General features: G+C 70.3%; 90 protein-coding genes, 1 pseudogene and 1 riboswitch (1 of these 92 running past the window's edge). Of the genes and pseudogenes, 25 read left to right on the forward strand and 66 right to left on the reverse strand.

The annotated features are described in order from the left end of the window. Positions 1–456 (forward strand): annotated as a pseudogene (locus tag ACFYYJ_RS32650) (methylmalonyl Co-A mutase-associated GTPase MeaB); the annotation flags it as partial. Here ACFYYJ_RS32650 and ACFYYJ_RS32655 read toward each other — a convergent pair. Both ACFYYJ_RS32655 and ACFYYJ_RS32660 read right to left on the reverse strand, forming a co-directional pair. Then, positions 441–1,280 (reverse strand): alpha/beta fold hydrolase, encoded by an 840-nt coding sequence (locus ACFYYJ_RS32655; protein ID WP_389137736.1) that lies wholly within the window; start codon positions 1,278–1,280, stop codon positions 441–443. The pseudogene ACFYYJ_RS32650 and the gene ACFYYJ_RS32655 sit on opposite strands and share 16 nt — an antisense overlap. Positions 1,281–1,411: 131 nt before the next feature. Further along, on the reverse strand, positions 1,412–2,413 hold the full coding sequence (locus ACFYYJ_RS32660) for an asparaginase (RefSeq protein WP_389137738.1): 1,002 nt from the start codon (positions 2,411–2,413) through the stop codon (positions 1,412–1,414). A gap of 149 nt (positions 2,414–2,562) precedes the next feature. Here ACFYYJ_RS32660 and ACFYYJ_RS32665 point away from each other — a divergent pair, with 149 nt between their 5' ends. From ACFYYJ_RS32665 to ACFYYJ_RS32680, 4 genes are read left to right on the forward strand one after another with little or no spacing between them, the layout of a single operon-like run. Continuing rightward, entirely contained in the window at positions 2,563–3,018 is a 456-nt protein-coding gene (locus tag ACFYYJ_RS32665) for an Lrp/AsnC family transcriptional regulator (protein ID WP_384578240.1), read from the forward strand. Between the two features lie 51 nt (positions 3,019–3,069). Beyond that, positions 3,070–5,175 (forward strand): protein kinase, encoded by a 2,106-nt coding sequence (locus tag ACFYYJ_RS32670; RefSeq protein ID WP_389137741.1) that lies wholly within the window; start codon positions 3,070–3,072, stop codon positions 5,173–5,175. 47 nt (positions 5,176–5,222) lie between these two features. Further along, positions 5,223–6,164: a serine/threonine protein kinase gene (locus tag ACFYYJ_RS32675; RefSeq protein WP_389137743.1), complete on the forward strand. Its 942-nt coding sequence runs from the start codon at positions 5,223–5,225 to the stop codon at positions 6,162–6,164. 5 nt (positions 6,165–6,169) lie between these two features. Beyond that, the gene (locus tag ACFYYJ_RS32680) at positions 6,170–8,386 is read left to right on the forward strand and encodes a PQQ-binding-like beta-propeller repeat protein (protein ID WP_389137745.1); all 2,217 of its coding nucleotides are present in this window, start codon (positions 6,170–6,172) and stop codon (positions 8,384–8,386) included. A 408-nt stretch (positions 8,387–8,794) separates the two neighbouring features. Here the strand turns inward: ACFYYJ_RS32680 and ACFYYJ_RS32685 are convergent, their stop codons facing one another. The 14 genes from ACFYYJ_RS32685 to dndB all read right to left on the reverse strand — a co-directional run bounded on the left by ACFYYJ_RS32685 (position 8,795) and on the right by dndB (position 30,150). After that, the gene (locus tag ACFYYJ_RS32685; RefSeq protein WP_389137747.1) at positions 8,795–9,076 is read right to left on the reverse strand and encodes a hypothetical protein; all 282 of its coding nucleotides are present in this window, start codon (positions 9,074–9,076) and stop codon (positions 8,795–8,797) included. Positions 9,077–9,243: 167 nt separating this feature from the next. Continuing rightward, a complete protein-coding gene (locus ACFYYJ_RS32690; RefSeq protein WP_389137749.1) occupies positions 9,244–11,595 on the reverse strand; it encodes a UvrD-helicase domain-containing protein in 2,352 nt (783 codons plus the stop codon). Further along, positions 11,595–14,276 carry a hypothetical protein gene (locus ACFYYJ_RS32695; protein ID WP_389137751.1) on the reverse strand — a complete coding sequence of 894 codons (2,682 nt, stop codon included), beginning with the start codon at positions 14,274–14,276 and terminating at the stop codon, positions 11,595–11,597. The genes ACFYYJ_RS32690 and ACFYYJ_RS32695 overlap by 1 nt, the downstream gene beginning before the upstream one ends. Before the next feature lie 164 nt (positions 14,277–14,440). Continuing rightward, positions 14,441–14,905, reverse strand: a complete 465-nt coding sequence (locus tag ACFYYJ_RS32700) for a DNA phosphorothioation-associated protein 4 (protein ID WP_389137753.1) — start codon at positions 14,903–14,905, stop codon at positions 14,441–14,443. After that, on the reverse strand, positions 14,905–16,962 hold the full coding sequence (locus ACFYYJ_RS32705) for an AAA family ATPase (RefSeq protein ID WP_389137755.1): 2,058 nt from the start codon (positions 16,960–16,962) through the stop codon (positions 14,905–14,907). Before ACFYYJ_RS32705 ends, ACFYYJ_RS32700 begins: the two co-directional genes overlap by 1 nt. Then, positions 16,959–17,123 (reverse strand): hypothetical protein, encoded by a 165-nt coding sequence (locus ACFYYJ_RS32710; protein ID WP_383455659.1) that lies wholly within the window; start codon positions 17,121–17,123, stop codon positions 16,959–16,961. The genes ACFYYJ_RS32705 and ACFYYJ_RS32710 overlap by 4 nt, the downstream gene beginning before the upstream one ends. A 44-nt stretch (positions 17,124–17,167) precedes the next feature. After that, positions 17,168–19,315, reverse strand: coding sequence for a DEAD/DEAH box helicase family protein (locus ACFYYJ_RS32715; RefSeq protein ID WP_389137758.1), 2,148 nt, complete (start codon positions 19,313–19,315; stop codon positions 17,168–17,170). Further along, positions 19,315–21,273 (reverse strand): hypothetical protein, encoded by a 1,959-nt coding sequence (locus ACFYYJ_RS32720; protein ID WP_389137760.1) that lies wholly within the window; start codon positions 21,271–21,273, stop codon positions 19,315–19,317. The genes ACFYYJ_RS32715 and ACFYYJ_RS32720 overlap by 1 nt, the downstream gene beginning before the upstream one ends. Before the next feature lie 84 nt (positions 21,274–21,357). Beyond that, positions 21,358–23,586 carry a hypothetical protein gene (locus tag ACFYYJ_RS32725; protein WP_389137762.1) on the reverse strand — a complete coding sequence of 743 codons (2,229 nt, stop codon included), beginning with the start codon at positions 23,584–23,586 and terminating at the stop codon, positions 21,358–21,360. A gap of 7 nt (positions 23,587–23,593) precedes the next feature. Next, a complete protein-coding gene (locus ACFYYJ_RS32730; RefSeq protein WP_389137764.1) occupies positions 23,594–24,280 on the reverse strand; it encodes a GIY-YIG nuclease family protein in 687 nt (228 codons plus the stop codon). A gap of 769 nt (positions 24,281–25,049) precedes the next feature. Continuing rightward, a complete protein-coding gene (gene dndE, locus ACFYYJ_RS32735; RefSeq protein ID WP_389137766.1) occupies positions 25,050–25,430 on the reverse strand; it encodes a DNA sulfur modification protein DndE in 381 nt (126 codons plus the stop codon). Continuing rightward, positions 25,420–27,447, reverse strand: coding sequence for a DNA sulfur modification protein DndD (gene dndD / locus ACFYYJ_RS32740; RefSeq protein ID WP_389137768.1), 2,028 nt, complete (start codon positions 27,445–27,447; stop codon positions 25,420–25,422). The genes dndE and dndD overlap by 11 nt, the downstream gene beginning before the upstream one ends. Next, on the reverse strand, positions 27,434–29,014 hold the full coding sequence (gene dndC / locus ACFYYJ_RS32745; protein ID WP_389137770.1) for a DNA phosphorothioation system sulfurtransferase DndC: 1,581 nt from the start codon (positions 29,012–29,014) through the stop codon (positions 27,434–27,436). Before dndC ends, dndD begins: the two co-directional genes overlap by 14 nt. After that, on the reverse strand, positions 29,011–30,150 hold the full coding sequence (dndB, locus tag ACFYYJ_RS32750; protein ID WP_389137772.1) for a DNA sulfur modification protein DndB: 1,140 nt from the start codon (positions 30,148–30,150) through the stop codon (positions 29,011–29,013). Before dndB ends, dndC begins: the two co-directional genes overlap by 4 nt. A gap of 244 nt (positions 30,151–30,394) precedes the next feature. Between dndB and dndA the strand changes: the two genes are divergently transcribed. Beyond that, complete coding sequence (gene dndA, locus ACFYYJ_RS32755; RefSeq protein ID WP_389137774.1) at positions 30,395–31,549, forward strand: cysteine desulfurase DndA; 1,155 nt, start codon at positions 30,395–30,397, stop codon at positions 31,547–31,549. 6 nt (positions 31,550–31,555) lie between these two features. On the opposite strand, the gene ACFYYJ_RS32760 is transcribed toward dndA, so the two are convergent. The 5 genes from ACFYYJ_RS32760 to ACFYYJ_RS32780 all read right to left on the reverse strand — a co-directional run bounded on the left by ACFYYJ_RS32760 (position 31,556) and on the right by ACFYYJ_RS32780 (position 38,764). Beyond that, entirely contained in the window at positions 31,556–32,992 is a 1,437-nt protein-coding gene (locus tag ACFYYJ_RS32760) for a DNA phosphorothioation-associated putative methyltransferase (RefSeq protein ID WP_389137776.1), read from the reverse strand. A 62-nt stretch (positions 32,993–33,054) separates the two neighbouring features. Beyond that, complete coding sequence (locus ACFYYJ_RS32765) at positions 33,055–33,513, reverse strand: DUF6308 family protein (RefSeq protein ID WP_389137778.1); 459 nt, start codon at positions 33,511–33,513, stop codon at positions 33,055–33,057. A gap of 1,018 nt (positions 33,514–34,531) precedes the next feature. Then, positions 34,532–34,786 (reverse strand): hypothetical protein, encoded by a 255-nt coding sequence (locus ACFYYJ_RS32770; protein ID WP_389137780.1) that lies wholly within the window; start codon positions 34,784–34,786, stop codon positions 34,532–34,534. Positions 34,787–35,277: 491 nt separating this feature from the next. Then, on the reverse strand, positions 35,278–36,615 hold the full coding sequence (locus ACFYYJ_RS32775) for a class I SAM-dependent RNA methyltransferase (protein ID WP_385128204.1): 1,338 nt from the start codon (positions 36,613–36,615) through the stop codon (positions 35,278–35,280). Positions 36,616–36,715: 100 nt separating this feature from the next. Then, positions 36,716–38,764: an APC family permease gene (locus ACFYYJ_RS32780; protein ID WP_385128203.1), complete on the reverse strand. Its 2,049-nt coding sequence runs from the start codon at positions 38,762–38,764 to the stop codon at positions 36,716–36,718. Positions 38,765–38,984: 220 nt separating this feature from the next. Between ACFYYJ_RS32780 and ACFYYJ_RS32785 the strand changes: the two genes are divergently transcribed. Together ACFYYJ_RS32785 and ACFYYJ_RS32790 are read left to right on the forward strand one after the other, a co-directional pair. Beyond that, positions 38,985–39,653 (forward strand): potassium channel family protein, encoded by a 669-nt coding sequence (locus tag ACFYYJ_RS32785; RefSeq protein ID WP_384592346.1) that lies wholly within the window; start codon positions 38,985–38,987, stop codon positions 39,651–39,653. Next, entirely contained in the window at positions 39,650–40,312 is a 663-nt protein-coding gene (locus ACFYYJ_RS32790) for a potassium channel family protein (RefSeq protein WP_385128202.1), read from the forward strand. The genes ACFYYJ_RS32785 and ACFYYJ_RS32790 overlap by 4 nt, the downstream gene beginning before the upstream one ends. Before the next feature lie 146 nt (positions 40,313–40,458). Here the strand turns inward: ACFYYJ_RS32790 and ACFYYJ_RS32795 are convergent, their stop codons facing one another. The 7 genes from ACFYYJ_RS32795 to ACFYYJ_RS32825 form a co-directional block, all read right to left on the reverse strand. Next, positions 40,459–41,184: a DUF3159 domain-containing protein gene (locus ACFYYJ_RS32795; RefSeq protein WP_385128201.1), complete on the reverse strand. Its 726-nt coding sequence runs from the start codon at positions 41,182–41,184 to the stop codon at positions 40,459–40,461. 3 nt (positions 41,185–41,187) lie between these two features. Beyond that, entirely contained in the window at positions 41,188–41,616 is a 429-nt protein-coding gene (locus tag ACFYYJ_RS32800; RefSeq protein ID WP_384592337.1) for an OB-fold nucleic acid binding domain-containing protein, read from the reverse strand. Between the two features lie 38 nt (positions 41,617–41,654). Then, entirely contained in the window at positions 41,655–42,341 is a 687-nt protein-coding gene (locus tag ACFYYJ_RS32805; RefSeq protein WP_385128200.1) for a response regulator, read from the reverse strand. Then, on the reverse strand, positions 42,338–44,953 hold the full coding sequence (locus ACFYYJ_RS32810) for a DUF4118 domain-containing protein (RefSeq protein ID WP_389137785.1): 2,616 nt from the start codon (positions 44,951–44,953) through the stop codon (positions 42,338–42,340). The genes ACFYYJ_RS32805 and ACFYYJ_RS32810 overlap by 4 nt, the downstream gene beginning before the upstream one ends. Positions 44,954–45,115: 162 nt before the next feature. After that, complete coding sequence (locus tag ACFYYJ_RS32815) at positions 45,116–45,898, reverse strand: DUF3710 domain-containing protein (RefSeq protein ID WP_389137787.1); 783 nt, start codon at positions 45,896–45,898, stop codon at positions 45,116–45,118. Position 45,899: 1 nt separating this feature from the next. Then, positions 45,900–46,436, reverse strand: a complete 537-nt coding sequence (dut, locus tag ACFYYJ_RS32820; protein ID WP_385128197.1) for a dUTP diphosphatase — start codon at positions 46,434–46,436, stop codon at positions 45,900–45,902. After that, a complete protein-coding gene (locus tag ACFYYJ_RS32825; RefSeq protein ID WP_384592325.1) occupies positions 46,436–47,020 on the reverse strand; it encodes a PaaI family thioesterase in 585 nt (194 codons plus the stop codon). Before ACFYYJ_RS32825 ends, dut begins: the two co-directional genes overlap by 1 nt. Before the next feature lie 58 nt (positions 47,021–47,078). On the opposite strand from ACFYYJ_RS32825, the gene ACFYYJ_RS32830 reads away from it, so the two are divergent. Then, positions 47,079–47,540: a DUF3093 domain-containing protein gene (locus ACFYYJ_RS32830; protein ID WP_385358905.1), complete on the forward strand. Its 462-nt coding sequence runs from the start codon at positions 47,079–47,081 to the stop codon at positions 47,538–47,540. On the opposite strand, the gene ACFYYJ_RS32835 is transcribed toward ACFYYJ_RS32830, so the two are convergent. The 4 genes from ACFYYJ_RS32835 to ACFYYJ_RS32850 all read right to left on the reverse strand — a co-directional run bounded on the left by ACFYYJ_RS32835 (position 47,534) and on the right by ACFYYJ_RS32850 (position 51,037). Further along, entirely contained in the window at positions 47,534–48,442 is a 909-nt protein-coding gene (locus tag ACFYYJ_RS32835) for a hypothetical protein (protein WP_389137790.1), read from the reverse strand. The genes ACFYYJ_RS32830 and ACFYYJ_RS32835 overlap by 7 nt on opposite strands. A 12-nt stretch (positions 48,443–48,454) precedes the next feature. Then, positions 48,455–48,751: a DUF4193 domain-containing protein gene (locus tag ACFYYJ_RS32840; RefSeq protein ID WP_384592316.1), complete on the reverse strand. Its 297-nt coding sequence runs from the start codon at positions 48,749–48,751 to the stop codon at positions 48,455–48,457. Positions 48,752–49,133: 382 nt separating this feature from the next. Then, entirely contained in the window at positions 49,134–50,378 is a 1,245-nt protein-coding gene (locus tag ACFYYJ_RS32845; RefSeq protein ID WP_385128194.1) for a sensor histidine kinase, read from the reverse strand. Between the two features lie 5 nt (positions 50,379–50,383). After that, complete coding sequence (locus ACFYYJ_RS32850) at positions 50,384–51,037, reverse strand: response regulator transcription factor (protein ID WP_030008767.1); 654 nt, start codon at positions 51,035–51,037, stop codon at positions 50,384–50,386. Between the two features lie 257 nt (positions 51,038–51,294). On the opposite strand from ACFYYJ_RS32850, the gene ACFYYJ_RS32855 reads away from it, so the two are divergent. Then, positions 51,295–51,459 carry a hypothetical protein gene (locus tag ACFYYJ_RS32855; protein WP_385128193.1) on the forward strand — a complete coding sequence of 55 codons (165 nt, stop codon included), beginning with the start codon at positions 51,295–51,297 and terminating at the stop codon, positions 51,457–51,459. Positions 51,460–51,690: 231 nt separating this feature from the next. On the opposite strand, the gene ACFYYJ_RS32860 is transcribed toward ACFYYJ_RS32855, so the two are convergent. Then, positions 51,691–52,491, reverse strand: coding sequence for an inositol monophosphatase family protein (locus ACFYYJ_RS32860; RefSeq protein WP_385125859.1), 801 nt, complete (start codon positions 52,489–52,491; stop codon positions 51,691–51,693). A gap of 27 nt (positions 52,492–52,518) precedes the next feature. After that, positions 52,519–53,676, reverse strand: coding sequence for a ferrochelatase (locus tag ACFYYJ_RS32865; protein ID WP_389137793.1), 1,158 nt, complete (start codon positions 53,674–53,676; stop codon positions 52,519–52,521). Between the two features lie 170 nt (positions 53,677–53,846). Between ACFYYJ_RS32865 and ACFYYJ_RS32870 the strand changes: the two genes are divergently transcribed. Together ACFYYJ_RS32870 and ACFYYJ_RS32875 are read left to right on the forward strand one after the other, a co-directional pair. Beyond that, a complete protein-coding gene (locus ACFYYJ_RS32870; protein ID WP_385366364.1) occupies positions 53,847–55,100 on the forward strand; it encodes an MFS transporter in 1,254 nt (417 codons plus the stop codon). Next, positions 55,054–56,379 carry a D-arabinono-1,4-lactone oxidase gene (locus ACFYYJ_RS32875; RefSeq protein WP_385125746.1) on the forward strand — a complete coding sequence of 442 codons (1,326 nt, stop codon included), beginning with the start codon at positions 55,054–55,056 and terminating at the stop codon, positions 56,377–56,379. The genes ACFYYJ_RS32870 and ACFYYJ_RS32875 overlap by 47 nt, the downstream gene beginning before the upstream one ends. A 33-nt stretch (positions 56,380–56,412) precedes the next feature. Here the strand turns inward: ACFYYJ_RS32875 and ACFYYJ_RS32880 are convergent, their stop codons facing one another. Then, positions 56,413–57,219, reverse strand: a complete 807-nt coding sequence (locus ACFYYJ_RS32880; RefSeq protein ID WP_389137796.1) for a hypothetical protein — start codon at positions 57,217–57,219, stop codon at positions 56,413–56,415. Between the two features lie 527 nt (positions 57,220–57,746). Between ACFYYJ_RS32880 and sepH the strand changes: the two genes are divergently transcribed. Further along, the gene (sepH, locus tag ACFYYJ_RS32885; RefSeq protein WP_385125750.1) at positions 57,747–58,811 is read left to right on the forward strand and encodes a septation protein SepH; all 1,065 of its coding nucleotides are present in this window, start codon (positions 57,747–57,749) and stop codon (positions 58,809–58,811) included. 112 nt (positions 58,812–58,923) lie between these two features. Here the strand turns inward: sepH and ACFYYJ_RS32890 are convergent, their stop codons facing one another. Next, positions 58,924–59,769, reverse strand: coding sequence for a sulfurtransferase (locus tag ACFYYJ_RS32890; protein ID WP_389137799.1), 846 nt, complete (start codon positions 59,767–59,769; stop codon positions 58,924–58,926). Positions 59,770–59,951: 182 nt separating this feature from the next. Here ACFYYJ_RS32890 and ACFYYJ_RS32895 point away from each other — a divergent pair, with 182 nt between their 5' ends. After that, a complete protein-coding gene (locus ACFYYJ_RS32895) occupies positions 59,952–60,743 on the forward strand; it encodes a VOC family protein (RefSeq protein WP_385365344.1) in 792 nt (263 codons plus the stop codon). Between the two features lie 50 nt (positions 60,744–60,793). On the opposite strand, the gene ACFYYJ_RS32900 is transcribed toward ACFYYJ_RS32895, so the two are convergent. Together ACFYYJ_RS32900 and ACFYYJ_RS32905 are read right to left on the reverse strand one after the other, a co-directional pair. Then, a complete protein-coding gene (locus tag ACFYYJ_RS32900; RefSeq protein ID WP_385365346.1) occupies positions 60,794–61,102 on the reverse strand; it encodes a hypothetical protein in 309 nt (102 codons plus the stop codon). Between the two features lie 340 nt (positions 61,103–61,442). Then, positions 61,443–61,652: a hypothetical protein gene (locus tag ACFYYJ_RS32905; protein ID WP_385365347.1), complete on the reverse strand. Its 210-nt coding sequence runs from the start codon at positions 61,650–61,652 to the stop codon at positions 61,443–61,445. A 120-nt stretch (positions 61,653–61,772) separates the two neighbouring features. On the opposite strand from ACFYYJ_RS32905, the gene ACFYYJ_RS32910 reads away from it, so the two are divergent. Beyond that, positions 61,773–64,406, forward strand: coding sequence for a hypothetical protein (locus ACFYYJ_RS32910; RefSeq protein WP_389137802.1), 2,634 nt, complete (start codon positions 61,773–61,775; stop codon positions 64,404–64,406). 151 nt (positions 64,407–64,557) lie between these two features. Here ACFYYJ_RS32910 and ACFYYJ_RS32915 read toward each other — a convergent pair whose 3' ends face one another. The 7 genes from ACFYYJ_RS32915 to ACFYYJ_RS32945 form a co-directional block, all read right to left on the reverse strand. Beyond that, positions 64,558–64,980 (reverse strand): acyl-CoA thioesterase, encoded by a 423-nt coding sequence (locus tag ACFYYJ_RS32915; protein ID WP_385125758.1) that lies wholly within the window; start codon positions 64,978–64,980, stop codon positions 64,558–64,560. Positions 64,981–65,031: 51 nt separating this feature from the next. Next, the gene (locus ACFYYJ_RS32920) at positions 65,032–66,141 is read right to left on the reverse strand and encodes a radical SAM protein (protein ID WP_389137804.1); all 1,110 of its coding nucleotides are present in this window, start codon (positions 66,139–66,141) and stop codon (positions 65,032–65,034) included. Between the two features lie 50 nt (positions 66,142–66,191). Continuing rightward, complete coding sequence (locus tag ACFYYJ_RS32925) at positions 66,192–67,895, reverse strand: Phenylacetic acid catabolic protein (protein ID WP_389137806.1); 1,704 nt, start codon at positions 67,893–67,895, stop codon at positions 66,192–66,194. Between the two features lie 136 nt (positions 67,896–68,031). Then, positions 68,032–68,682 carry a thymidine kinase gene (locus tag ACFYYJ_RS32930; protein WP_389137808.1) on the reverse strand — a complete coding sequence of 217 codons (651 nt, stop codon included), beginning with the start codon at positions 68,680–68,682 and terminating at the stop codon, positions 68,032–68,034. A 98-nt stretch (positions 68,683–68,780) separates the two neighbouring features. Next, positions 68,781–69,983: an alkaline phosphatase family protein gene (locus ACFYYJ_RS32935; protein ID WP_385365354.1), complete on the reverse strand. Its 1,203-nt coding sequence runs from the start codon at positions 69,981–69,983 to the stop codon at positions 68,781–68,783. After that, positions 69,983–70,582 (reverse strand): DUF5998 family protein, encoded by a 600-nt coding sequence (locus ACFYYJ_RS32940; RefSeq protein WP_385125768.1) that lies wholly within the window; start codon positions 70,580–70,582, stop codon positions 69,983–69,985. The genes ACFYYJ_RS32935 and ACFYYJ_RS32940 overlap by 1 nt, the downstream gene beginning before the upstream one ends. A 53-nt stretch (positions 70,583–70,635) precedes the next feature. After that, on the reverse strand, positions 70,636–73,512 hold the full coding sequence (locus ACFYYJ_RS32945; protein ID WP_389137811.1) for a GNAT family N-acetyltransferase: 2,877 nt from the start codon (positions 73,510–73,512) through the stop codon (positions 70,636–70,638). Between the two features lie 190 nt (positions 73,513–73,702). On the opposite strand from ACFYYJ_RS32945, the gene ACFYYJ_RS32950 reads away from it, so the two are divergent. Beyond that, complete coding sequence (locus ACFYYJ_RS32950; protein ID WP_384579769.1) at positions 73,703–73,984, forward strand: HPr family phosphocarrier protein; 282 nt, start codon at positions 73,703–73,705, stop codon at positions 73,982–73,984. A 462-nt stretch (positions 73,985–74,446) separates the two neighbouring features. Here the strand turns inward: ACFYYJ_RS32950 and ACFYYJ_RS32955 are convergent, their stop codons facing one another. From ACFYYJ_RS32955 to ACFYYJ_RS32970, 4 genes are all read right to left on the reverse strand, one after another. Next, positions 74,447–75,124, reverse strand: coding sequence for a GntR family transcriptional regulator (locus ACFYYJ_RS32955; RefSeq protein ID WP_389137813.1), 678 nt, complete (start codon positions 75,122–75,124; stop codon positions 74,447–74,449). Between the two features lie 175 nt (positions 75,125–75,299). Continuing rightward, the gene (locus ACFYYJ_RS32960; RefSeq protein ID WP_389137815.1) at positions 75,300–76,091 is read right to left on the reverse strand and encodes a M23 family metallopeptidase; all 792 of its coding nucleotides are present in this window, start codon (positions 76,089–76,091) and stop codon (positions 75,300–75,302) included. Positions 76,092–76,103: 12 nt separating this feature from the next. Next, positions 76,104–76,263, reverse strand: a riboswitch (cyclic di-AMP (ydaO/yuaA leader). Positions 76,264–76,483: 220 nt separating this feature from the next. Continuing rightward, positions 76,484–77,851 (reverse strand): M16 family metallopeptidase, encoded by a 1,368-nt coding sequence (locus tag ACFYYJ_RS32965; RefSeq protein ID WP_385125861.1) that lies wholly within the window; start codon positions 77,849–77,851, stop codon positions 76,484–76,486. A 20-nt stretch (positions 77,852–77,871) separates the two neighbouring features. After that, complete coding sequence (locus ACFYYJ_RS32970) at positions 77,872–79,227, reverse strand: M16 family metallopeptidase (RefSeq protein ID WP_384579766.1); 1,356 nt, start codon at positions 79,225–79,227, stop codon at positions 77,872–77,874. Between the two features lie 360 nt (positions 79,228–79,587). Between ACFYYJ_RS32970 and ACFYYJ_RS32975 the strand changes: the two genes are divergently transcribed. Together ACFYYJ_RS32975 and ACFYYJ_RS32980 are read left to right on the forward strand one after the other, a co-directional pair. Next, on the forward strand, positions 79,588–82,044 hold the full coding sequence (locus ACFYYJ_RS32975; RefSeq protein WP_385359749.1) for a DNA topoisomerase (ATP-hydrolyzing) subunit A: 2,457 nt from the start codon (positions 79,588–79,590) through the stop codon (positions 82,042–82,044). 93 nt (positions 82,045–82,137) lie between these two features. Continuing rightward, positions 82,138–84,189: a restriction endonuclease gene (locus ACFYYJ_RS32980; protein WP_385125778.1), complete on the forward strand. Its 2,052-nt coding sequence runs from the start codon at positions 82,138–82,140 to the stop codon at positions 84,187–84,189. A gap of 23 nt (positions 84,190–84,212) precedes the next feature. Here ACFYYJ_RS32980 and ACFYYJ_RS32985 read toward each other — a convergent pair whose 3' ends face one another. Both ACFYYJ_RS32985 and ACFYYJ_RS32990 read right to left on the reverse strand, forming a co-directional pair. Continuing rightward, a complete protein-coding gene (locus tag ACFYYJ_RS32985) occupies positions 84,213–85,316 on the reverse strand; it encodes a CobW family GTP-binding protein (RefSeq protein WP_389137817.1) in 1,104 nt (367 codons plus the stop codon). 23 nt (positions 85,317–85,339) lie between these two features. After that, on the reverse strand, positions 85,340–86,518 hold the full coding sequence (locus ACFYYJ_RS32990; RefSeq protein ID WP_389137818.1) for a citrate synthase/methylcitrate synthase: 1,179 nt from the start codon (positions 86,516–86,518) through the stop codon (positions 85,340–85,342). Between the two features lie 65 nt (positions 86,519–86,583). On the opposite strand from ACFYYJ_RS32990, the gene ACFYYJ_RS32995 reads away from it, so the two are divergent. From ACFYYJ_RS32995 to ACFYYJ_RS33005, 3 genes are read left to right on the forward strand one after another with little or no spacing between them, the layout of a single operon-like run. Continuing rightward, positions 86,584–87,855 carry a citrate synthase gene (locus tag ACFYYJ_RS32995; RefSeq protein ID WP_385359742.1) on the forward strand — a complete coding sequence of 424 codons (1,272 nt, stop codon included), beginning with the start codon at positions 86,584–86,586 and terminating at the stop codon, positions 87,853–87,855. A gap of 59 nt (positions 87,856–87,914) precedes the next feature. After that, entirely contained in the window at positions 87,915–89,588 is a 1,674-nt protein-coding gene (locus ACFYYJ_RS33000; protein WP_385359740.1) for an ATP-binding protein, read from the forward strand. After that, positions 89,585–90,289: a response regulator gene (locus ACFYYJ_RS33005; protein WP_389137821.1), complete on the forward strand. Its 705-nt coding sequence runs from the start codon at positions 89,585–89,587 to the stop codon at positions 90,287–90,289. The genes ACFYYJ_RS33000 and ACFYYJ_RS33005 overlap by 4 nt, the downstream gene beginning before the upstream one ends. Before the next feature lie 28 nt (positions 90,290–90,317). Here the strand turns inward: ACFYYJ_RS33005 and ACFYYJ_RS33010 are convergent, their stop codons facing one another. The 3 genes from ACFYYJ_RS33010 to ACFYYJ_RS33020 form a co-directional block, all read right to left on the reverse strand. After that, positions 90,318–91,910, reverse strand: a complete 1,593-nt coding sequence (locus tag ACFYYJ_RS33010; protein ID WP_389137823.1) for a cation acetate symporter — start codon at positions 91,908–91,910, stop codon at positions 90,318–90,320. Continuing rightward, a complete protein-coding gene (locus tag ACFYYJ_RS33015) occupies positions 91,907–92,386 on the reverse strand; it encodes a DUF485 domain-containing protein (RefSeq protein ID WP_389137825.1) in 480 nt (159 codons plus the stop codon). Before ACFYYJ_RS33015 ends, ACFYYJ_RS33010 begins: the two co-directional genes overlap by 4 nt. Positions 92,387–92,525: 139 nt before the next feature. Next, positions 92,526–94,646 (reverse strand): type IIA DNA topoisomerase subunit B, encoded by a 2,121-nt coding sequence (locus ACFYYJ_RS33020; RefSeq protein ID WP_385125793.1) that lies wholly within the window; start codon positions 94,644–94,646, stop codon positions 92,526–92,528. Positions 94,647–95,093: 447 nt separating this feature from the next. Here ACFYYJ_RS33020 and ACFYYJ_RS33025 point away from each other — a divergent pair, with 447 nt between their 5' ends. Then, entirely contained in the window at positions 95,094–95,327 is a 234-nt protein-coding gene (locus tag ACFYYJ_RS33025) for a hypothetical protein (protein WP_243631750.1), read from the forward strand. 158 nt (positions 95,328–95,485) lie between these two features. Here the strand turns inward: ACFYYJ_RS33025 and ACFYYJ_RS33030 are convergent, their stop codons facing one another. From ACFYYJ_RS33030 to ACFYYJ_RS33060, 7 genes are all read right to left on the reverse strand, one after another. Continuing rightward, complete coding sequence (locus tag ACFYYJ_RS33030; RefSeq protein ID WP_385359731.1) at positions 95,486–96,424, reverse strand: S1 family peptidase; 939 nt, start codon at positions 96,422–96,424, stop codon at positions 95,486–95,488. Positions 96,425–96,533: 109 nt separating this feature from the next. Continuing rightward, positions 96,534–98,123 carry an RNA polymerase sigma factor gene (locus ACFYYJ_RS33035; RefSeq protein ID WP_385359728.1) on the reverse strand — a complete coding sequence of 530 codons (1,590 nt, stop codon included), beginning with the start codon at positions 98,121–98,123 and terminating at the stop codon, positions 96,534–96,536. 452 nt (positions 98,124–98,575) lie between these two features. Continuing rightward, a complete protein-coding gene (locus tag ACFYYJ_RS33040; protein ID WP_385359726.1) occupies positions 98,576–99,460 on the reverse strand; it encodes a FadR/GntR family transcriptional regulator in 885 nt (294 codons plus the stop codon). 191 nt (positions 99,461–99,651) lie between these two features. Next, entirely contained in the window at positions 99,652–101,517 is a 1,866-nt protein-coding gene (locus tag ACFYYJ_RS33045) for an ATP-binding cassette domain-containing protein (protein ID WP_385359723.1), read from the reverse strand. Positions 101,518–101,619: 102 nt separating this feature from the next. Next, positions 101,620–102,366, reverse strand: a complete 747-nt coding sequence (locus tag ACFYYJ_RS33050) for an NUDIX domain-containing protein (protein ID WP_385125801.1) — start codon at positions 102,364–102,366, stop codon at positions 101,620–101,622. A 69-nt stretch (positions 102,367–102,435) separates the two neighbouring features. Then, on the reverse strand, positions 102,436–104,424 hold the full coding sequence (locus ACFYYJ_RS33055) for a glycogen debranching N-terminal domain-containing protein (protein WP_389137830.1): 1,989 nt from the start codon (positions 104,422–104,424) through the stop codon (positions 102,436–102,438). 212 nt (positions 104,425–104,636) lie between these two features. Beyond that, the gene (locus ACFYYJ_RS33060; protein ID WP_385359718.1) at positions 104,637–105,902 is read right to left on the reverse strand and encodes a DUF4192 domain-containing protein; all 1,266 of its coding nucleotides are present in this window, start codon (positions 105,900–105,902) and stop codon (positions 104,637–104,639) included. A gap of 123 nt (positions 105,903–106,025) precedes the next feature. On the opposite strand from ACFYYJ_RS33060, the gene ACFYYJ_RS33065 reads away from it, so the two are divergent. Continuing rightward, positions 106,026–108,185: a RecQ family ATP-dependent DNA helicase gene (locus ACFYYJ_RS33065; protein ID WP_389137832.1), complete on the forward strand. Its 2,160-nt coding sequence runs from the start codon at positions 106,026–106,028 to the stop codon at positions 108,183–108,185. A 214-nt stretch (positions 108,186–108,399) separates the two neighbouring features. Next, the gene (locus ACFYYJ_RS33070; protein ID WP_385125807.1) at positions 108,400–109,029 is read left to right on the forward strand and encodes a hypothetical protein; all 630 of its coding nucleotides are present in this window, start codon (positions 108,400–108,402) and stop codon (positions 109,027–109,029) included. Between the two features lie 193 nt (positions 109,030–109,222). Here the strand turns inward: ACFYYJ_RS33070 and ACFYYJ_RS33075 are convergent, their stop codons facing one another. The 3 genes from ACFYYJ_RS33075 to ACFYYJ_RS33085 all read right to left on the reverse strand — a co-directional run bounded on the left by ACFYYJ_RS33075 (position 109,223) and on the right by ACFYYJ_RS33085 (position 111,495). Beyond that, entirely contained in the window at positions 109,223–109,903 is a 681-nt protein-coding gene (locus ACFYYJ_RS33075; protein ID WP_389137834.1) for a hypothetical protein, read from the reverse strand. An 8-nt stretch (positions 109,904–109,911) separates the two neighbouring features. Continuing rightward, positions 109,912–110,622, reverse strand: coding sequence for a ribonuclease HII (locus ACFYYJ_RS33080; protein ID WP_385125810.1), 711 nt, complete (start codon positions 110,620–110,622; stop codon positions 109,912–109,914). A gap of 270 nt (positions 110,623–110,892) precedes the next feature. Then, positions 110,893–111,495 carry a TetR/AcrR family transcriptional regulator gene (locus ACFYYJ_RS33085; RefSeq protein ID WP_385125863.1) on the reverse strand — a complete coding sequence of 201 codons (603 nt, stop codon included), beginning with the start codon at positions 111,493–111,495 and terminating at the stop codon, positions 110,893–110,895. A gap of 150 nt (positions 111,496–111,645) precedes the next feature. On the opposite strand from ACFYYJ_RS33085, the gene ACFYYJ_RS33090 reads away from it, so the two are divergent. Further along, positions 111,646–113,199, forward strand: coding sequence for an MFS transporter (locus ACFYYJ_RS33090; protein ID WP_385125812.1), 1,554 nt, complete (start codon positions 111,646–111,648; stop codon positions 113,197–113,199). 67 nt (positions 113,200–113,266) lie between these two features. Here ACFYYJ_RS33090 and ACFYYJ_RS33095 read toward each other — a convergent pair whose 3' ends face one another. Further along, positions 113,267–115,018, reverse strand: a complete 1,752-nt coding sequence (locus ACFYYJ_RS33095) for a DUF4153 domain-containing protein (protein WP_389137836.1) — start codon at positions 115,016–115,018, stop codon at positions 113,267–113,269. A gap of 205 nt (positions 115,019–115,223) precedes the next feature. Continuing rightward, positions 115,224–115,343, reverse strand: the 3' portion of a protein-coding gene (locus ACFYYJ_RS33100) for an ADP-ribosylglycohydrolase family protein (RefSeq protein ID WP_389137838.1). 798 nt of this gene lie beyond the right edge of the window; only the last 120 of its 918 coding nucleotides appear in the window; its start codon lies off the right edge, out of view; the stop codon is at positions 115,224–115,226.

The raw sequence follows: 115,343 nt of genomic DNA on the forward strand, positions 1-115,343 counted from the left end.
CAGCTCCAGGGCATCAAGAAGGGCGTCCTCGAACTGGCCGACGTCCTCGCCGTCAACAAGGCCGACGGGCCCCACGAACGCGACGCGAAAGCAGCAGCCCGCGAACTCGCGGGCGCACTGCGCCTGATGCACCCCACCGACGCCGCCTGGACCCCACCCGTCCTCACCTGCAGCGCCCGCGAATCCACCGGACTCGACGAAGTCTGGAACCGCCTCGAACAACACCGCACGCTCCTGGACGCGGGCGGCCGTCTGACGGCGAAGCGGGCCGCGCAGCAGGTGGAGTGGACCTGGTCGATGGTCCGCGACGAACTCCTCGAACGTCTCCGCGCCGACCCGGCCGTCCGCGGCCTCGCACCGGCCCTGGAGGAGTCGGTACGCGCGGGGACCGTCACGCCGACCTCGGCCGCGGACCGGATCCTGGCGGCGTTCGCGTCCGGTCAGTCGATGAACTGAAGCAGCTCGGTGGTGAAGGCCTTCGGGTCGTCGCGCCACGGGTAGTGACCGGCGCGGCGCTGGACGACCAGCCAGGAGTCCTCGAAGAGCTCCGCGTACTCGGCCACGGCCTCCGGCGGGGCGCCCGTGTCGACCTTGCCCGCGAGCAGCATCACGGGCCGGTCGAAGTCGGCGAGCGCGGCCCGGGTGGCGGCCGGGTCGTAGGCTCCCTCGGAGCCGTAGACGGAGGCGGCCTCGTGGTTCCGCGAGGCTTCCTCGGCCTCCTTGCGGGCCTGTGCCTCGGCGTCCCAACGGCCGTGCGACAACGGCTCGATCGCCTGCCGGTTCTCCGGGGTGCGCTGTCCGGCCAGGATGGCTTCGAGGGCGGCGTATGCCTTGGCGAACCACGGCTGGTGGGAGTGGCGCCGGGCCGTGCGCAGCCGCGTCTCGGCGATGACCTCGATGCCGACGGCGGCGACGCTCGGGGTGATCAGGACCATCCGGCCGATCCGCCGCGGGTGGCGGGCGGCGTACAGGGCGGCGAGGTTCGCGCCGGCCGAGTGCGCGAGCAGGTCGATGCGTGCGAGGCCGAGGTGCTCGCGCAGGGCCTCCACGTCGTCGACGAGCCGGTCGCACCGGTAGCCGGCCGGGTCCGGGGGTATGGCGGAGCGGCCGGTCCCGCGCAGGTCCGGCACGATCAGGCGCCGGTGGGCTGACAGCCCTCCCAGCTCGTCGAGGTAGGCGGAGTCGATCATGGGCCCGCCGGGGAGGCAGATCAGCGGAGCGCCGTCACCGACCTCGCGGTAGGCGAGGTCGGTGCCGTCGTGCGCGGAGAAGAGGGGCATGGCCCGGATCCTGGCAGCCGCGTTCCGGTTGATCAATCCATTTCCGCGGCGCCTCGCAGACGCTCCCGAAGACGTTCCGTAAGAGCTCCCGCAAGGGCTCCGGAACCCGCCTGAGCAGCGGCTTCCGGCCGTCAGACCTCGACGAGGACCGATCCGGGCGCGGACAGCGTCTGGCGCAGCAGGGCCGTCCGTTCCGCCGTGTCGTCGCTTCCCAGCAGCGCGGAGAGCACGGCGATCCGCGCCTGGCCCGCCCGCAGGGTGCCCGTCGGGACGGCTCCGGCCGCGACGAGGTCCACCGCGCCGCCGTGCGTGTAGATCTCGGTGACCGGCCCGGCCATCACCCGCGTGGTGAGCGCGACCAGCACCCCGCCCTCGACGGCGGCCTTGACCGCGTCCACGATCTCCGGCGTCGCGTTGCCGGCGCCGGTGCCGACCAGGACGACACCGCGCGCCCCGGCCGCGATGGCGGCGTTGAAGAGCACCGGGTCCCCGTCGGCGTGGTGCACCACCACGTCGACGCGCGGCGGGAGTTCCGGCATCGCCGGCAGCGGGAGGGCTTCCGGCCGCTGCGGCGTGCGCAGGATGGTGACCTTGCCGAAGCCGATCTTCCCGAGCAGTTCCTTCGACGGGTCCGCGAACGCGTCCAGCGCCACCGCCTGGGTCTTCACCGTGCCCCGTGCGGCGTGCACCCGTCCCGCGAAGGAGATCAGTACGCCGAGCCCGCGCGTGTTGGCGGCGGTGAGGAGGGCGTCGTAGAGGTTCTCCGGCCCGTCCCCGTCCGCGGTGCCCATGGGGCGCTGAGAGCCGGTGAAGACGACGGAGCGCGCGTCGTGGTGGTGGAGGTCGACCAGGAACGCCGACTCCTCCAGGGTGTCGGTGCCGTGCGTGACGACGATGCCGTCGACGCCGGGGTCCGCGAGCACCTCGTGCACGGTGCGCAAGAGGGTCAGCTGGTGGGCGGTGGTGAGCCGGGGGCTGTTCACGCTGAACAGGTCCACGACCTCGACGGTGACCCCTTCGGGCATCGGGGCGGTGGCGATGACCTCGTTCCCGTCCGCGTCCGCCGCGAAGCCGGAACCTTGCCAGCGGCTGGCTATCGTCCCGCCGGTGCTGATGACGACGATCCGTCCCATGGCCGTTGGCCGCCCTTCCCTCTAACCCCGAACGAACCCCGAAAAAGCCCGCACATATGTACCTAAAGCAGCAATGATAGAGCGATCTACGCGCAATGTGATTGCTACTTCAGGCGCCTCTGTAACATTCAGTGGGGGATAATTGCGTCATGGACGCCATCGACCGAGATATCTTGCGTGAGCTCCAGGCGGACGGACGGCTCAGCAACCAGGAGCTCGCCCAGCGCGTGGGCCTCACTCCCTCCCCCTGCATGCGCCGTGTGCGCCAGCTCGAACAGGACGGGGTGATCCAGGGCTACCGCGCCGTGATCTCCCCCGAGGCGGTGGGCCGTGGCTTCGAGGTGCTCGTCTCGGTCGAGGTGCGCCGTGACCGCGAGGCCGTCGAGTCCTTCGAGGCCGCGCTCCAGGACATCCCGGACGTCATCGAGGCCTACCGCCTCTTCGGCAGCCCCGGCTGCCTCCTGCGGATCGCCGTCTCGGACCTGCGGGCGTACGAACGCCTCTGGATCGAGAAGCTGACGGCCCTCTCCGGCGTCACCGAGGTCAACTCGCAGATCATCATGAAGCGCATCAAGGAACCGACGGGCCTGCCCATCGAACGCTGACGCGGACGACGGACACGCATCGACACGACACGACAGGAAGCAGCACACACCATGGAACCCCTCGGCGTCGGCGATCCCGTCCGACTCGGCCCGTACCGTGTCCTCGGCGTCCTCGGCGCGGGCGGCATGGGCAAGGTGTACTTCGGCCGGGACAACGACGGCAGAACCGCCGCCGTGAAGGTACTGCTGCCCGAACTCGCCCATGACGCGCACCTCGCCCAGCGCTTCCTGCGCGAGGCGCACACCGCGCAGGCGGTGACCAGCGGCGGCGTGGCCCGTGTCCTCGCCGCCGAGAGCGAGGACAGCCGGCCCTGGATCGCCACCGAGTTCCTGTCCGGGCCCACCCTCGACGACGCCGTCCGCGCGTACGGTCCCTTCGATCCCGATGCCGTCCGCGCGCTCGCCGCCTCGCTCGCGGCGACCCTGCGCGACATCCACGCGGCGGGTTTGGTGCACCGCGACCTGAAGCCGCCGAACATCGTGCTCACCTCCACGGGCCCGCGCGTCATCGACTTCGGCATCGCCCGCCCCGAGCACGGGATGACGCTCACCACCACCGGCCAGGTGCCGGTCACCCCCGGCTACGGGGCGCCCGAGCAGGTGCTCGGGCAGCGGGTCGGGCCGGCCGCGGACGTGTTCTCCCTCGGCGCGGTACTGGCCTACGCGGCGACCGGCCGGCGCACCTTCGACGGGACGCACGTGGCGGCGGTCCAGTACGAGGTGGTCCACGGGGAGCCCCGACTCGACGACGTCCCCGCCGAGCTGCGCCACCTGATCGCCCCCTGCCTCACCAAGGACCCGGCGCACCGCCCGACCCCCGAGCAGATCACGGGCGCCTTCGCCCCGCCTCCGGGCGCCGACCGGATCTGGCGCACGGGCCCACTGGCCAAGGACATCGCCCGCCGCGCCGGCGACGCCGAGCGACAGGCCGCCACCGTCATCGGTGAGGGCCCGGCGGCCGCCCCTTCCCGCCGCCGGGTCCTGCGTCTCTCCCTGGCCGCCGCCGGGGCGCTCGCCACCACCGGCGGGGCCACCGGCGCCTGGTGGCTGATGCGGGATGGCGACGGGCTCCCCCCGGCGGGGAAGGCCACCGACGCGAAGCCGCTGTCCCGGCTCTCCGCCAAGTCCGGCGAGCCCCCGAAGCCGCTCTGGGGACCGCTGCCCGTGGCCGCACGGGAGGCGAACGAGTTGGCGACCGACATGCTGACGGCCCCGCTCCCCCTGCTCGACGTGGTGGTCTTCGCCGCCAAGGAGGGCGGGCTGGCAGCCCGACTGACGACCGACGGCACGGAGAAGTGGCGACTGCCCGCCACCAATCCCGCGGCCGGTCTCGTCGCCCTGCCCGGGCACCGGTTCGTCACCGGCGGCCCCAATGGCGGCCTGCTCTGCCACGAGGCCTCCACCAGCAAGCGGCTGTGGACGGTCGCCGACGCCGACACCAGCCGAGTCCTGGCCGCGGACGCGACGGCCGTGTACCTGGTGACCCGGGACGGACGGCTGCGCGCCGTGGACACCGCCGCCCACACGGTCCGGTGGACCGTGGCGCTACCGCAGCCCGCGGTCAAGACCCCCGGCCCGTACGCCGCGGCCGGCGCGGGCCGGCTCGTGCTCGTCGGCGACGACGGCAACGTCCTCGCCTTCGACACCACCACCGGCGCCCCGGCCTGGGAGATCACCTCCCAGGCGCGCTACGCCACGCAGCCGCTCATCGTGGACGACGCGGTGTACCTCGGCGGCCGCAGGCTCAAGGGCGTCAGCCTCAAGACGGGCAAGGAGCTGTGGGACCCCGTCGACGCGCAGGGACTCCGCACGGACAACACCGCGGGCTGGCGCCCGCCGGCACGCTCCGGCGACAGCCTGTGGGCCCTGGACGGTACACAGCTGACGCGGGCGCCGCTCGCCACCGGACGGACGGTCCCCCTCGGCAGCGCGCTCAACGGTCCGCTTCCGTACGTCCCACCCGTCGTGCAGGCCCGCACGCTCTTCGCCGTCGAAGGGGAGGGGCGGGGCGTCTCCGCATTCGACATCGACGGCGGCGGCCGGCGGCTCTGGACCTGGTCCCCCGACTCGCGCGGCCTCTGGGCCATGGCCGGCGCGGGCAACCGCCTCTTCACCATAAACAGCCGGAACCTGACCGCCCTGCCGGTGGTGAACTGAACATCGCCTAGGCTCGGGCAGACCGACCGAACCGGGAGACAGCGCGCATGGACCGCCTACGGCAGGACGACCCCCCGCTGATCGGGCCGTTCACGACCCTGGCGCGGCTCGATGCCGAATCCGCCGAGCGCACCGTGCCCGACCGCCGGTACCTCGCGCGCAGCGCCGACGGGGAACGCACCGTCCTCGTCGGTTGCCCCCGGGTCGGCGCCGACCCCTCCCGGTGGGCTCTGGAGGCCGAGGGCGCCCGGCGGTTGGCCCTGCCGGGGCTCCTCACCGTCACCGAGGTCGGCGGCACGGCCGGATTCCCCTGGTACACGGCCCCCTACACGCCGATGCTGCCGCTGCCGACGGTGCTCGCCGCCTACGGCGGTCCGCTGCCCGAGGACGTCGTGCGCGGCCTCGGCGCCGTCCTCGCCCAGACGCTCACGGCCGCGCACGCCCAGGGGGTGGTGCACGGCGGTCTGTCACCGGCCGCCGTGCTGGTCACCCCCGGAGGGCCGCTGCTGTCCTGCTTCGGTGCCGTGCGCGCCGCGGCTCCCGCCGGGGTGGCGCGCGCCGGGCTGCCGGGGCTCGACCCGGGCTGCCTGGCCCCCGAGGAAGCCTCGGGGGCGGCGGCTCCCGGGCCTCTCGGCGACGTCTTCGCGCTGGGGTCCGTACTGGCCTTCGCGTCGACCGGCCACACCGTGCCCGAACGGAGCGAACTGCCAGCCGGGCTGCGTGAGGTGGTGGGCCGGTGCCTGGCGCGCGACCCCGCCGACCGGCCCCGGTCCGCCGCCGAGCTGCTGTCCCTGCTGAACGCGCCGGCGCGGGTACCCGATCCTCGCCTGCCGTCCTCCCCCGCGCCCACCCCCGCCCCCTCTCCTCCCGCTCCGATGCCGGGGCGGGTGGTCGCCGCGCTCGCCGCCCAGTCCGCATGGCTGCTCGCAGCCGACCTCCCCGCCACATGGGAGCCGTTCACGACGCCGTCGCCCCAGAAAGTGCACTGACCCCGATGCCTCCCCTTCCCGCCCCGCTCGCCCCGCTCACGCACGACGACCCGGGGCAGCTCGGCGACTACCGGCTGCTGGCCCGGCTCGGCAGCGGCGGCATGGGCACGGTCTACCTGGCCCGCGCCGCGGGCGGCCGTACCGTCGCGCTGAAGACCGTGCACGCCCGGATCGCCGCCGACACCACGTTCCGCACCCGGTTCCGGCTGGAGTCGGACGCGGCCCGGGTCATCGGCGACCGGTACGGGGCCCGCGTGTTCGCCGCCGACCCGCTCGCGCCGACGCCATGGCTGGCCACCGAGTACGTCATCGGCCCCCAGCTCGACGAGGCGGTCCGTCTCGGCGGCCCCCTGCCCGAGGCCCTGGTCCGGGCACTGGGCGCCGACCTCGCCCACGCACTGGGCCAGTTGCACCGCTCGGACGTGGTGCACCGCGACCTGAAACCCTCCAACATCATGGTCACCGCCACCGGGCCCAAGGTCATCGACTTCGGCATCGCGCGCGCCCTCGGCGACCAGCGGCTGACCAGCACCGGCGCCGCCGCCGGCACCCCCGCCTACATGTCTCCCGAGCAGGCGGGCGGACTCGAACACACGCCGGCCGGCGACGTGTTCGCCCTCGCGGGCGTCCTGGTCTTCGCGGCCTGCGGGCACGGCCCCTTCGGTGGCGGCCAGGCCGCCGACCTGCTCTACCGGGTCCGGTACGCCGAACCCGATCTCACCGGGGTACCGGCGGGCCTGGTACCGCTCCTCACCCGCTGCCTCGCCAAGGACCCGGAGCTGCGGCCGGGCACCGCCGAACTGGCGCAGCTGCTCGGCCCGGGCCCCGCCGTGTTCGCGGACGCACTGCCGCAGCCGGTGCTCGCGGACATCGCCCGGCGCGCGGCGGCCGTCTGGCAGGACCCGCCGCCCCGACTCCCGGCCCCCGCCACCGCACCGGACACCGTGCCCCCCGCGGAACCGGACCTCTCGCGACGCCGCATGCTGCGGCTGAGCGGCGCGGCGGTGGTCGCGGGAACCGTCCTGACGGCGGGCGGCGGCTGGTGGGCCTGGCGGGCGAGCCAGCCGCGGAAGAAGCCCGCGAAGACGGGCCCCGAACTGGCTCCGGCGCCCAAGGCCTCGTGGTGGTCCGGACTGAAGGCTCCCCTGGTCATGTCCGAGCCGCTGTGGGTCAACGGCTCCCTGGCGGTCGCCGAGGAGACCGCGATCCGGTTGATCAGCCCCACCACCGGCCAGCAACTGCCGCTCTACTACAAGGGGTACGAAGACCGCTGGCGGATCGGCACCGACGCCAAGACCTTGTACGGACTCGGGGACGAGGACGCCCTCGACAAGGCCGTCACCCTCTGCGTCCTGCCCCAGGAGAACATCGAGGTGGGCAAGGAGGTCTTCCCCCCGTTCATGAGCCTGCCCGCGTACGACGGCACGCAGGTGCTCACCCAGATCCTGTGCGTGGACGGCGACACGGTGTACCTCCACGCCAAGGCGGCGAACGGGGCACAGTGGTCCGTGGTCGCCGCGAGCGTGAAGTCCGGCAAGGAACTCTGGCGGCAGCCGTCCACGGCCCCCAAGCCGCCGGCCCCCACCACCAACCATGTCAAAGTGAGACGGCCGGCCGTCATCCGCCTGCGGCCCGTGCGCGACGGGGTGCTCCTGTGGCAGCGCCTCGAAGGCGGCGACGACGTACGCCTCTCCCTCCACGACGCGGCCACCGGCGCCGAACGCTGGACCACGACGGTGACCGCTCCGGGCGCCACCCCGGACCAGCCGGCGACGGACGACGACCACGTGTACATCGGCGCGGCCGAACTCCAGGCCCTGCGCCTCAAGGACGGCAAGCCCGCTTGGACCTTCGGCGCGGGCCGCGACGTGGGCCAGGTACCGGACAAGCAGCGCCGCTACGGCCTCCCGACGGTCCGCGACGGTGTCGTCCTCGCCGTCGAGGGCAGCCTCGGCATCATCGCCCTCGACGCCCGCACCGGCACCGAACGCTGGCGCGAAACCCCACCCCAGGGCACCGTCCCGAACCGCGAAACGGCCCTGGTGGCCACCACCACCCACGTCTACGCCGCGGACACCCAGGGCGTCCGAGCCATCGACACCCGCACCCACCGCACGGCTTGGCGCTACGAGGCCCAGGCTCTCACCCTCACCACCAACCCCACGGCCGACTCCCTGTACATCCGCGAACCGACCCGCATGACGGCGCTCCCGATCACTTAGCAGGCGGCAGTCCACCGAAGCGGCAGTTCAGGCAGGCCTGCTGCGACCTGTCCCTCCGGAAAAGGTCACAGCAGGATCCCAAGCCGAAAACCGCAGGTCAGGCGTCGTCCCGCGCCGGCTCCAGGATCGCCACGCACTCCACGTGGTGCGTCATCGGGAAGGGGTAAAGCCAAAACGGGAAGGGGTAAAGCCAAAACAGGTTAAGGAAAGCTGCAGGTCAGAGACACATGCGGTGCAAAACGGACTCAAGATCCATGTGTACTACGTGCGTCATGGGCGCTACGCGCGGCCTATCGACGCACGGCTACACCACTCGACGGCCTGGATGCCCCCACCAAGCGGGGCGAGCTCATCAGCGTGACGACTTCCGAAAAAAATCGGGGTGACCACGCGAGCAGCACGCCTTCATCACTTCACGGCGAGGGCTGCCAAGATTGCGCAATGCGACCGCAAGGGCCACAAGTCACTCACCGCCGCCAGCGACGCCGACCTTTCAGTGATCACCTCTGCGAGGTCGGGGGCGTCCTGTGCGATCTTCACCGCGATCGCAATGGGTGGCGTGCCGGTGTGTCCATCGAACGGCCCACGCCCTGTCGCGGCGTAGGCAAGGACCGCGCCCAGTACGAACACATCGGCCGCTGGACCCACCTCGCGCAGGGTGCTCAGTCGCTCCGGCGCCATGAAGGACACCGTTCCTCGTGGATCAACGGGCGAGGTGCCAGCATGGTTCCCGTGCGCATCCGATGCGCGAAGTCACTCGATGACCTGTGATCGCCGCAGATGGGGCAACCTCATTGATCAATTTCAACTTCACCACGCCCTCATCCCTCCAAACGGACTTATTCGCCAAGAAAGAGCTACTTCGTCTGCCCTTGCTGCAGGTCAGCTGTGGAGCTGGCCAGGAACGGACTCGGAGCACCGTGCCAGGTAATGGCCAGGGCGTCTCGTGCCCGGGTCGCGGCGACGAAGAGCATCGAGCGGGCCTTGCGCAGCTCTCGCCGGTACCGTGCGGGGTCTTCGGTGCTGTAGCGCTCGATGGCCTCCATCCTCGGCACAAGGCGGTCGTTGGCGCCGACGATGACCAGGCGCTGATACTCCAGTCCCTTGAAGCGGGGCATGGTGCCGACGTGGATGGTGCCAGCGCCGCGGGGGCCGTCGGAGGTCAGCTGGGCGTAGCCGAGGCCAGCTTTGGTGGCGAGGTGGTAGATAACCTGGCTGACCTTGTCGCGGTCGGGAACGGCTACGGCGATCAGGCCGCGGGTGTCACGTCTGGTGCCGTTGCCGTGAGCGGCGAGTTCGTCGCCCCAGTTACGCAACGTGGTTGCGAGGCCGTCGAGTTCGTCCTCCCAGGTGGTGTAGCCGTGCAGGTCGGGGACGGGGCCGTGGAGCACGGAGCGGTAGCCCGTGAGGGTGTCGGTGCCCTCGTCGAGGTCGTCGTAGCTCTCGCCGGACATCATTGACAGGGCTTGGGCGAGGATCTCTTTGGTGGTGCGATAGCTCAGGGTAAGGCGGGCGGAACGGCCGCGGACGTTGATGCCTAGCGAGCTGAGCGAGACATGATTGTCGTGGACGCGCTGGTGGGTGTCGCCAGCGATGAACATGTCGTTGTCACCAGGGGCGACCATCGCTCTGAGCATCTTCCAGTGTGCAGCGCGCAGGTCTTGCGCCTCATCGACGACGACGTGCCGGTAGCGGTGTCTGAGGTCGTGCAGGGATGCCTCAGCGTCACGGTGGATGAGGTCGCGGCCGCCGACCTGTTCCTTGTATGTCTGGCGGGCTTGGATGCGGGCGGCACGTTCCATCTCGTAGCGGGCTGCGCGCTCGGCGGCTTGGCCCCAGGTCTCGATGCCTTTGCTGTCGAGGATGGTGGTGAAGTGGTCGAGGATGGTCCAGATCGCGGCGCGTTCCGGACGGGTGAGCGGGTGCCCGCGGCTGGCTCGGCGGGTCTGGAAGTAGGCGGCGCGAGTGGCGACGGACTGACCGAAAATGACATGTTCCCACTCCTCCAGAAGGAACTCAGGCTCGAAGGAACCCTCCTGCCCGAGCTCTTTGAGGGCAGTGCGCAGCTCGTTGAGGGCCGTGCGGTCGTCGATACGGCGCTTGATGGGGCCGCTGAGTGCGTTCTCGGTGATGACCTTGTAGGCGAGCTCGTCGATGTGGGTGATCTCGACACGGGCCAACAGTGCGGGATCGCCGATCAGGTCGCTGAGGCGAGCGTGCAGGTCTGCGGCAAGGTTCTTGGTGAAGGTGGTCAGCAGGATGGGCTTGTCCCGGCCGGGCTTGAGCTGCCGCAGGAGGTGGTGGATGCGGTGCAGGGCGACGATGGTCTTACCTGTGCCGGGGCCGCCGGAGACCCTGGCGGGGCCGCTGTAGTCGTGGTTGACCAGGCGCGCCTGGGTGGGGTGGAGGAAGACCTTCCATGCCTGGAAGTCCCCCGCTTCCAGGACTTTCTGCATAGCGTCGTCGACGGTGGTGACGGTGGTGCGGGCGAGGGCGGCGCCGAAGTCGGCAAGGTCGATGTGTTCCGGTGAAGCGACCGCATCGGTGATCTCGGCGCGTACCTCGTCTGGGCTCATCCCTGCAGCCAGGCCATAGAGGATGTCCTGGGACAGCAGGGGTGCTCCGGCAACCAGGCGGTCGAGGTCTGCGGTGTCGGTGAGGGTGAGCGCGACGTCGATGAGGGATTCGGCGACGCCGAGTTCCCTCAGCAGTTTCGAGGAGTGGGCGGCCAGGAGCGCGGGGGCGGCAAGGGCCGGTGCTTCGTCACGGATGGAAGCCGCGGGCTGTGCGGGCGGTGTTGCTTGTGCGCCGGCGGTGTCCGGTTCGGCAGGGACGAGTTGGATACCGGCGCGGCGCAGGGCGTTTTCACCAACGACTGAGAGGTCGACGAACTCGATCTCTCCGGAGACCCGGTTGATGGCGACGGAGAGTTGTTCGTAGACGTCCCGGCGGTGCCGGACCGCGATGATCAGCCAGTTCTCGTCGCCGTGCTTGTCTGTTCCGGTGCGGGTGAGGAGGGCCCGGTAGGAATCATCGATCCGTGCCGAGAAGATCTGCGAGTCGCCCTTGAGGGCCTTGAGTTGGAGGCCATTGCTGTGCGGGTTCTCCCGGAAGCGGTGGGAGAAGTCGTAGAACTTGGCCTTCACCGAGCGGTCGAGCTTGTACAGCTCGTGCTCGGCCTTCTGGTAGAGGCTGAGACGGACGGTCATCACAGGTTGTCTTCCGCTTGTTGGGAGGGATCTGTCCGGTTGGCGGGGTCGTTCCAGCTGCCGGCAGGCGCGTCGGGAAGCCGGGCGAGGAGTTCGTCGAGATGGGTAAGCCAGTCGGTGGCATCGCGAATGGTCCAGCCGGCTACTTGGTAGGCCCTGTCGCGGCGCTCGGCTTCCAGGACGGCGCGGGATACGCAGGAAACAATGGCGACCATGCCCGGGTCCTGGTCCCAGGCAAAGTCTGCTGGCCATCCACCGTCGCCGAGTTCATAACCAAAGACGGGCGCTGCCTTGCCACGGGCGGCAACGGCGTGGGCGATGTCGATCAGGTCAGCTTCGCTGTCCGGGTCGAGCAGGGGGATGATCTCCGCGTCCCAGGCAGGATCGCGCGGCCCCGGAAGCTGGTGGGTTTCCGCAGCCGGTTCATTGGTGGACTGCTCATCAGGCACCGGGGCTGTCTCGGGTGCAGGTGCGGGCTCGAGAGTGCGGGCGGGTTCCGGCGTGGAAGTATCGGCCGGATCGGGCGCTGCCGGGGCGTCGTCGAGGGCGGCGGGGTACTGGGGGCTGAGCAGTTCGAGGATGTCTCTGTCCCCGCGTGCACGCAGGTGGGTGAGGACGTCGTCCATGGTTGTGGCGTCGTTGAGACCGACGCGCTGGCCCAGCACGGCTGGCATGTCCCTTTCCAGGATCTGACCCGACAAGGCCATGAGCCGCAAGGCGCGCTGGGTACCGGTGAGGTCGTGTTCGTCCGTCTCGGCCAGGCGCAGCGCTTTGAGGTGACCGCCCTTGACCGCTAGAAATACGTGGTCTCCTTCTGCTGCTTCGATGCGTTCGAGCAGGGTGCGCAAGGAACCGCAGGCAGGCTGGTTGCGCCAGACGAGGTGCGTGGTGCCGACCGCGTGGGACAGTTCCAGTCGGCCGCCGGGGACGAGGCCCAGGTGAGCGGCGAAGCCGGTGGGAATGGTGAAGCCGGAGCCGCGTAGGTGTTCGCCGTTGACGTCGAGTCGGTACCACCAGGTGCCCTGGCCGGTCTGGAAGCAGCGCCGGGTCTGTGCCACCTCGCGGCGCGGCTGGTAGTCGGCGAGTGCGGGGTCCTCAGGGGTGGCCAGGCGAACCCAGCCTCGCTGGAAGCGGTCGTATTCCGGGGCGGCAAGGTAGGCGCGGACGGACTTCTCCGACACGTCAAACTGCGAGCAGAGTGTGGTGACGATGTCCTCGATGGGGGCCTGGCCGCCGGTGTTCGCTAGTTCCCTGTTGATCATCTCGCGGATGCCGAGATATGCGGTACCGCCCCATCGGCGCAGGCCATACAGGTCGCGGGCACGTCGCAGGAAGCGGTCGTCGCTTTGAATCTGGTTGCGCAGGCTGGCCAGGGCGGTGGTGTCGTCCAGGCGGCTGTAGAGCTCTTCCATCGACAGGGGATGGCCCACCAGAGTCAGCACGGCTTCGGCGCGGTCGCTGATCGAGCGCCCCCAGGGCAGCAGATGTCCTTCGACGACGCGAAAGCCCTTGACTGCCTGCAGCCAGGCATCGGCGTCGGTGTCGCGGATGCCTTGTTGTGCCAGCAGTTCCACGACGTCGGACCACGTAGGCGCCGAGCTGGTGCAGCGTTCCGCGAGCTCGGTACGCGTTTGTTCCAGGCGCTGATCGAGATCGCCTTGGACCAGCCAGCCGCTGGTCCAAGTGCGCTCAGGCAGCAGGGCGGCGATGACTTGCCACAGGGGAAGGTCAAGAGCAGCAACGGACTGCTCGTGCGCGGGGTGTATGGCGCGCAAGGTCTCTTCGATTGCTACCGGCCCGAGGTGTTCCTGGACAGCCAGGAGGTGGTCGAGGAGGGGTTGGCCGTCGTCGCTGTGGAGCCACTGATGGAAATTCTTCTCAAGCTCAACCTGGATCTGCCGGACTCGTTCGCGGCTGACTCCGAACTGCTCGCCAAGGCTCTCCAGTGAGGTTCGGCTCTGGGCGAAGATGCGTCCTGCCGCGATGGCAAGCTGCCGTTCGTTCCAAGTGCCAACAAGCAGGTCGAGTGTAGCGAGCGGATGTGCGGTCAGGGCGGACACCGCGGTGGGCATCGCAGTGTCCGCGACAGCCGGCGAAGGTGCTGGGCTGGCAGCATCGGTGTCGCTGTCGTGTCCGGGATGCTGAGCCCATGTCCGCAGCGTGTCTGCGGCAGCGCGGATGGCGGGGGGCGCGTCGGCAAGGAGCAGGCGTGTCAGCAGGGTGGTGAGCACGGCAACGTCCCTGTCGTGCTCATCCATGGCTGCGGTGTCCGGTGCGGTGGTGACAGGCTGCGCCAGGTCGCGTCCGCCAGTAAAGAAAGGACGCAGCAGGGCAAGGACGAGCGGGGTAAGGGCCTCTTCGTCGGCGCTGGCGGCATGGCCGATGGTGGTGTGAAGGTCGGCGTGCTGGCCTTCTGGGCAAAAGCACAGTTGTGGCAATGCCGTGGCGAGTGTCAAGTGCGGCCAGTGGGCGGTAAGTGTGTGGGCGGCGCGCTGGGCAATCTCTGCAGCGCCGGTGGTGGCAATGGCATCGCTTAGCGGGGTGTCGTTCCACCAGGTGTCGGGCAGGCGGGCATCGTTCAGCGCAAGCCCCAGCTGGTGCGGGTCACCGAAGCGCAGAGACGGCAGCAGGTCGGAGAGGACGTGGCACCATGGCGGCTTGGGTTCGGTCAGACCAGTCACGTGAGGTTCCGCTTCTCGTACGTTTGATGGTGTCGACAACGGTGACGTGCACCCGCTGGGTCACGTTGACTCGCACCGTGCTGGCACGGTGCGAGTCAACGCAGTTGAAAGGTTGTCAGGCGCAGAGGATGCGGCGTCCGACAGCGTGGCTCAGATGCTCGGTGCTACCACTCCAAGGCGTCCAGCATGTCCTTAACGGGGTCGTCGGTGGTGTCCGCGGTGGGGGTGAGCGCATCCAGCACGAGCGAGCTGACGATGGCGACGAGGTCTCTGCTGCCCCGAGTATTGATCTCCGCCTGGAGGTAGTGCAGGCCGCCGTTGGCGTAATCTTCGAAGATCCTCAGCCGTTCGGCGATCCGCTCGTCGGCGAGGATCTTCGCGTCCTCGGGAAGCTCCGCTGCGGCAATCAGGTCGATGAGCACGTCTCCGTACTCGCGGTTTTCGATCAGGGCGTAGCGGATCATCTCCCCGGATTTCTCGAACGAGACGCGGCGTTCCTTTCGGTGCCCCAGGGAGGCAGCGAACAGCAGTGCTTCGTAGTTGGTGCGGAAGGGGCCGTCCTTGCCGGTGAGGAGAGACAGCAGCTGCTCGTGTTCGGCAGGACGGCGAAAGCGGATCTCGACGGCCATCAGAGGGTCACCTCTTCCAGGACGGTGCGGTTGAAGTCGCCGTGGGACACATAGGGGTAGGCGTGGCCGTCGATGGTGATGGTGTCCTCGTCTGCGTCGGTGTTGGTGATATAGGAGCGCAGCACATACATGCGGGTTGCGGCTGTGCCGAGGTGGTCCAGCACCATGCCGCGGGACTGTGACTTCGACAGCAGGGTGACGATCTGCGAGGTGAGTTTGGGCAGGGACTCGGCGATGTCGTTTTGATAGGAGACGTCCAGGTTTCCGAACGGGGCGTCCATGACCACCGGATACACTCCCCCGCCGCCCAGGACGGCGTCGGGTGCCTTCTGCTTGCGGTCGTGGGTTTCCTTGGCCAGCTCCGAGACGGCGCCCACGAACGACAGGCCCAGGATCTGGTTCTCTCCGGTGCTGCGGGCGGCGGCAACGCCGGCGGAGTGGTTGAGCAGTTCCAGTGCGAACTCGGGGGTGAGGTGGGGAGTGAAGGGCTTGATGCAGATCCGCCCGAAGACGCCCTTGACCTTCTGGTCGAGCTGCTGGCGCACCTCTTCGGTCTTCACCGCCAAAATCCGCTGGAAGGCAGTAAGAACCTCATCAACCAGGGCGACCTGCCGCTGGATCCGCTTGGACTCCTCGTCCTGCACCCGCGCGGAGTGAAACTGGCGCTTGACCTTGTCGATCCGTTCTTCCAGCTCGGTTACCTGGGACTGTGCCTCCCGGTGCTGCTGCAGGGCATCCAGGCGCTTGCGGTCGAACTCCTTGCGTCGTTCCTCCAGGCGCTGGACATCTACAGTATCGACGCCCTTCAACTCACGGTCGATCTCGCTGTCCTCAGCATCGATCTGCCGGATCGAGGACTCGATCTCTTCAATGTCGGCGACGCACTCCCGCAGATTCGCCAGCAAATCGGCCCGCGCCAGTGTCAGGTCGGCCGCCTTGCCGCGCAGGTACATCCATCGGGTCTCAACATCAGCAAGTCCGGCGTTGTAGCGGCGCTCTTCTAGGGCAAGTCGTGCCTCGGACCCCTCGGGCAGGTCACGTCCGCACATACACAAGCCGTCTTCGAGGAGACCGTCGATGTAGTCGCGCTGGATACCCGCGGGCAGCTCCCGGCGCTTACGCATGCCTTCGGCGAGATCCAGGACCTTGGTATCGATGCCGCCGGTGAAGGCAAGGAAGCCTCTGCGTGCAAGCAAGTCCCGCTTCTTCTCATGGCGTTCGGCGCGCTTTTCCAGCAGCTCCTTGAGGCGGGATTGCAGCTTGGCGCGCTGACGCTGCAGCGGTGCCGCTTTACCGTTGGCCAAGAGGGCCTGATTGGCCGCCTCGACTTCCCGTTCATAGCCACCTGCGGTCTCCGAGAGTTGCAGCAGCTGCTTGTGGACGTCGAGCTTTCGCTGTTCCAGTTCTTCCTGCTCGGCCATCAGCGCCTGCAGGCGCCCGTCACCGTTGCTGGAGATCTGCTTGCGCAGCTTTCGGGAGGCGCCCGGCAGGTGGGTGGCGATGGCCCGCTCGATCTCTTCCAGTCCCATCAGGGTCTTGATCGCCTGCTTGACCTCGTCGGTGCGGTCTCCAGTGAACATGCGTTCCATGCGCTCACCGTTGAAGAAGAAAAACTGCCGCAGCCCTTCGGGAAGGATCTTCTGTATGCGGTCCTGGCCGTTGGTGACGGTAGTGCTCACCCCGTGCTCGGATTCGGTGACGATGAGCTTGGGGGCGAGCTCGACCTGTTCTTCGCTGTTCTTGGTCGTCGTGACTGTCCGCAGTACCGTGAACAGCAATCCCTCGTGCTCGAATTCGACCTTGACCGAGGCACTGACCATGCCACCGAACGCCGTCTGCGTCCAGGCCTGATCGTTGATGACCCGCTCCTTGTGCTCTACGTCGTCGGAGAAGGAGCCGTACAACGCCCACGTAAAGGCGTTCAGCAGGGTGGTCTTGCCCGCGCCGTTCATGCCGAAGATGAGGATGGCCGGCTTGTCCGCGGTGACCTCAAGATCAAGCTGCTGGGTTCCGTAGAAGACTCGGAAGTTGTCCAGGGTGAGCTTGAGCAGTTTCATTTGGCCAGCTCCTTGGCGGCGCGGACGATCTCGTCGGTGAGCAGGGTCGGATTCTTCACGTGCAGATGCTCACGCTCAAGCTGCCACACCTTCGCCACGAGCTTCCTGGCTTCAGGCGACAGGTCATCCATGATGTCTTTCAGGCTTTCCGTCGTCCCCATGGGTCCTTCTCCAACGTCGGGCTGGTCGGTCGTGCACAGTGCTGTCAGGTGTCCATGAGCCCGTAGCGCAGGCGCAGTGGGCGCAGGAGGTCGAGCGTGCGTGCCTCATTGTCGGCAAGTCGGGCGAACTCCGTTACCCGTGCCAGCTCTCGGGCCACCATGCGGCGTTCGGTCTCGCGTTGCAGGTCGCTCGCATCGCTGGGGGGTACGACGATGAAGTCGACGATATCCGCGCGGTCCTTTCCTGGCGCTTTGCGCAGGACGCGCCCGCGGCGCTGAATGAACTGGCGCGGGTTGGAGGAGCTGGCCAGCAGGTAGGCGGTACGTGCGGCAGGCACGTCCACTCCCTCGTCGAGGCACTTCATCGACAACAGGACCTGTAGTTGAGTGCCGGTGGCGAACTGGCGCAACAAATGCCGACGTTCGGGGCGTTTGGTCTCGGCGGTGTACGGGGCTGCGGGCATACGCAGCTCGGCGCCGACCATGGCTAGTGCCTGCTGTAGTTGGGTCGGCTCGTGGGGGTCGCCGCCATCATAGGACAGGGGGTGGCGGCCTTCGGCACAGTACAGCAGCTGGTACCAGTCGTTGCGCCGTTCGGTGATCTCGCGGCGCAGGGCGGGGAGTTTGGCGCGGGCGTGTCCGAGAATATTGGAGCGCCGCCGCAGCAGTTGACCCAAGGGGCTGTCGTCGTCTGTGTCGTGGGAGAGGCCCTCCGCCGCAATGATCTTGGCGATCTTCTCAGTCACCTCGGCGTAGAGGTATGCCTCCTCGTCGTCCAGTTCGACCAGGACGGGTGTGTAGGTATAACGGCACAGGGCGCCGGCGCGGATGGCGTCGCCGATGCCCATCTCGAAGACGACGCCGCCGAAGTAGTCGGTCAATGCCTCGGTGCCCTGGTCGTCGAACCAGCGTTCCGGTGTGGCTGACAGCCCCAACCGGTACGCGGCCGAGGTGGGCAGCTTTTCGCGCAGGCGCTTGGCGCCGAGGTTATGACACTCGTCTGCAATGACGAGGAGCCGGCCACGATGGCGGGCCAAGATCGACTGCATCGGGCCGGCTGCGAAGGTGGCATTGGTGGTCACCAGGACACCGCCTGGGGCGCTGCCCAGGGCTAGTGCATCCAGGAGCGAGGAGGCCTTGCCGAACCAGCTGCTGGTGGATTCATAAGCCCGGATGGGCTGCACCCCGAACCAGGCGACGTCTTGGCACCATTGGTCGACAAGGTGCTGGTAGGGGGCAATAACGACGGTCAGCAGTGACTGGTCTCGCTTTTGCAGGACGCGGGTCAGCTGGGCTGCGGCCGACAGCGCAGTGAGGGTTTTACCTGTGCCGGTGGCCATGCGTAGGATGCCCCGGCCGCCGGTCGCGAACCACCGCTCGACAGCTTGTTTCTGGTAGTCGCGTACCGCCAGTTCGCCGGGGATCGTCAGCCGTCCGGCAGTCTCCGGGCGCGGCAAAGTAATCAGAGCGCCGTCGAGTGGGGGCAGTTGAGTCGTCGCGTGTGCGGAAGCCGGGGTACAGCGCTGGATGACCGTGTGAGCGGCCGCGGTGAAATCGAGCACGCGCAGCAGCGGGGTGCGGTCGTCCCACAGATCGTCGAAGTCCTGGCTGATACGTACAGCCCGGATGCGGTCGCCTGGCTCCCAAGTGCGGAATACCTCGATGGATTCGAAATTGCCGACCAGACCCGGCATGGTCTCGTTCGCGCTGCCTTTGAAGGCCACCAGGTCCTGATCGTCGCGAAAGATGCCGATTTTCTCGTGGTAAATGCCGATGCGGTCGTAGGAGCTGATGTAGGCAAGTTTGATGTCGAGGCGACCATCGGCGATGAGCAGACCGAGCTTGTCCAACCCACTTGCTGCACGCGGATCTTGGGCCGCAAGTTTCATGTCCCGCACGGCAGCCTGCTCCAGCACGGCACGCAGCTCGTAACCGGCGTGGATCTGCTCAACGTCCTCGGCGGCGAGTTGAGGGGAGGCAATGAGTCGCATCGTGCCGCCACGTGCCGCGAAATCGTCTAGCCCCTGCCCAAGGACGGCCAGCACCGAGGCGCTGAAGTATCCAACGGCGCGGTCGTAGGAAGCGGCAGCGTCCAGGGCGGGGAGGTAGAAGTCGCCGACAATGTCGCAACGGTCGCTGCGGTAGTCGGCGTGTAGATCGGCTGCGCGCAGCCCGTCGTGACGGCTGGTCATCACAGCCCCATGAGATTGATCAGGTCGTCCGCGGACGGCCCATCGTCGTCGGGACGGGGGGCGTCAGTTGCAGGCTGTTCGCTGTCCTGTTCGCTAAGGACATCGCTAAGCCGGCGGACCACACCGTTACGTGCGGTGAATGGGTACGACGAGGCGGACACACGGACGCTAGCGGCAGCAATGGTGAACTCGCGGGTCAAGAGGGCGACCAGGTCGTCGGTGGGAATCGAACCGCCAGCCCGGTCCACTTCCTGGGCGATCAGTTCCTTGATACTGGTGTAGGGGCGCAGTCCCCACTGGGCGAGCGCCCAGGAGTTCACGTCGCTGCGCACGAATCGGTCGTCCTTTGACAGCTGCACTTTCAGGGAGCGGGCGTTCACGTCCGTGCCTACGCGATGGACCAGCAACGGCCAGTCCAGGGGGTGCCCAAGGTCTTCGAGTACGGCCAGAGCGCGGTCGGTAGGCGGGACGTGGCGCACAGTTCCGGGTGCCGCACCCTCTTCGCTGGGCAGGGTTGCGTGATCGTCTGGAGTGTCGGGCCCTGGGACGTCATCGGGCAGCTGCCAGCCGTCTGGGGTAGCGATCGCGACAAGGGCGCGTGCCACTAGCGTCCGCAGCGGTTCGGGCAGTTCCTCGCTGTCCCTCAGCAGCTCGGCCAGCTGTTCGCCTGGCCTCTGCTGACAGGCGAACACGCGAAGCTCCTCGAGAACGTCCGTCATGCGCGGCGCGCGGCCCGGCGCCAATTCCGCGGGAAGGTCGGTGCTAGTCGAAGGAGCAGGAGACGGTGTACTTGCGGCTTGCCCATCACGGGGGGCGGGCACGGCGGTGGGCGGAGGCGCCAGTTCGTAGTGGACGTCTGCCGCTTCCGCCAGAGAGGGCGCGGACACGGGCTCCTGTGCGGACGCGAGTTCGATCTGCCGGCCACCGACGACACGCAGCCCGCAGTACTCCAGCCACGGTTCGGTGGCCTTGAGGGGACGCCCGGTATCCTGTAGCAGCCGCGTGGCCACAGCCAGCGACAACGTCTCGCCCGGCATCAGGCCCAGGGCGTTGAGCGTCAGTTTGCGGGCATGCGTCAGCGAGCCGCTGAACAGCCAGTCGCTATTGCCGCTTCCCGACCAGTGCAGGGCGAGCAACAGCTCGAGCACCCTCACCTCGCTGCCGGGGAGACAGTCTGCGAGCCAGGGGTGGTGCTCTGCCAGATCGGTGCGGGTAACAGGGGTCTGCGTCGCGGACTCAAACATTCTCAGAGCACAGGCGAGCTTGGGGGACGCCAGCGCTGCGCTCCGCAGCTCCTGAGGCAGTTCCTCCAGCAACCGCATCATCGATGACCGCATGCTGCCGTAGCGCCCGGCCAGTTCGTCGACCGGTACCGGGGCATGAGCGCACAGGTGCAGGGTGATCAGGTCCTGCTGACGGGTGTCGAGTGAGATGAACCATCTCGAGACTGGGTGCTCGGGGCTCTCCGGCTCGGAGGGCGAAGGCGTGTGCGGAACTCGTTCCGGCTGCGGAAACAGGGCCGCGGCACGCACGAGGGCCGCAAGGATGTCGCGCTTGATCTCATGGCGGACCTTCGCAAGGCTCGCGATGGCCGACGGCGTCAGAAGGGCGACGTCGGCCAGGATTGTACCGCCTGCGTCTTGTAGGACGTCCAGCGCCGTCGTTTCCAGCTCCAGCTCTGCCGTCGGCATCTGCTGCGGCAGCGACGGAAGCAGCAGGTACAGGGGTCGCGCGTCCAACTGAACTTCATCGCCCCAGCCCAAGAAGGAAGCGAGCAGGTCAAAGACGTCATCCAGGTAGGGGCGGCGGGCGCTGGTCTCTTCCGGCGTCTCGTGCAGCCACCAATTCGCCGGGCCGCCCATCCGCTGAAGTGCGAGGGCCTGCTCGGGCCCTAGTTGTTCCAGCCATGGCAACACGATGTGCCACGTCGGCTTGAGCAACGAGAGCGAAGCTGACATTTTTCCCACCCTGTTCGTACGCGTGAACCACACTGCAGTGCCAGGCGGCGAGGACTGTGGTTGGCCGTCGCCAGCGGGCACAGATCACTCACTCAGAAGATCGTTCACACTGGTCACCGGCTCGTCCTCCATCTCCTCGGCGGCGGCTGCACCCTGCTCGCTCTCTGCCTGCACTTCTTGTGGTTCCGGCGCAGGCACCCCGTGCTTGTCGAACTGTGTCAGCCAGTTCTTGTAGGGCTCGTCGGAGCCGTAGAACCACTCCTTGAGGGCACGGCCAAGCGCTGTGCGGGCAGCCTTTTGGGCTTCCTCACGCAGCTTCGTCTCAGCGGTACCAGGCCGGCTGGTTTTGAGTGCTTTGAGCTGCTGGTCCTGGCACAGGCTCAGGTACAGGCCCCGCGCGGTGCTGAGCTTTTCATCGAATGCAGCTCGGTTGGTAAACCAGTCCGAGAGATGCATCCACGCCTGGGGGGTATCCAGTATCTGCAGCCAGAAGTAGCGGAAGTAGACCGCCTGCGGGGTGTCCATGTTGGCGATCTGGTTCAGCGGGTGGGCGATCTCGTTCTTGTTGAAGGCGAGCCTGCGGTCCTTGGCCTTGCCCGCCTCCAGGGCGAAGTAGGCGTTCCACGCCTTTACCAGCTCCTCCGCGAACTGCGGAAGGTCCTTGATGTCGGCGCCGCCGGGCTGGTCCTTGCGCAGCTCCCACAGCGACCCGAGCGTCATCATCATGCCCAGCTGGCAGGCGTGGGTGTTGAACACGGCGTAGGCGGCCTTCGACTGCTTCAGGGCGGCACTGCGGCCGGAGTCCAGGTAGGCCTGGGCCCGGTAGGTCTCGAAAATCTCCTCCCGTCCCTTCAGTGCCTCCCATGCGCGAATCACATCGGACTTGGTGGTCTTCCTGCCCGCGTTCTTGCCGTCCAGGTAGTGCTCGTAGCTGTCGCGCAGCGTCCAGAACACACCCACCCCGCTGAACAGAGCGTCGTGTGCCAAAGTGAGGCCGGTGTCGTCTATGTGCCAGTCGTCCTTCAGCTGCGTCAGCGCAGTGGCATGGGCAGCGTAGGGAGCTGTGCGTGACAAAAGGGTGAGCATCGCCTTGCCCCAGGTGGCGGCAAACCGGTCGCTGATGGCGTCCATCCAGCCCAAAGGGAACGCCGTATTACCGGTCTTGTCGCGCTGGTAGGTGACGCCGCCTTCGTCGAGCTGGTCGGGCAGGAGGCTGTCGAGGTCCAGCTGCTCCTGCATGAAGGCGTCCAGCTCCGTCGGGCTGAGTCGGCCGCCGATCTTCTGAGCGACATTCCTCAGGTACTTCGGAGGGCCGAAAACACAGCGGTCGACTGCGAACTTCAGCAGGTGGATATTGGTCAGCACCGACCATCGGGCTGGCCGAGTGGAGTTCACCTCGGGGTTGTCGTACTCCACGGCGTAGATGGGCAGGAGCGCATCGCTCGTGTCGTTGCGTAGCTCGCTGAGCACACGGCGGGTGAGCACGTTGCTAAGCTCAGCGTCCGACAGCAGGATGATGCGCGACTCCGACGGCGGACGCGCTTCCTTGTTGACGTCCACGAACAGCTTGCGTGCAGCCTCATGAGGCCGCGCAGTCTCACCAGTCTGGTCGGGGAACCAGCACACGGTTACAGGCACTTCGATGCGACTGAGATCGACATCGCCGAATTCGTCGAGCGCCTGAAGGACCTGGTTTTCGTAGAACGAGCGAAAACGCGCGCCACCGGAGTTCTGCCAGCTCTTGGTCATCGTGCGTTCGATGGCCAAGAGGGCCATGGCACGATGCTGACCGTCAAGGACGACCAGTTGCGCCTCAGTCTTGTTCCACCACAGCTTGCCGACACTAGCCGGGTGGAGATGACCGGTGTCGCCAACTAGGCGCTGGACCTGGAAGGCGGTACCTGCCTGCTCCTGCTGCCACTGGGCCCCGTCGTCGGTGACCACGCTGGGCTGGCCCAGCGGTTCGAACTGGGAGGGACGCTTACTGCGGAAGGGCAGCAGCACTGCAACGATGGGCGGCAGGAATGCAGGTCCGGTCGGCTTGAGATCCAGCAGGTAGGGGATCAGCTTCACCGCCACGCGGTGATCGTCCAGGTCACGCTGCAGCAGCTGGTTGAAGTCCAGATCGCCGGCTTCCATGACCTCACGCACGGGAGCCAGGCTCTTGGTGAGCTGGCGCTCGGGGTCGTCGGTCTCCTCGCCGAGCCGCGCCTTGGTCATGATGTAGTCCACCTGGCCTGCCGGCGTGGCGAATGTGCCCCACGTGCCCTGCACGTAGTCGCGGAAGGTGAGTTTGGTTCCTGAGCCGAACATCGTGTTCCTATTGCCTTCCGAGGATGGGCGCGTACAGCCGGTGCAGCAGCCACTCTGCTGACTGTGCAGTTTGGCGCAGATGCTTGAGAGTCACAGCGTCGTCTTCCTGATCACCTAGATCGATCACCCAGGCTTCGAGGTGACGCATGGTCATGTCGCGGGCAGCCGCCCGCGCGCCGAACGTCTTTCCTTTCGCCCGGACCGCGGCGGCATCCTCGGGATGCTCACGCAGCCAGTCGTACGCCTTGGTGAAATCACGGCGGTGGCTGCGCAGGCGCTCTCTCAGGTTCTCCGCGACACCGATGTACAGCGGTGAGGAGAACACCGGGGACGCCATCTCCAAGATGGTGGCCATCACCCGCCGTCTATCCTCACTGTCCAGCGAGTCCATGAGTATGGCCAGACGCTTGTCGTCCTCCGCGGCAGGCACGTCGGCTTCTTCGTCGGGCTGACGCAGCGGTGTGTCGAGCGCGAGGTCACCCTCCCATGCCGCGCCGTAAGAGCCGCGTCCACGCAGGGAGATGGGCAGCGGCTCGTAGTAGCCCGCGTAGCGTCGAAGCAAGCGCAAAAATCCCTCGATGGCTTGGTCGCCCTCGGGGCTGGGCTGCATCTTCCAGTCATGCGGGCTCGCTCGGAAGCTCACGTACCAGGCGTACAAACCAGGAGTCTCCGGAGCCTCGTCGACGTCCAGCATGGAGTAGCGCCTGTGTGGGAGAGAGTTCAACGCCAGTCCGCCTCATTCACCCGCGCGACAGTCCGAGCGTGCACCCTGCAGGCCTGCTCGCACGGTGCGGTCCTCGTGGGCAGAGCGGCAAGACTCCCTTGCTCAGGCACGGCATGTCGCAGCAGGATGTCACTGACGATCTCAGCGTGTATGCGCACCTCACCGATGTTGGATCCTCTCCCCCAAACACGACAATGTCTCCGCAGGTTGCGTCTGCGGCCTTTTGTGGAAAATTAGCGTAGACGATCACGCTGACACGCGGGAGCCCCTGATGGTTGCCCTCACATACCGACCGCGATCGGACGCAGCGCGCCTGGGCACTTGAAGCCGCATCTGTCCCCGCATGACCAGCGCGGGGAGTCTTCTCAACCAGGGCTACTACCAGCAAAAATGCTCCGCTACGGTTGCCTTGCAGACGCCGCCCTCAACCCCCGGCCGGGCATCGATGTGCTCGCACACAAACCGGTATCCGACCTACACGGCAGTCACCCGCCGCCAGCCAGCGCGCATTCGCCCCACTCGCACATACGTGACCATCACACCTTTCGCAAAATGATCACACAAGCTACTTGCGTCAAGCGCGGCCCTGTACGGGACTTGCATGCAAGGACGATGAGGCACGGGCTTGACGGAGGGGCAAGCGCAACACCCCCTGCGGGCCAAGCTCGCAGGGGGTGCATATGCCGATCCCTCCAAGCGGTATTGCGCTTGGGGAATCGGAGGAGAAACGCGGGACGGGTCAGGCGGGTACGACGACGCCGACCATGCCTTCGATCGTGGCCATCTGCTTGTCTGCGCCGAGGTAGCCGATACCGCGGTGCAGGTGGACGGTCAGCATCTGCTGGACGTTGTCGTCGGTGGGCTCCTCACCGATGGCTACACAGCGCTGTTTGAGCAGGGCCAGATAGAGGTCGCCGTGCTGGCCGGCGAAGGTCTTCCAGCTCATCTCGACGTTGGAGTCGGTGACGATGTCCTTCACCAGCGGGGTAGAGGGATCCTTCAGCGACAGCAGCAGCGCCCAGCGGCACAGCACGTTCCACTGGGTGATGCCGGTGGTGCGCTTGAGGTAGACCAGCCGGTCCTTGGCCGGCTGGGACAGGCGGACGTGGTCAACCGGCATTCTGGGCTCCTGCATTCCACCAGTAGCCCTCGACGACGGCAGTGGTGAACTCGGTGTCGTCGTGGACGAGCGTGTAGGTGTGGGCGATGGACTTTTCCAGGCGGCCCAGCAGGTACTCGTCGATCTCCTCGTCCGTGGACAGCAGGAGGACTTGGTCGCTGGCGTTGGGGAAGTAGCGGTCGACGAGGTGTTCGCGGTGGCGGCTGTCGAGTCGCCCCAGGGGTGTGTCGATGACGCTGGGCAGCCGGTTGCCGGCGACTCGCATCAGCCCCCACAGCAGGGAGACGGCCAGGAGCTGGCGCTCGCCTGCACTCAGGCGTGCCGGGTCGATGGGCTCGCCGTCGGCATCCGTGAGAGTGAGGGTGAACTTGTCGGTGTCGATGCGCAGGTCGTGGACGAGAGCCTGCTTGCGCATGAGGACCTTGAAGCTCTGCAGGACAGCTACTTCGAGCCGGCTGATGTGCCGCTTGAGGAGCGCGGAGCCGAAGCGCTCGAGCGTCTCGCGGGCCTTCTCGGAGTATCTGATGATCCGTTCGACTTCTTCCGCCTTGACCTTGGTGCGGACGAACTCCTTGTGCGCACGCTCTAGCAGTGTGGTGACGTGCTCACGGCGTCGCTTGAGGTCTTCCAACTTGGCCTCGGCGCGGTCGCGGGCGGCTTCGCGGCGGGTAACCTCCACGATCTGCTCGTCGCGCGCCACCTGAAGGGCTTCGACCTTGTCCTGGGCAGGCACGCCGGCGAGCTGCCGGTCCACCTGGTCCAGTTGCTCGGCCAGCTCCGCCGCTCGCTCGAGCAGCTGAGCGGAGCGCTCGATGTCCCGCTTGAGGAGTTCATCGAGGACGGAGAGCTGGGCAAGTGCGTCGTGCGGCAGGCGCAGATCCACCGACAGCTGGGTGCGGGCGGCACGCTCGGCGCGGTCGCCCTCCAGTTGCTCTATGACCTCGGCGCGGGCTGCGTCGGGGAGCAGGTCCAGCAGCCACTGGTCGCGTTCTTCCAGAACTTCAAGGACCTGGGCGGACTGCTGGGCTTCCTGCTCGCTGTCGGCTTGGCGGCGCACGTCGTCCAGGAGCGGCTTGACCATCAGCAGCGGCAGCGGCCCTGCGGCAAGTTGCGTGAGTTCGCCCCGCACCTGGGCCAGTTGGGCCACGGTCTGCTTCTTGTCGTTCTCCAGCTCCACCCGCCGGGTGAACAGCTCGCCCCCCTCGTCGGCGAACGTCTTCTCCAAGCTCTCCAGCGTGCGCTGCGCCTTGCCGAGCTCGCTGCGGGACTGGGCCAGTTCCTGATAGGCGACGTCATGCTGGGCCAGCGCCGCGTCGCGTTCGGCTTCCTGGGCACGGATGTTGTCGAGGAGGTGTTGTTCTTCGTCGGAGAGTTTCTGGCGGCGCTGCAGGGCCAGAAGGTCGTTGCGCAGCTGCTGGACAGTGCTGACGCCCAGCAGGGAGTGCACGGCCGACTCAATGACGGACGCTGCCCGTTCGGGGTTGGCCAGCGATTCGATCTTCTCGCCGTCGAAGAAGGCGAGGGAGGCGATCTCCAGCGGCAACAGGGACTCGACGTGGTCGGCCCAGCCCTCGCTGAGAAGCCGGTTGAACTTGCTCTCTGGCACAGCGCTGGGCTGCGCCTTCACCCGCTGGCCGTAGGTCTCGTCAACGTAGACGTTGAGGAACTCTTTGAGGGTCTTACCGCCGATGTGCCAGCTGCGGACGACACGGTAGTAGTGCTCGTGCCCGCCAGCCATGACGGTGAACTCGAGGGTGATGGCAGAACCGCGGCTGGGATCGGCCTTACGGTTGATGCTTTCGCGCAGGTACGTCTCGTACGCCTTGGTGCCGCGCCCGCTGCAGCGCGCCCGGTTGCCGTAGAGCGCCAGCTGGATGGCGTCGAGCAGCGTCGTCTTGCCGCACCCGTTCAGACCGCCGATCAGGATGATCGGCTTGTTCTTCTTGGGGGTGAGGTCGAGAGACTGCCTTCCGCGGTAGGCCCCGAATTCTTCGAGGGTGATCTTACGCAGGAGCATCAAGTTCGTTTTCGTCGTCGAAGGTCAGGTTCTCGGCGATGTCGTCACGCCACTTCTTCTTGCGTGTGGCGAATTCCACGGCATCTTCATGGTCTTCGTAGTAGCCCTTTTGCACAGCCTGCTCGAGTGCTTGGAAGAGACCGGAGCGGCGGGCCATGGTGCGGTATTTCCGTTCGACGGCAAGGAGTTCGCGGACCATGTTGTAGTGCAGGTCGTCGCCGTCGCAGACCTGCTTGAGGACGTCCATCTCGTCGGAGCCCATGACGAGCTGTTCGTCGAGCGGGCCACCAGGGAAGGGCTCGCCGGTGGTTTCCTGGTAGATCCGCGGCAGGGTGTCTTCGACCTCGTGCTTGTCGAACACCCAGATGCGGCGGATCTCGTGCAGCTCGTCGATCGTGATCAGTTCGATGTTCTGCACGTGCTCGGGGGCGTGGCCACGGATCCAGGTCTGGGCCCTGAGCAGTTCCTGCAGCCACTCCTCGCGGTAGGACTGCAGGTAGGGGCCGTGGATGGCGCCGTCGTTGAACAGCATGACCTTGCCGTTCATTCGGCGGAAGTCACGAGCGGGCTTGTCCGGGCGCGGGAAGGGTGCCTTGCGGCCAGGCGGGAGGTCGGGGTCGCCCTCTTCGTAGTGGCCAAAGGGGGCGTCGAGCTTGTTGCGGAGCTCCAGCAGGGGGAGCATCCACTCCTTTTCCTCGTCGTTTTGGATCATCGCGGACATGGACTTGTCTTCTTCGACGAGGGTGCAGGTCCAGCAGCCGAAGCGGCTGGAGCCGCAGGAGGGGGTGCTGGAGTCGACCACGAGTGGGCATTCGCCGTCGCCGGAGGCGCCCTGGTACATGGTGAGCAGGTCCTGATTGTTGTAGCCCCAGGGGTTGGGCTTCTGCATCAGGAACTCCCACACGTCGTCGTTGGTCCAGGCCTCAACGGGGCTGTAGACGAGGGAGTTGGGCAGGTTGGCGTTGGGCGAGAGGCGGTCGCGGACGCGTCGCTTCTCGTGCTTTTCCATTGCGCGGGCGCGGGCTTGACTCTCCGCCTTGCGGATGCCCAGGACCATGATCGCCTCACCGTGAGCGGCGACCACGCTGCGGATGAAGGAGTTCGACGGCTTAATCTTCAAACGCTCGGTGCACCAGCGGAACTTCGGGCGCGGGGCAGGGTAGCCGCGGCCGATCAGATTCACCCAGAAGGTGTCCTTTATCTCCGGAGTAAGGCGGTGCGGCTCGATCGGGAGGTCCTGCGCCTGTGCTGCGTCCTGCATGGTGCCCAGGGAGGCGGATACCCACGCGGCGACGACCGGGTTTTCCACCAGCGTGTCGGTGGAAATGACGTGCACGGTCTTGGTGCGCTGCTCGGCGGGCAGGTCCTTCAGGGCCATCCACACCAGCTGCAGGACGGCGGTGGAGTCCTTGCCGCCGCTGTAGCCGATGACCCAGGGCACCTCGTCAGCGGTGTAGAGCTCGCGAATCTCCTCCGTCAGTTCGGTGACGACCTCCTCCAGGGAGCGTCCGTCGAACGGCTTGCGGCGTACGGGGGTGAGCCCGAGGTTGAGGGGGATGGTGGTCATGCCTCGCCTCGCAGGTATGCATCTTCCACGCGCTGCTCTTCCGGGCTCAGCTCGAGCCCCAGGTGCTTACGCAGGTAGTTAACGGTCAGTGTCACGTTTTGATGACTTTTGGAAACGCGGCCGCCGACGATGGCGCGCCCCTCCCAGTCGATGTTGGCGCGAGACCAGTCCACGTCCTTCAGCGGAAGCAGCCGCTTCTTCCACGTGGCCGGCTTGACGGGCCCCCGCAGGAGTGAGTTGCCGACGCGGCCCAACGCATGCAGGGCAATGCCGTGGCTGTGGATGAAGTCGCGGCGCATCTCCTGGGCGGAGAGCTGCTTGCTGCGCACCATTCCCCATTCCGCCAAGGTGTCGTTGATGACTTCCCAGAACGACTGCGCCAGCTTGGTCGCCTCGTCTTGCTTGAGGTCGAGCCCCTGCAGGAGGGACTGGTTGCCGTAGTAGAGGGCGCTGAGAGTGAACAGCTTGCGCGAGCGGGCGGAGAGCGTGCTCTTCTCCATCTCCACGAAGCCCTTGAAGACGGCCGAGCGTTCGGTGAGGGTGCGGGTGATCTGAGCGTTGACGTCGCGGTGGTCGTACAAGACGCCGATGGAGCGCGCCGGGCGGACCGCGTGCCGGTTGAGGTCGGCGAACATCTGCTGGGAGCGGGAGAGACCCGCGTCATGGAAGAAGACGACGGCGATGGTCTCATCCCCGAGATCGGGGTTCCCCTTCAACGCCAGCTCGATGGCAGCCCGGCGATGCTGTCCGTCGTTGATGAGGAAGCGCGCGTCCATGGGGATGCGCAGTTGCCCTGTGCGGTGTGCAGATCCTTCTGCACCCTGACTGTCGAACACCATGTCCCCGTCCACGGAGGCGGTCAGGGCGCTGAAGACGTAGTCGTCGGGGTTGTCCAAGATGTAGCGGGCGAGCGCAGGCAGGCGCCCCTTGTTGAGCACCCGCTGGGCTCTCAGCTCCGCGGAGAGATCATCTTCGTCGAAGAGGAAGATCTTCGGGATGAGCCGCAGCGGGCACATCGACGCATAGAACTCCCGCCCCGCCTGCACTCCACGGATCGCAGGGAAGTTGTATTCGAAACCCGTTGACGCCCGCGAGGCAGTCCGCCCCGCAGCCTTGCTCACCGCTTCAGTCTGCACCCGTGCACTCTAGCGTGCTCGTACGTCTCCTGAGAAACGTACGCCGCTTTCACCTCGACGTACTCAAGCATGCGAAATGACGTATCGCTCCTCCGCGTGATGCGCCTGGAGCCCAGGCTGCCCCGGGCGGAAGTACCGCAGATACGGCGTCAACGTCGTGGGATGCTGGCTTCGTGCACCACGGTCGAGCGTGTACGTTAATCACTTGACGTACAACCTGTAGCGGAAGCGTGCAAAGAGGCGGGTGAGCGCCGTGGTGGCGTATCTGGATGTGGCGGCGACGACACGGGTGGACCCCAGGGTCGCTGATGTCGTCCTGCACTGGATGACCGAAGACTTCGGCAACGCCGGCAGCCGCACCCACGAGTACGGCGCCCGCGCCAAGAAGGCGGTCCAGCAAGCCCGTTCCTTCCTCGCAAGCACCGTGGGCGCCAAGACCGAGGAAGTAATCTTCACCAGCGGGGCCACGGAGTCCAACAACATCGCCCTGCTCGGTCTGGCCCCCTTCGGCGAGCGCACTGGTCGAAAGCACATCATCACGTCCGCCATCGAGCACAAGGCCGTCCTCGAGCCCCTGGCGCACCTCGCGGAGACCCGCGGCTTCACTGTGGACTTTCTTGAGCCAGGCGCGTCCGGCCGTATCACCTTCGAGCAGGTGATGGAGCGCCTGCGCCCCGACACGCTCGCGGTGTCTCTGATGCACGTCAACAACGAGACCGGGGTCATCCAGCCGGTCTCCGAGCTGGCCGAGCGCCTGCGGACCACGCCAACCTACCTGCACGTGGACGCCGCTCAGGGATACGGCAAGATCGCCGGTGACCTGTCTGCGCCAATCGACCTGATCAGCATCAGCGGCCACAAGATCGGTGCACCAAAGGGTGTCGGAGCCCTCATTACACGACGTCGCGGCTGGGACAAGGCGCCACTGGAACCGATCATGTTCGGCGGCGGCCAGGAGAGGAAGTTGCGCCCCGGAACCCTCCCCGTCCCTCTGATCATGGGCCTCTACGAGGCCGCGAAGATCTTCCACGAGAGCCGGGACAACTGGGATCGCGACGCGCGAGCGATGCGCGAGCAGATCTTGGAAGCACTCGGCAAGACGCGCTTCCGCTTCAACGGAGATCAGGCACATACCGTGCCGCACATCCTCAACGTCTCCTTCGACCAGCTCAACGCTGAAGCACTGATCGTCAGACTCAAGGACCAGGTCGCCATCGCAACAGGGTCGGCGTGCACCAGCGCCTCCTACACCCCTAGCCACGTGCTCCAGGCGATGGGCCTTCCCGACGACGTGGCCGCCAACGGGCTGCGGTTTTCCTGGTTCCCTCCACAAACAAAAGACTTCGATCCGCTACCCATCGCCGAGACCATCGCCCACATGCAGCCTGAAGACAGCTGATCAGTCCTAATCCTCTGTGCGGCGCACCAGCCGGTGCCCGCGCATCTGCCGGCCGCATCTGACGAGCTCGGCCTCCCACCCCTTCTCGGTCCCAATCAGGTGTGGCCGTTCATACAAGCCTGCCCGCATCTCAGACTCAGCCAACCGGCGGTATCGCGGTACGTCCGGATCGTCCGGTGCCAGAAACTCATGCTTTCGGTGCAATAGGGGGCGGTTGGCCGAGCCCTCATAGGAAAGATGGGAAGCCTGAAGCGTCTGCAGGTCCACCATGTAGGAGGACCGGATCCGTGGATGCGGGTCTCTGTCAAAGTCCGGGTAATCCAGCCACGACACCGCTCGCCCCTGATGCTTGAGCTTTGCCACTGTCCACTGCTCCGGGCGACCGGCAGCGATCGATGCGCAGTGCTCATACAAGCGCAATACCGTCGGAATTCGCTCCAGCGTGCGTCGATGCACATACAGAGCCGTCGGTGTCACTTTGCCTGCGACGGAGGCATTCATGGAATTGCGCACATAACTGTCATCACGGAGCTTGAACAACAGCCGGTCAGCCCGCTGACACGCTTCCTTGTAGGAGCGGAAGAACGTACGCACGTCCTGCTGCAGGCCCGCAGGCAGACTCCCGAACGGCCCCCGACCGTTGAACAGCTCCACCGCCAGGTAGAGCAACGTGTTCAGCGTCGATCGTTTAGCCCCTGCAATGGCCCGCTCAGGATCAGCCCCCTCCCGCACCAAGCGCTTGACCTCGCCGGGACGCAGGTGAGCCAACAGCTCCGCAACAGTCCGCGGCATCTCCTCAATACGCGGCGCACGTCCCCTACGCTCGAAGAAATCCACCACCGCGGTCACTGCCGAGGCAGTGTCCTCGGAGGCAAGCCACTCGGCATCCGGGATCACACGCTGTGCCAGATAACTCAGACGGGCACCCTCGTCCCGGAACGCGTAGACAACTCCGGGCGCAGTCGCCACCACTCGCGCACCGGTCACCTGCTCCACGTACTCCCGTAGCTCACTCGCGGCGTACAGATGTTGGAACGTCTGCCGGCTCGTCAGCAGCCCGTCACCGTACTCCTGACCGCGAACCTTCGACTTCTCCCATGTCAGCCGCGCTGAGACAACTAGCAGCGTCGAGGTCAGCTCCCACGCCTTCTCTAGGGTCTGCCGCCGCTCTGCCGGATCCTCGATCACGTTCAACACATAGGTCAGCAACACCACATCGCTCGTGACCAGTTGTGTGTCGGAGCGGTAATACGGGTCCCACCCCACCACCCGGCAGTCCAGTTGCTGCAATGCTCTGACGTCGTCGCCACGGCCACAGCCGTAGTCGAGGACCGTTCGCTCAGGCATCAATTGGCGGTCCGCCAACGCCCGCCGTGCGGGCACTGACAACGCCATCCGCCCGATCGCCGTCCGGCGACGCTCACTACCCCAGATTTGCTGCATATCAGACACCTGCGTCCACGTAACAACACCACCAGCAGGGTAGAAAACACCCGCCCGGCGCGCTAATGCAACAACGAACATAGCCCCCGCGCCAGCAGAGCACTGTCATATGTCGCATCCGCTGGCCATATGCTCCCAGATAATGATGCCTGCCGCTCGAAGAAGGCTGAGAGAAACTCTCGCCAGGCGTGCGGATGGGCACGATGAAGCCTGCGATCCAACCCCGGTGACGGTGTAGGTCTGCTTGCTGGAAGCGGCCACAAGCGGCGGGGGGTGTCTTCGTAGGCTCCGGGGACCGGTTTGTTACCGAGGTAGAACTGGTAGACGCTGCTGTCGAAAATCGGCACATGGTTAGGCCGCTTACGGTGGAGGATCTTGGTGACGGCAACAGCTTTAAAGCCAGGCAGCCACGTTCCACCGGCTTCACCTGTAGCGACCAAGGCACGGATCGACCAAAGACCAAGGACCGGCGACGAGTCCAGCGTCACGTCCAAGAAATCCGTCGTGCACGCCTGACGCAAGCACCGCTTCCATTGCTTGCAGGACTTCAGCTCCCGGGCTATCAGGACGGAACAACGTGACTACCTGCTTATAGCCGATGCGAACGCTCAGCAGAGCCAGCGCCAAGCAGTCCAACGGGCTCAGTCGTTCCGGATCACCCTGCCAGTCATATGTATGAAAGGCTCTGGGTCCCCGAGAATCTGTGTAGCTCTGCAGGTACTTCCCCGCACAACAATGCAGTGTTCCGATGGTGCTCACGTAGTCCCCCATGACCTCAGCGGTTGGCACGGCAACGCCAGCGTTCTGACCAGAGCTTTGCTCACGCGCATGCTACGAGCTGTGGACTATGCGTGGACCCATACTCACCGAACGGCCATCTATAGAGCTGTGACCTGCGACAATGCCAGGTGGTCAAGCCCTCTCCAGAGCCGTGCGCAGGCTCGAATCCTGCGGGGGTAAAGGTGACATTGGCTACTCCTTCAGGTGAACCCACCACGCAGCACCTGCCCTGCACCACTGTCATTGACACCATCCGCCCAGTCATGTCAGCCATAAGTCGAGGGCAGACCATTGGAACGGCCGGTCAATGAACGTCAGCTTGTGGCACTTGAGTGGGTGGCAGCCGGGTGCCCTGCGTGCGTCTGGGAGAGCAGCTCCTACAAGACCACGTGCCAGGCACTGCAGAACCGGGGCCTGGTCACGGTCTATCGGAAGGGCGGCAAGTGGAGCATCGTCCTGACGACCGCCAGCCAGCATTACCTGGCGCACGGCGCCTACCCTCCCCGTCCAAGGACGAGCTCTCCGACTCATCCAGCACTTGTCACGACTGCCGAAACCGAAGGACAGCCCTGTTCGGCAGGGGAAACCGACTCCGCACCCCCGCCTCATCGACGCCGCAGAGCATCTCCTCACTTCACCATCACCGCACAAGGCGAGACCGTGAGGTACCTCCGGAGCAGGACCGCACCAAGCACAGCGCCACTGATAACAACTCGCCGAGGCCAAGACGCACTCCTGGGTCAGGATCCCCCGCTTCGACTACACCCCGTCCGAACGCCTCCGCTTCGTCCTCAGCGGCAGCCAGCAGCACCGGGCAAGTGAATGGGCCGACACCCCTACCATCCCCTCGAAGACCAGCTCGCCGAGATCGCACAGGAGGTCACCCTTCGCGGCGAAGCCACCGAACGCAGACGTCTCGGCGAGATCGAAGCGGCACGTCAGAAACGCCTCCTCTGGGAAGCCGCCATGGAAGAAGCCCGTATCCAGTACACCGAGGCGTATCGCGTCAAGCACTTCGAAACCCAAGAAGCCACATGGCGCCACGCCACCCGACCGCCGGGGCAGACCCAAACCGAATCCGAGGCATGGATCGACTGGGCGGCAGCCACCGTCGAGCGCCTCGACCCGCTGAGCACACCACCCCGACTGCCTGACATCCCCGAACCACAAGCCGACGACCTGAAGGCCTTCCTCGGGCAGTGGAGCCCCTACGGCCCCCGAGACGACCTCCGCCGGATACCCGGCCCAGCATCACGGAACGTCACGGCCGAGAAACGAAGGGGCGGGACCGGCCAACCGCGCAGCTGTCGGCCTCACCACCCCACTGCGGGGACCACCTCCACACACGTGAGTGCCCCGACCGGCCGCCTCAAACCACACATGAACGACCCATCAGGCAGTGGGTCGCTCATGCGTCAAGCGTGCGTCACGTGCGTCGAATATGCGTCAAGATATCGCACCTAACGCACGTAACGCCCATAGCGCACACTCGGAGAAACGCCAGGTCAGCGGCCCTTTTCGGCAGGCTCAAGGATCGCCACGCACTCCACATGGTGCGTCATCGGGAACAGGTCGAAGACCCGCAGCGTGCGGACGCGGTAGCCGTTGTCCTTGAAGTAGCCCAGGTCGCGGGCCAGGGCCGCCGGGTCGCAGGCCACGTAGGCGATGCGGCGGGCCGAGAGGCCGGCCACGTGGCGGACCGTCTGCTTGCCGGCGCCGGCGCGCGGGGGGTCCAGGACGACCAGGTCGCACTCCGTGATGCCGGTCTTCGGGAGGACGGTTTCGACCTTGCCCTGCTCGATGCGGACGCGGGGGAAGTCGGCCAGGTTGTGGCGGGCGTCCTCCACCGCGCGCTTCGTCGACTCGATGCCGAGGACGGCGCCGGTCTCGCCCAGGCGTTCCGCGAGGGCGCCCGCGAAAATGCCGACGCCGCAGTAGAGGTCGAGGGCCATCTCGCCCTTGCGCGGCATCAGGCCCTGCATGACGGCCTTGATCAGGGTGTCCGCGGCCTGCGGGTGGACCTGCCAGAAGCCGCCCATGCCGACCCGGTACGTACGGCCGTCGGCGCGCTCGCGGACGAACGGGCGGCCGTGGACGCGGTGGACGCCGCCGTCCTTCTCCTCCACGCGGAGGACGGAGACCGGCTTGTCGAGCTCCACGAGGGGCAGGCGGCCGCCGGGGCGCGGGGTGAGGACGACCTGGCGGTCCTGGGAGCCGGTCGCGGCGATGGCCTCGACCGTGGCCATCTGGGGCCAGTCCTGCTTCTCGATGCCGAGTTCCGAGACGCCCGGCGCCGCGATCATGCAGTGGTCGATCAGCTCGATGTCGTGCGAGCGGTGCTTGCGCAGGCCGGCGTTGCCGTCCTCGTCGATGGCGAACTGCACGCGGGTGCGCCACTGGGGCACCTGTCCGGCTGGCAGCTTGTCGCCCTCGGCGGGCATGACGGTGCCGTCCCAGCCCGCCTCCTCCGGGGTGAGGCCGGCGAGCCGCTTCAGCTGCTCGGCGACGACCTCGCCCTTGAGCCGGCGCTGGGCGCCGGGCTTGGCGTGCTGCCAGTCGCAGCCGCCGCACTTGCCGGGGCCGGCGTACGGGCAGGGGGCCTCGACGCGGTCCTTGGAGGCCGTGAGGACGGTGATCGCGTCCGCGCGGAGGAAGCGGGAGTCCACGTCGCCCTCGGTGACCTTCGCGACGACCTTCTCGCCGGGCAGGGTGTGGCGGACGAACAGGACGCGGCCGTCGGCGGTGCGGGCGATGCAGTGACCACCGTGCGCGACGGGGCCGACCTCGACCTCGTACTCCTCCCCGACCAGTGACTGCTTCTCGTTCTGCTCGGCGCTCGTCATGGTGGGGAGACTCCAAAAAACTGAAAAAGGAAAACGGCCGGACGACCGACCCACCAGTTTACGTGGATCTCGTCCGGCCGTTCGCCAACCGGTCGGGAGGCTACTTCGCCGCCGGGTCCTTGGGACGCGGGGCGTCCACCGGTCCGCGGCGCACCGCGCCCGGGGCGTTCCACTCCGCGTGCTTCCTCGCCCGCTTCTTCGCGAGTTCCGAGGACTCCAGCTGGTAGGGCACCGAGGTGACCATCACGCCGGGGGTGAAGAGCAGCCGGCCCTTGAGGCGCAGCGCGCTCTGGTTGTGCAGCAGGTGTTCGTACCAGCGGCCGACGACGTACTCGGGGATGTACACGCTGACCGCGTCGCGCGGGTTCTCGCTGCGCAGACCCTTGACGTACTCGACCACCGGGCGGGTGATCTCGCGGTACGGCGAGTCGAGGATCTTGAGCGGGACGTTGATCCCGCGCCGGTCCCACTCCGCCTTGAGGGCCTTGGTCTCGGCCTCGTCGACGTTGACGCTGAGCGCCTCCAGCCGGTTGGAGTGCAGCAGCTTGGCGTAGGCCAGGGCGCGCAGCGTGGGCTTGTGGAGCTTGGAGACCAGGACGACGGAGTGCACGCGCGAGGGGCGGACGTACTCGTCGGGGCGTTCCTCGGCCGCGGCGATCTCGACGGCGACCCGGTCGTAGTGCCGGCGGATCGCGGTCATCGTGGCGTAGAAGATCACCATGCCGAGCAGGGCGACCCAGGCGCCGTGGGTGAACTTGGTCGCGAGCACGACGACCAGCACCAGGCCGGTGAAGAAGGCGCCGAAGGTGTTGATCGCGCGGGAGCGGACCATGTGGCGGCGCTTGGCGGGGTCCGTCTCCGACTTCAGGTGCCGGTTCCAGTGCCGGACCATGCCGGTCTGGCTGAGCGTGAACGAGACGAAGACGCCGACGATGTAGAGCTGGATGAGCTTCGTCGAGTCGGCCCCGTAGAGCCAGGTCAGCAGTGCCGCGGCGCCCGCGAGGAGCACGATGCCGTTGGAGAAGGCGAGCCGGTCTCCGCGGGTGTGGAGCTGGCGCGGCAGGTAGCGGTCCTGGGCGAGGATCGAGCCGAGCAGCGGGAAGCCGTTGTAGGCGGTGTTCGCGGCGAGGAACAGCACGAGCGCCGTGGCGGCGGCGAGCAGGATGAAGAAGAACGAGCCGTCGCCGAAGACCGCCTCGGCCACCTGGGAGATCACCGGGTTCTGGACGTACGAGGGGCCGACCGGCACGCCGCCCAGCAGCAGGTCCTCGGCGGGGTTCTCGGCCATCCTCACGTCGGTGGCCATGGCCAGGGCGATGATGCCGCAGAACATGGTCACGGCCAGGGCGCCCATCAGGGCCAGGGTGGTCGCGGCGTTCTTGCTCTTGGGCTTGCGGAAGGCGGGAACGCCGTTGCTGATCGCCTCGACGCCGGTGAGCGCGGCACAGCCGGAGGAGAAGGCGCGCAGCAGCAGGAAGATCAACGCGAAGCCGGCCAGTCCCGCCTTTTCGGCCTTGATCTCGAAATCGGCGGTCGGGGCCTTCATCGTGTCGCCGAGGACGAGGCCCTTCCAGGCACCCCAGGCGATCATGATGAATACGGCGGCGACGAAGACGTAGGTGGGAATCGCGAAGAGTTTTCCGGATTCCTTCATGCCGCGCAGGTTCAGCAGCGTGAGCAGCAGGATCATCCCGACGGCGCAGAACACCTTGTGCTCGACGACGAAGGGGATGGCCGAGCCGAGGTTCTCGACGCCCGAGGCGATCGACACGGCGACGGTCAGCACGTAGTCGACGAGCAGGGCGCTGGCCACGGTGAGACCGGCCTTGGGCCCGAGGTTGGTGTTGGCGACTTCGTAGTCGCCGCCACCACTGGGGTACGCGTGGACGTTCTGCCGGTACGAGGCGACGACGGTGAACATCAGCACGACGACCGCGAGGGCGATCCAGGGGCTGAAGCTGTACGCAGAGACGCCCGCGATCGAGAGGACCAGCAGGACCTCGCCGGGGGCATATGCCACCGAGGAGAGCGGGTCGGAGGCGAAAACGGGAAGGGCGATCCGTTTGGGGAGGAGTGTTTCCCCCAGACGGTCGCTGCGTAGCGCCCGGCCGATCAGGATCCGTTTGGGCAGGTCGGTCAGTTTGGACACGCAGAGGATCGTAAGCGTTCGAAATCAGACTGACGAACCCCCCACCCCCTCACACTGCAATCCCACCCCATTTCCTCCTCTGCAGGACCCCAACCGCAGCACAAGAGGTCACACTCGTGACCGCCCGTGTGTAGCTTGGGCCATGGTCTGAGACCCTGTTAAGCCAGAGCATGCAATGAGGCTGGGAACCAGCGAGCCGCTGACAGCCGGAAGGACGGCCGTGCACATCGTCATCATGGGCTGCGGAAGAGTGGGTTCCGCTCTCGCACAGACCCTGGAACAGCAGGGGCATACGGTCGCCGTGGTCGACCAGGACCCCACCGCATTCCGCCGCCTGGGCGCCGGGTTCGGTGGCCGCCGGGTCACCGGAGTCGGATTCGACCAGGACACCCTGCGCGAGGCCGGGATCGAGGAGGCGGGAGCCTTCGCCGCGGTCAGCAGTGGTGACAATTCCAACATCATCGCCGCCCGCGTGGCCCGCGAGATGTTCGGCGTGGAGAACGTCGCCGCCCGCATCTACGACCCCAAGCGCGCCGAGGTCTACCAGCGCCTCGGCATCCCCACCGTCGCGACCGTACGGTGGACCGCCGACCAGATGCTGCGCCGGCTGCTGCCCTCGGGCGCCGAGCCGCTGTGGCGCGACCCGAGCGGCGGCGTACAGCTCGCCGAGGTGCACACCTCCGCCTCCTGGGTCGGACACAAGGTCAGCAAGCTGCAGGACGAGACGGGCGTGCGGGTCGCGTTCCTCACACGACTGGGCGAGGCCATGCTGCCGACGTCGCAGACGGTCCTGCAGGAGGGCGACCTCGTCCACGTGATGATGCGCACGGACGAGATCGACAAGGTCGAGGCGGCCTTCGCCGAGGGGCCCGAGGAGGCACACGCATGAGGGTCGCGATCGCCGGAGCCGGCGCGGTGGGCCGCTCCATCGCGGGTGAACTTCTGGAGAACGGCCACGAGGTCCTCCTCGTCGACAAGGCGCCGACCGCCATCTCGGTGGAGCGGGTGCCGCAGGCCGAGTGGCTGCTGGCCGACGCCTGCGAGATCACCTCGCTGGACGAGGCGGCGCTCCAGCGCTGCAACGTGGTCATCGCCGCCACCGGTGACGACAAGGTCAACCTCGTCGTCTCCCTCCTCGCCAAGACCGAGTACGGGGTCCCGCGGGTCGTGGCGCGCGTGAACAACCCGAAGAACGAGTGGCTCTTCAACGAGTCCTGGGGCGTCGACGTCGCGGTCTCGACGCCGCGTCTGATGTCGGCCCTGGTCGAGGAGGCCGTCAGCGTCGGCGACCTGGTGCGCCTGCTGCGCTTCAGCCACGGCGACGCGAACCTGGTCGAGCTGACCCTGCCGGCGGACTCCTCGGTGGCGGGCACCCAGATCGGCGAGATCAGCTGGCCCGAGGACACCTCGCTGGTCACGATCATCCGCGGCAACCGGGTCCTCACCCCGCACGCGGAGGAGACCCTGGAGGCGGGCGACGAGCTCCTCTTCGTGGCCGCCCAGGCCCGCGAGGAGCAACTGGAGGACCTCCTCCAGGCCCGGCGGTAGCCCCTTCTGCCGTGTAGGGGCGGGTGACCGTTCGGTCACCCGCCCCTACACGTTTGCCGGGCCGAAATCAGCCCTGCCGGCGTTTGAGGCGCGGGGTCCGGGGCAGAGCCCGGCAACGGCGCCGCACCCGCCCACGTCGGGCACGATCAGGCCCGCTTCTCGCCGGCGGCAGCCTCGGCGGCCTCCTTGGCCTCCCACTCCGCGATCACGTCGATCGGCGGCGGCGCCTTCGCCAGGAACACCCACGTGAAGTACACCGCGAGCACCATCGGCGGCAGCTTCAGCGCGATCAGCACCCAGCCGAGCTGCGTCGCGTCACCCCACCAGTACAGCGGGAAGAGGATCGCGTACTTGGCGAGGAAGATCAGCCCCCACGCGAGGCTGGCCTTCACGTACGCCTTCTTGCGCCCCGGGTTGCGCGTGCGCCAGGACAGGTTCTCCTTGAACACCGGCCCGAGGATGACGCCCAACAGCGGGAAGCCCACCAGCGCCGAGAGCGTGAAGGCCGCGCCCAGGCAGACGCCGTAGATCATGCCCGGCAGGTAGAACCCCTTGGCGTCGCCCGTGAACAGGGCGAAGGCCACGCCCACGCCCACGCCGAAGACGCCGCTGAAGGCGTGCTTGACGGTGTCCTTGCGCAGCAGCCGCACGATCACCAGCAGCACGGCGACCGCGCCCGCCGCGATGGCGGAGGACTTCACGTCCTTGTTGATCGTGTAGATCATCACGAAGAGCAGCCCGGGGAGCATCGTCTCCACGGTGCCCCGGATGCCGCCGAAGGCGTCGAACAGCGCCGCCTGCGTCACCGCCTTCTGGTCTTCGTCAGGCGTGGCTGCAGGTTCCGCGGGGGTCGGTCCGTCGAGTGACATCACCGGTCAGTGCTCCTGTCCGAGCGGTCGGAGTTCGTACTTCGGGTTGAAGAGCACCCGGCGGCCGTGGCTCATGGAGATGCGCCCGGAGGCGATCAAACGGCGGCCGGGCTCGATTCCCACGATCGAGCGACGCCCGAGCCAGACCACGTCCAGAGCCGCCGAGCCGTCGAACAGCTCGGCCTCCAGGGCGGGCACGCCGGCGCGGGGCCGCAGGGTGACGGTGCGCAGGGTGCCCGTCACCTTGACTATCTGGCGGTCGTGGCAGTCGCAGATCCGCGTGCAGCCCGCGGCTTCTGCGTCCTCCTGCAGCTCCGCCGAATGCAGCTCCTCCTGCGAGGACGACAGCCGCTCGATCATCCGGCGGAACCGGCCCGCCGGCCTGGCCGCCTTGGCCGGCTTCACGGACTTCTCGGGACGCGGTTCAGCACTCATGGCAAGAAGCCTACCGGCGTGACGACCGCCCATCGAAGCTACCTCTCGAAGCGGTATCCCATGCCCGGCTCGGTGATGAAGTGCCGGGGGTGCGAGGGATCCGCCTCCAATTTGCGGCGCAGCTGGGCCATGTAGACCCGCAGGTAGTTCGTCTCGGTGCCGTAGGAGGGCCCCCACACCTCCTGGAGGAGCTGCTTCTGGCTGACGAGCTTTCCGCTGTTGCGGACGAGGACCTCCAGCAGGTGCCACTCGGTGGGCGTCAGCCGTACGTCGCGCCCCTCACGCACGGCCTTCTTGGCGGCCAGGTCCACCGTGAAACCGGCGGTCTCCACGACCACCTCGTCCTCCCCCGCGCCGGCGGAGGGCTCGGCCCGGCGGACGGCGGCGCGCAGCCGGGCCAGCAGTTCGTCCATGCCGAAGGGCTTGGTGACGTAGTCGTCGGCGCCCGCGTCGAGGGCCTCGACCTTCTCGTCGGAGGTGTGGCGGGCCGAGAGGACCAGGATCGGCACGCGGGTCCAGCCGCGCAGGCCCTTGATCACCTCGATCCCGTCCATGTCGGGCAGGCCCAGGTCGAGCACCACCACGTCGGGGTGGCGGGCGGCCGCGAGCTCCAGTGCGCTCGCGCCGTCGGCGGCGGAGTCGACCTCGTACCTGCGTGCCTTGAGGTTGATCACGAGGGCTCGGACGATCTGCGGCTCGTCTTCCACCACGAGCACCCGGGTCATTGAGGTCCTGCCTTCTGTCGTTCCGCGTCGAGGTCTTCCATGATCATGTCTGCGATCGGTCCGGTGGCGCGGGCTTCGCCGTCCACCGTGACGCGCGGCGGCGGGCCCGCCCGGCTCGCCGCCCGGAGCGTCAGCACCATGGTCAGCCCGCCTCCCGGGGTGTCCTCGGCCGCCAGCGTGCCGTCCATGGCCTCGGCGAAGCCCCTTGCCACGGCGAGCCCGAGGCCCACTCCGGCTCCGCGCGGGGCGTCCCCGTGCCGCTGGAAGGGGGCGAAGATCCGGTCCTTGGCCTCGTCGGGCACGCCGGGGCCCCGGTCGACGACGCGCACCTCGACCCGGTCGCCGAGGAAGCTGGCCGCCACCAGCACCGGCTCGCCCGCCGGGCTGTACTTGACGGCGTTCTCCACCACGTTGGCGACGGTCCGCTCCAGCAGCCCCGGATCCACCGCGACCATCGGCAACGTCTCGGGCACGTCCAGCAGCACGCTGTCCTCCGGCACGCCGCCCAACGCCATCGGGACCACCTCGTCGAGGTCGATCTCCCTGATCAGCGGGGTCACGGTGCCGGTCTGCAGCCGGGACATGTCCAGCAGGTTGCCCACGAGGTGGTCGAGCCGGTCGGCGCCGTCCTCGATGCCTTCGAGGAGTTCGGCCCGATCCTCCTCGGACCACTCCACGTCGTCGGATCGCAGGGAGCTCACGGAGGCCTTGATGGACGCGAGGGGCGTACGGAGGTCATGGCTGACGGCGGCCAGCAGCGCGGTCCGGATCCGGTTGCCCTCGGCGAGCCGGCGGGCCTCCTCGGCCTCCCCGACCAGTCGCTGGCGGTCGAGGACCACGGCCGCCTGGGCGGCGAAGGCCCCGAGGACACGGCGGTCCTCGGCGGGCAGCACCCGGCCGGACAGGGCCAGCGCCATGTGGTCCCCGATGGGCATGTCCACATCGGCGTCCTCGGGCCGGTCCACGGGAGCCGGTCCGACGGTGCCGGCCCGGGTCCAGGGCTCGGTGTCGCCCGCGCGCTCCAGCAGGGCCACGGACTCCATCGCGAAGGTCTCGCGGACCCGCTCCAGCAGAGCGGGCAACGCCGTCTCGCCGCGCAGCACGCTGCCGGCGAGGAAGGAGAGGATCTCGGACTCGGCGCGCAGCCGGGCGGCCTGGTGGGTGCGCCGGGCGGCCAGGTCCACCACGGACGCGACCGAGACGGCGACCCCGAAGAAGATGGCGATGGCCACGATGTTCTTGGGGTCGGAGATCGTGAACCGGTGCAGGGGCGGGGCGAAGTAGTAGTTCAGCAGCAGCGAGCCGAACGCGGCCGAGGCAAGGGCCGGCCAGAGCCCGCCCAGCAGCGCGGCCGCCACGGTCAGCGCCAGGAAGAGCAGCATGTCGTTGGCGAGCCCCGGGTCCGCCTCGACGTGGGTGAGCAGCAGGCACAGCAGTACGGGGAAGACCACCCCCACCGCCCATCCGGCGAGGATCCGGGCCCGGCCGAGGCGGGCTCCCGAGCGGGCCACGGGCAGCCCGCGGCCCTTGGCCACCTCCTCGTGCGTGACGATGTGGACGTCGAGGTCGGGGCCCGAGTCCCGGGCCACGGTGGCGCCCACGCCGGGGCCGAAGACGTACTGCCAGGTCTTGCGGCGGCTGGAGCCGAGCACGATCTGGGTGGCGTTGACCCCGCGGGCGAATTCGAGCAGCGCGTCCGGGACGTCGTCGCCGATCACATGGTGAAACGTTCCGCCGAGGTCCTCGACCAGCGTGCGCTGGATCGCGAGCTCCTTCGGCGAGGCCGCGGTCAGCCCGTCGCTGCGGGCGATGTACACGGCGAGGATCTCGCTGCCGGAACCCTTGGCCGCCATCCGCGAGGCGCGCCGGATCAGCGTGCGCCCCTCCGGGCCGCCGGTGAGCCCCACGACGATCCGTTCGCGCGCCTGCCAGGTGGAGCGGATGCCGTGCTCGCCCCGGTACACCTGGAGGTACTCGTCCGCCCGGTCGGCCACCCACAGCAGCGCGAGCTCGCGCAGGGCGGTGAGGTTGCCCGGCCGGAAGTAGTTCGACAGGGCCGCGTCGACCTTGTCGGGCTTGTATATGTTCCCGTGCGCCATCCGCCGCCGCAGGGCCTGCGGGTCCATGTCGACCAGCTCGATCTGGTCGGCCCGCCGGACCACCTCGTCCGGGACGGTCTCCCGCTGCCGGACCCCGGTGATCGATTCGACCACGTCCCCGAGGGACTCCAGGTGCTGGATGTTGACGGTGGTCACGACGTCGATGCCGGCCCGCAGCAGTTCCTCGACGTCCTGCCAGCGCTTGGCGTTGCGCGAGCCGGGGACGTTGGTGTGCGCGAGCTCGTCCACGAGGGCTATCGCCGGCCCGCGGGCCAGCAGCGCGTCCACGTCCATCTCGGTGAAGACGGCGCCCCGGTGGGTCAGCTCCTTGCGCTCGACCCGCTCCAGCCCGTGGAGCATCACCTCGGTCCGCGGCCGCCCGTGGTGCTCGACGAAGCCGACGACGCAGTCGGCCCCCCGCTCCACCCTGCGGTGGCCTTCGGAGAGCATCGCGTAGGTCTTGCCCACACCGGGTGCCGCGCCGAGATAGATCCTTAGCCTGCCGCGTCCCATGGGCCCATTCTCAAGGACGTTTGCCCCGTTCACGCACCTTTGGCGGCCCCGCGGCCGATCCCTGACGGATCCCTGACGCGGGCGCCGCCGAGCACCGTGGGCCGTACCCCAGGGAGTACGGCCCACGGCCTGAAACGATCGCGGCCCTCGCGGCCGCGGAGGTCAGCGGACCTCGGTGATCTCCGGGCCGCGCTCCAGCTGACCCATGCCACCGCCGAAGCGGGAGCTCTCCTGCTCCTCCGTCTGCACGCCGTCCGGCACCATCTGGGCGTCGTTCGGCAGCTTCAGGACGATCGGGTCACGCGGGGCCATCGGGCCGTCGCCGCGGACGACGACGGTGTCCCGGAAGATCGTCTCCAGCAGACCGGCCGACTCGGGGCGCACCGCGCCCTGGCCGGAGATCACTCCGCGCAGGAACCAGCGCGGTCCGTCGACACCGACGAAGCGGACCAGCTGGGCGCCGGTCTGCCCGTCCGGGAGCGGTACGGGGACCTGCGCGCGCAGCTCCCAGCCCAGCGGACCCTCGACCTCGTCGATGATGCCGCCCTGCTGGGTGATGCCCGCGGCGATCTCCTCGCGGACCTCGCCCCAGATGCCTTCCTTCTTGGGCGCGGCGAAGGCCTGCAGCTGTACGGCGCTGTCGCGCAGCACCACGGTCGCGGCCACGATCGCGTCACCGGCGACCTCGACGCGCAGCTCCATGCCCTCGACACCGGGTACGAGGATGCCGCCCAGGTCGACCCGGCCCTCGGCCGGGCTGCCGGGGACCTCGGAGACGTCCCAGGGGCCGTCCGGCCGCGGGGCCGGCGGCAGGTTCACGCGGCGCGGCGCGGCCGCACCGTCCTGCTCATCGGCGTCGGCCGCAGCGCCGTCCGCGCTGTCGACGACCTGCTCGGCCGCGCCGCCGTCCTTGACGGAGTCGTTCTTCTTGCGACGTCCGAACACGTCACTGTCCTTCCCGGTCGGTTACGACCGAAGCGTAGCCATTCCCACCCTGCTGACCAGCGCCTGATCCGGCCACGGCCGCATGACCGCCGGTGGAGCCGAAACCCCCCTCGGCCCGGGCCGAGCCGGGAAGTTCCGCCACCTCGTGGAAGCGCACCTTCTCGACCCGCTGGACAACCAGCTGGGCAATGCGGTCGAAACGCTCGAACCGGACGCTCTCGCGAGGGTCGAGATTGACCACGATCACCTTGATCTCCCCACGGTACCCGGCATCCACCGTCCCGGGGGCATTCACGAGCGCGAGCCCACAGCGGGCGGCGAGCCCGGAGCGCGGGTGCACGAACGCGGCGTAGCCGTCGGGCAGCGCGATGGACACGCCGGTGGGCAGAACGGCCCGCTCGCCGGGGGCGAGCTCGGCGGCCTGGGTGGTCACCAGGTCGCAGCCGGCGTCGCCGGGGTGGCCGTACGCCGGGATGGGCACCTCGGGGTCGACGCGGCGGATCAGCACGTCGACGGGAGAGCTGTCGTTCAGGGACATCAGGGGTTCACCTCGAAGGCGCGTGCGCGCCTGACCTGGTCCGGGTCGGCCATGGCCGCCTGGATCTCCTCGGGCCGACCGTTGTCGATGAAGTGGTCGACCTTCACCTCGATGAACAGCGCGTCCGCGCGCACGGCGACCGGGCCCTCGGGCCCGCCTATGCGGCCGACCGCACTGCAGTAGATCTTGCGTCCGGCCACGGCGGTGACCTCGGCCTCCAGGTACAGCACGGTGTCCACGGGCACCGGCCGTACGAAGTCGGTCTCCAGCCGGCCCGTCACCGCGATGACGCGCAGCAGCCAGTTCAGGGAGCCCAGCGTCTCGTCGAGCGCGGTGGCCAGCACCCCGCCGTGGGCGAGACCCGGGGCGCCCTGGTGTGCGGGCTTGACGGTGAACTCGGCACTGACGCGCACGCCCTCGCCCGCCCGGGCCTCCAGGTGGAGTCCGTGCGGCTGGCCCCCACCGCAGCCGAAGCAGTGCTCGTAGTGCGCACCGAGCAGCTCGCCCGGTGCCGGGGCGTCGGGGTGCCGGACCGGTGCGACGGCATCGGCCGGCGGCGTCAACGCTGTGTTTCGTCCACTCACAGCCGCAGACCTTACCCGCGCGGCTACCCGCCGGTCGCCTCGTGGCAGGCTTGACGGCATGCAGCTCTCCCCCGCGCACCACGACGAACGCCTGACCGCCCCCCGCTCGTGGTGGTTCATCTCCGTACTCATCGGGCTGGCCTGCGCGTTGATGTTCCTGCCGCTGGGCACGATGCCGCTGCTGGCGGGCCTGGTCGGCGGCAGCGCGCTGGCGGGGCTGCTGGTGAGTTCGTACGGGTCCGCGCGGGTGCGCGTGGTGAACGGCGCGCTGGCCGCCGGGGAGGCGCGGATCCCCGTGACGGCCCTGGGCGAGCCCGAGGTCCTCGACGCCGAGGAGGCCCGCGCCTGGCGCACCTACAAGGCCGACACCCGCGCCTTCATGCTGATGCGCAGCTACGTCCCGACGGCGCTGCGCATCGAGGTCACCGACCCGGCCGACCCGACCCCGTACGTCTACGTCTCCACCCGCGAGCCGCAGGCCCTGCGGGCGGCGCTCCTCGCCGCCAAGGCGGCTCAGTAGTCCGCGGACCCCTCCAGTGCGGCCCTGGTGGCCTCGGGAAGGGGCTGGGAGGGCTGCTCCAGGGGCGGAAGCCGGTGCAGGGCGTCCCAGGCCACGGCGCGGCTCCGGAGGTCGCCACGGACCTTCTCGGCGAGTTTGCGGGTGTCGCGGCGATTCATGACCGCGCCCACCGCCGCGCCGATCATGAACGGCATGAGGTTCGGAAGGTTGCGGAACATCCGCTTCGTGATCTGCTGGCGCAGTTCGCGCTTCATCTGACCGCCGAGCGCCGCGTTCAGCGTCGTCGGCTTGGTCAGGTCGACCCCGCGCTCTTCCGTCCACGAGGTCAGGTAGGCGAAGCTGCGCTCCGGGAGCGTGCCGGGTGCCCGCAGGCCGTACACCTCGTGGAGTTCGGCGATGAGCTTCAGCTCGATCGCGGCGACCCCGGTGATCTCGGCGGCCAGTTCCATCAGCATGGCGGGCGGGACGGGCAGCATGGCCGCCGCTCCGATGCCGGCGCCGACGGTGGAGGTGCCGTTGGCGGCGCCCGTGATCAGCTTGTCGGCGAGCTGATCGGGGCCGAGGCCCGGAAACTGCGCGCGCAGGGTCGCCAGGTCCCGGACCGGAACGCGCGGTGCGTTCTCGATGATCCGGTCGGCGATGTACAGGGCGGCGGCCCTGACGCCCGCGCCGCCCTTGCGTACACCGTTCTTGACGGCTTGGAGCCGACGGGCCCCGGACCCCTGTCCGGACGCCTCGTCGGCCTCTGTGGCCGACGGCACCGCTGTCGCGGCGCCTGAGGTCACGGCGGGTCCGCCGGGGGCTCCAGGACCCGTTTCCGGGTCCGTGGTTCCCACCTGCGTCTCCGCCGGTTCACCACGTTTGCGCAAGCCGAACTTGCGAAACGGTGTCGAGCCAGCCACGGCCGACGCCTCTCAGTCGCAGTCGCGACAGATCGGCTGGCCGTTCTTCTCTCGTGCGAGCTGGCTGCGGTGGTGCACCAGGAAGCAGCTCATGCAGGTGAACTCGTCGGCCTGCTTGGGCAGGACCCGGACGGCCAGTTCCTCGTTGGAGAGGTCCGCGCCGGGCAGGTCCATGCTCTCGACCGAGTCGAACTCGTCCATGTCCGTGGACGAGGAAGACTTCTCGTTGCGCCGCGCCTTCAGCTCTTCGATGCTGTCGTTGTCGACGTCGTCGTCGGTCTTGCGTGGGGTGTCATAGTCCGTTGCCATTTTTCGCTCTCCCCCTCTGGGTGTTAGCGGTGTCTCAGCGCAGGTAACGCGCGAGAGGCCGGACTTGTGCCCGACCTGAGGCGGAGATTTTGCCTCACATCAAGGTCTGTTACTCAATCGACACCCAGCCGCACGCCTGAAGAGCCGATTGGCTGGGATGACGACCGGGACCGTACACGGTCCGGAGGTCGTCTTGCACAAACGCCACCCCGTCTATTTCCCGCCATCAGGGGGGCCGGAAACCCGGACTTCCCGGGCTTTCCGGCCTCCTGAAGGTCACCGAACGCGCATGGCCGGACACCGGGCACTGTGATCGATCACACAAAAGCAATCGACTGCACAGGGCAAGTATTCAGCCAACAGCGAACATGGGAATGAGGTCTCACAAGGGCAGAGTGACACGCATCACGAGGCCACCGCCCTCACGGGGCACCGCCTGGATCCGTCCGCCGTGTGCGCGCGCCACGGAGCGCGCGATCGACAGCCCGAGCCCGACACCCTTGTCGCTGCCCGTTCGCTCCGTACGCAGCCGCCTGAAGGGCTCGAAGAGGTTGTCCACCTCGTACGCGGGAACGACGGGACCCGTGTTCGACACCAGGAGCACCGCCTGACCGTGCTGGACCCCGGTCGTGACCTCCACCCAGCCGTCCTCCGGAACGTTGTACCGGACGGCGTTCTGCACCAGGTTGAGGGCGATCCGCTCCAGCAGGACGCCGTTGCCCTGCACGACGGCGAGCGCGCGCTCGCCGCGGATCTCCACGCCCTTCGCCTCGGCCTCGCCGTGCACCTGGTCCACGGCGCGCGAGGCGACCTCCGCCAGGTCGACGGGCTTGCGCTCGACGATCTGGTTCTCGCTGCGGGCCAGCAGGAGCAGGCCCTCGACCAGCTGCTCGCTGCGCTCGTTGGTGGCGAGCAGGGTCTTGCCCAGTTGTTGGAGCTCGACCGGGGCCCCCGGATCGGAGAGGTGCACCTCCAGCAGCGTCCGGTTGATCGCGAGCGGGGTTCTCAGCTCGTGCGAGGCGTTCGCCACGAATCTCTGCTGGGCCGTGAAGGCCCGCTCCAACCGGTCGAGCATCTCGTCGAAGGTGTCCGCGAGCTCCTTGAGCTCGTCGTCCGGCCCGTCCAGCTCGATGCGCCGGGTCAGGTCGGAGCCGACCACCCGGCGGGCGGTCCGGGTGATCCTGCCCAGCGGCGAGAGCACCCGGCCGGCCATCGCGTAGCCGAAGGCGAAGGCGATGATGCTGAGGCCCAGCAGGGCCATGAGCGACCGGCTCAGCAGATCGTCCAGCGAGTGCCGGCGCTGCGCGGCCATGCACTGGTTGATCGCGACGTCGAACTGGTCGATCTGCCTGATGTTGGCGACACCGGGACAGGAATCACTGGTGACCTGGACGTTCTGCCCGTTGATGATCTTGTACGGGATGTTGTTGCCCTCGCGGAGGGCCTGCGCCGCGAGCAGGTAGATGATCGACAGCAGCAGGATGCCGGCGATCAGGAACATCCCGCCGTACAGCAGCGTGAGCCGTATCCGGATGGTCGGCCTCAGCCATGGGAAGGGACCCTCGGGCTGACCGGGGTCCCAGGTCGGTTTCGGTGGCGCCGCGGGTGGCGTCGGAGTCGTTGCCACCCTCGTCAGATCCGGTACCCGGAACCGGGAACGGTCACGATGACCGGGGGCTCCCCCAGCTTGCGGCGCAGTGTCATGACCGTCACCCGCACCACGTTCGTGAAGGGATCGGTGTTCTCGTCCCATGCCTTCTCCAGCAGCTGCTCGGCGGAAACGACGGTCCCCTCACTGCGCATGAGGACCTCCAGCACCGCGAACTCCTTGGGTGCCAGCTGCACCTCCTTGCCCTCGCGGAACACTTCGCGACGGTTCGGGTCCAGCTTGATCCCGGCCCGCTCCAGCACCGGCGGCAGGGCGACGGTGGTGCGCCGCCCGAGCGCCCGTACGCGGGCGGTCAGCTCGGTGAAGGCGAAGGGCTTGGGCAGGTAGTCGTCCGCACCCAGCTCCAGACCCTCCACGCGGTCGCTGACGTCCCCGGAGGCGGTCAGCATCAGCACGCGGGTGGGCATGCCGAGCTCGACGATCTTCCGGCACACGTCGTCGCCGTGCACGAGAGGGAGGTCGCGGTCGAGCACGACCACGTCGTAGTCGTTCACGCCGACCCGCTCCAGGGCGGCGGCGCCGTCGTACACGACGTCCACGGCCATGGCCTCCCGGCGCAGTCCGGTGGCCACCGCATCGGCGAGCAGCTGCTCGTCCTCGACGACGAGTACGCGCACGTCGTTTCCTTCCTCCGAGCCCTTCTGGGCACACGTGTATTGCGTCTGTTGCGTCGTCCATCCTGCCCTTTTCGCCGGTAAACCGGCTGTAAGGCACCGCTCGGAGGGGGGCCGGCGGGGCAGGAGTGAGGATTGGCTCACATGATGAGGTTTCCGGGCCCCGGGGGCTGGGGAGGACGACAAGCACACCCCATCCACTCCCTGACGGCGGACAGCCACGTGCCGCCGCCGACCCACGAAGAGGGGGCGAACCCATCATGGACGCATTCACCGCGGGTCTCCTGCAGCGCATCAGGGCCACGCAGTCGGACCTCATGCAGGCCCGCGAGACGGGCGACGACTTCCTCGCGGAAGTGGAACAGGCGGAGCTGGAGGACCTCCAGCGCCTGGCCGCCGAGCACGGCGTAGCCGTGTCCGCCTAGGCCTGCCGACCCGACGCACCATCCCGGACCCCGGCCGCCCCCATGGGCGGCCGGGGTCCGCTGCGTTCATCCCGCGCCACCGCCGGGGGCTCCGCCCCCGGACCCCCGCGCCTCAAACGCCGGCGGGGCTGGATCTCCCCGGCGTTCGAGGCCCCGCGGGGGCAAATCCAGCCTCGCCTGCGTTTGAGGCGCGAGGTCTGGGGCGGAGCCCCGGGAGGCCGACCCGCAGGGTCAGTCGTGCCAGGCTCCCGCCTCGTCCAGCAGCGGCTGCAACGAGGCGAAAACGGCCGGCGTGGCGGCGAGGACGAGTTCGCCCGACGCCCGCTCCCCCGGCCGACCGCCCGTCAGGGCCCCGGCCTCGCGGGCGATCAGGTCGCCCGCCGCCAGGTCCCACGGGTTCAGGCCCCGCTCGTAGTACCCGTCCAACCGCCCGGCGGCCACGTCGCACAGGTCCAGCGCCGCCGACCCGCCCCGCCGGATGTCCCGGACCAGCGGGATGATCCGCGCCGCGACCTCCGCCTGGTGGGCCCGTCGGCTCTGGAGGTACCCGAAACCGGTGGCCACCAAGGCCTGGTCCAGCGGCGCGGCCGACCGGCACGCCAGCCGCGCACCCTCCAGCCACGCCCCGCCGCCCAGCACCGCGTGGTACGTCTCCCCCCGCATCGGCGCCGCGACGACGCCGACCACCGTCTCGCCCTCGTACTCGGCCGCGATGGACACGCCCCAGCTCGGCAGCCCGTAGAGGTAGTTCACCGTGCCGTCCAGCGGGTCGACGACCCACCGCACCCCGCTCGTGCCCGGGGTGTCGGCCCCCTCCTCGCCGAGCAGCCCGTCCGCGGGGCGCCGCTCCGCGAGGATGCCGGTGATCAGCTTCTCCGCCGCGATGTCCATCTCGGTCACCACGTCGATCGGACTGGTCTTGGTCGCGGCCACCGCCAGGTCGGCCGGCCGGCCGTCGCGCAGCAGCGCACCGGCCTGCCGGGCGGCGTCCAGGCCCACGGCCAGCAGTTCGGCCTTCAGTTCTTCGGAGATCACGGTCCCGCCACCCCTCTGCGTTCCCTACGCGTACGGACTGTCCACGCCCGCGGCCGCCGGCCGGGGGCTCCGCGCCGGGCAGCAGCCCACGGCGCACAGGTCATGGCTGGCCCCCAGCAGTCCGAGCGCGCACCGCTCGACGCCCTCGCCCCGCTCGGCCGCGGCCCGCTCCAGCACGAGCTCGCGCACCGCCGCGGCGAACCGCGGGTCGGCTCCGACCGTCGCCGAGCGGGCGATCGGCAGGCCGAGCTCGGCGGCCTTGGCCGTCGCCTCGGTGTCGAGGTCGTAGAGGACCTCCATGTGGTCCGAGACGAAGCCGATCGGCACCATGACCACCGCCGGGGTGCCCCCCTCGTGCAGGGCCTCCAGGTGGTCGCAGACGTCCGGCTCCAGCCACGGGATGTGCGGGGCGCCGCTGCGCGACTGGTAGACGAGGTCCCAGGGCAGTTCGGTGCCCGTCTCGGCCCGTACCGCGTCCGCGATCACCTTGGCCACGTCCAGGTGCTGCCTGACGTAGGCCCCGCCCTCGCCGCCTTCCGTGTGCTCCTCGACCGGCCCGGACGCGTCGGCCGCGGCGGTGGGGATGGAGTGCGTGGTGAAGACCAGGCGGGCGCCGGCCCGGACCTCCTGCGGCAGGGACTCCAGCGAGGCGAGCACCCCGTCGATCATGGGCTGCACGAAGCCGGGGTGGTTGAAGTAGTGCCGCAGCTTGTCGACCTTCGGCAGCTCGGTCACGCCCTCCTCGACGAGCGCGGCGAGCGCGTCGGCGAGGTTCTCGCGGTACTGCCGGCAGCCCGAGTACGAGGCGTACGCGCTGGTCGCGAGGACCGCGATCCGACGGCGCCCGTCGGCGGCCATCTCCCGCATCACGTCGTTCAGGTAGGGGGCCCAGTTGCGGTTGCCCCAGTAGACCGGGAGGTCCAGCCCGTGCTCGGCGAAGTCCTTGCGCAGGGCGTCCAGCAGCTCGCGGTTCTGGCCGTTGATGGGACTGACGCCACCGAAGCCGAAGTAGTGCTGCCCGACCTCCTTGAGGCGCTCGCGCGGGATGCCCCGGCCGCGCGTGACGTTCTCCAGGAACGGCACGACGTCATCGGGTCCCTCGGGGCCGCCGAAGGACAGCAGCAGGAGGGCGTCGTACGGGGCGGCGGACCCGCCGGCGGGCGGGAGGAGCTGGTCTGACATGCCCCGAATCCTGCCACCCGGCGTCCTCGCACGGGAACCTGCCCGGCCCCGACGCGCGCCGCCGAACAGGTAAGGTAAGCCTAAGTTCCATGATCCGGAACTTCCCCGTGCAGGCGCCCGGTCGGCGGTCGTAAGCTGTACGAGCCGATGACGTCCCTTACGGAGGGCCCTTGCCCAGTCCCTACCGCGCCATCTTCGCGGCTCCCGGAACCAAGGCGTTCAGCGCCGCCGGCCTGATCGGTCGACTGCCGATCTCCATGGTCGGCGTCGGCATCCTGACGATGATCTCCGAGATCACCGGCCGCTACGCCATGGCCAGCGCCCTCACCGGCACCCTGGCGCTCTCCGCCGCCGTCATCGGCCCGCAGGTCTCCCGCCTGGTGGACCAGTACGGGCAGCGCCGGGTCCTGCGGCCCGCCACCCTGATATCCGTGGCGGCGGTCGCCGGACTGCTGCTGGCCGCCGCGAACGGGCTGCCGGACTGGACCCTCTTCGTCCTCACCGCCATCGCCGGCTGCGTGCCGAGCGTGGGCTCGATGGTCCGCGCCCGCTGGACCGTGCTCTACGCGGACTCCCCCCGCGAGCTGCACACCGCGTACTCCTTCGAGTCCGTGGTGGACGAGATCTGCTTCATCTTCGGCCCGATCATCGCCATCGGCCTGTCCACCACCTGGTTCCCCGAGGCCGGCCCGCTCATCGCCGCGGTCTGCCTGATGGTCGGCGTCTGGCTGCTCACCGCGCAGCGCTCCACCGAGCCGACGCCGCACCCGCGCGAGACCACCGGGAAGCGCACCTCGGCCCTGCGCTCCCCCGGCCTGCAGGTGCTCACGGCCACCTTCGTGGCGACCGGCGCGATCTTCGGCTCCATCGACGTCTCCACACTGGCCTTCGCCGAGGAGCAGGGCCACAAGTCCGCCGCCAGCCTCATCCTGGCCATCTGGGCGTTCGGGTCCTGTATCGCCGGAATCGTCTTCGGCCTGCTCCACCTCAAGGGCCGGACGGAACGTCGCTGGGTACTGGGCATATGTGCGATGGCCGTGAGTATGATCCCCCTCCTACTGGCCGGGAACTTGCCGTTTCTGGCCGTGGCGCTCTTCGTCTCGGGCCTCGCCATCGCTCCCACGATGATCACCACGATGGCCCTGATAGAGGCGCACGTCCCACGCGCGAAGCTGACCGAGGGCATGACCTGGATCAGCACCGGCCTCGCGGTCGGAGTCGCCGTCGGCTCGTCGGTGACCGGTCTGGTCATCGACGCCGCCGGGGCGCGCAGCGGGTACGTCGTCTCCATCTCGGCGGGGGTGGCCGCGGCGGCGGTGGCGTTCGCGGGATACCGCCGGCTGACGAGGCCGGCGCAAGGGGAGGAGCGCGTCAGCGATGGCGACGGCGACAGCAGGGAAGAGCGCGCAGACCGCGTGGCGTAACTGGGCGGGGAACGTCACCGCCACGCCCGCCCGCACCGTCACCCCGGCTTCGGTCGGGGAGCTTCAGGAGGCGGTCCGCCGGGCCGCCCAGGAGGGCATGCGGGTGAAGGCGGTCGGCACCGGCCATTCCTTCACCGCGGCCGCCGCGACCGACGGCCTGCTCGTACGGCCGCAGGCGCTGGCCGGGATCCGGGAGATCGACCGGGCCGCGGGCACGGTGACGGTGGAGGCGGGCACGGTCCTCAAGGACCTGAACGCGGCCCTCGCCCAGGAGGGCCTCTCGCTCACCAACATGGGCGACATCATGGAGCAGACCGTCTCCGGCGCCACCAGCACGGGAACGCACGGCACCGGCCGCGACTCGGCCTCCATAGCCGCCCAGATCCGCGGCCTGGAGCTGGTCACCGCGGACGGCGAACTGCTCGTCTGCTCCGAGAAGGACCACCCGGACATCTTCGCGGCGGCCCGGGTCGGCATCGGGGCGCTCGGCATCGTCACCGCGATCACCTTCGCCGTCGAGCCGCTCTTCTTCCTGACCGCCCGCGAGGAGCCCATGCTCTTCGACCGGGTGACGGCGGAGTTCGACCAGCACTTCGCGGAGAACGAGCACTTCGAGTTCTACTGGTTCCCGCACACCGGCAACTGCAACACCAAGCGCAACAACCGCAGCCAGGGCCCCGCCGCCCCGCCCGGACCGGTCAGCGCCTGGATCGAGGACGAGCTGCTGTCCAACGGCCTCTTCCAGGCCGTCAACTCGCTGGGCCGCGCGGTCCCGGCCACGATCCCCTCCATCGCCCGCGTCGCCAGCCGCGCCCTCTCGGCGCGCACCTACACGGACATCCCGTACAAGGTGTTCACCAGCCCGCGCCGGGTGCGGTTCGTGGAGATGGAGTACGCCCTCCCGCGCGAGCGGCTCGTCGAGGCCCTGCGGGAGCTGCGGGCCATGGTGGACCGCTCGCGCCTGCGGATCAGCTTCCCCGTGGAGGTGCGGACGGCCCCGGCGGACGACATCACGCTGTCGACGGCGTCCGGGCGCGACTCCGCGTACGTCGCGGTGCACATGTACAAGGGCACCCCGTACCAGGCCTACTTCACGGCGGCCGAGCGCATCTTCACCGCGCATGGCGGCCGTCCGCACTGGGGCAAGGTGCACACGCGCGACGCGGAGTACTTCGCGCAGGCCTATCCGCGGTTCGGCGAGTTCACCGCGCTGCGCGACCGCCTGGACCCGGACCGGGTGTTCGGCAACGACTACCTGCGGCGGGTCCTGGGCGACTGAGCCGCGGGGCGTCCGGGTCGGCCACCCTCCTGCTCAGGGGGTGGCCCCCTGCTTCCCCTGCCCCGTCTGCGGCGACGGCTCCGCGACCGGCGTCCGGCTGGGAGCCGGTGTGGTGGCGGGGGTGGACGGGGTGGACGGGGTCGGCGTGGGGGCGGGCGTCGGCTTCCCGGACTCCGAGCGGCTCGGCTCCGGGCTCGGGCCTTGGCCGGAGCCGTCCGCCCCGCCGGAGGGGTTCGGGGACGAGCCTGAGTCCGGGTTCCGCCCCTCCTTCGGGTCCTTGCCCCGCCCGTCCTCCCCGCTCCGCTTCCCGCCGCCGGTGCCCGACTCGTCGGCCGGGTCCCGCCGTTCCTGGCCCGCCTTGCGCGTACCGCCCGAGAAGATGGTCCCGCCGCCGCTGCTGACGGAGGTTCCGGCGACGGCCTCGTACGTTCCGAGGACCCCGAGCGAGATGGCGAAGGCGGCGCCGGCCGCGACCGCCGTGCGCTTCCAGCCCCGTACGCGGGTGCCGTGCACGGTGGCCTCGCCGAACTCCCCGTCGGGGACGGGCGCGGGCGCCTGGCGGGACTTGGGGCGGGCGCTCTCGCGCAACTGGTCGCCGGTACGGCGGAAGAGGTGCTGGATGACCGGTCCGCCGGCGGTCGCGACCACGCTCACCACGCCCGCGCCCAGAATCGTTCCGTAGACGCCCATCTTGGAGGCCAGCAGCGCCGCCGCGACGGTGGCCAGGGAACTGCCGGCGACCTGGGCGGCGCTCAGGTCGAGCTTCTTCTTCTCCGACTCCGCCGGCTCCGCCGACTGCCGTATGTCCGGTTCGGCGTCGTGCGCCGCTTTCTGACCCATCGCCATCCCCTGCGCGTCGCGCCCCTTGCGTGTCGAATCCCTCAGCAGTTACCGACAGCTGAACGAAGCGGAAAGTTCCGTTTCTGTGGATTCTGTGAAGCAAGACACCCCGAATCGGACACGGGTGCAGGTGGGACCCGGCGGAGGGCACGCCAACTCCCGCCGTCCGGGAGAAGTTCGGCGGCGCGGCGGTCCACCCAGGTGGCCCGAATGGAGTACTGTGGCGATCCCTGGGGCTGTCCTTCCTTACGGATGTCCGGACTCGGGAGAGGGGGCCGATTGATGGAAAGCGGCACTCGAAGACCGGCGATACCGCGATATCGCACGGGCTCCTGCTGCGCACAGTAACCGCTTGGTCACTGTGCGTGCCCAACAGGTAACCGTGCCATAACGGCGATCAAGGGCGCATGCCCGACACGCCGGTTTAACTCGGCAAGGTTGTGGCAGGCTGCACCCGGGCAGGCCACACTCGACTAGCGGAAGCAGCGACGCACGTGACGTCGGCAGGCACCACCCGGGAGGTCCCCATGCCCGAACTGCGTGTCGTGGCCGTCTCCAATGACGGCACACGACTGGTGCTCAAGGCTGCGGACAGCACGGAGTACACGCTTCCGATCGACGAGCGGCTTCGCGCTGCCGTACGCAACGATCGAGCACGCCTGAACCAGATCGAGATCGAGGTCGAGAGCCACCTCCGCCCCCGCGACATCCAGGCCCGCATACGGGCCGGTGCCTCCGCTGAGGAGGTCGCTCAACTCGCCGGCATCCCCGTCGACCGCGTACGCCGCTTCGAGGGACCCGTGCTCGCGGAGCGCGCGTTCATGGCCGAGCGCGCCCGCAAGACCCCCGTGCGCCGTCCGGGCGAGAACACCGGGCCGCAGCTCGGCGAAGCCGTGCAGGAACGGCTCACCCTGCGCGGGGCCGAGAAGGAATCCGTCCAGTGGGACTCCTGGCGCCGCGACGACGGCACCTGGGAGGTCCTCCTCGTCTACCGGGTCGTGGGCGAACCGCACTCGGCGAGCTGGACCTACGATCCGCCCCGCCGGCTGGTGGTGGCCGTGGACGACGAGGCCCGCTCCCTCATCGGCGAGGCGGAGGACCTCCCGGCGGCGCCGGAGCCGAGCTTCCCGTTCGTGCCGAGGATCGCGCGGCTACCGCGCGACCGGCCGCTGGACCGCACCCTCGACCGCGCTCTCGACCGGCCGCTGGACCGGGCTCTCGACCGGCAACTGGAGCGGGCCGAGGCCAGGGCGGTCGCCCCGCAGTCGGAGCCGGAGGAGGAGCGGGACACCCTGACGAGCCTGCTGGAGGCCGTCCCGAGTTTCCGCGGCGACCTGGTGGTGCCCGACCGTACCGAGACCCCGCCGACGGAGGCGGAGGTGGAGGAGCCGCCGGCCCCGGCCGCCTCGGCGGGCGCGGGCGCCGCGTACGCGGACGTCCTGATGCCCCGTACGGTCGCGGGCCACCGCGACCGGCTGACCGGCACCACCGATCGCCAGGCCGAGGCCGACGGGGTCCGTCCGGGCCGCCGCGCGGCGGTGCCCAGCTGGGACGAGATCGTCTTCGGGACACGGCGCAAGAAGCAGGAATAGCGCGACGCGCGGCCCACGAGTCGCGACCGTCGACTCACGCATGTGCGACGGCCGGGCCGCCGCCGGTACCTCCCGGCGGCGGCCCGGCCGTCGCGGTGCGCGGCTGCCGCGACTACTGCGGGTCCGGGCCGGTGGCCACCGGGCGGTCCGGGTCGGTGGACCACTCGGACCAGCTGCCCGCGTACAGGTCGGACCCGATGCCGGCCACGGCCAGTGCCAGGACCTCGTGGGCCCCGGACACGCCCGAGCCGCAGTACACGCCGACCTCCGTGCCCTCCGTGACGCCGAGCGCCTCGAACCGGGCGCGCAGTTCGTCCGCCGGGCGGAATCGGCCGTCACCCGTCACGTTCTCCGTGGTCGGGGCCGACACCGCGCCCGGGATGTGGCCGGCGACCGGGTCGATCGGCTCGACCTCGCCGCGGTACCGCTCCCCCGCCCTGGCGTCCAGGAGCAGTCCCGCACGCGCCCGTGCGGCCGCGCCGTCGGCGTCCAGCAGCCCCGAAGCCGCCGGAGTTGGCTTGAAATCGCCCTCCACGGAAGTCACCCGGTCGGCCGATACGGTGCCCCCGGCCGCCACCCACGCGGCCAGGCCGCCGTCCAGTACCCGCACGTCCGGGTGACCCGTCCAGCGCAGCAGCCACCACGCGCGCGCCGCGGCCCAGCCCTGGCCGCCGTCGTACACGACCACGGGCCCGTCGGAGGTGACCCCGGCCCGCCGCATCACCGCGCCGAAGGCCTCCGTGTCGGGGAGCGGGTGGCGGCCACCGGCACCGGGCGGACCTGCCAGTTCGTGGTCGAGGTCGACGTACACCGCACCCGGCAGGTGCCCGGCTTCGTAGGCGGGGCGCTGATCGGGGCCACCCAGCTGCCAGCGGACGTCCAGCAGCACCGGCGGCCGGGAGCCGGCCAGCTCGGCCCGCAGCTCGGCGGCGGAGAGGATCGCAGAATTCGCAGTCATGCGGCCCATCTTCCTCCCCGCCCCGGCCCCGCGTAACACGCCCGTCACCGCACGGGCGCACCGATCCGGTCATCTATGTCCCCGGGCTCCGCCATGCGGCCCGGTCGGGGCGCGCCGGGGCTCCGGGAGTGGAAGCATCAGCACCGGCGAGCGACTCGAACTCGACAGAGGAGACGGCTCACATGACCGAGCCAGCGACAGCGACCCGGCACACGCCCGGCACCCCGTGCTGGGTGAGTCTCATGGTGCACGGTCTCGGGACGACCGAGGACTTCTACGCCGATCTGTTCGGCTGGGAGTACGAGCCCGGCCCCGAGCAACTGGGCCCGTACGTGCGGGCCGTGCTGAACGGCCGGGAGGTCGCCGGAATCGGCGAGATGCCCCCGGACCGGCACCTGCCGGTGGCCTGGACCACGTACTTCGCCACCGACGACGCGGACGCGAGTGCCGAGGCGATCCGCTCGTGCGGCGGCACGGTGGCGGTGGGCCCGCTGGACGGGGGCAGCGCGGGGCGGATGGCGATCTGCTCCGACCCGCTGGGTGCGATCTTCGGGCTGTGGCAGGCGCTGAGCCACCCGGGCACCCGGTCGCCGGGGTCTCCCGGCACCCCGGTGTGGAACGAGCTGGTCACCCAGGACACCTCGACGGTCGGCAAGTTCTACCAGCACGTCTTCGGCCACGAGGTGGCGGCCCACGACCCGGGTGCCGACGACTTCGACTACCTGACCCTCCAGCTGGGCGGCCGCCCGGTGGCCGCCGTGCACGGGGTCGGCCGCTCGCTGCCGCACGACCGGGGTCCGCACTGGATGGCGTACTTCGAGGTGGAGGACACCGACGCGGCCGCCGCCCGGGTCGCCGAGCTCGGCGGGCGCGTCGTCGAACCGCCCCACGAGGGCATCGAGGGACGCGTGGCCACGGTCGCGGACCCGGAGGGCGCGGTGTTCACCCTCGTACGCTCACGGGGCCGCGACTGACCCGGCCGGGCACGTCCGGCCGACCGCGGCACCGCCCTGTCCGTGCGCGGTCAGCCGCGCCGGCCGGGCCGTGACGGACGCTGGGCGCGGGTGATCAGCACCATGCCGAAGAGCAGTGCCACGGCCCCGGGCATCGTGAAGAGACTCCGGTACGGGGAACCCGCCACCAACAGGCCGGCCAGCTGGACGAACAGGGCTGCCGCGATCAGCAGCTGCGCCCAGCCGAACAGCCGTGGGCGGACGACGTGTTTGCGCTGCCAGGGCAACATCCAGCCGGTGGTGAGCGTGGCGGTTCCCGCCGCGGCGACGAGCAGCGCCACGACGGCCACCGGTATGCCGATGTAGAGGCCGAATCCCATGGTGGGATTCTCCTCCCTCGGTGCGCCGTTCGGGTGGTGGGGTCCGGTTCGCGGGACTCGAACCGCAGGCCGAACTCCACGAGCACGCAGCGGGGCCGGTCCGTACCGCCGCACGGGTCGATCCGGCGTACCCGCCTCACGACGAGCCGGCCCGTGAGACGAATCGGCCCTGGCCGCCCGGCTCTACTCCGTAGCCTCCCGCAACGCGGGGGCCGCGCGCCCCGGCCGAAGGCGTAGAAGTGACCCCCACAGGCATGGTTGACGGGGAGGCGTTTCGCTGCCCATCGCACGGGCGTCTCCCAGCGCCTCGATCGCCGAACCCGAACGGAGACGTGGGCACTCAGCCGACGGAGCCGACCGCCGCGACGAACGCGCAACCGAGAGTGGCGGCAAGGGTGAGCACGGCGGCGAAGGCGGTCGCGGCCCGCATGATGGCCGCGGGGTAGCCGGCACCGTCCAGGCGGGCAAGTTTCCCCGCGGCAGCGGCTGCGATCAACGCGAAGAGGGTCACGAGGACGCCGGTGATCAGAAAGACGGCGAGGCCGGACATGTGCAAGCTCCTTGTCCAAGACGGTGTGTTGACACGTCCAAAGGTCGCGGGATCGGTGTGCGACGGGGTTCGGCCGGGCGAAGATGAACACCGGCGCACACACGCGGAAGGGGCGGACAGGTGGACGGGCAGGGGAGGGAACGCGATGCGGCACTGACTGCGTTGCGTATCAGGCTGGAGAGCGGCCTGGCCCGCGCGGGACTGACCAAGTCGCAACTCGCCATTCAGGCGTGCCGCGGACGGACGACCGTGCAGGAGGCCTTCCGGACCGGGGCGCCTGCTCCATCGGCCGAGACCGTCGCCGCCCTGGCCCGCGTGCTACGACTTCCGGTCGAGGAACTGTTGGAACTCCTGCGGACCTCGACCGGAGGGACGGAGCCGGTGCCCAACACTGATCCCGGTCCGGGCAGGTCGATCCGCGATTGGGATCCACACGACCTGGAGGTCCACCCCGCCGGGCCCACCCCGAGCACTCGGGATTCCGACGCAGGGCCGCTTCGTGTGCTGCCGACGTACGTTTCGCGCGACCACGACCGGGCTCTGGCTGACGCAGTTCGGGAGGCGGGTGAGGGCCACAGCCGGATGGTGGTCCTGGTGGGAACATCGTCAACCGGTAAGACCCGCGCCTGCTGGGAAGCCGTCCAGCCTCTCTCACAACGGGGTTGGCAGCTGTGGCATCCATTCGACCCTACGCGGGCCGACGCCGCACTCAGCGACGTCGAGCGTGTGAAGCCCCACACTGTGGTGTGGCTCAACGAGGCCCAGCACTACCTCAGCGACCCCCGAACGGGTGAGCGGATCGCAGCCGCCGTGCACAGCCTGCTGACCGACCCCGACCGCCAGCCGGTACTCATCCTGGGGACCCTCTGGCCTGAGTACGCCGACCGGTACACAGCCATGCCGACCCCTGGTAAGTCGGATCCCCACAGCCGAGTGCGGGAACTGTTCGCCGGCCGCACCCTCACCATCCCGGACACCTTCGACCCGGAAGCACTGCGCACGGCGGCCGCGTTCGCCAAGCAAGGCGATCCGTTGCTGGCGGACAGCCTCACCCGGACGGGCGCTGACGGGCGGGTGACACAAGACCTGGCGGGAGCCCCGGCGCTGCTGCGCCGCTACGAGCAGGCCACTCCGACTGCCAGGGCATTGCTCGATGCCGCAATCGACGCACGCCGCCTCGGCGTGGGCCTTCATCTGCCGCAGATGTTCCTCACCGACGCCGCCAGCGACTACCTCAGCGACCGTGACTTCGACGAACTCGAAGATGACTGGGCGGAGGCGGCGTACGCCGACCTCGCCCGACCTGTCCACGGCAAACAAGCCCCTCTGCGTCGCACTACAGCCAGGCCCAAGCGGCGCCCGCCCGGCAACCCGAACCTGTCCGCCGCAACCGAGGACAGGGGGCACGCAGGGCCGTCGTTCCGGCTCGCCGACTACCTCGAACAACACGGCCGCACCAGCCGTCAGCGCTTCTGCCCGCCCGCATCGTTCTGGCACGCCGCATACGAACATCTCACGCACCCGACCGACCTCAACAACCTCGCTACTGCCGCCCACAACCGGCACCGCCTCCAGTGGGCGCATCACCTACTCCATAGAGCTGCCGACGCCGGTAACACCAACGCCCTCGTCGAACTGGCGAGAAGACGCGACGCCGCCGGGGACCAGCAGGGTGCCGAAGACTACTTCCAACAAGCTGCCGACGCCGGAAACACCAACGCCCTCATCGAACTCGCGAGAAGACGCGACGCCGCCGGGGACCAGCAGGGTGCCGAAGACTACTTCCAACAAGCCGCCGACGCCGGAAACACCAACGCCCTCGTCATCCTCATGCGGACGCGAGAGGCAGCGGGTGACCGGGAAGGCGCCGAAGCCCTCTACCAACGAGCCACCGACAGCAGCCACGGTGATGCCCTAGTCCGCTTGACACAGATTCGGGAGAAGACCGAGGACTACGCCGCAGAGGTCCTCCACAAGCGAACCAACGACAACGGGCACGTCAACGCCGTGGTCAGCCTGGCGAAGAAGCGGGACAGAAGCAGAGCCCGCGAGGCCTCCGAATCGCTGCCGCGACATGTTGCCGACACCGACGATCCCAGCACCAACGCGCTGCTCGTCCTGCTGCGCATGCGAGAGGCAGCCGGGCACCATGAGGGCGCCGAAGCCCTCCTGCAACGAGCCGCTGACGCCGGCAACACCAACGCCCTCGTCGAACTGGCGAGGAAGCGCGATGCGGCCGGGCACCATGAGGGCGCCGAAACCCTCCTGCAACGAGCTGCCGACGCCGGCAACACCAACGCCCTCGTCGAACTGGCACGCAGGCGAGAAAGGGCCGGTGACGGGGAGGGAACCGAAGCTCTTTACCAACAGGCTGCCGACGCCGGCAACACGAACGCCCTCGTCATCCTGATGCAGATGAGGGAGGCGGCCGGCGACCAGGAAGGCGCCGAAGCCCTCTACCAACGAGCCACCGACAACGGCCACACCAATGCGCTTGCCATTCTGATGCAAATGCGCGAGGCGGCTGGCGACCAGGAGGGCGGAGATTCCCTCCTTCTACGAGCCGCCGACGCCGGTGACACCAACGCCCTCGTCAAGATGGCGCATAGACAAGCGAATGAGGGTGACCAAAAGCACGCCGAAGCCCTCTTCAGGCGAGCCGCCGACGGTGGTGGCGCATGGCGTCTCCCCCGGGGCGAACCATGGCCGTATGGACTGGACGCAGACGGCGAACCGAGCGGTCCTTGGCACTAGGTCGTCTGATCGACCAACGGATGACCCTGCTCATCGAGGATGGGGCCATCTCCAGAGACACGCAGTGGTCCACAGGTTAGGGGCCCGCACCGGACCACTGTCTGCTGCAGGATCCCCGCCCCGGCCTTTGCTGCCTTCGCCCGGCCCCCGGTCAGAGTCCGAGGACCGTGGGGTCCTCGGACAGCTTGCGGAGGTAGCCGCCGGGGTCGGGGACCAGGGTGCGGCGGGCCAGGTCGAGGAGGCCGATCGTGCCGGTCACCTCGCAGGCCAGGGTGCCGTCCGCCTTCCGGATCTCCTGGCGCAGCCGGAAGGTCTTGCCCGTCCCCCACTCGAAGGTGCAGACCACGTCGACCCGGTCCCCGCCCTGGAGCTCGCGCTTGAACTTCAGGGTGCACTCCAGTTGGGCCGGTCCGACCCCGCCGGCCAGCAGCTTGTCGCCCGGGATGCCCGCGGCCAGCAGCACCTCCCACAGCGCGTGCTCGCAGTACTGGAGGTAGACCGCCTGGTTGAGGTGGCCGCGGGTGTCGAGCTCGTACTCGCGGACGGCGATGCGAACGCTGAACGGCTGGGGCACGTGAGTGCGTCCCTTCCTTGTTTCTCGGGGGCTTGCGGTGGTTCGGTCCGGTCAGGCCGTGCGGTGCGGGCTGTACGGCGACCAGCTCCACTGGCGCCAGTAGCCCTCCGAGACGCCGAGCCAGGTGCGCAGGTCGTCGGGGCCGTCGAGGAACTCGTGCATGCTCATCAGCAGCCAACTGTGCACCGCCTGGCTGTCGCGGCAATCCCCGCAGTGGCCGGAAGTGCAGCAGAACTGCACGGTTTCGAGGTCGGCGCCCCACGCGTTGAACCCCGGCAGCACCGGGTTTCCGTTGGCGATGCGGTCCGCGTGCGCCTTGTGGTCCACGCTGATGCTCGGGCACACGTCGTACCCGAAGTCCTGGCCGTGCGAGCGGCCGGTGATGAGGGCCTCGATGTAGTACGGGTCGTTCACCACCGCCCGTGGGAACAACTCCTTGACGCGCAGGGCCTCGTCGAGCAGCTTGCGGCCTTCGAGCGCCTTGAGCGGGTGGTCGCCGCCGTACTCGCTGTAGAAGTTGAAGCTGACCAGATTGCCGTTGTCGGCCATCTTGCGGACGGTCTCTTCGATGTGGCCGACGCCGGGCTCGGTCAGCGCGTAGATGAACGTGGCCCGCGGGTCGTCACGGTAGTTGGCGAGGGCGGTGTCGATCAGGCCGGAGAAGCGGCGGCCGTTGGGGTGGATCGCCCGGAGCCGGTCGTCCAGCGGACCGCCGCCGAAGACGGACACGGCGATCGCGACGTCCTCGAACCCCTCCCGGGGCAGGGCCAGGAGGCCGTTGGTCGAGATGGTCACGTAGTCGAGCAGCTCGACGAACGGTCTTATCTTGTCCGGGACGAGGGTCGGCTCGCCGCCGATGAGGAGTGCCGAGGTGACCCCGTCGGCCTTCAGGCGCTCCACGAAGCCGCGCACCTTGACCAGATCGCGCTCGTCGGTGACGGCCGAGTCGAAGTCGTGGGCGAAGAACCAGCAGCCGTCGCACCGGATGTTGCAGGCACCGGTGAGGTGTATCTCCGTGTTGCGCACCTGCCGTCCGAAGCTGCGCAACGCGTCGAGTCGGACGCCCAGTTCCGGTTCCTTCTCGACGATGTCGGCGACGCGTGCACGGATCTCGTCCCGCGAGCGGGGCCGCCGGGTGAGGTTGAGTGGCTGGGCTGACATGCTCGGGGTCTCCTCTGTTCAGCTGCCGGTCTTCCACAGATCGGGCCGGGTCAGACCGGAAGGGTCAGCCCGAGCTTCTTCACCTTCGCGCCGCCGCGGACCTGCCAGTCGTGCCGGGCCTCGGCGTTGGTGCGGGTGCGCAGACCCCAACCCACGGCGACCTCGGCCTTCTTGGAGTCCGGACTGCCGAACACGTCCAGCGAGTGCGGCCACAGCCGGTCGACCGCCGCCTGCACCTGCTTCTTGCCCTCGCGGTCCTTTACCAGGCCGCGGACGATGCGGGCACCGTGCGCGATGTGCACGCGCTCGTCCTGGATGACGGTGCGGAAGGAGTCGGCCCAGGGGCGGTAGCTGCTCGCGGACATCTCCTTGAGCAGCTCCATCACGGCGTCCTCGATCAGCCAGGACACCACTCCGCGCTCGGCCCAGGTGGTGCTGTTGTGGAAGTCGGCCGTCAGGAAGAGCTTGCGCCGTTCCTCCAGCGACTGGGTCGACATCTGCGTGGTGTCGATGCCCAGGTCCGACAGGACCGCGCTGGCCACCTTGAAGTGGTTGATCTCCTCGGCGGCGCGCTCGCAGCAGACCTGCCGTTCCTCCGCGTTCGGCGCCAGCGGGTAGAAGACCCGGATGTAGTCGTCGGCACCGGACAGCTCGCCCTCCGCGTGGATGAGCATCTGCCGCTTCGCCATGGACTGGTACTCCTCGGGCATGCCGAGGAATTCCTCGGGGGTGCGCACCACGATCACTTCGTCATCCGACGGCACCTTGGCCACCTTCACTCTCTCTGGCAGGGGAAGCGTCTCCAGGCGGGGCGGCTTCACCCTGTCATCGCGGGGCACGACCCGTCTTGTAGAAAACGGCCGCCCTGCGGCGCCCTGCTCAGCGGGGAGGAGGACACTGGTGACCCGGCCGGCGATGCGGTCCACGCGGGCGGGCCCGGCGTCGCCCCGGGCCCGGTGGGCCAGGAACTCCGCCGGCGTCAGGCTGGTCATGGCCTTGAACTCGTGCTGGAAATGCGGCTGGTCGTGAAATCCGCAGGCCGAGGCGGTGGCCGTGGTCGACGCTCCGGTGGTGAGCAGCTGCAGCGCGTGCCGCAACCGGACCACGCGCGTGACGGCCATCGGGGACAGTCCGATCTGTTCCTGGAAGCGTCGTCGCAGCTGTCGTTCGCTCCAGCCGACCTCGGCGGCCACACGTCCGACGGGAAGGTGCCGGCGACCGACGCACAGCAGCTCCCAGGCCCGCAGCACCTGCGGGCAGACCGCGGGTCCGGACGCGCAGGCGCGGGTCAGCACCCGGTCGAGGAGGGTGAACCGCTCTCCCCAGCCCGGCGCGGCGGCGAGCGCGTCGGCGAGGGCCCGGCCCCGGAATCCGAGGACCGCTTCCAGATCGACCACGGACTCGGCGAGCTCGTACATGTCGACGGCGAGTAGTCGGAAGGCGGCCCAGGGGGTGAGGATCACCTGTACCCCGGAGGCCCGACCGTCGTGCTCCCCCAGTGTGGGGCGGGTGTGCAGACCGGCGACCAGCGAGGTGTACGGCGTACAGGTCAGGCGTACGGGGTCCGTGACGCGCACAGGGCCCTCGAAACCGATGACCAGCGTCACCATCCCCTGGGGCAGTTCCAGGCGGCGCTGCGGCCCCTTCAGCGCGATCCGGAACCCCCGGTAGCTGTGCACCCCCGGCCGTAATCGCTCGTCCGGCAAGGCCCGCGCGATCTCCCACTCATCCAACGGGCAGGACAAAAGCCTCATGTCGACTCCCCCCTTCAACGGCATCCAACCGCGCGCCGTTCCCCTCCTGCCAGCGGGGAATGAGTCAGTCCGCGCGGAGCCCTCGACGGGGCACGGGGGAAGGGGGCCGAGGGCAGTCGGGTGCCGCGGCGGGGGTTCAGCCGGAGGTGACGGGCAGTACGTCCGGCGACAGCGAGCCCGCCCGGGACGTGGCACTCGTCATGCGTCGGCGGTGGTGGCGGCGGCAGAGGACCTCGTAGCCGATCTCCTCCGCCGGGCGGTTCACGTCGCCGACGACCACCTGGGCGCCCTCGACGACCATTTCGCCGCCCACCGTACGGGCGTTGTGGGTGGCGCGGGCTCCGCACCAGCACAGGGCCTCGACCTGGAGCTGTTCGAGGCGGTCCGCCAGCTCGATCAGGCGCTGCGAGCCCGGGAAGAGCTTCGTGCGGAAGTCGGTCGTGATGCCGAAGGCGAAGACGTCCATGTCGAGTTCGTCGACGATGCGGGCCAGCTGGTCGACCTGGTCGGGGGCCAGGAACTGCGCTTCGTCCGCGATCACGTAGTCCGCCCTGCCGCCCGCCGAGAGCTCACCCACCAGGTAGGCGTACAGGTCCATGGTGTCCGTGACCTCGACCGCGTCCGTCACCAGGCCCAGGCGCGAGGACAGCTTGCCCTCGCCCGCCCGGTCCTGCCGGGTGAAGATCACGCCCTGGAGGCCGCGCGCCGAGCGGTTGTGCGTGATTTGCAGAGCCAGAGTGCTCTTTCCGCAGTCCATCGTTCCGGAGAAGAACACCAGCTCGGGCATGGGGAGTGCGGGACCTTTCGGGTCGTGGGCAGGGGGAGCGGGTCAGCAGCAGGGGGTCGGGAGCAGTGGTTCGGGAGCAGTGGTTCGGGAGCAGTGGTTCAGGAGCGGACTTCGAGGAGCGGGACCAGTTGCTCGGCCGCCGTCATCGAGCCGTGCATTCCGGCGAGGGCCGACTCGTTGGGCTCGTTGCGGGAGGCGGTGATCGCCGCGTCGGTCTGGGCTGCCGCGATCACGTCGCCGATGCGGCCGAGAACACGCTCGTCGCACTCCCCCGGCGCGCCGAACCAGCCCAGTTCGAGGGCCTCTTCGCGGCTCGCGACCCAGAAGCGGTCGCCGAGCACCTCGCGCCACACGGTCAGGACGTCGGCCTCGGCGCCCGGTACCGCGTACACGTGCCGGGCCCGGCCCTCGCCGCCCAGCAGGGCCACGCCCGCGCCGAGCTCCCAGTCCTCGTCGAAGTCGATGCGGGAGTCCTCGTCGAAGGGGACGTCGACCATGCCGTGGTCCGCGGTCACGTACAGCGCGGTGCGCGGCGGCAGCTGCTCGGCGAGGCGCTGGACGAGCCGGTCGACGTACATCAGCTGGCCGCGCCAGGCGTCGGAGTCCACGCCGTGCCGGTGGCCGGCTCCGTCGAGCTCGCTGAAGTACGTGTACACGAGCGAGCGGTCGCCCTCCGCGAGCTGGATCGCCGCGAGGTCCATCCGCTCCTCGCCGGTCATCCGGCCGTGGAAGGTGCCCCCGGACAGCGCGATCTTGGTGAGCGGGGTGGTCTGGAAGGCGGGCGAGGACACCTGCGCGGTGTGCACCCCGGCCTTGTCGGCCAGCTGGAAGACGGTCGGGTACGGCTGCCACGGCTTGGGCGGGGTCCACGGGTGCCAGCGGAGCTGGTTCATCAGCTCACCGCTCGCCGGGTTGCGGACGGCGTAGCCGGGCAGGCCGTGGCGGGCCGGCGGCAGGCCGGTGCCGACCGAGGCGAGCGAGGTGGCGGTGGTCGCCGGGAAGCCCGCGGTGATCGGGCGACCGGTGCCTCCGCGCGAGCTCGCGAGCAGGGAGGTGAGGTACGGGGCCTCGTCCGGGTGGGCCTTGATCTGCTCCCAGCCCATGCCGTCGACCAGGAACACGCAGTTCCGGTCGGCCGGCGTCAGCTCGGCGATCGACGCGGTGAAACCGGGCACGCCCTGCCCGGCCACGAGGGTGGGCAGCAGGTCGGCCAGCGAGCCGGTGCCGTAGTGCGGGACGGGGGCGCCGGCCAGGTCCAGCAGCTCGGGTTCGTCCCAGCCCTGCGGTGCGGAGTACGCCATCAGCGGGCGGAGGGGGCGGACGTCGCCGCCGTCGCCTCGGAGAGCGCCTGCGCGAAGACGAGCGTCTGGCGCACCGCCTCGGGGCCGTCACCGGCCTCGCTGACGCGCAGGCTCAGGTCGTCGGCGGTGGAGTTGCCGGTGTAGCCGTGGTCGGAGTCGCAGTTCGGGTCGCCGCAGGCGGCCGGCTCCAGGTCGATCCGGGAGACCGCGCCCCAGCCGATGGTCAGGACGACCTCGCGGGGCAGGCTGCCGGGCGTGTAGGACTCCGGGTTCGCGACGACCCGGCTGAGCACCACGGAGGAGATGCTGGACAGCTTGACCGACTCGGTCGACGTGGTCGCGTACGGGGAGGGGGATCCGGCGTCGGCGGCCTGCTCGTCGGTGTGGCTGACGATGAAACGGTTGCCCGTCAGGACGAGGACGGTGACGTGCCGGCGCACCTCGTTGGAGTCGAAGGTCGTCTCCTGGTGGACCAGGTACGACGAAATCGGCTCGCCGCCCACCGCGGCCTCCACCGCCTCGGCCACGAGGGCCGGGTAGTAGCCGCTGCGCTCGATCGCCGTGCGCAGCCCCTGGGTCGTCGTACCGGATTTCGCCATGAGGTCCATCCTAAGGCCCGTTCGGGGCGCCCCGGCCTTCCCCCGCACGCCGCTCAGTAGCTGGGAAGCATCCGCGGGCCGAGGTCGCCGCGGACCGGCGGGTGCGCGATCCGCACGGTGGCGCTGAGCACGGAGAACCCCTCGGCCGCGACCACCACGGGCTCCAGGGAGACCCCGACCACCTCGGGGTGGTCGTCCACCATGCGGGACACGCGCAGGAGCAGCTCCTCCAGGGCGGGGGTGTCGACGGGGTCGCTGCCGCGCCAGCCGAAGAGGAGGGGAGCGGTCCGGATCGACCGGATCAATTCCGCGGCGTCGCGGTCGGTGGCCGGGACGAGCCTGTGGGCCGTGTCACCGAGCAGCTCCGAGGCGACGCCCGCCAGCCCGAAGGACAGGACCGCGCCGACGGCCGGATCCACGACGGAGCGGACGACGGTGTCGACCCCGCGCGGCACCATGGCCTGCACCACGGGCAGGAGCTCTGCGGGCTTGCCGAGCCCTTCGGTGAGCTCCTCGTACGAACGTCGCAGCTCGGTCTCGTTTGCGAGGTCGAGCCGTACGCCGCCCAGGTCCGCGCGGTGGCGCAGGTGGGGGGCGGTGGTCTTGAGCGCCACGGGGTAGCCGAGGACCCCGGCGGCCCGGACCGCGGCGTCGGGGCTGGGGGCGGGCAGGGCGGGGAGCACGCGGATCCCGTAGCGGGCGAGCAGCTCGCGGCCGTCCCAGTCGGGCAGGGTCAGCACGCCCCCGCCGTCGGGGTCGAGGTCGACCAGCAGGGCGGCCAGCTGCGCGGCGGCCCCGGGCTCGTCGATGTCCTCGTACTCGGGGACCTGCCCGACCGTGTCGGCGGCGGCCCGTCGCCACTGGCCGTAGCGGACGGCCTCGGCCAGCGCCCGTACGGCCCGCTCGGCCGCGGGGTAGCTGGGGATCCGGTCGGGGTACCCGGCCGCCGGCGCGGCGGGGGCGGTGGCGAAGGGCGGGAGCGGGGCGGGGGCGGGAGTCTCGGCCGGCGGTGCGGGCTCCGTCTCGGTCGGGGGCGCGGTGGGGGTGCGTACCTCGGGGACCGCTCCGGCCGGGAGGGGCTCTTCGGGATCGGAGGCCCGGGCCGCGGAGAGGGCGGCCACCAGTTCGCCGAGTTCCACGTGCACGACGGCGACCGGCTTGCCCGGGACCTCGGTGACGGCGTCCCGCAGGGCGTCGGCGAGGTCGTCGGCGAGCGCGTGCTCGCTCACCCAGGGAATGGCGGTGACGACGACGGCGTCGTTGTCGGGCGAGGCCAGCGCGGCGGCCAGGGCGTCGCGGAAATCGGCCGGGGAGGCGGCGGTCGTGAGGTCGAGCGGCGGCAGCGGGCTCAGGCCCTGGGTCAGGCAGGCGTCGTAGGTGAGCACGCCGAGGGACTCGGAGTTGCCGAGGATCGCGATCCGGGGTCCGGCCGGCAGCGGCTGCGCGGCCAACAGCAGGCCGACGTCCACCAGCTCCGTGACGGTGTCGACCCGGATGACGCCCGCCTGCCGGAGCAGGGCGGAGACGGTGGCGTCGGGCAGCCGGGTGCCGGGGACGAGGTGGCCGGCCGGGGTGTGCCGGCCGCCCTTGGCGACGACCACCGGCTTGGCGGCGGCCGTGCGGCGGGCGAGGCGGGTGAACTTGCGCGGGTTGCCGAGGGTTTCCAGGTACATGAGGGCGACGTCGGTCGCCTCGTCGTCGTACCAGTACTGGAGGATGTCGTTGCCGGAGACGTCGGCCCGGTTCCCCGCCGAGACGAAGGACGACAGCCCCTCGCCGCGCCGGAGCAGGGCCGAGAGCAGGGCGATGCCGATCGCCCCGGACTGCGTGAACAGGCCGATCCGGCCGCGCATGGGCATCGGCGCCGGAGTGAGGGAGGCGTTGAGCTCCACCTCCGGGGCGGTGTTGATCACCCCGTAGGCGTTCGGGCCGATCAGCCTCATCCCGTACGAGCGCACCTGGCGCACCAGTTCGCGCTGGCGCGCCAGCCCCTCGGGGCCGCTCTCCCCGTATCCGGCGGACAGGACGACGAGGCCCTGCACCCCGTGCTCGCCGCAGGCGGCCACGGCTTCCGGGACCCGGTCGGCGGGGACGGCGATCACGGCGAGGTCGACGGGCGCGCCGATGGCCTCGACGGTGCGGTAGGCGCGGACGCCGTCGAGCAGGTCGCGGGTGACGGCCTCGTTGACGGCGTAGAGGTGGCCGTGGAAGCCGCTGTCGCGCAGGTTGCGCAGGGCGGCCGCGCCGACGCCGGCCCCGGAGCGGCTGACGCCGACGACCGCCACCGAGCCGGGGGCGAGCAGGCGCTGCACCGAGCGCGCCTCGGCGCGCTGTTCGCGGGCGCGCTGCACGGCGAGCGAATGGGCGGTGGGTTCGAGGTCGAGGGTGAGGTGGACGGAGCCGTCCTCGAAGCTGCGCTTCTGCTCGTAGCCCACGTCCGTGAACACCTTGATCATCTTGGTGTTGGCGGGCAGCACCTCGGCGGCGAAGCGGCGGATGCCGCGCTCCCGGGCCACCGCTCCGATGTGTTCGAGGAGGGCGGAGGCGACCCCGCGGCCCTGGTGGGCGTCCTGGACGAGGAAGGCGACCTCGGCTTCGTCGGCGGGGGCGGAGGCGGGGCGCCCGTCGGGGCCGATGCGGTCGTAGCGGACGGTGCCGATGAACTCCCCGCCGATGGTCGCCGCGAGGCCGACGCGGTCCACGTAGTCGTGGTGCGTGAAGCGGTGCACGTCGCGGTCGGAGAGGCGGGGGTAGGGCGCGAAGAACCGGTAGTACTTCGACTCGTCGGAGACCTGCTCGTAGAAGCTGACCAGGCGACCCGCGTCCGCGGTGGTGATCGGCCTGATGCGGGCGGTACCGCCGTCGCGCAGGACGACGTCCGCTTCCCAGTGGGCCGGGTACGAGGGGTCCGACTCGTTGGTCATGCCCATACCTTACGGGCCGGAGGCGCGCCGGGACGGGGCGGGTCGCGCTCGCGCGGCGCTATGGGCAATTCCGGACGAAACGGTGCAAGCTGGGGAGGGCCGAACGGCGGGAGATTCGAGACGAAGGTCGGTTCGAGCATTCCGGGCTTCGTGAGAGACTGGTCTAGACAACCGTAAGAACCTGAAGGGCATCACCATGGCAGAGCGCCGCGTCAACGTCGGTTGGGCCGAGGGCCTGCACGCTCGTCCCGCCTCGATCTTCGTCCGTGCGACGACCGCTTCCGGCGTCCCGGTGACCATCGCGAAGGCCGGCGGCGACCCCGTCAACGCCGGTTCCATGCTCGCGGTTCTGGGCCTGGGCGCCCAGGGCGGCGAGGAGATCGTCCTCGCCTCCGAGGCCGATGGCGCGGAGGTCGCGCTGGACCGCCTCGCGAAGCTGGTCGCCGAGGGTCTCGAGGAGCTCCCCGAGACCGTCTGACCCTTCGGGTTCGCCACACACCCGCCGAAGCCGCGGCCCCTCCCGGGCGCCGCGGCTTCGGCATGTCCCGCACCTGCGAGCCGGGGCGTACGCCACCACCTGGCGAGCCGGGGTCGAGGGCAATCCAGCCACTCCCGCCGTCACCCGCGAGCCGAGGTGGGGCCAATCCAGCCCCACAAGCCGTCACCCGCGAGCCGAGGTCGGGGCATTCCAGCCCCTCCGGCGTTTGAGGAGCGGGGTGCGGGGCGGAGCCCCGGCGGCGGAGCCGCACCCGACCCGACGGCCCGGCCGCGCCCCCATAAAGGCCCGGCGCAGCCGAACGGCACGCCCCGGAATTCCGCACACAGAAATCAACCGGCCGCGCACAGCGGATCACACCGCACGGCACAGCGAATTAACTAAAGCCGGAATTCGACCCACACCGCACCGACACCGGCACGCGTCCTTTGTATACGGCCGCTGTTAATGCCGACCGCTCGACATGTTTACGGCAGGTTGCGAAGTGCTCACCGCCGCCCCGATCCGCAACCGGTGCGCCCCGACGGCTCGCTCCGCGTGGGCCGCCGCCAGTACCCGCGCCCGCTCCGCGTCACCCCGGGCCACGGCGTCCACCACCGCGCCGTGCTCCGCCCAGGACTCCACCGGCCGGGCCGGCGCCTCCACCACGTACATCCACGCGACCTTGTGCCGCATCTGCGTGAGCAGCGCGATCAGCCCCGGGCTGCCCGAGGCCTGCGCGAGCGTCTCGTGGAACCAGCCGCCCAGGGACCGCAGGTCCTCCCCCTGGCCCCGCCTGGCCCGCTCCTGGCCCAGCCTGACCAGCCCCCGCAGCACCTTGAGGTGCGCCTCGGTCCGCCGCCGGGCGGCACGGGCGGCGGCGAGCGGCTCCAGCAGCATCCGCAGCTCCAGCAGATCGGCGGCCTCCTGCTCCGTCGGCTCGGCCACACAGGCCCCCGCGTGCCGTCGCGTGGTCACGAACCCCTCGGACTCCAGGGTCCGCAGCGCCTCGCGGACCGGGACGCGGGAGACCCCGTACCGGCGGGCCAGGACCTCCTCGGTCAGCCTGCCGCCCGGACCGAAGGCCCCGGAGACGATGTCGTCGCGAATTGCCGTGCATACCGCGTGCGCAGGAATACGCAAGACCGGACCTCCGCTTTTCCGACTCACACCCTCATTGGTGCCACCACTGCTGCGACTCTATTGCAACACACGACAATTTCCGAGAGCGGCCGGAAATGGGAATCCCGCGGAAACACGAAGACCCCGGCTCGGAGAGCCGGGGTCTTCGGTGAAGCGGGCGGTGCGGCGGAGTCGATCAGAGGTCGACGCCGTGCGAGCGCAGGTAGGCGAGGGGGTTGATGTCCGAGCCGTACTTGGCGCCGGTACGGGCCTCGAAGTGCAGGTGCGGGCCGCTGGAGTTGCCCGTGGAGCCCGACAGGCCGATCTGCTGGCCCGCGGTGACCTGCTGGCCGACGGAGACGTTCAGCCGCAGCATGTGGCCGTACTGCGTGTACGTGCCGTCGTTGTGCTTGATGACGACGTTGTTGCCGTACGCGCCACCCCAGCCCGCCTCGACGACGACGCCCGCGCCCACCGCGTGGACCGAGGTGCCCTCGTCGGCGTGGAAGTCGATGCCCGTGTGGCTGCCGGAGGACCACATGCCGCCGCCCGCGTGGTACTGCGTGGAGACGTAGGAGCCGTCGACCGGGGCGACGAAGGTGTTGAGGCGCTTGCGTTCCTCCTCGCGGGCCGCGCGCTCGGCGGCGTCGCGCTCGGCCTTCGCCTTGGCCTCGGCGAGGCGCTTGGCCTCGGCGGCCTGCTGCTTGGCGTCGGCCTCGGCCTGCGCCTTGGCGGCGGCGCGCTGCTGGGAGTCGGCCTGCTCGGTGATGTCGCCCTGGAGTTCATCGGCGACGACCACGGCACCGAGCGTGTTGTCCTGGGAGTGGTTGTTGCCACCGTTGTCCGCGGCGAAGGCCGGGGCGGCGATGGTGGCGACGACGCCAGTGGTGGCGAGGGCGGCTATGCCGGCGTAACCGGCGGTCTTGCGGCTCAGACGGCTGGAACCGCGGTGCTTGCCGGACGCAGCGGGACGACTGCCAAACGCCATGGAGGGGCTGATCCTTTCCTTCCTTCTCGCCTACCGGGTTAGCTGACGGGTTCGGAGCAGGAAGGTCTCCTACGGGCCTCCTCTTGCGAGGCGGTCCGATTCACCCCAGGGACTGATGTGGGTCCCCGGCTCCCCAGGCTCGCGCCTGACGGGGACTCGGCGATCGCTGACCGGTGCCGCGGATGCGGCGCGTACAACTGACGGACAGCACGGCCGACGCTAGGCGGATCATCAGCCAATCACCAAACAGACACGCCCTTTTGTTGCGTACGCCACACCGCAAACAAGCAACCTCGCCACCAAACGGACAAAAGGGGCCCGGGCGGTCAAGCCGCCCGGGCCCCTTCAAGAAGCCCTGTTCAGGCGCCAGTTGGGGGCGCCGATGGGTCACTTCAGTTGGTGACGACGCTCACTTCACCGATGCCGAGGGCGCGCACCGGCTCCTCGATCAGCGACGCGTCGCCCACGAGCACCGTGACGAGCCGGTCCGCGGGGAAGGCGCTCACGACCGCCGAAGTGGCCTCCACGGTGCCGGTCTCGGCGAGCCGCGCGTACAACTGCGCCTGGAAGTCGTCCGGGAGTTCCTGCTCGACCTGGTCGGCGAGGGTGCCGGCGACCGAGGCCGCCGTCTCGAACTTCAGCGGGGCCACGCCCACCAGGTTCTGCACCGCCACGTCCCGTTCGGCGTCGGTCAGGCCGCCCTCCGCGAGGGTGCGGAGCACCTTCCAGAGGTCCTCCAGGGCCGGTCCGGTGTTCGGGGTGTCCACCGAGCCGCTGATGGCCAGCATCGAGGCGCCCTTGCCGTCCGCGGTGGAGCGCAGCACCTGGCCGAAGGCGCGCACCCCGTAGGTGTACCCCTTCTCCTCGCGCAGCACCTTGTCCAGGCGGGAGGTGAGAGTGCCGCCCAGGCAGTACGTGCCGAGCACCTGGGGCGCCCAGACCCGGTCGTGGCGGTCCGGCCCGATGCGGCCGATCAGCAGCTGCGTCTGGACCGCGCCGGGCCGGTCCACGATGACCACTCGGCCCGTGTCGTCGGCGGTGATCGGCGGCACCGGGCGCGGCTCGGCGGTGTTACCGGTCCACGCGCCCAGGGTGTCGGCCAGGACGGCGTCCAGGTCGATGCCGGTGAGGTCGCCGACGACCACCGCGGTGGCGGTGGCGGGGCGTACGTGGGCCTCGTAGAAGGCGCGTACGGCGGTCGCGTCGATCCGGGCGACCGTCTCCTCGGTGCCCTGGCGCGGGCGGGACATCCGCAGGGTGGCCGGGAAGAGCTCCTTGGAAAGCTGCTTGGCGGCCCGGCGCTGCGGGTTGGCCTGCTCGTGCGGGATCTCGTCGAGCCGGTTGCGCACCAGCCGGTCGACCTCGCTGTCGGCGAAGGCGGGGGCGCGCAGCGCCTCGGCGAGCAGACCCAGGGCCTTGTGCAGGCGGGAGGCCGGGACCTCCAGGGAGACCCGCAGGCCCGGGTGGTCGGCGTGCGCGTCGAGGGTGGCGCCGCAGCGCTCCAGCTCGGCGGCGAACTCCTCGGCGGAGTGCTTGTCGGTGCCCTCGGAGAGCGCGCGGGCCATGATGGTGGCCACGCCGTCCAGGCCCTCGGGCTCCGCGTCCAGCGGGGCGGCGAGGTTGATCTCGACGGCGACGACCTGCTGGCCCGGCCGGTGGCAGCGCAGCAGGGTGAGGCCGTTGGACAGCACGCCGCGCTCGGGGGCGGGGAAGGCCCACGGCCTGGCCTCGCCGGCCTGCGGCCGCGGGTGGAAGGTCATCGTGACGGCTGCGGTGTCGCTCACTGCTCCGCCCCCTCGTTCTCGTCGCTCTCGTCGGACTCGGCGGACTCCTCGGAGCCCGGCAGCGGCTCGTAGACCAGCACCGCGCGGTTGTCGGGGCGCAGTCGGGCCGCGGCCACGGCCTGCACCTCCTCCGCGGTGACGGCGAGGACCCGCTGTACGGCGGTCAGCGCCAGCTGCGGGTCGCCGAACAGCACCGCGAAACGGCACAGTTCGTCCGCGCGGCCGGCCACCGTGCTCAGCCGGTCCAGCCACTCCCGCTCCAGCTGCGCCTGTGCGCGCTCCATCTCCTCGGCGGTCGGGCCCTCGGCGGCGAACCGCGCGAGTTCCTCGTCCACGGCCGCCTCGATGACGGGAACCTCGACCCCGCTGGAGGTCTTGACGTCCAGCCAGCCCAGCGAGGGCGCGCCCGCCAGCCGCAGCATGCCGAAACCGGCCGCGACGGCCGTCTGGTCACGGCGCACCAGACGGTTGTGCAGCAGGGAGGACTCCCCGCCGCCCAGGATCGTCAGCGCCACGTCCGCCGCGTCGCACTCGCGCGTGCCGTCGTGCGGAAGCCGGTAGGCGGCCATCAGCGCGCGCGCCGGGACCTCCTCCACGATCTCCTCGCGCAGCTGCCCGCCCATGATCTCGGGCAGCGAGCCGTCGCGGGGCGGCTGCTTGCCGTCGTGCGCGGGGATGGAGCCGAAGTACTTCTCGACCCAGGCCAGGGTCTGCTCGGGGTCGATGTCCCCGACGACCGACAGCACCGCGTTGTTGGGCGCGTAGTACGTACGGAAGAAGTTGCGCGCGTCCTCCAGGGACGCGGCGTCCAGGTCGGCCATGGAGCCGATCGGGGTGTGGTGGTACGGGTGGCCCTCCGGGTAGGCGAGGGCGGTCAGCTTCTCGAACGCCGTGCCGTAGGGGACGTTGTCGTACCGCTGGCGGCGCTCGTTCTTGACGACGTCGCGCTGGTTCTCCATGGACTCGTCGTCCAGGGCGGCCAGCAGCGAGCCCATCCGGTCCGCCTCCAGCCACAGCGCGAGCTCCAGCTGGTGGGCCGGCATCGTCTCGAAGTAGTTGGTGCGCTCGAAGCTGGTGGTGCCGTTGAGGGAACCGCCGGCGCCTTGGACGAGCTCGAAGTGACCGTTGCCCGGTACCTGCTTCGAGCCCTGGAACATCAGGTGCTCGAAGAGGTGAGCAAGACCGGTACGCCCCTTGACTTCGTGGCGCGAGCCGACGTCGTACCACAGGCAGACCGCGGCGACCGGGGTCAGGTGGTCCTCGGAGAGCACCACGCGCAGGCCGTTGGCCAGCCGGTGCTCGGTCGCTGTCAGGCCGCCGGAGCCGGCCTGAGCTGTGGCCGTGTGACCCATGGGCATGTGGTCCCTTCGATCGCGATGCAGAGATTTCTTCTCGACCTGCCACTGTATGCAAGCGCGTCGCCCACCGGATAAGTTCCCGGGTCACTCCCCCGCACTCCGTATGGGGGGACCCCCGGGGTCGGAGTCGGCGTTGTCGGTGCCTCGGGCCACAATGGTCCGCGTCGTACCCGAATGACACCCGGTCCCATCCCGGTACCGTCCCGGTTCCACAGCGGTCCGGCTGCATCCCCACCAGGTCCCACCGCAGTCCGACAGCCCCGAATCGGCCAGACGACGCCACACCCGTCAGACTCGTCAGACCCAGCCAGACCCCAGCACACCCCATTTTCTTGGTTAAGGAGCCGCGCAGCGATGGCCCGCCGCAGCACGAAGACCCCGCCGCCGGAGGATTTCGAGGAGAAGATCCTCGACATCGACGTCGTCGACGAAATGCAGGGCTCCTTCCTCGAGTACGCGTACTCGGTGATCTACTCCCGTGCCCTGCCCGACGCCCGGGACGGCATGAAGCCGGTCCACCGGCGCATCGTCTACCAGATGAACGAGATGGGGCTCCGCCCCGACCGCGGCTACGTGAAGTGCGCGCGCGTCGTCGGCGAGGTGATGGGCAAGCTCCACCCGCACGGCGACCAGTCGATCTACGACGCCCTCGTCCGCATGGCCCAGCCCTTCTCGATGCGGCTCCCGCTGGTCGACGGGCACGGCAACTTCGGTTCGCTCGGCAACGACGACCCGCCGGCCGCCATGCGTTACACCGAGTGCAAGATGGCCGACGCCACGTCGCTGATGACGGAGTCGATCGACGAGGACACCGTCGACTTCACCGCCAACTACGACGGCCAGGAACGCGAGCCGGTCACCCTGCCCGCCGCCTACCCGAACCTGCTGGTCAACGGCACGTCCGGGATCGCGGTCGGCATGGCCACCAACATGCCCCCGCACAACCTCGGCGAGGTCATCGCGGCGGCGCGTCACCTGATCCGCTACCCGCAGGCGGACCTGGAGGCGCTGATGCGCTTCGTACCGGGTCCCGACCTGCCCACGGGCGGCCGGATCGTCGGGCTCTCGGGCATCAAGGACGCCTACGAGAACGGCCGCGGCACCTTCAAGATCCGCGCGACGGTGACCGTCGAGAACGTGACGGCGCGCCGCAAGGGCCTGGTCGTCACCGAACTTCCCTTCACGGTCGGCCCCGAGAAGGTCATCGCGAAGATCAAGGACCTGGTCGGCTCGAAGAAGCTCCAGGGCATCGCCGACGTCAAGGACCTCACCGACCGCGCGCACGGTCTGCGCCTGGTCATCGAGATCAAGAACGGCTTCCACCCCGAGGCCGTGCTGGAGCAGCTCTACAAGCTGACGCCGATGGAGGAGTCCTTCGGCATCAACAACGTGGCGCTCGTGGACGGGCAGCCGCTGACGCTGGGCCTCAAGGAACTGCTGGAGGTCTACCTCGACCACCGCTTCGAGGTCGTCCGGCGCCGCAGCGAGTTCCGCCGCGGCAAGCGCCGCGACCGGCTGCACCTGGTCGAGGGCCTGCTGGTGGCCCTGCTCGACATCGACGAGGTCATCCGGCTCATCCGGGACAGCGACAACTCCGCGCAGGCGAAGGAACGCCTGATGGAGCGCTTCTCCCTGAGCGAGACCCAGACCCAGTACATCCTGGACACGCCGCTGCGCCGGCTCACCCGCTTCGACCGGATCGAGCTGGAGTCCGAGCGCGACCGGCTGAACGGCGAGATCGACGAGCTCACCGGGATCCTGGAATCCGACACCGAGCTGCGCAAGCTCGTCTCCACTGAGCTGGCGGCGGTCGCCAAGAAGTTCGGCACCGAGCGCCGTACGGTCCTGCTGGAGTCGGCGGGCACGACGGTGGCGGCGGTTCCGCTGGAGGTCGCGGACGACCCGTGCCGGGTGCTGCTGTCCTCGACGGGCCTCCTGGCGCGTACGGCGACCGGTGACGCGCTGCCCGAGGACGAGGGCGGCGCCCGCGCGAAGCACGACCTGATCGTGTCGCAGGTCGCGGCGACCGCGCGGGCCGACGTCGGCGTGGTCACCTCGTACGGGCGGCTGCTGCGGCTCTCCGTCATCGACCTGCCGCAGCTGCCGGACACGCACGCCGCGCCGAACCTGGCGGGCGGCGCCCCGGTCTCGGAGTTCCTCTCCGGGCTGGAGGCGGACGAGAAGGTGGTCTGCCTGACCTCGCTGGACGAGTCCTCGCAGGGCCTGGCACTGGGCACCGAACAGGGTGTGGTCAAGCGGGTCGTGCCGGACTACCCGGCCAACAAGGACGAGCTGGAGGTCATCACCCTCAAGGAGGGCGACCGGATCGTTGGCGCGGTCGAACTGCGCACGGGCGAGGAGGACCTGGTCTTCATCACCGACGACGCCCAGCTGCTGCGCTACCCGGCGGGCCAGGTGCGCCCGCAGGGCCGCCCTGCGGGCGGTATGGCGGGCATCAAGCTCTCCGACAACGCCAAGGTGATCCACTTCTCGGCCGTGGACCCGGCCCGGGACGCGGTGGTGTTCACGGTGGCGGGCTCGCACGGGACGCTGGACGATTCGGTGCTGTCCGGCAAGCTGACCCCCTTCGACCAGTACCCGCGCAAGGGCCGGGCCACCGGCGGTGTGCGCTGCCAGCGGTTCCTGAAGGGCGAGGACGTGCTGGTACTGGCCTGGGCGGGCGGCTCCCCTGCCCGCGCCTCCTCGGCGAACGGCGCTCCGGCGGAACTCCCGGCCCCGGACCCGCGCCGCGACGGCTCGGGCGCCGCACTGCCGGCGGTGGTCGCGACACTGGCGGGACCGGCGCTGTAACGGGCGTACGGGGTGTCCGGTCCGGGACCGGACACCCCATTTGCCGACTAGTGTTTTCCCCCTGGCACTGGTGGGGTGGGGAGAACAGAGCTGATGAGTCGTCGCTCGGGCGGAGTGATCGGGGACTGGGCGGAGGCCCAGCGCCGGATGCAGCAGACGCAGGTGATCCAGCAGCGGGAGGCCGAACGCCGGCAGCGGGCCTACGAACGGGACGCGAACCGGAGCCACCGCCAGTACCGCGAAGCCGAGGCCCTGCGGCGCACTGCGCAGATCGACGCCGAGGTCGAGGCCCTCAAGGGCTTGTTGGTCGCGGGCTGCCGGGCGCCGGCGTTCCGCATCTCGACCCTGACCCGGACCGGACAGCTGGAGCCCTTCAACCCCGGCGCCCTGGCGCAGCCGGTGCCGATGCCCCGCATCGAGGACTTCCAGCAACAGAGCAGCGGCTGGACCCTCGGCTCGAACCACAGGGCGCAGGCCGAGCGCGAGGCACACGCCCGGTACTCCCAGGCGTGGCAGGCCGCGAACGCCGCGGAGGCGCAGCGGCAGCAACAACTGGCCGCGTATCGAAGGCAGTACGACCGGTGGGCGGCGGAGCAGCTCGCGGGGATACAGGCGCACAACAGCGGACTCACCGAGCTTGCCGACTCCTTGCGCGCGGGCGGCGCGGAGGCGGTGGTGGAGTACTTCTCCGCCGCCCTGTACGCCTCGACCGCCTGGCCCGAGGCCCTGCCGAGGCAGCTGGCGGCCGCGTACGACCCTGCCGCGCGCCAGCTCGTACTGGACTGGGAACTGCCCGGGTACGCGGTGGTGCCGGAGGCCAGGGCGGTGCAGTACCTCCCGAGCACGGACCAGGACAAGCTCAAGCCCCGTCCGGTCACCGAGCGCCGGGCGCTCTACCGGGACCTGTTGGCGCAATGCGTGCTGCTGGTGGTGCGCGAGCTGTACGCCGCGGACGAGTTCGGCGTACTGGACTCGGTAGTGGTCAACGGCTTCGTGGACGCCCACGATCCGGCGACGGGCCAGGAGGCGCGGTTCGTGCTCTCCACGGTGCCCGCGGCGCGCAGCGCTTTCGCGGGGCTTCGGCTGGAGCAGGTCAGCGCGGTGGACTGCCTGGTCTCCGGGTTGGGCGGTCAGCTGTCGACGCGCCCCGACCAGCTGACGGCGGTGCGCCCCGGGCGTCGGCCCGACGAAGTCGGCTCCGTGGTGAGCCACGGCGGTCACGCGGACGACGAGGACGAACCCGACCTGTTCGCGATGGACCCGATCGCCTTCGAGAACCTGGTGGCGGAGCTGTTCCGGGCGATGGGCATGGAGGCGGTGACCACACAGCGGTCGGGCGACGGCGGTGTGGACATCGAGGCGCTGGACCCGTCCCCGATCCGGGGCGGGCGGATCGTGGTGCAGGTCAAGCGCTACCGGAACACCGTGTCGCCCACGGCGGTCCGGGACCTGTACGGCACGGTCCAGGACAAAGGGGCGAACAAGGGGGTGCTGGTCACCACCGCGTCCTTCGGTCCGGGCTCGTACACCTTTGCCAACGGCAAGCCGCTGGAGTTGGTTCCCGGGGCTCAGCTCGTGGAGCTGTTGCACCAGTACGGGTTGCGCGGCCGCCTCGGCGGCGGTCCGGCGCGGCCGGCTCCCGAGGCCGCGGCCCCCGCGTCGGAGCACAACGTGCTCGGCATGTCCTGGGCCGGCTCGGTCGCCCTCGACGTGTGCGCTCTCGTCTGCACGGGCAACCGGGTGCTGAGCGAGGAGCACTTCGTGTTCTTCAACAACCCGCGGACGCCGGACGGTTCGGTCCGGTCCCGCGCGCACGCGGCGCCCGACAAGGCGGCGGTGGAGGTCGCCTTCGATGACCTGCCGCGCGAGGCGGACCGGCTGGTCCTGGTCGCCGCGGTCGACCCGGAGGTCGATCCGCACGCCGACCTGGCGGGCTTCACTGACGCCCGGATCCGGCTCCTCGACGCGGCCGGTTCGGAGCTCGGGCAGCTGGAGGTCTCCGACGGGCGGGCCGGTGAGACCGCGCTGGTGCTGGGCTCGTTCCGGCGGCGGGCCAACGGGGACTGGGACTTCGTGATCGGCGGCAAGGGCTACCGGGGCGGGCTGGAGGACCTGCTGCGGGAGTTCGGCGTCGAGGTGGAGTAGGGGGGCCGGGCGGGTCCGGGGCCCTACGCGCGCTCGGTCCGGGCCTCGGAGTCCGGGGCCCGCGCTTCGGGCTCCGCGGGCCGCGCCACGTACCGCAGCACTCCCCACATGCTCTCGGGGCCGAGCTGTCGCGGGGACTCCTCACGGCAGGCCTCCAGTTCGCCGAGCAGGCCCGGTCCGTCCGTGCCGGAGCCGATCAGGACGAGCTGGGTCAGCCGCTCCTCGCCCCTCCCCCAGGGCCCGGGCGTGAAGCGGAGGAAGCGGCCGACCGAGTGGACCTCGTACTTCTCCTCGTGCCCGGGGACGCCGAAGTGGACGAAGCCCTTGATCCGGTAGAGCCCGGCCGGGCGGCGGTCGAGGAAGTCGATGAACCGGCGCGGCGAGAGGGCCTGATCGGAGACGAACTCGACGGTTTCGTAGGCGGCGTGCGCGTGCGTGGCGTGGTCGTGGCCGTGGTCCTCGGCCTCCGCGAGGACGTCCTCGAAGGAGAGCTGACCACGCGTCTCGGTCCAGGGGCGACGGTCGAAGAGGAGCTCGGGGTCGATCCGCCCGTGATCGGCGCCCACGACGGGCGTGCCCGGGGCGCACAGGGTGTCCAGCAGCCCTTCGATCCGGGCCCGCTCGGCCTCGTCCACCCGGTCGGTCTTGTTGAGCACCACGAGGTCGGCCACGGCGAGGTGGCGGTCCGTCTCCGGGTGCGCGGTCCGGGTCGCGTCGAACTCGGCCGCGTCCACGACCTGCACCAGGCCGCCGTAGCGGACGGCTGGGTTCTCGTTGGCGACGAGCATCCGGACCATCTCCTGGGGCTCGGCCAGCCCGCTCGCCTCGATGACGATCACGTCGATGCGGTGGACGGGGGCGGCGAGCTTGTCCAGGTAGGCGTCGAGCTCGCTGCCGTCGACCGCGCAGCACAGGCAGCCGCCGCCGAGGGAGACCATCGAGTCGCCGAGCTGCCCGGCCACCGACATGGCGTCGATCTCGATCGACCCGAAGTCGTTGACGACGACTCCGATCCGGGTGCCTCCACGGTTGGCGAGGAGGTGGTTCAGCACGGTGGTCTTGCCGGATCCGAGGAATCCGGAGAGGACGACGACGGGGATGGGCTGGATGGTCTGCCTGCTGCTCACCCGGTCGATCGTAGCCAGGCCGGCTACCGACGCGGTGAGCCGAGGGCCGGCACCGGCTGCGGCGGGGTGGGGCCTGTGTAGCGGGCGGCCGGGCGGATGATCTTGGAATCGGCGGCCTGTTCGAGGACGTTCGCGCTCCAGCCGACCACTCGGGCCGCGCAGAACGTCGGGGTGAACATCTCCCGGGGAAGTCCGCACAGCTCCATGACCACACCCGCGTAGAACTCCACGTTGGTGTGCAGTTCACGGCCGGGCTTGAGCTCGGCGAGGATCTCCTCCACCTGGCGCTCGACCTCGACGGCGAAGTCCACGAGGGGGCCGCCGAACTGGCGGGCGATGTCGCGCAGCATGCGGGAGCGGGGGTCCTCGGTGCGGTACACGGGGTGGCCGAAGCCCATGATCCGGTCCCCCGCCAGGACCCGTTCGCGGATCCACGGTCCGATCCGGTCGGTGGTGCCGATGGCGTCGAGGGTGTCGAGGGCGCGACTGGGGGCGCCGCCGTGCAACGGGCCGGAGAGCGCACCGATCGCGCCGGTCAGACAGGCGGCGACGTCGGCGCCGGTGGAGGCGATGACGCGGGCGGTGAAGGTCGAGGCGTTGAAGCCGTGGTCGATGGTGGAGATGAGGTAGCGCTCGACCGCGCGGGCCTTGGCCGGGTCCGGCTCCTGCCCGGTGAGCATGTAGAGGTAGTTCTCGGCGGACGGGAGGTCGTCGCGCGGCTCGACCGGCTCCAGGCCCTGCCCCAGCCGGTGCAGGGCGGTGAGCAGGGTCGGTACGGCGGCGCAGGCGGCGAGCGCGTCCGCGGCCCGGCGGGCCGGGTCGATGTCGTAGACCGGGCGGAAACCGGCGGACGCACCGAGCAGCGAGAGGCCCGTGCGCAGCCCGGCGAGGGGCCCGGAGAGCGCGGTGGCCCGCGCGAGGGCGGGGAGGGCGTTCCGCACCTCTTCGGGGAGCCGGCGCAGCGGGGCGATCTCGGCCGCGAACGCGGCGCGTTCGGCGGCGTCCGCGGGGAGTGCGCCCCGGAACATCAGGTGCCACACGTCCTCGAAGCTGCGGCCCGCCGCGAGCTCGACGGCCGAGTACTGGCGGTAGTGGTAGAAGCCCTCACGGCCCCGGACGTCACCGAGCTGGGTTTCGGTGACCACGACTCCCGCGAGACCGCGGGGTACTTCGACGGTGGTGTTCATGGATCGACCATCCATGATGGATTGAATCCTTGTCAATATTGATTGAATCAACATTGCGGCGACTCTGTAAGGTGTGCGCCATGAGTGACGAGAGCGACGCCGGATCGCAGCACGGGCGCAGGATCGGCACGCAGGAAGCGGCCCGCCTGCTCGGGGTGAAGCCCTCGACGGTGTACGCGTACGTCAGCCGCGGCCAGCTCGCCAGCCGCCGCGACGCCGCGGGCCGAGGCAGCACCTTCGACGCGGCCGAGGTGGAGGAGCTGGCCCGGCGCAGCCGCCGGGAGGCCGCGGCGCCCGCGGGCGGGGAGCTGTCCGTACGCACCTCGCTCACGCTCATCGAGTCCGACCGGTACTACTTCCGAGGCGTGGACGCCGTGGCCCTGGCCGCCCGGTACCGCTACGAGGAAGTGGCCGAGTGGCTCTGGACGGGAGCGATCGGCCGCGGTGCGCGGTTCACCGCTCCCCCGGAGCTCCTGGCAGCGGCCCGAAGGGCGGTGGGGGCCCTGCCCGAGCACAGCGGCCCGGTCGATCGGCTCCGGGTGGCGGTCGCCGCCGCGGCCGCGGCCGATCCGCTGCGCTTCGACCTCTCGGAGGCGGCCGTACTGGGCTGCGCACGCTCCCTGATCCCCACGCTGGTCGGGGCGCTGCCGGTGGTCGGCCCGACGCAGTGGGCCGGAGACGGGCGCGTCACGAGGCAGTTGTGGTCGCGCCTGACCGCGCGGGAGCCCGACCCGGATGCGCTGGCCGCCCTCGACCTGGCCCTCGGGCTGCTGGTGGACCACGACCTGGCCGCCTCGACCCTGGCCGTACGGGTCGCCGCGTCGGCGCGGGCCCACCCGTACGCGGCGGTGTCCGCGGGACTCGGCGCGCTGGAGGGTCCGCTGCACGGCGCGGCCGGACGTCTCGCGCACCGGATGCTGGTGGAGGTCCTGGAGCGGGGCGGGGCCGCGCCGGTGGTGGCGGAGTACCTGCGGGCCGGACGCCGGGTGCCGGGCCTGGGACACCGGCTGTACCGGGGCGAGGACCCGCGGGCACTCGCCCTGTTCGACCGGCTGGAGGGCCTGGAACATGCCGCTCCGGCGCTGGCCGCGGCCCGTGAGGTGGCCGCGGTGATGGCTCGGCAGGGCGGTCTGCACCCCAATGTGGACCTGGCACTGGCGGTGCTGACGGTGTCCTGCGGGATGGAGGCGGAGGCCGGGGAGACGGTCTTCGCGGTGTCCCGGACGGCGGGCTGGATCGCGCACGCGCTGGAGGAATACCAGGAACGCCCGCTGCGCATGCGGCCCAGCGGCCAGTACCAGGGCCCCCGCCCGCCACAGCCGATGCCGACGGCCGACCCCACCGGGATGTGACAAGGGCGGCGCACCCGGGACATTCCGCTTGCGCCGGAGCCGACCTACCGTGGGTATCCATGCGGTTCCCCCTCACGAGCGCTCGGCGCCTCGGGCTGCCCAGACGGGCCGTCTCACAGATCCTGCTGACCCAGCTGGCCATCGCCGCCGGGGTCGTCGTGCTGGCCACCGGACTGTTCCTGGCGCCGCTCAGCGCGCAGCTCGACGACCAGGCCATGCGGCGCGCCCTGGCCATCGCGCAGAGCGCGGCGGCGGACCCGTCGCTGGCCTCCGACCTCCTTGCCACGGGGGCGACGGCGGACAGCCCCGTACAGGCCACCGCCGAACGGCTGCGCCGGGCCACCGGGGCCGAGTACGTGGTCGTCCTCGACCTGAACGGGATCCGCCACTCGCACCCCAGCCCCGAACGCATCGGACTGCCCGTCTCGACCGACCCGAGCGAAGCGCTGGCCGGCCGCGAGGTCATGGAGATCGACGAAGGCACCCTGGGCCGCTCCGCCCGCGGAAAGGTACCGCTGATCGCCGCCGACGGAGAGATCGTCGGTGCCGTCTCGGTCGGCATCTCCTACGACGGCGTCCGCGACCGGCTGCTCGGCGCCATCCCCGGCCTGCTCGCGTACGCCGGAGGCGCCCTCGCGGCCGGTGCCCTCGTCGCCTACCTGCTGTCCCGCAGGATCCAGCGGCAGACCCGGGACCTGGCCTTCTCCGACATCGCCGGACTGCTCGCGGAGCGCGAGGCGATGCTGCACTCCATCCGCGAAGGCGTGATCGCCCTCGACCGGCACGGCCGGGTCCGCCTGGTGAACGACGAGGCCGCCCGTCTGCTCGGTCTCCCCCCTCAGCACTTCCCGGCCCCGCCCGGCACGGCGGACCCCACGGACGGCGCGGGCACCGCGGACCCGGCGGACAGCCTCACCGGACGCCCGCTGGACGAGGTGCTCGGCGCGGGCCGCACCGCCGACGTGCTGTCCGGCCGGGTCACCGGCCGGGACCTGCTGACCGTCCAGGGTCCCCGGGTCCTGGTGGCCAACCGCATGCCCACCGAGGACGGCGGCGCCGTCGCCACCCTGCGCGACCGCACCGAACTGGAGCACCTGAGCCGCGAGCTCGACTCCACCAGGGGCCTGATCGACGCCCTGCGCGCCCAGGACCACGAGCACGCCAACCGCCTCCACACCCTCCTCGGCCTGCTGGAGCTGGGCCTGCACGAGGAGGCGGTGGAGTTCGTCACGGAAGTCGTGGGCGTGCACCGCACCACCGCCGAGCAGGTCACCGAGAAGATCCACGACCCGCTGCTGGCCGCCCTCCTGGTGGGCAAGGCGACCGTGGCGGCGGAGCGCGGCGTCCCGCTGCGCCTGGCCGCGGCCAGCCTCCTCCCCGACCGCCTGGTGGACCCGGGTGGTCTCGTCACGATCGTCGGGAACCTGGTGGACAACGCCCTGGACGCCGCCGTCGGCTCGGCGTCGCCCGCGGTGGAGGTGGAACTGCGCGCCGAGGGCCGGGCGGCGGTCCTTCGGGTGCGCGACAGCGGCCCGGGCGTGCCGGCCGCGCACCGCGAGGAGATATTCACCGAGGGCTGGTCCACCAAGCAGCCCGCAGCCCACCGCGAGCGCGGGCTGGGCCTCGCCCTGGTACGCCGCCTCGCGGAGCGGCAGGGCGGCACGGCCCGGGCCGGCGGGGCAGAGGACGGAGGGGCGGAATTCTCCGTCGTACTCCCGGAGGCCCTGCGATGAACGAGACCCCGATCCACGTATTGGTCGTCGACGACGACGTGCGTGTTGCCCTGATCAACGCGGCGTACGTGGAGATGGTTCCCGGCTTCCACGTGGTCGCCAAGGTCCATTCCGCCACCGAGGCACTGGAGTTCCTCGGCACCCATCCGGTGGACCTGGTCCTGCTGGACCACTACCTCCCCGACGAGAACGGCCTGGACCTGGTCCGCCGCATGCGCCAGCTCGGCCACGGCACCGACGTGATCATGGTCACCGCCGCCCGGGACCTCGCCACCGTCCAGGCCGCCATGCGCCTCGGGGCGCTCCAGTACCTCGTCAAGCCGTTCACGTTCGCCGGCCTGCAGACGCGTCTGGAGGCCTACCGCGCCCTGCGCCGCACCCTGGACACCGGTGGAGAGGCCGAACAGGCGGTGGTGGACCGACTCTTCGCGACACTGGCCACCGCCGCCTCCCGCAACGAACTCCCCAAGGGTCATTCCCACGCCACCTCGGAACTGGTCCGCCAGGTCCTGCGCTCGGCTGAAGGGCCCCTGTCCACCCAGCAGATCGCCGACCGCGCTGGCATCAGCCGCCAGACCGCCCAGCGCTACCTGAAACTCCTCGAACGCACCGGACGCGTGACCCTGGCCCTGCGCTACGGCGAGACCGGCCGCCCCGAACACCGCTACACGTGGCTCCCGGGCCGGTCCGAGGGCGCGTGACGGCTCACACGGCCCGGGCTCCGGTCGCTCACACGGCCCCGGCTCCGGTCAGGGAACGGACCTCGGTCTCGGCGTGCTTGGCCTCGTCCGGTTCCTCCACCGAGGTGACCGTGCCCAGCCAGCCCGCCAGGAAGCCCAGCGGGATCGAGACGATCCCCGGGTTCTGGAGCGGGAAGTACTGGAAGTCCGCCCCCGGGAAGAGCGACTCCGGGCTGCCCGACACCACCGGCGAGACCAGGACCAGCAGCACCGCGGGGATCAGGCCGCCGTAGACCGACCAGACGGCTCCGCGCGTGGTGAAGCCGCGCCAGAACAGCGAGTACAGCAGCACCGGCAGGTTCGCCGAGGCCGCCACCGCGAAGGCCAGCCCCACCAGGAAGGCCACGTTGAGGTTCTGGGCGAGCAGCCCGAGCGCGATCGCCACCGCCCCGATGCCCACGGCCGCGGCCCTGGCCACCGCCACCTCGCTGCGCTGCCTGGCGTGCCGCCGCTTCAGGGAGGCGTACAGGTCGTGGGCGACGGAGGCCGAGGAGGCCAGCGTGATCCCCGCGACCACGGCGAGGATGGTGGCGAAGGCGATGGCCGCCACGAAGGCGAACAGCACCGTGCCCCCGGTGGAGCCGGCGCCGCCGCCGAGGAAGGCCGCCAGCAGCGGAACCGCCGTGTTCCCCGAGGCGTTGGAGGCCCGCACCTGCTCCGGCCCGAGCAGCGCGGCAGCCCCGAAGCCGAGCACGATGGTCATCAGGTAGAAGCCGCCGATCAGGCCGATCGCCCACACCACCGAGCGGCGGGCCGCCCGCGCCGTGGGCACGGTGTAGAAGCGCGACAGGATGTGCGGCAGGCCGGCGGTCCCGAGGACCAGGGCCAGGCCGAGGCTCATGAAGTCGATGCGGGAGGTCCAGTCACCGCCGTACTTGAGCCCCGGGCCGAGGAACCGGGCCCCGTGCCCGCTGCGTTCGGCCGCGCTGCTGAGCAGCTGGCCGAAGTTCCCGTGGAAGCGCAGCAGCACGAGCCCGGTCAGGGCGATCGCCCCGCCCATCAGCAGGACGGCCTTGACGATCTGGATCCAGGTCGTGGCCCTCATCCCGCCGAAGGACACGTACACGACCATCAGCGCGCCGACCCCGACCACGGCCAGCGTGCGCGCCAGAGTGCTCGAACTGCCCAGCAGCAGACCGACGAGACTGCCCGCGCCGACCATCTGCGCGACGAGGTAGAGCACGGAGACGACGACCGAGGAGGTACCGGCCGCGATCCGCACCGGCCGCTCGCTCATGCGCGCGGCGATCACGTCCGCCAGCGTGAAGCGCCCGCAGTTGCGGACGAGTTCGGCGACGAGGAACAGCACGAGGAGCCAGGCGACGAGGAAGCCGACCGAGTAGAGCATGCCGTCGTAGCCGAAGAGGGCGATCAACCCGGAGATGCCGAGGAAGGAGGCGGCGGACATGTAGTCGCCGGCGATGGCGAAACCGTTCTCCATCGGCGAGAACAGCCTGCCGCCCGCGTAGAACTCCTCTGCCGACCCGTGTCGGTTGCGGCTGACCCACGTGGTGATGCCGAGGGTGACCGCGATGAAGACGCTGAACAGGATCAGCGCGAGGCTCTGGTGCTCGGTGGTCACCGGCCGGTCCCCCTCGCGCGGGTCCGCTCCTGGTCGCGCTCCTGCTCGAAGACGGTCCAGCGCAGGTCGAGCGCCGCCCGGTCCCGGCGCAGCCGCGCGTGCCGGGCGTAGGCCCAGGTCAGGATGAAGGTGCTGAGGAACTGCCCGAGCCCCGCGATCATGGCGACGTTGATCGCGCCGGACACCGGCCGGGCCATCAGGCCGGGCGCGACGGTCGCGGCGACCACGTAGGTCACGTACCAGAGCAGGAATCCCGCGGTCGCGGGGACGACGAACCCCCGGTAGCGGCTGCGCACCTCCTGGAAGGCGGCGCTGCGCTGCACTTCGAGGTAGATGTCGCACGCGCCGGGGGTGGGGTGGGCGGGCGCCGCGGCGGGCGGCTCGCCCTCGCTCTCGCCCCACCCGACGGCCAGCGCGTCGTACCAGGGGTCGTCGAGCCGGATCGTTCCGGCATCGGGACCGTCGTGCTTGTCCACCGAACTCTCCTTGTCCGCCGCCGCACTGGCCGCGTGCTGACAAGGATGTGCGGAACGGACGTTTCGAGACTGGTGTCTGGGTGCTCTTCACTCCTTCAGGTGATGGAGCGAAGAGCACCCCGTCGGGCGGGCGGACCCGTCAGGCGTCGATGCGCGAGCGGTCGAGCGTGGCCGCGGAGCTGGTGATGAACTCCTTGCGCGGGGCCACCTCATTGCCCATGAGCAGGTCGAAGACCGTCTCGGCCGAATCCAGGTCGCCGATGTTGATCCGGCGCAGGGTGCGGAAGCGCGGGTCCATGGTGGTCTCCGCGAGCTGGTCCGCGTCCATCTCGCCGAGGCCCTTGTAGCGCTGGATCGAGTCCTTGTACCGGATGTTCTTGCGCTGGTACTCCAGCAGGGTCTGGCGCAGCTCGTTGTCCGAGTACGTGTACACGTACTTGTCCTGGCCCTTCTTGGGCTGGACCAGCTCGATCCGGTGCAGCGGCGGCACCGCGGCGAAGACCCGGCCCGCCTCGACCATGGGCCGCATGTACCGCTGGAAGAGCGTGAGCAGCAGGCAGCGGATGTGCGCGCCGTCCACATCGGCGTCGACGAGCAGGACGATCTTGCCGTACCGGGCGGCGTCGAGGTCGAAGGTCCGGCCCGAGCCGGCTCCTATGACCTGGATGATCGCCCCGCACTCGGCGTTCTTGAGCATGTCCGAGACGGACGACTTCTGGACGTTGAGGATCTTGCCACGGATGGGCAGGAGCGCCTGGAATTCCGAGTTCCGCGCGAGCTTGGCGGTACCGAGGGCGGAGTCGCCCTCGACGATGAAGAGCTCGCTGCGCTCCACGTCGTCACTGCGGCAGTCGGCCAGCTTCGCGGGCAGCGAGGAGGTCTCCAGCGCGGTCTTGCGGCGCTGTGCGTCCTTGTGCTGGCGGGCGGCGATCCTCGTCCGGGCGGCCGCGACGATCTTCTCCATCACGGCGCGGGCCTGCTGCTTGTCGTCGCGTTTGGTGGAGGTCAGGAAGGCCTTGAGCTCCTTGGCGACCACCGCGGCGACGATGCGGGTGGCCGCCGAGGTGCCGAGCACCTCCTTGGTCTGGCCCTCGAACTGCGGCTCGGCGAGACGGACCGTGACGACCGCGGTCAGGCCCTCCAGCGCGTCGTCCTTGACCACGTCGTCCTCGGCGACGCGCAGCAGTTTCGCCGAGCGCAGCACCTCGTTCACGGTCTTGGTGACGGAGCGCTCGAAGCCGGAGACGTGGGTGCCGCCCTTGGGGGTGGCGATGATGTTCACGAAGGACTTGAGGTTGGTCTCGTAGCCCGTGCCCCAGCGCAGGGCGATGTCCACGCCGAGCTCGCGGGTGACCTCGGTGGGGGTCATGTGACCGCGGTCGTCGAGGACCGGGACGGTCTCCTTGAAGTTCCCCGAGCCCGTCAGGCGCAGCACGTCGCAGACGGCCTTGTCCTGGGCGAGGTAGTCGCAGAACTCGCTGATGCCCCCGTCGTAGCGGAAGACCTCTTCGGTCTTGCCGGCCCCGTCGATGCCGCGCTCGTCGCGGACCACCAGGGTCAGGCCGGGGACGAGGAAGGCGGTCTGGCGGGCGCGCTGGTAGAGCGTCTCCAGGGAGAGCCGGGCGTCCTTGAGGAAGATCTGGCGGTCGGCCCAGTAACGGATCCGGGTGCCGGTCTTGCCCTTGGCGATCCGCTTGACCTTGCGCAGGCCGTTGTCCGGATCGAAGGGGCTCTCGGGACCCTGCTCCGTGAACATGCCGGGGACGCCCCGGCGGAAGCTGATGGCGTGCGTCGAGCTGCCGCGGTCGACCTCGACGTCCAGCCGGGCGGAGAGGGCGTTGACCACGGAGGCGCCGACGCCGTGCAGGCCGCCGGAGGCCGCGTAGGAGCCACCGCCGAACTTTCCGCCGGCGTGCAGCTTGGTCATGACGACCTCGACGCCGGACAGGCCGGTCTTGGGCTCGACGTCCACGGGGATGCCGCGGCCGTTGTCCCGGACCTCCACGGAGGCGTCCTCGTGGAGGATCACCTCGATGTGGTCGCAGTAGCCGCCCAGGGCCTCGTCGACGGAATTGTCGATGATCTCCCAGAGGCAGTGCATGAGGCCCCGGCTGTCCGTGGAGCCGATATACATGCCGGGGCGCTTGCGGACGGCCTCCAGCCCTTCGAGGACGAGCAGGTGCCGCGCGGTGTAGTTGGAACCGTCCCGGTCTGCTCCGGACAGCAGCGCGCTGGAAGGCACGGACGTGTCGGCGGTCACGCAGTTCGCTCCTCGCTGAATTTCTTTTCTGGCCCGGTCGGGCGCAGGGGTGGCTCGGGTGCCGGTGGAAGGGTACCGAGGCCAGGTAGAGCCGATGCAACGCCACCCTCGCGCATTCCTCAGCCTAGTCCAGATCCGCACGGATGTTCGATCCCCCGTGCGGGTGAAGCAAACATCACGTTCCCTTCCGCGCATGAACCATTTAGGGTTCGGGCACGTCCTCATGAACAACCTGGCACTCAGCCGGGGGAGGATGGAACTGCGACAAGCGCACGACTGACAACGCGAAACCGTAAAGCAACGCAATACGGCTCCTTCGCCGCCAACCGGCAACAGCCGGCCAGCTTCGGAAGGAAGTTTCGAGGAAAAGCCGCGAGCGGGAACGTTTTCGGCCTGGTTGGATGTTGACCCTGGTACGACAGCTCGTCGAGCTAGAGAAGAGGCGACGTGACTACTGTTCTGACACCCGCGACCCCGCTGACGGCCGCTGACCGATGCGACCGTTGCGGCGCCCAGGCATATCTGCGCGTCGTCCTGCTGAGCGGCGGTGAACTGCTCTTCTGCGCCCACCACGGGCGTAAGTTCGAGCCGGAACTCAAGAAGATCGCCGCGGAAATACAGGATGAGACCGAGCGGCTCACGTCCGCTCCGGCTGCCAATGCCGACACCGAGGACCGCTGACACAGGCCTGCACCTCGCATCCGACGAGCCAGGACCGGCCATGCCGGTCGACGGGCGGCATCCCCGAGACCCGGGGAGGCCGCCCGTCCTCATGCGCACGCCCGTCCGCGCCACGGAGGCCGGCCGCCCGAGCGGGGCCGCCGACCTCCGGCCGCTCGCTACAGGACCGGCTCATCCGTTCGATGCCCCTCCCCGGGCCCTGCTGCCGGTACTGAGCCCCTCCGGGCACTCGCCGCGACCCCCTGGACCCCTCCCGGCCGCGCGCCCGCCTGCGGGCCCGTCACGAACTCGGCCAGCGGGGCGATCCGCGTGTACACGCCGGGGCTGTCGGCCCGGCCGCAGCCGCGACCCCATGACACCAGGCCGATGAGCCGCCCCTTCGCCACGAGCGGGCCGCCGCTGTCGCCCTGGCAGGCGTCCTTGCCGCCCCGATCGTCCCCTGCGCACACCATGGACTCCGCGCGGTACTGCCCGTCGGCATCTCCCGGGTAGGCCCGCCCGCAGACGTCGTCCGCCAGCACCGTCACCCGCGCGGCACGCAGTGCGTACGCGTAGTCACCAAAGCCGCTCGTGTCGCCCCAGCCGTACACGGCCGCCTCCGTCCCGGCCGCGTAGGCGGTGTCCCCCGGCCCGGCCATCGGGATCACGTGCTGCGCCGGAACCGCCTCGACGAGCTCCAGCACGGCGAGGTCCCCGGCATTGCTCCCCGGGTCGTACGCCGGGTTCACCCGGGCCGCGCGCACCGCGATCTCCCTGCCGTCCGTCGCGCGCAGCTCCGTACGCCCGGCGATCACCCGGAGGTCTGGGACGGACTCGACGGAGCCGCCCAGTACCTGGCTGCCCAGGCAGTGCGCAGCTGTCACCACCGTGGTCGGGGCGACGACGACGCCCCCGCAGAACTGCCCGCCCCGCGTACCCCCGAACCGGTCACGGCTGGCGAGTGCCACGACCCAGGGGCTGTCCGCCACCTTCACCGGCTTGCCGCCGATCACCACGCTGTCTGCGGCTGCCAGGGGCGCCTGGGCCAGCGGCGCCGCGACCGCTCCCGCCGCCAGGGTCAGCGCTCCCGCCAGGGCACGGGCAATGGGACGACGCATGAGGCCTCCTGACTCCGAGTGTGCATGACTCCACCCAGAGTGGGATGGCCAGTGGCCGTGCGCACCCGCGCACGGCCACTCACGCACGGTCCCCCGCGTCGCCCGCCGGTCAGTCCAGGTAGTCGCGCAGCACCTGGGAACGCGACGGGTGCCTCAGCTTCGACATGGTCTTCGACTCGATCTGGCGGATCCGCTCGCGCGTGACTCCGTAGACCTTGCCGATCTCGTCGAGGGTCTTGGGCTGGCCGTCCGTGAGGCCGAAACGCATCGAGACCACGCCGGCCTCTCGCTCGCTCAGGGTGTCCAGCACCGAGTGCAGCTGCTCCTGCAGGAGCGTGAAGCTCACGGCGTCGGCCGGCACGACGGCCTCGGAGTCCTCGATGAGGTCACCGAACTCGCTGTCGCCGTCCTCGCCGAGCGGGGTGTGCAGGGAGATCGGCTCGCGGCCGTACTTCTGGACCTCGATGACCTTCTCGGGGGTCATGTCCAGTTCCTTGGCCAGTTCCTCCGGGGTGGGCTCGCGGCCCAGGTCCTGGAGCATCTGGCGCTGCACGCGGGCGAGCTTGTTGATGACCTCGACCATGTGGACCGGGATGCGGATGGTGCGGGCCTGGTCGGCCATGGCACGCGTGATCGCCTGGCGGATCCACCACGTCGCGTAGGTGGAGAACTTGTAGCCCTTGGTGTAGTCGAACTTCTCGACCGCGCGGATCAGACCCAGGTTGCCCTCCTGGATCAGGTCGAGGAAGAGCATGCCGCGGCCGGTGTAGCGCTTGGCCAGGGAGACCACGAGGCGGAGGTTGGCCTCCAGCAGGTGGTTCTTCGCGCGGCGGCCGTCCTCGGAGATGATCTCCAGCTCGCGCTTGAGCTTGGGGGCCAGCTTGTCGGAGTTCGCCAGCTTGTCCTCGGCGAAGAGGCCCGCCTCGATGCGCTTGGCGAGCTCGACCTCCTGCTCGGCGTTGAGGAGGGGGACCTTGCCGATCTGCTTGAGGTAGTCCTTGACCGGGTCCGCGGTGGCGCCGGCGACCACGACCTGCTGGGCGGGGGCGTCGTCCTCGTCGTCCGAGATGACGAAGCCCTTGTTCTCGCCGCCCTCCTCTTCCTCGTCGCCCTCGGCCTTCGCGGCGTCGGGGCCCTCCTCGGGGGCCTCCTCGCCACCGGCTTCGTCGGCGTCCTTCTTGGCGGCGGTCTTCTTCGCCGTGGTCTTCTTCGCGGCGGTCTTCCTGGCGGGCGCGGCCTTCTTCGCCGCCGTCTTCTTCGCCGCCGTCTTCTTCGCGGCGGGCTCGGTTCCGGGCTCCTCCGCCAGAGCGTCCGCGGACTCCGGGTCGACGGACCCTGGCGCCGGGGCGGCGGCATCGGCGGTGCTCGCCGTCGTCTTCGCCGCCGTCTTCCTGGCTACGGGTTCGGTGGCCGTCCGCTTGGCCGGGCTCTTCGCTGCGACGCTCTTGCGGGTGGTGCGCTTGGGCGACTCCGCGGCACTGACCATCAGCGTCACACCCTCTTCCTCGAGGATCTGGTTGAGGCTGCGCAGAACATTCTTCCACTGGGTCGCAGGAATCTGGTCAGCCTCGAAGGCCCGACGCACGTCATCGCCGGCGATCTGCCCCTCGGCCTTGCCCCGCTCGATGAGCGCCATCACAGACTCGGAATCGGCGATCTCCGGCGGGAGCGTACGGGATGTGCTGGCCGACACGAACAACCTCTCGGAACGATGGAAACGGCTTCCGACCCCGGGCCTCGTGGTGCTGGACCGGAGCCGACGACCACCGACTGGGGATGGGCCGGGGGCGCGGGCAGGGGCCGGGGAGCTGCACAGCACCCACAAGGGCTGCTGTTCCCTCCGTCGGCCATCACCTCTTAGGTCATCGCGGGACCTCGCGGAGCGTTACGCCCAATCTTCGTGGCCCAAGTCACACCTCGTATGGATTGATGCCGGTCATAGGGTCATACGTCTGGGTCGCGGCGCGGCGGAGGCTCGGCGGAGCGTCGGGGGCGGTGCAGCCGGGGCAGCGCGACGGGGACGATGCGGCAGGGGCGGTGCGGCGTGGGCGCCGGGAGGGTGTCCGCGGGTGCCGGGAGGGTGCCGGACACCGGTGTCGCCGGACCCGACCGGGCCCGGCGACAGGTCGTGCTCCCCCGCGTGTCCGCTCCTCAGTGCTCGCGCGGGGCGGGCACCACGCGCTCGACCTCCGGATGCACCGTCAGGAGCTGACGCATGGCGCTCTCCGCACCCGTCGCGTCACCGGACGCGAGGGCCTCGACCATGCGGGCGTGGTGCGCGACGCAGGTCTCGCTCGGCCGGTCGCAGGCTGTGACCGGGCTGCCGGAGACCTGGAGGGCGGAGGAGACGATGCCGGAGAGGTGTTCCAGCATGCGGTTGCCCGCGACCTGGATCAGCAGCGCGTGGAACTCGTTGTCGGCGCGCGCGAAAGTGATCGCGTCGCCCTGGCCGAGGGCGTGCCCCATGATCTCGACCATGTCGGCGAGCCGCTGCTGGATGTCGGGACGGCCGTGGCCGGCGGCGAGGCGGGCGGCGAGCGGTTCGATGGTCCAGCGGAGTTCGTTCAGCTCGCGGCGCTGGTCGTCGCGCTGGGGGCCGAAGGCCCGCCACTCGATGATGTCGGGGTCGAGCAGGTTCCAGTCGGCGACGGGCCGGACCCGAGTGCCCACGTTGGGGCGGGCGCTGACGAGGCCCTTGGCCTCCAGGACCCGCAGCGATTCGCGGACGACCGTGCGGGAGACCTCGAAGCGCTGGCCGATCTCCTCGGGGACCAGGGGGCGGTCCGCGCCGAGGTCGCCGGAGACGATCATCTGGCCGAGCTGCTGGACGAGTTGGCCGTGCAGGCCGCGACCGCGGCTGCCTGCCGCGCGTCGGCCCACGCGGCTCAACTCGACCTCGGAACCGTCCCATTGGGGCACCGGGCGGTCGGACCCGGGGGTCTCCGCGTAGGGGTAGCGGTCGAGTTCGCCCGGGCCGGCGAGGCCGGAATCGGCATGGCGGGCGGCGGTCATCATGGTGTGCGCAAGGGTACTCACGAATCCTTTGTCGGCCTCGCCTCCACCGCCCTTGAGGTCTTTGGTGAAAAGCACACGAAAGGGTGATCGGTGCCACCTACGCAATTGACGACTTATCGTAAAGAACCGGGCCTTTTACGGGGAGTTGCGGTCCGGTTGACGCGAGGCGGAACTCAACGGTCCCGCACACGCCTCCTCCCGCCCCCGAACGATCACCAACGGACTCTGCCGCGCAGTCCGGTGAACCCATAGGCGCACAACAGGACCATCAGCGACAGCACGAGCGCCGTCCCGACGGGCTGGGCCATCACCCGCAGGGCCCCGAGGAGCAGGCGGTCGGCCTCCGGCGGCCACTGCACCCAGGCCAGACCCCGCAGTCGGGGCCCGAGTCCGGTCATCGGGTACGCGGACGAGCCTTCCAGCGCCCGGCGCACCAGCGGCACCACGGCCACCGGTACGGCGAGCACCGCGGCCAAACCGGCGGTGGCGGACCGGAAGACGCCCGAGGCCAGGACGCCTGCCCAGGAGCAGCCGACGAGCAGGCCGGCCCAGCTGGCGGCCGGGGCGAGCCACTCCGCCGGAGTGCGCAGCGGCCCGCTGTCGAAGACGAGGGCCAGCGCGGCGGCGTCCGCCGTGACGGCCAGGGCGCCCAGCAGGAGGGCGAGGGCCGCGGAGACGCCCAGTTTGACGGTGAGCAGTCCCATCCGGCGGGGCATGGTGCCGCGGTCCGCGGCGAGCGCCGGGTAGCGGTACTCCTCGCCGAAGGCCAGGGCGCCGAGCAGCCCCGCCCCGAGCGCGGCGGGCGGCAGCGGGAGCAGCTCCGGCCAGGCCGCGAGCAGCCTGTTCTGCGGGGTGTGCCCCGCCCTGGCCAGCACCAGGGTGGTGAGGGCGGAGACCACGACGACGAGGGCCGCGGTGAGGACGGGCGTGGCGGTGCCGAAGACTCGGAGCAGCTCGTAGCGCAGTGGCCGGAGCGGTCCGCCCACACGGCGCACCGCCGAGACGGGCCGCCGCGACCGGTCATGCCGCGGGCTACCGCCGACCTCCATGTCGACAGCTCCTGCGGCAGCGCGCCCCACGCCTTCGCCCAGAACCTCGACGGACGTCTCGGCGGCGCCCGGGGCCGCTTCCGAGGCCTGGGCCGGGCCGGATGGGGGCGGAGATCCGGACTCGGGGCGCGCGTGCGGGAGCGGTGCGGTCGGCGCGCCGGCGTCGCCCGTCTCGTCGGCGAGGCGGTGGACCAGCACGCCGTGCCGGAACGCCGCTTCGCCGACCTCGGCGCAGTTGCTCCCGTACACCGACAGACGACTACCGCTCTCCTCGACGATCTCCACCACGCGATGCGCCGCCCGGGCCTCGCGGCCCAGTACGTCGGCCAGCCGGGCCGCGTGCGGGGTGCGCACGGCGACCCTCGGCCGCAGCCTGGTCCGCGCGAACTCCGCGGCGTCCTGGTCGGCGACGAGCCGGCCCGCCGCGATGCTGACGACCCGGTCCGCGCTGCGGGCCGCCTCCTTGGCGTCGTCGGTGGTGAACAGCACCGCTCCGCCGAGGGAGGCGTGGCCGCGCAGCAGCCCGTGCAGCCAGCCGCGTTCACGCGGGGAGAGCCCGGCACCCGGTTCGTCTAGGAGCAGGGTGCACGGATCGGCGATCAGCGCCGCGGCCAGCGCGACCCGGCGCTCCATGCCGAGGGAGAGCGACCCGAGCCGCTGGTCGCGCAGCCCGGCGGCGCCGACGACCTCCAGCATGGTGTCGGCCCGTGAGGCCGGCACGCCGGCGGCGGCGCAGAGCATCCGCAGCTGGTTGCGGACGGTCCGCGCGGGGTTACCGGGAACGTCGCCGAGCAGCACACCGACCTCACGGCCGGGGTGCGGGATCCGGTGCAGTGGCCGGCCCCTGAAGTAGGTGACTCCGCGGCCCGGTTCGAGTTCGAGCATGAGCCGCAGCGCGGTGGTCTTGCCCGATCCCGGCTCGCCGAGCAGGGCGGTCACGGTCCCCGGGCGAGCCTCGAAGGTGAGGTCGTCCACGAGGGGCGGGGAGTCATGGCGGGAAGTGCTGGTGAGTCCGATGGCCTGGAGCATCGCTTCTCTCGCGGGGGGTGAGACCGCTCTGCGGCAGGGTGAGTACCGCAAACAAGATAACGCGATATGTCCGATTTTCGGCGCAACCGGCCCGCCGGAGCGTCAGACTTCCGGGCGCAGCATCGGCGGGTTGAGCAGTGTGGCCCCACCGGCCCGGAACAGCTGTGCCGGACGCCCGCCCTGACGGGTCGTCGTCCCTCCGGCCGGCACGAGGAATCCGGGTGTGCCGGTGACCTTGCGGTGGAAGTTGCGCGGGTCGAGCGCGACCCCCCAGACGGCCTCGTAGACCCTGCGCAGCTCGCCGACGGTGAATTCGGTCGGGCAGAAGGCGGTGGCCAGCGAGGAGTACTCGATCTTCGAGCGGGCCCGCTCGACGCCGTCGGCGAGGATCCGCGCGTGGTCGAAGGCGAGCCCTGCGGAGGCCTCGTCCAAGGGGGCCAGCAGCTCGTCGACCGGGGCCCAGCGAGCGCTGTTGGCGTCTCCCCCGGCGCGCGGCGCAGGCAGGTCCGGAGCCAGCACCAGGTGCGCCACGCTGACGACGCGCATCCGCGGATCCCGCTTCGGATCGCCGTAGGTCGCCAGTTGTTCGAGGTGCGCCCCGTTGTCCACGCCCGGTACGGCGGGGTCGTGCGCGCAGAGCCCGGTCTCCTCGGAGAGCTCCCGGGCCGCGGCCGCTCCCAGGTCCTCGTCCCCTCGGACGAATCCTCCGGGCAGCGCCCAGCGCCCCTGGAACGGTGACTCACCCCTGCGGACCACCAGCGCGCAGAGCGCGTGGCGCCGCACGGTGAGCACGACCAGGTCGACGGTGACGGCGAAGGGCGGAAAGGCCGACGGGTCGTAGGGCGACATGCCGCGATCATAGTCGTCTGCCTGACGATAAACAGCTCTTTGGTGACCTTGGAACCACTGTTCTGGACGCTAGCCTCCCAGCTGGAGCGCATCGGCCGCCTCCTCCACCATGGCCAGCCCCAGCCTGCTGATCCGGACGGCGAAGGGTTCTCCCGCCACCCGCAGGCCCGAGAGCCGGAGCGCCCCGAGCGGGGCGCCGGGGAGCGGGACGAGGGCGACCGTGCCGGCGGGGGCGTCGGGGCGGATTCCGACGACGGCGCTCAGCACGTGCACCCCGGCCGCCGCGGCCACGGCCGCCGGTCGGCAGGCCGCCGGATGCGGAAGGGGCACTCCGGCCGTGGTGCGTTGCTCGGACGCGAACATCTCGGGCAGCCGGTACCCGAAGGCCTCGGCCGCGTCGAGCAGGCCTCCTAGCAGACCGGAGGCCTCCTTCTCGAAGCCCGCCTGGGCCAGGCCGGCCACCGCCACCGCGCTCTCGTACGCGCGCACCGCACCGGAGCGGTGGCCGAACGGGTTGTGCCCCGGCTCCTTGACGGCCATGCTCCGCAGCCCCCATCCGCAGTCCATGGCGGGGGCTCCGAGCAGCCGGGCCAGCTGCTCGGCGCGTGTTCCGTCCAGGAGCCCCGGGGCGAGGCGGCCGCCGCCGAGCAGTCCGGTGTCGAGGAGGTGCGCGGCGGCCCCCGTGAGCCGTGGCAGCGGTCGTCCGTCGGGGTGCAGGGCCGCCGCGGGCCGACCGCCGTCCGGGCCGTCGATCCAGAACCCGGCCCGGAACCGCTCCCGCAGGTGCGTCGCGCGCTCCCGCCACTCCTGTGCCCCGGGGCGCCCGCACGCGGCGAGGAGGTCGGCCCCCAGCAGGGCGGCCCGGTGGGCGTGGGCCTGGGTCTCGCAGCGCCGCGGCCCGGGATCGGGGTCGGCGAGGAAGCCGTCCTCCCCCAGCGCTCCGCGCAGCCACTCCAGGCACTTCTCGGCGGCCGGCAGCAGCCGTGCGAGCTGCTCCTCCGGCATCCCCCAGAGCCGGGCTTCGGCGAGCACGGTGGGGAAGGCCAGCGTGGCCTCCGTGCCGGTGCACCCCGGGGGGAGCTGCGGGCCCGCCCCGCGCAGGGGGCCGGGGATCTTCCCGGCCTCGGGCCCCCGCCCGCCGGTCTGGGTCCGGGCCAGGACCCGCAGGGTGGCCGCCGCCAGCCCGGTACCGAGCGGGAGCGCCATCCTGGCCGCCCAGAGCGCCTCGGCCGGGGCCAGCCCCAGCCGCCACGGCGCGCCCGCCGCCGCGAAGCAGTCGGCCGGCTCCGCCGGATCCCTCATCAGCAGCGCACCCAGGTCGGCGACACTGTTCGCGAACCAGGCCTCGGCCCTCGGGTCGTCCCCCTCGGCCCGGGCTTCGGCCAGCGGGTTGGCCACCTGCCCGGCGGGCGCCCGCCCCGAACGGTCCTGCGTGGTCCGCAGCTCGATGGTGCGGGATTCGCCGGGGCCCAGTTCGAGCTGCCAGCGCAGCAGCCCGGCCGAGGCCAGCGCGTCGTCCGGCGCCGGATCGGCGGCGATGACGGCCTGGGCCTCGCCCGTGCTCCAGCGCAGCCCGGCGGCGTGCACCCCTGCGGGCAGTTCCGGCCCCGTCCGGCCGGCGGCCACCGCGGCCAGCTCGGCCAGATCGGTGCCGAGCAGCACCTCCACCGGAAGGCGCACCGGCCGGAGGGCGAAGCTGCGCAGGGTGATCCGCTCGGTGCCGTCCGCGTGCCGGACCCGTTCCACTCCGATGTCCGGGTCGGGGCCGGGCTCGGCCCCCGTACGCACCGTCGCGGTGAAGGCAGCGCGGTCGGCGCCGAGGCTGCGCCCCTGGACGGAGACGGGATCCCGGCCGCCGACCCGCAGGACGCAGCGGGACAGCAGCCGTCGCCCGGAGCGGTAGATCCCGTCGATCCCCCGCCCGGTCAGCTGCCCGTGCTCCGGGGAGATGGCCAGGCAGGGCGCGGCGACGCAGATGACGGCACCGTGCACGGGCGGCAGCTCGGGCCTGCGTGCGCCGGGAACCACGGCGGGGCGGGGAGGTGCGGGGTGAGACATGTGTCGCCTTGTCTGCGCTCCGGTCGGTTCGGCTGGGCGGCGGCGCGGCCGGTCCCCCGCCTCCCTCCGTGGGAACGCCCCCACCCCCGCGCGGGTCACGGGCCCCGGCGCCGGGCGGGGAAGGCCGGGGCGAAGCCCTCGCCGCAGGATCAGGCCGAGGGTGCTGCCCAGGCGGCGTACCGGGGTGCCGCAGGGGGCCTGCGGTCGCGGGCTCACTGGTCGCTCTTCGTGGTGCGGCGGGACGGGCGGCGGTTGGTGCTCCGCTCCCGGCGGCCGGGCGGACGGCTGCCCGCCTTCGGGCGCCCGCGCCGTGGCTCGCGGCGGCTGCGCTCCTCCCGAAGGCACTGCCTGAGCCCCTCGGGGTCGATGCCCTCGTTGCAGGCGTGGTGGAGCAGTTGGGCGAAGCGGTATTCGGCGTCGGCCCGCAGGGCGAGGCCCAGTGCGATGCGGGCGGTCGGTTCGTCCCCGGTGGACCAGGAGACCCAGCCCGCGAGGGTGAGCGGGGCCGCCGCGTGCTCGCCGTAGGCCCCGACGCAGCGCCGGGCCAGGGCACGCCAGAGCCTCAGGGCGGGGGCGGCCTCCTCGCCCTCCATCCATTCGGCGGCGACGTCCCGGATCTGGCGGTCCTGGAGGCCGAGGATCAGCGCGGCCGCCTCGTCGTGGGTGAGCAGCGCGTCGTCCCAGTCGTCGGCCAGTGGACCTCCCTCGGCGGGCAGGGCGAGGGCCATGCGCCGCATCAGGCTCCCGGCCAGTGCGACGGTCTCGGCGCCGATCTCCTCCCTGGTCGCCCCGTCGAGGATCTTCGGCACCAGGGCCCCGGCGGCCCGGTCCAGGGCCCGTTCCATCTCCTCCGCGACGGCCCCGCCCAGCGGCGCCAGCCGCCGTTCGATCTCCCTGAGGGAGCCCCGGACCTGGAGCCCCGCGAAGGTGGCCTCGGCGGCCAGCACCGAGGTCCCCACGGCGGGCATCGGGCTGCCTTCGGCCGGGCAGCAGCGCCCGTCGGGGCAGACGTAGGACCAGAACCGGCCCGCGGACAGGCACAGGGCCTCCAGTACCGGCACGTCCAGCTCGCCGCAGGCCAGCCTGATCCGCTGGGCGAGCGGGCGCAGCCGTGTCATCACCCGCTGCCCGCTCTCCTCCCCGCGCGGCTCCTGGCAGAGGAATACGACGATGCCGTCGGGCTTGCCGCCGCGCCGTGCGCTGCCGCGGATCAGGCAGTCCGCGACCTGGCGTGCGGTGTCCTCCCATTCGGCGGTGGCGGTGGGAATGCCGACGCGGAGCCGGCCGCCGAAGCGGCCGCCCTCGCCGTGCACGGCGACCATGACGAGGGAATCGGTCGGGTGGAACCCGAGCATGTAGGGCAGCGCGTCGGCCAGTTCGGCCGGGCTGCGCAGGGTGATCTGTGGTTCGGTCGCGGCTCCGGACGTGCTGACGGAGGGCCGCTCGGACGGGGTGCGTGATTCGTGGCTGTTCGTCATGCCACGAAGATCCCGGCGGTGATCCGATCCCGAAAGCCCTGTGGATAACTGTTTTACGGTTCAACGTCCACAGGACGCAGCCCGCATTGGCGCGATGTCAGAGACATCGGGTTGCATGGGGGCATGAACGCAGACCTGAGGTCCTCGGCCGACTCCGTACTGGCCCGTCTCGTGGGCGACCCCACGGGCACCGCCCGGTTGCGCGAGGACCAATGGCTCGCGATCGAAGCCCTCGTCGCGCACAAGCGTCGGGCGCTGGTGGTGCAGCGCACCGGCTGGGGCAAGTCCGCCGTCTACTTCGTCGCGACATCGCTGCTCCGGGCGGCCGGCGCCGGCCCCACCGTGATCGTCTCCCCGCTGCTGGCGCTGATGCGCAATCAGGTCGAGGCCGCGGCCCGGGCCGGAATTCGCGCACACACCATCAATTCGGCCAATCCCGAGGAGTGGGAGGGCATCCAGGCCGCGGTGGCGGCGGGCGAGGTCGACGTCCTGCTGGTGAGCCCCGAACGGCTCAACAACCCCGACTTCCGCGACCAGGTACTGCCCAAGCTGTCCGCCGCGACCGGACTGCTCGTGGTGGACGAAGCGCACTGCATCTCCGACTGGGGACACGATTTCCGCCCCGACTACCGCCGGCTGCGCACCATGCTCGCCGACCTCCCGCCGGGTGTCCCGGTCCTGGCCACCACCGCCACGGCCAATGCGCGGGTGACCGCCGACGTGGCCGAACAGCTGGGCACCGGAGCCGGGACGGACGCCCTGGTGCTCCGCGGCCCGCTGGACCGCGAGAGCCTGAGCCTGGCCGTACTGACCCTGCCCGACGCCGCGCACCGGCTGGCCTGGCTCGCCGACCACCTCGGTGAGCTCCCCGGCTCCGGAATCATCTACACGCTGACGGTGGCGGCAGCCGAGGAGGTCACCGCGTACCTGCGCCACCGCGGTCACACCGTCGCCTCGTACACGGGCAAGACGGAGAACGCCGACCGGCAGCAGGCCGAGGAGGACCTCCAGGCCAACCGGGTCAAGGCCCTGGTGGCGACCTCCGCCCTCGGCATGGGCTTCGACAAGCCCGACCTGGGGTTCGTCGTGCACCTGGGCTCGCCGTCCTCCCCCATCGCCTACTACCAGCAGGTCGGTCGCGCGGGCCGCGGAGTGGAACACGCGGAGGTGCTGCTGCTGCCGGGCCGTGAGGACGAGGCGATCTGGCAGTACTTCGCTTCCGTCGCCTTCCCACCGGAGGAGCAGGTGCGCCGGACCCTCGACGTCCTCGCCCAGGCCGGCCGCCCGATGTCGCTGCCCGCCCTGGAACCGCTGGTCGACCTGCGCCGCACCCGTCTGGAGACGATGCTCAAGGTGCTCGACGTGGACGGCGCCGTGCACCGGGTCAAGGGCGGCTGGACCTCGACCGGCGAGCCGTGGGCGTACGACGCCGAGCGCTACGCCTGGGTGGCCCGCCAACGGGCCGCCGAGCAACAGGCGATGCGGGACTACGCGGCGGCCACCGGATGCCGCATGGAGTTCCTGCGCCGCCAGCTCGACGACGAGGAGGCCGCGCCCTGCGGCCGCTGCGACAACTGCGCGGGAGCCCGGTTCACCGCGGACGTCTCCAGCACCGCCCTGGACACCGCCCGAGGCGAACTCGGCAGGCCCGGCGTGGAGCTGGAGCCCCGCAAGATGTGGCCGACGGGCCTCACCGCGGTCGGCGTGGACCTCAAGGGACGCATCCCCGCCGGGGAACAGGCCTCGACGGGCCGGGCCTTGGGTCGGCTGTCGGACATCGGCTGGGGCAACAGGCTGCGCCCGATGCTCGCCCCGCACTCCGCGGACCAGCCAGTTCCGGACGATGTGACACAGGCCGTGGTGGCGGTCCTGGCCGACTGGGCCCGGGGCCCGGGCGGCTGGGCCTCGGGGGCTCCGGAAGCGCCCGCACGGCCGGTGGGCGTGGTCGCCCTGCCCTCGCGTTCCCGGCCCCAGCTAGTCGGTTCACTGGCCGCTCGGATCGCGGAGATCGGGCGCATGCCGCTGCTCGGGACGATGGCGTACACGGATCAGGCACCGGAGTTCGGACTTCCGTCCTCCAACAGCGCTCAGCGGGTGCGGGGGCTCCACCAGGCCTTGACCGTGCCGCCCGCCCTGGCCGCGACACTGGCAGAGGCAGCAGGTCCGGTGTTCCTCGTGGACGACCGCGCGGAGAGCGGCTGGACCCTGGCCGTGGCCGCCCGGCTGCTCCGACGGGCGGGCGCGCGCGAGGTGTTCCCCCTGGTGCTGGCGCTCCAGGGGTAGCCGAATGCGTCATCTTCGGCGTGGCGGGGCAAGGATATGAACGGCATACCGTTGGATTCCGGTCGGCGACGGCAATTGCTCGTTGCCGCATGCTCGGAGGCCACGCGAGAATTGCACTGCTCCCGCTCGGCTCCCCGGCGCTCTCCTGGGCCGTGCTGCGGCGCGCCCGAACTCCAGCAGTGCCCGTCCGCGGGCGGTACCCGAAGGGAGGACCGTGACCTTCGGATCCGCCCAGCCCTCGACCACGTCACTGACCATGGCCACCGGCGGCACCAGCCGGCACGGCAGACTGCTGGAACCCGCCGAATGGACGGCGTCGGGCATTCCCCTGCTCCGCAATCCGCGCGAAGTCGTCAGTGGCCTGCACTCCCGACACGCCCCGATGCCGTCGACGGCGGTCATCGCAGTCCTCGGCCCGGAGGAGCAACTCGTTGCGAGCGCGTCCTTCGTACAGCGATCGGCCACGGCCGACGGCTGGGAGTACCGCAACGCCCTGTTGTCCCAGCTCCGCCGGGTTCTCCCGCACGACCTGCGGCGACGCACCCCGGTGCGGACCGCAGTGCTCCTCTACTGCCGTGACGGGGACGAGCGGTGGACCGAGGAGGACGGGGCCTGGATGTGGGGACTGCGGGACGCCTGCACCCTCCACGGACTGCGGTGCGGCGCGTACATCACGCTCACCCGCGACGGCTGGCAGGTACTGGGCGAGGGCCGGGGCGGCCGACGGCCCAGCTCCGACTCTCGGCCCCAACGCCTCGGCGACACCGTCGCCGAGTTCGCCCCTGTCGCCCTGCACACCGGTGGCGGCGCGGCCGAGGCCCTGCGCCGGACCGCGGCTCGCTGACCATCGCGGCACGCTGACCACCGCGCGCGGCGACCTCCCCTGCGAGGCGAAGGGTTCCACGGCAACGGCCCGTGCGTAGGCAGGCCCAACGGCCGTACACCCAGGAGCGGGCGTACGGCGGGTCAGGCCTCGGGCTTCAGCGGGGCGGGCTCGCGCCCCGCCCCGCCCCACGCCCGTACCCGGGTACGGGGCGTCAGACGCCCGCACCCAGCACGGAGTTGATCTGCTGCGCGTCGCCACACACGATCAGCAGCGCACCGGCCCGCGCGAGCGCGACCGGCAGGCTTCCGACGAGCACGCCGTCCTCTCCGCCGTTGGCCGCGACGACCACGACGGGACGCCCCGCCGCGCGCTGGACCTGCGCCGCGTCCGCGTAGAAGACGTCGTCCTCGGCGTCGTGGAGGGCCCAGTACGCGGCCTCGCCGAAGGACAGTTCGTGCGCGGCCCACGGGTGCAGGTCGCCGGTGGTGAGAACCAGGATGTCACCGGGCGCACGCCCGGTGTCGAGCAGCAGGTCGACGGCCTCTTCGGCCGCATCCAGCGCGCCCTCGGCGGAAGCCGGGATCAGCTGGATCTGAGGCACCGCGGCCGAGACGGACGGTGCGGCGGTGGCTGCGGGAACGGGTCCGGTGGTGGCCTGCGGCGCACGCTGCGCGGGCGGTGCGGGCCGGGCGGGACCGGGGCGTCCGGGCCGCGGTACGGCTACGGGACGCGGACCAGGTACGGGGCGGGGGGTCGGCGCGGTGCGGCCGGCGGCCGGCGTGACGCGGGGACCCTGGGCACTCTCGTGAATCTGAGGCTCCTCGATGGCGGGGTGAGAGGCGGGTTGATGTCTATCAAACACCGGTACGAAACGTACCGGCTGGTGGCACATGGGTGCGATCAGAAATCGAAGCCGAGTTGGCCTCCGTTTTCCAGCTCCATCGATTCCTCGCTGCGGCGCACCTTCTTCAAGTGGCGCCACCGGGGCAGCGCGTCGAGGTACGACCACGAGAGCCGGTGGTACGGGGTGGGTCCCCGTTCCTCAAGTGCCGCCCGGTGTACGGGCGAGGGATATCCGGCGTTGGCGGCGAAACCGAAGTCTTCGATCCCGTCGCCCTGTTGGCCGAGTTCGGCCATCATCCGGTCACGCCTCACCTTGGCGATGACCGAGGCCGCCGCTACGGCGACGCAGGACTGGTCGCCCTTGATCACCGTCCGAACCCGCCAGGGCGGGCCGAGATAGTCGTGCTTGCCGTCGAGTATCACCGCGTCGGGCCGCACGGGGAGGGCCTCCAGGGCCCGCTCCGCCGCCAGCCTCAGGGCCGCGGTCATGCCCAGCGCGTCGATCTCCTCCGGGGAGGCGTCGCCGAGGGCGTACGCCGTGACCCAGTCCTCCAGGACCTCGACGAGGGCGTCGCGTCGCTTGGGCGTCAGCAGTTTGGAGTCGGTGAGACCCGCGGGCGGCCGGCGCAGACCGGTGATCGCCGCGCACACGGTGACGGGACCGGCCCAGGCCCCTCGTCCGACTTCGTCGACCCCGGCGATGACCTTGGCGCCGGTGGTTGCACGGAGGGAGCGTTCGACGGTGTGGGTGGGTGCTTCGTACGGCATGGCGCCAGCAAGGTTACGCCGCCCCGCGCCGCCTGCACACCCCGGCCCGGCTCCCGCTCCCGCGCGGCCCGCGACGAGACCCCGTCCGGGCCGGCGCGAGACCCCCTCCGGGCCCGCCGGGCGACCGTCGCGAGGCCGCCCACCAGGCCGCTTCTCCCCCGGCCCCGCACCGGTTCCGCGGCATTTCCCGACCGCTCCGACGCCCCTTCCGCGCCGCTTCCGCGCGGCTCCCGCGCCGTCTTCGCTCCCCTCCGCGCCCCGCGCCCCGTCTCACATTCTGAGCGCCGGAACCATCACCTCGTCGATCATCGCCCCGATCTCCGCGTCCGCCCATTCGCTCCCGCGCATCTTGGCCCCGTACATCAGCAGCGCCGGAATGACGTCCACGACGTACGGACCGATGGCGTCCGACCGGACGTCGCCCCTTTCGATGCCGCGCGCCAGCAGTTCCCCGATCAGTTCCTGGGCCGGCTCGTGCAGCCCCGACCGGATGACCCCCTGGAAGCGGGCACCATGCGCGGGGTCGCATTCGTGAAGGACCGACCGCAGGGCCAGCCCGGCCCGTGAGGACATGACGTCGCGCATCCGCACGCACAGGAGGAACAGGTCCTCCCGGATCGATCCGCGGTCGGGAATCGCGCCGATCGGCGGCAGACCGGACCGCAGCACATCGGCCACAAGGTCCGCCTTCGAGGGCCAGCGCCGGTAGACCGCGGCCTTGCCCGTCCGCGCACCCGCCGCGACGCCCTCCATGGTGAGCGCGTGCCAGCCGACCGTGCTCAGTTGCTCCAACGCGGCTTCGAGAATCGCCCGTTCGAGTTCGGGCCCCCGTCTGCGCCCCGGTGACGCCGCCGACCAGCGCGAACCCACCATCATCCGAACCTCCCACCGGCCCGCACGCCCACCGCGCGCCCCTCGCACGCATTTTCAACCTTAGTGAACGCTTGCGTTCCCTAAGACCGGACTCCTACCGTAGGCCGAAGTGAACGGATGCGTTCACTCACTTTGGTGGGGGGATCCTCAGTGACAAGCTCTCAACTCGCCACACCGCGAATACCCGGAGCGGCCCGCCGCGAGGGGCGCCCCGGAGTGGCGCTCACCGTCATCGCCGCCTGTCAGCTCATGGTCGTCCTCGACGCGACCATCGTGAACATCGCACTCCCGCACATCCAGACCGCCCTCGCCTTCAGCACCACCGACCTCTCGTGGGTGCTCAGCGCATACACCCTGACCTTCGGCGGCCTGCTCCTGCTGGGCGGCCGGGCCGGCGACATCCTGGGCCGGCGCCGCGTCTTCATGGCGGGAATCCTCGTCTTCACCCTGGCCTCCCTCCTCGGCGGCTTCGCCCAGGAGCCCTGGCAACTGCTCGCGGCCCGCGCCCTCCAGGGCGTCGGCGGCGCGATCGCCTCACCGACCTCGCTCGCACTGATCACCACCACCTTCGCGGAAGGCCCCGAACGCAACCGGGCCTTCGGGGTGTTCGCCGCCGTCTCGGCGGGCGGTGGCGCGATCGGCCTGCTCGCGGGAGGCATGCTGACCGAGTGGCTCGACTGGCGCTGGGTCTTCTTCGTCAACCTGCCGATCGGTGTGCTGATCGCGGTGCTCGCCCCGCTCTACATCAGCGAGTCCGAGCGTCACCCCGGCCGCTTCGACGTCGCCGGCGCACTCACCTCCACCGGCGGCATGGCCTCGCTCGTCTACGGGTTCATCCGCGCCTCCGAGGACGGCTGGCGCGACTCGCTCACCCTCGGCTCGTTCTCCGCGGCCGTCGTCCTGCTCACACTGTTCGTGGCCATCGAGTCGACGGCCCGCGAACCGATCATCCCGCTGCGGATGTTCGCCGACCGCAACCGCGCCGGCACATACGTGATCATGCTCAGCCTCGCCGCGGCGATGTTCGGCATGTTCTTCTTCATCGTCCAGTTCGTGCAGAACGTGCTGGGCTTCAGCCCGATCCAGTCCGGGCTCGGCTTCCTGCCCGTGACCGCCGCCATCATCACGGCGGCGGGCCTCTCGCAGCGCTTCCTGCCGCGCCTCGGCCCGAAGCCCTTCATGGTCACCGGCACGGCCCTCGTCGGCACCGGGCTGACCTGGCTGACCTTCCTTCGGACCGACTCCTCGTACGTCTCCGGGGTCCTCGGCCCCATGCTGCTGTTCGGCTTCGGCATGGGCCTGAACTTCGTGACGCTCACCCTCACCGCGGTCTCCGGCGTCGCACCCAGGGAGGCCGGCGCGGCCTCCGGACTGCTCAACGCCAGCCAGCAGGTCGGCGGCTCGCTCGGCCTGTCCATCCTGGTCACCGTCTTCGGCACGGCCACCCGCGGCGAGGCCGAGAAGCAGACCCAGGCCTTCATCGCCCAGGCCGATCCCGGTCAGCTGGCCGCGGCCAAGGAGTCCGGGCGGCTGCCCGACCCCTGGGGGGACCTCGTGCTCGCCCATGGCATCTCCACCGCGTTCCTCGCCGCCGTGGCGATGGCGGGACTGGCCCTGGCCACCGCCCTGCTGGTGATCCGGGTGCGCAAGAGCGACCTGGACGCCCTGAACGGCGCGGCCTCGAAGGCCGGTCCGGCCGCCTGAGCGCCGTACGCCGTACGAGGGCCGGGCCGGGAAGCGATCCCGAGCCCGGCCCCTCGTACACCGGCTGCTAGTACTCGATGCGGCTGCCGAAGGCGCCGAGGCGCGAGCACTCCTCGTACGAAGCGGTCACCGGCCGCTCCCGCAGGATCTTCCGGGCGCGGTACTCGCCCAGGCTCATCGCGTACCAGGGGACGTCCCCGGCCTTCGACATCTCGTCGTTGATCCCCCGCAGGGCGCAGGACCGCTGGGGTTCGGGGAGCCCGTCGAGGGCCGGCACGGCGTCCGCCGACAGGGACTGGAAGTAGGCGAGGTCGATCTTGCCGTCGGTCTTGTAGCGGGCCACGTTGTTCTCGGCGACCATTCCGTCCGGGGACAGCAGGCCGAAGGCGAGGACGGCCGCGGCGGCACTGCCCGCGACCGCACGGGGCAGCTGGCGGGCGCCGAACACCCCCGCCGCCATGATCAGTACGATGACCAGCCCGAGCCACAGCTCCATCGCGGCCACCGACAGGCGCAGCCTGGTCAGTCCGTACGCGTCCACGTAGAGGTCCATCCGGCGTAGCGCGGAGGCCACGACCACCAGCGTCATCGCGCACAGCACCCCGAGGACGACGCGGACGAAGCGGCGGTCGGCCGCCCCGGCGCGCGGGGCCCAGCGCAGGGCGAGCGCGATCACGACGAGGGTGAGCAGGGTGGCCCAGAGCAGCTGCCAGAAGCCCTGCCGGGCGTACTCCGAGTAGGTGAGCCCGGTGCTGCTCAGGACCTTGTCGTAGCCGCCGAACAGGACGGCCAGCTGAACGGCGTTGAAGCCCGCGAAGAGCAGGTTCAGCACGATGAGCGGGAGCGCCCATTCGACGCGGGAACGCGGCTTGCCCGGGGTGACCTCGATCCGGTCCCAGCGCAGCGGGGCCGCGGCGGTGCGGGCGGCGGCGAGCGCGAGGACGGCGCCGAGGGCGAAGAGGACGGTCCGGAAGGGACCCTCCCCGACGGAGACGTCCGGCATGAGGTCGCCCAGCAGGTCGGCGAAGGCGGCGTCCGCGGAGGCGAAGAGCGTGCCGAACAGCACCAGCAGCCCGGCGGCCACGGCGGTCGCCTTCAGAACGGGCAGCCAGCGGTCCTTGCTGATGCCCCCGCTGCGCGACCGCAGGCCCGCCCAGGCCCAAGCGGTGCCGGTCACGGCGGACTCGAAGAGGCCGAGCGGGCTGAGCAGCACCCCGGGCCAGGTCCGGCCGCCGTGCAGGGCGAGCGCGCCGAGCAGAACGGCGGCCAGGATCGCGAGCGTGGCCGGCCAGGCGGAGTCGCGCAGGGCCGGTACGACGAGGAGCGCGAGGCAGCCGACCGCCCAGAGCAGGGTCCACGGGCGGGGTCCCCGACCGGCCGCGCGGGCGGCGAAGTAGGCGGCCACGACGGCGGGCAGCACCGCGAGCGGCAGGCCGGGGCCGAGACCGTCGCCGAGCAGCAGGGCTGTGGCGAGGCCGGCCACGAGGGCGGCGACGAGCGTGGCGACCCGTACGGGAGCGGCTTCGGCGGGACGTATGCGTACGACCCATGTGGGCGGGGCGGAGGCCTTGGCGAGGGCGGCCGCGCGCGCCCGCTGCTGGTGGGCCTGCCAGGCCATCTGGGCGGCGATCTCGGGGGGCACTCCGGGCTGCGGGGCCGTCGGGGCCGCGGGGGACGCTCCGGGCTGCGGGACTGTCGGAGCGGCGGGGGACGCTCCGGGCTGCGGGCCGGGCGCCGCGAGCGGCGGTTCGACCGGATTCGCCGCCCCACCGGCGGACTCGGACGCGGTTTCATCCACGCCGTCGGTGTTCTCTGACATCAAGATCCCCTCCCAGCAGGCCGCCCCGGTATTTCGGTCCGGGGCGGCTGAGCGGACAGCGTAGGCCGAGGCAGGAGGGTTTTGAACAGGATCAAAAGGGCCTGTGGCAGGACCGTGACAAACGAAAGGGGCACCCCAACAGGGGTGCCCCCAGCCCGACTCGGGCAGGACCCGGGGTGTCCGGCGGATCAGGGCCGGACACCGGTCAGCTCGACGCCGCCTCCGGGAGCCAGGCCGGCAGAGCCTCCGTGCGCGCCAGCCACGCGGCCGGCAGCACCTCGTCACCGCGCGCGCCCAGCACACCACCGACGATCGCGCAGGTCGT

This window comes from Streptomyces sp. NPDC002467 (genome assembly GCF_042889825.1).
Lineage (GTDB): Bacteria > Actinomycetota > Actinomycetes > Streptomycetales > Streptomycetaceae > Streptomyces.

Bases quoted from the DNA above. Each gene is read 5' to 3' on its own strand.
- ACFYYJ_RS32655 (WP_389137736.1), bottom strand. From the start codon at position 1,280: ATGCCCCTCTTCTCCGCGCACGACGGCACCGACCTCGCCTACCGCGAG.
- ACFYYJ_RS32660 (WP_389137738.1), bottom strand. From the start codon at position 2,413: ATGGGACGGATCGTCGTCATCAGCACCGGCGGGACGATAGCCAGCCGC.
- ACFYYJ_RS32665 (WP_384578240.1), top strand. From the start codon at position 2,563: ATGGACGCCATCGACCGAGATATCTTGCGTGAGCTCCAGGCGGACGGA.
- ACFYYJ_RS32670 (WP_389137741.1), top strand. From the start codon at position 3,070: ATGGAACCCCTCGGCGTCGGCGATCCCGTCCGACTCGGCCCGTACCGT.
- ACFYYJ_RS32675 (WP_389137743.1), top strand. From the start codon at position 5,223: ATGGACCGCCTACGGCAGGACGACCCCCCGCTGATCGGGCCGTTCACG.
- ACFYYJ_RS32680 (WP_389137745.1), top strand. From the start codon at position 6,170: ATGCCTCCCCTTCCCGCCCCGCTCGCCCCGCTCACGCACGACGACCCG.
- ACFYYJ_RS32690 (WP_389137749.1), bottom strand. From the start codon at position 11,595: ATGACCGTCCGTCTCAGCCTCTACCAGAAGGCCGAGCACGAGCTGTAC.
- ACFYYJ_RS32700 (WP_389137753.1), bottom strand. From the start codon at position 14,905: ATGGCCGTCGAGATCCGCTTTCGCCGTCCTGCCGAACACGAGCAGCTG.
- ACFYYJ_RS32705 (WP_389137755.1), bottom strand. From the start codon at position 16,962: ATGAAACTGCTCAAGCTCACCCTGGACAACTTCCGAGTCTTCTACGGA.
- ACFYYJ_RS32710 (WP_383455659.1), bottom strand. From the start codon at position 17,123: ATGGGGACGACGGAAAGCCTGAAAGACATCATGGATGACCTGTCGCCT.
- ACFYYJ_RS32715 (WP_389137758.1), bottom strand. From the start codon at position 19,315: ATGACCAGCCGTCACGACGGGCTGCGCGCAGCCGATCTACACGCCGAC.
- ACFYYJ_RS32720 (WP_389137760.1), bottom strand. From the start codon at position 21,273: ATGTCAGCTTCGCTCTCGTTGCTCAAGCCGACGTGGCACATCGTGTTG.
- ACFYYJ_RS32725 (WP_389137762.1), bottom strand. From the start codon at position 23,586: ATGTTCGGCTCAGGAACCAAACTCACCTTCCGCGACTACGTGCAGGGC.
- ACFYYJ_RS32730 (WP_389137764.1), bottom strand. From the start codon at position 24,280: ATGCTGGACGTCGACGAGGCTCCGGAGACTCCTGGTTTGTACGCCTGG.
- dndE (WP_389137766.1), bottom strand. From the start codon at position 25,430: ATGCCGGTTGACCACGTCCGCCTGTCCCAGCCGGCCAAGGACCGGCTG.
- dndD (WP_389137768.1), bottom strand. From the start codon at position 27,447: ATGCTCCTGCGTAAGATCACCCTCGAAGAATTCGGGGCCTACCGCGGA.
- dndC (WP_389137770.1), bottom strand. From the start codon at position 29,014: ATGACCACCATCCCCCTCAACCTCGGGCTCACCCCCGTACGCCGCAAG.
- ACFYYJ_RS32760 (WP_389137776.1), bottom strand. From the start codon at position 32,992: ATGCAGCAAATCTGGGGTAGTGAGCGTCGCCGGACGGCGATCGGGCGG.
- ACFYYJ_RS32775 (WP_385128204.1), bottom strand. From the start codon at position 36,615: ATGACGAGCGCCGAGCAGAACGAGAAGCAGTCACTGGTCGGGGAGGAG.
- ACFYYJ_RS32790 (WP_385128202.1), top strand. From the start codon at position 39,650: ATGAGGGTCGCGATCGCCGGAGCCGGCGCGGTGGGCCGCTCCATCGCG.
- ACFYYJ_RS32800 (WP_384592337.1), bottom strand. From the start codon at position 41,616: ATGAGTGCTGAACCGCGTCCCGAGAAGTCCGTGAAGCCGGCCAAGGCG.
- ACFYYJ_RS32805 (WP_385128200.1), bottom strand. From the start codon at position 42,341: ATGACCCGGGTGCTCGTGGTGGAAGACGAGCCGCAGATCGTCCGAGCC.
- ACFYYJ_RS32810 (WP_389137785.1), bottom strand. From the start codon at position 44,953: ATGGGACGCGGCAGGCTAAGGATCTATCTCGGCGCGGCACCCGGTGTG.
- dut (WP_385128197.1), bottom strand. From the start codon at position 46,436: ATGTCCCTGAACGACAGCTCTCCCGTCGACGTGCTGATCCGCCGCGTC.
- ACFYYJ_RS32830 (WP_385358905.1), top strand. From the start codon at position 47,079: ATGCAGCTCTCCCCCGCGCACCACGACGAACGCCTGACCGCCCCCCGC.
- ACFYYJ_RS32840 (WP_384592316.1), bottom strand. From the start codon at position 48,751: ATGGCAACGGACTATGACACCCCACGCAAGACCGACGACGACGTCGAC.
- ACFYYJ_RS32855 (WP_385128193.1), top strand. From the start codon at position 51,295: ATGGACGCATTCACCGCGGGTCTCCTGCAGCGCATCAGGGCCACGCAG.
- ACFYYJ_RS32865 (WP_389137793.1), bottom strand. From the start codon at position 53,676: ATGTCAGACCAGCTCCTCCCGCCCGCCGGCGGGTCCGCCGCCCCGTAC.
- ACFYYJ_RS32875 (WP_385125746.1), top strand. From the start codon at position 55,054: ATGGCGACGGCGACAGCAGGGAAGAGCGCGCAGACCGCGTGGCGTAAC.
- ACFYYJ_RS32880 (WP_389137796.1), bottom strand. From the start codon at position 57,219: ATGGGTCAGAAAGCGGCGCACGACGCCGAACCGGACATACGGCAGTCG.
- sepH (WP_385125750.1), top strand. From the start codon at position 57,747: ATGCCCGAACTGCGTGTCGTGGCCGTCTCCAATGACGGCACACGACTG.
- ACFYYJ_RS32890 (WP_389137799.1), bottom strand. From the start codon at position 59,769: ATGACTGCGAATTCTGCGATCCTCTCCGCCGCCGAGCTGCGGGCCGAG.
- ACFYYJ_RS32895 (WP_385365344.1), top strand. From the start codon at position 59,952: ATGACCGAGCCAGCGACAGCGACCCGGCACACGCCCGGCACCCCGTGC.
- ACFYYJ_RS32900 (WP_385365346.1), bottom strand. From the start codon at position 61,102: ATGGGATTCGGCCTCTACATCGGCATACCGGTGGCCGTCGTGGCGCTG.
- ACFYYJ_RS32905 (WP_385365347.1), bottom strand. From the start codon at position 61,652: ATGTCCGGCCTCGCCGTCTTTCTGATCACCGGCGTCCTCGTGACCCTC.
- ACFYYJ_RS32920 (WP_389137804.1), bottom strand. From the start codon at position 66,141: ATGTCAGCCCAGCCACTCAACCTCACCCGGCGGCCCCGCTCGCGGGAC.
- ACFYYJ_RS32925 (WP_389137806.1), bottom strand. From the start codon at position 67,895: ATGAGGCTTTTGTCCTGCCCGTTGGATGAGTGGGAGATCGCGCGGGCC.
- ACFYYJ_RS32930 (WP_389137808.1), bottom strand. From the start codon at position 68,682: ATGCCCGAGCTGGTGTTCTTCTCCGGAACGATGGACTGCGGAAAGAGC.
- ACFYYJ_RS32935 (WP_385365354.1), bottom strand. From the start codon at position 69,983: ATGGCGTACTCCGCACCGCAGGGCTGGGACGAACCCGAGCTGCTGGAC.
- ACFYYJ_RS32940 (WP_385125768.1), bottom strand. From the start codon at position 70,582: ATGGCGAAATCCGGTACGACGACCCAGGGGCTGCGCACGGCGATCGAG.
- ACFYYJ_RS32945 (WP_389137811.1), bottom strand. From the start codon at position 73,512: ATGGGCATGACCAACGAGTCGGACCCCTCGTACCCGGCCCACTGGGAA.
- ACFYYJ_RS32950 (WP_384579769.1), top strand. From the start codon at position 73,703: ATGGCAGAGCGCCGCGTCAACGTCGGTTGGGCCGAGGGCCTGCACGCT.
- ACFYYJ_RS32960 (WP_389137815.1), bottom strand. From the start codon at position 76,091: ATGGCGTTTGGCAGTCGTCCCGCTGCGTCCGGCAAGCACCGCGGTTCC.
- ACFYYJ_RS32965 (WP_385125861.1), bottom strand. From the start codon at position 77,851: ATGACCTTCCACCCGCGGCCGCAGGCCGGCGAGGCCAGGCCGTGGGCC.
- ACFYYJ_RS32970 (WP_384579766.1), bottom strand. From the start codon at position 79,227: ATGGGTCACACGGCCACAGCTCAGGCCGGCTCCGGCGGCCTGACAGCG.
- ACFYYJ_RS32975 (WP_385359749.1), top strand. From the start codon at position 79,588: ATGGCCCGCCGCAGCACGAAGACCCCGCCGCCGGAGGATTTCGAGGAG.
- ACFYYJ_RS32980 (WP_385125778.1), top strand. From the start codon at position 82,138: ATGAGTCGTCGCTCGGGCGGAGTGATCGGGGACTGGGCGGAGGCCCAG.
- ACFYYJ_RS32990 (WP_389137818.1), bottom strand. From the start codon at position 86,518: ATGGATGGTCGATCCATGAACACCACCGTCGAAGTACCCCGCGGTCTC.
- ACFYYJ_RS32995 (WP_385359742.1), top strand. From the start codon at position 86,584: ATGAGTGACGAGAGCGACGCCGGATCGCAGCACGGGCGCAGGATCGGC.
- ACFYYJ_RS33000 (WP_385359740.1), top strand. From the start codon at position 87,915: ATGCGGTTCCCCCTCACGAGCGCTCGGCGCCTCGGGCTGCCCAGACGG.
- ACFYYJ_RS33005 (WP_389137821.1), top strand. From the start codon at position 89,585: ATGAACGAGACCCCGATCCACGTATTGGTCGTCGACGACGACGTGCGT.
- ACFYYJ_RS33030 (WP_385359731.1), bottom strand. From the start codon at position 96,424: ATGCGTCGTCCCATTGCCCGTGCCCTGGCGGGAGCGCTGACCCTGGCG.
- ACFYYJ_RS33045 (WP_385359723.1), bottom strand. From the start codon at position 101,517: ATGCTCCAGGCCATCGGACTCACCAGCACTTCCCGCCATGACTCCCCG.
- ACFYYJ_RS33050 (WP_385125801.1), bottom strand. From the start codon at position 102,366: ATGTCGCCCTACGACCCGTCGGCCTTTCCGCCCTTCGCCGTCACCGTC.
- ACFYYJ_RS33055 (WP_389137830.1), bottom strand. From the start codon at position 104,424: ATGTCTCACCCCGCACCTCCCCGCCCCGCCGTGGTTCCCGGCGCACGC.
- ACFYYJ_RS33060 (WP_385359718.1), bottom strand. From the start codon at position 105,902: ATGACGAACAGCCACGAATCACGCACCCCGTCCGAGCGGCCCTCCGTC.
- ACFYYJ_RS33065 (WP_389137832.1), top strand. From the start codon at position 106,026: ATGAACGCAGACCTGAGGTCCTCGGCCGACTCCGTACTGGCCCGTCTC.
- ACFYYJ_RS33075 (WP_389137834.1), bottom strand. From the start codon at position 109,903: ATGTGCCACCAGCCGGTACGTTTCGTACCGGTGTTTGATAGACATCAA.
- ACFYYJ_RS33080 (WP_385125810.1), bottom strand. From the start codon at position 110,622: ATGCCGTACGAAGCACCCACCCACACCGTCGAACGCTCCCTCCGTGCA.
- ACFYYJ_RS33085 (WP_385125863.1), bottom strand. From the start codon at position 111,495: ATGGTGGGTTCGCGCTGGTCGGCGGCGTCACCGGGGCGCAGACGGGGG.
- ACFYYJ_RS33095 (WP_389137836.1), bottom strand. From the start codon at position 115,018: ATGTCAGAGAACACCGACGGCGTGGATGAAACCGCGTCCGAGTCCGCC.